The organism is Paracoccus seriniphilus, assembly GCF_028553745.1.
Lineage (GTDB): Bacteria > Pseudomonadota > Alphaproteobacteria > Rhodobacterales > Rhodobacteraceae > Paracoccus > Paracoccus seriniphilus.
This window is the reverse complement of sequence record NZ_CP067129.1, coordinates 1142554-1257020: the sequence shown is the minus strand read 5'-3', so window position 1 is coordinate 1257020 and position 114467 is coordinate 1142554. Positions and strand designations below refer to the sequence as shown.

The following is a 114467-nucleotide window of genomic DNA, read 5'->3' as shown; positions in this document are numbered from 1 at the left end:
GCGGTGGTGAGAACCATCGCGCCCTTTCGATATCCACCCCTGCCCCGGCCAAGGACCGGATCTGCAAGCGGCATTCGGCAGATCACCGCCGGTCTTCCACCCCGGCCGCGCAATATGCTGGCGCCTGATGTGAAAATCTCGGCTTCGCGATATAATCGCCCTGCCGATCACCTCGGCAAACCGGACGGATGATGTCACTATCGGAGGACATACGTGACCAAGATCATCAATCTGCGACAGGCCCGCAAACAGCGCGAACGCGCCGCGCGGCGCAAGACGGCCGATGGCAATGCCGTCAAATTCGGCGAGACCAAATCCCTTCGCACTATTCGCAAGGCCGAAGCCGAACGTTCCGAACGCAATCTGGCTGCCCATCGTCGCGATGACGATTGACCTGCCCCCCATGACACCACCGCTGAAGCGTTCGGTGACCATCGACGGACACCGGACCTCGGTTTCCCTCGAGGACGCCTTCTGGAAGGCATTGAGCCGCGAGGCCAGCCGTCGCGACATCACCCGCGCGACGCTGATCAGCCGAATTGACCACGCAAGGCCACCCGAGATCGGCCTTGCCACCGCACTGCGGCTTTTCGTGCTGGAGATGGTCCAGACAGGGGATGACCGGGATCGTCCGGAATGAATCGCCTATCGCGCCCCGCCCCGACATGCGAGCATCGGCAGAGTTGACTGAATCTCTTGCTTGCAGCCAAAGCCAAGGAGACACCGCCGATGTCCAGAAAGTCCAAGTCCCGGCAAACCACCGGATCAACAGGGATCAAAGCCGCGGCGAGTGCGATGGATTCGCTGCGCCGTCTGCTGCGCGAAGGGGCCATCATCTACGAGGCGCGGCGCAATTTCATCTTGCAAAGTGACGATCCCGAACATGTCCATCAGGCCCGCGTCGCGCTGCGCCGGATGCGCTCGTTGCTGCGGGGATTCGACGGCATGCTGACAGGGGAATCGACTTCTGCCATCAACGACCTTCTGGCGAAGAAATTTCGCGAACTTGGTCCGTTGCGCGATGCCGATGTCCATGCCGAGGCCGTTTCGGGGCAGGATGGCGCGGATCAGGCCCGGCAGGCAGCAGCCGAACTGCGTGCGCAGCTGCGCCAGGCATTCCGCGACAGCACGGACCTGTCCCTGAAGGCACAGATCGACGCGATCCTGCATGATTCCGTGAAGGTGCTGCGCGGCGCGCGTCGTCAGAGATTGGCGCGCGCGCCCGTGACAATCATCGCTGCCCGTGCGCTGCAACTGGCCTGGACCGAACTCTTGGCCTTTGGCGGCGACCTTGACACGCTTTCACCCGATGGGCTGCATCAGTTTCGCAAGCGCGCCAAGGACATGCGCTATCTGGTGGATTACTTCGCGCCGCTGTTTCCTGATGCATCCGGCAAGATGCCCAAGCGCCTGTCGCAGATGCAGGATGCACTGGGGATCGTGAACGACCTTGCCGTCATGCGCGAAAAATCCGGGCAGGACGAAGAGATCCGATTGCCCGCAGATGCCGAAAGAACCGAGGCCAAGGCCCGCAAGGCCGCCAACAAGGCCTGGCGGAAACTGAGTAGCGAACCAGCCTGGTGGTGCGATATTCCACCACGACCGACCAAGGGGGCCTGATCGGGTCGGGGGCTTCATCGCCCCCCTTGCCTATGACGCAGCGCGACCGGCAAACTGCTGGCGCAGTGTCAGCTTGCTGATCTTGCCAGTCGCCGTCAGCGGCATCTCATCGACAAAAACAAGATCATCGGGCATCTGCCAATCCGCCAGATGCGGCGCCAGCAAGGCCTTGATCTCGTCCAGCGTCGCAAGGTCATCGGGCGATACCGGTTTCACCACCATCAACGGACGTTCGCCCCATTTGGGATGGGGCATGGCGATCACCGCGCATTGCGCAACCTTGGGATGGGCGACAGCATGGTTTTCCAGATCGATCGAACTGATCCACTCTCCTCCGGATTTGATCAGGTCCTTGGCGCGGTCACGAATGGTCAGAATGCCCCCCGGCGCGATCGAGGCAATATCGCCGGTGCAGAACCAGCCCTCGGAATCGATCACCGCCGCGCTGGCCCGATCATTCTTGTAATAGCCGCTGGCGACGACATTGCCGCGCACATAGAGATCGCCCATCGCCTGACCGTCATGGGGCAATCGGCGACCATCCTCGCCGATGATCTTCATCTCGACCCCATAGACCCGCCGCCCCTGCGTTGCCTTCAGGTCCAGCCGCTGCTCCAGCGGCAGATCGTCCTTGTCGGCCGTCAGGGACCCCTGGGACCCCAGTGGTGAGGTCTCGGTCATGCCCCAGGCGTGGTTCACGTCGATGCCAAGCTCTTCGAACCGGGCGGTCAGGCTGCGGGGCATGGCGCTGCCGCCGACGACGATGTGATGCAGCGCCTCGGGCTTGCGACCCCGCTTGACGATTTCTGCATATAGCCCCTGCCAGATCGTCGGGACGCCCCAGGCGCTTTGCACGGCTTCGCCTTCGCACAGATCCCACAGGCTGGCACCGTCCAGGAAAGGACCGGGCATGATCAGACTGGCCCCGGCAAGCGGCGCGTAAAAGGGCAGCCCCCAAGCGTTGACATGGAACAGCGGCACCACCGGCAATATCCGCGGCTGCTTGCCCAGATCCGGACCGATGGTCGCGGCAACCGACAACGCATGCAGCACATTCGAACGATGGGTATACAGCACCCCCTTGGGATCACCGGTCGTTCCCGAGGTATAGCACAGTCCCGAAGCCGTGGTTTCCGCCAGTTCGGGCCAATCCCGACTGCTGTCTTCATTCGCCAGCAGATCCTCGTAACACAGGGCATCCAGACCGTTTTCGGGCATGTGATCTCGATCGGTCATGATCACGTAACGCAACCCCGGCAGATGGTCCTTCAGCTTCTCCAGCAATGGCACGAAGGTCAGATCGGTGAACAGCAACCGGTCCTCGGCATGCCTGATGATGAAGATCATCTGTTCCGCGGACAGGCGCGGATTGATGGTGTGGCAGATCGCGCCGATATTCGAGATGCCGTTATACAGCTCCAGATGGCGGTGGCCGTTCCAGGCCAGCGTGGCGACACGATCCCCCATCGTCACCCCCAGACGCTCCAGCGCATGGGACAGCTGAACCGCACGGGCGCGGGTCTGGGCATAGCTTTGCCGGTGGGTATCCCCCTCGGCACGGCGCGAGACGATCTCTGCCGCCGGAAAGCTGTCGGCGGCGTAATCCAGAAGATCGCCCTGCAAAAGCGGGCGGTGCATCATCAGGCCCTGCATCGTCGTTTTCTCCTCCCCGAGTTTCTTTCAGACTGTGGGCAGGGTGACGCAAAATCAAGAACTTGTATCCGGGCGGGCAGGATATACGGGGCATCCTTGCCCGCAGCCGGAAATACCGTGGCGTCAGTCGGTCAATCGCGCGATCAGCGAAGAGGTGTCCCAGCGACCGCCACCCATCGCCTGCACGTCCTTGTAGAACTGATCGACCAGCGCGGTGACGGGCAAGGAGACCCCGACCTCATCCGCGGCGGCCAGGCAGATGGCCAGATCCTTGCGCATCCAGTTCACCGCGAAACCGTGCTCGAATTCCCCCGCAGCCATGGTCTTGTGGCGGTTTTCCATCTGCCAGCTGCCTGCGGCACCCTGGCTGATCACCTCGACCACGCTTTCGATATCCAGCCCGGCCTTGCGGGCAAAGGCCAGCGATTCCGACAGCCCCTGAACCAGGCCGGCAATTGCGATCTGGTTGCACATCTTGGTCATCTGCCCTGCCCCGACTTCGCCCAGACGACGGCATATCTTGGCATAGGCAGCCACGACCGGAGCGGCCTTGGCGTAATCCTCTTCGGCACCACCACACATCACGGACAATTGACCATTTTCGGCGCCCGCCTGCCCGCCCGAGATCGGCGCATCGACATAGCCCAGCCCCATCTCTGTCGCCGCTGCGGCCAGTTCGCGCGTCACTGCGGCAGAAACCGTGGTGTGATCAACAAAGATCGCGCCGCGTTCCATGCCGGAAAATGCGCCGTCCTCGCCCAGACAGACCGAGCGCAGGTCATCATCATTGCCCACGCAGGACAACACGAAATCAGCCCCTGCAGCGGCCTCGCGCGGCGTTGGCGCGGACTGTCCGCCATTGGCGGCAACCCAGGCTTCGGCCTTTTCAGGACTGCGGTTATAGACCGTCACGTCGTGGCCCGCGGCCTTCAGATGAGCCGCCATGGGGAACCCCATGACCCCAAGACCCAGAAATGCCAGTTTGGCCATTGTGACTTCCTTTCAGTTATCCGTGTCGTGACACAGCGTTGCGTTGAAATGGTCGCGCCGCTGTCTTAAGGATCAAACCAACACCCTCATGCGCCCGGGTCAAGATCCCGCGGCCAGCACCAAGGCATCCCGGACCGGCACATGGAAACAACGCCTTCATGCTGACACTTTTCCGCTGGCTTCTCAGGCTGACCATTGCCCTTATCGTGCTGCTGTTGCTTGGCGCCATCCTGATCTGGTATTTCTCGGTCCGGTCCCTGCCCGATTATGATGCGACCTATCGCATGAACGGGCTGACCGCGCCGGTCGAAATCGTGCGCAGCACCGAAAACGTGCCCCATATCTTTGGCCAGAGCGATGCCGACATGTTCTTTGCACTTGGGGTTGCCCATGCACAGGACCGGCTGTTCCAGATGACGCTGCTGCGCCGTGCCGCGCAGGGGCGCCTGTCCGAGATTCAGGGTGTCGGCGCCTTTGCCGCCGATGATCTGGCGCGACGACTGGAACTGTATCGCCATGCAAGGCAATCGCTGGAAGCACAGAACAAGGACACCCGCGCGGCCCTGCGCGCCTATGCCGCCGGCGTGAACGAGTGGATTGCCGAAGTGAACGAGAACGCGCTGGGTCGCGGCGCGCCCGAGTTCTTTCTGTTCCCGGACCAGATATCCTATTGGCAACCCGCGGATTCCCTTGCCATTCTGAAGCTGCTGGCCGCAACATCCAGCGATGCCGTCGCCCAAGAGGTCCTGCGCGCCAGACTGTCGCTTGTCTCGCCCCAATACGGGCCGGATATCCTTGATGCAGGAACGGGCATGACACCGCGCCCGGTCTATGCCTCGCTCTTTCCCGGGGCGCGCTTTGTCACGCCGGAAAAACTTGCCCGACCCGGCGGTCCCGCACAGTTGACCTCCTTTCTGCGCCCCGGTCAGGGACTGGGCGCAAACAGCATTGCCGCCGCCCCCAGTCGCACGGCCGCCGGAGGTGCCCTGCTGGCCAATGACATATTGGCACCGATGACCGCCCCCTCCCTGTTCTATCTGGCGCGGCTGCAACTGTCCTCGGGCGGGGTGATCGGCGCGACGATTCCCGGCATTCCGGCAGTATTGTCGGGACGGAACCCGCATCTGGCCTGGGGGATTGCGCCCGCCCCGGTCGATGACGCCGATATCGCCATCGAAGAGGTGCAGCCGGGTAATCCCGATCGCTATCGCGGTCGAAACGGCTGGACCGATTTCCAGTCCCGCAACGAGGTGATCCGGATTCTGGACGCCCCGCCGCGCGCGATCACCCTGCGCAAGACCGAAAACGGCCCCGCCGTTCCGGGGCTGGATCCGGGATTGCGGGATGTCACACCCATGGGACATGTGCCGGTGCTGAAATGGACGGGATTGTCCGACAGCGACAGCACCCTGTCCGCCCTGATCCGGCTGATGCGCGCGCCTGATACGGACAGCGCGAAAGCCGCACTCGGGGATGTGGTCGCCCCGGCAATGATCGTGACATTGGCCGATTCCGACGGGATCCGCCAGATTCAGGCCGGCATGGTGCCCCGGCGCGCCTCCGACCATCCGACCGCGGGACGGATGCCCGCGCCGGGCTGGCTGAACAGCACCCGATGGGCCGATCCCGAATCCATCGAGACGGGCGACCTGCCCGATGAGACCGCCGGGATTCTGATATCTTCCGAAGAACGCAGCCCTGCGCTTTTGCGTCGCGGCAGGCTGACCCGGCTGATTCAGGACCGCGAGGTGCATTCGCGCGACAGCTTCATTGCCACCCAACTCGATGTCATCAGCCCGGCTGCGCGGGCCTTGCTGCCGCTCGTCGGGGCAAATCTGTGGTTCTCGGGCGAACCGGCCGCCCCCGGAACCGTCGAACGTCAACGTCAGGAGGCCCTGGCCCTTCTGGCGGAATGGGATGGCGAGATGAGCGAGCATCTGCCCGAACCGCTGATCTATGTCGCCTGGATGCAGCGTCTGCAGGACCGGTTGATCCGTGACGATCTGGGCCCGATAGCCGATGACATCACGATCCTGCATCCCTCATTCATAGATGCGGTCTTTCGCAACCGCGACGGCGCCGCGCGCTGGTGCGACATCGTGCAAAGCGCCCCAAAGGAAGATTGCACCACCATCGCGCGCCAGTCGCTGGATCTGGCGATACTTGATCTGACCGAGAAATTCGGACCCAATGTCACCAGCTGGCGCTGGGGCGACCTGCATCAGGTGGTCCATACCCATCCGGGCATTGGCAGCCTGTCCGGGCTTGGCTGGATCGTCAATCTGACCCAGTCGGTCTCGGGCGGTGATTTCACCGTGGCACAGGGCGGGTTGATGGGTGGCAAGAGCACGCCCTATCGCGCGGTCACGGGCGCGGGATATCGCGGCGTCTATGACCTTGCCGATCCCGACAGTTCGGTCTTCATCACCTCGACCGGCCAATCCGGCCATCCGCTGTCGCGCCACTATGACGATCTGGCGGAACTGTGGCGGCGCGGAGAGTATATCGGCATGTCGCTGGACCCCGAACTGGCACGCGCCGCCGCCTTGGGCGTCACGCGTCTGCTGCCGCGCTCTGAATAAACCGGCCCCCGAAATGCGAAACGGGGGCCAGACAGCCCCCGCTTGCACGCGATCAAGAGACATGGCGGCGATCAGAAATGGATCGCGCGACCATAGGCATCCAGAACCGATTCATGCATCATTTCCGACAGCGTCGGATGCGGGAAGACGGTTTCCATCAGCTCTGCCTCGGTGGTTTCAAGCGTGCGCCCGACCACATAGCCCTGGATCAGCTCGGTCACTTCCGCGCCAACCATATGCGCCCCCAGAAGCTCGCCGGTCTTGGCGTCGAAAATGGTCTTCACCAGACCCTCGGGTTCTCCAAGGGCTATCGCCTTGCCATTGCCGATAAAGGGGAAACGACCGACCTTGATGTCATGTCCCAACTCCTTGGCCCTGGCTTCGGTCAGACCGACACTGGCGACCTGCGGATGGCAATAGGTGCAACCGGCAATCGAGTTCGGCTTGATCGGATGGGGATGCTGACCTGCGATCAGTTCGGCCACCATCACGCCTTCATGGCTGGCCTTATGCGCCAGCCAGGGCGCACCGGCCACGTCGCCTATGGCATACAGCCCATCGACACCAGTGCGGCAATATTCATCGGTGATCACATGGGTGCGGTCGATCTTCACGCCCAGTTCTTCAATGCCCAGGTTCTCGACATTCCCCACGATTCCCACGGCCGAGATGACCGTATCGAATTCTGCGGTCTGGATCTTGCCGCCAACCTCGATATGCGCGGTCACCTTGTCACCGGCGCGATCCAGTTTCTTGACCCCAGCCTTCTCGATGATCTTCATGCCCTGCTTGACGAACTGCTTTTTCGCAAAGGCGCTGATTTCCGCGTCTTCGACGGGCAGCACGCGGTCCATGACTTCGACCACGGTGGTCTCGGCGCCAAGCGTGTTGAAGAAGCTGGCGAATTCGATGCCGATGGCGCCCGAACCGATGACCAGCAGCTTTTTGGGCATATGCGGCGGTTTCAGCGCATGCCGGTAATTCCAGACCAGCTTGCCGTCAGGTTCCAGGCCCGGCAATTCGCGGGCACGCGCGCCGGTGGCCAGAATGACCGCCTTGCCCTCGATCTCTTCACTGCCCTTGTCGGTCTTGACCGTGACCTTGCCCTTGCCGGTGATCCGGGCCTCTCCCATGATCACCGTGACCTTGTTCTTCTTGAGCAGATGGCCGACGCCGCCGGACAACTGCTTGGCAACGCCGCGCGACCGCTCGACGACCTTGTCGATATCATATCCGATCTTGTCGGCAGTCAGGCCGAAATCCTTGGCGCGCTCCATCAGGTGGAAGACCTCGGCGCTGCGCAACAGGGCCTTGGTCGGAATACAACCCCAGTTGAGGCAGATCCCGCCCAGATTTTCACGCTCGATACAGGCCACTTTCAGACCCAATTGTGCGCCTCGGATCGCAGCGACATAGCCGCCGGGGCCGGCGCCGATCACCACCATATCGAATTTCTGGGCCATCATGTCCCTCGCTTGCTGAAGATAGTTCAGCGTTAAACCATTTGCGAACAGTCAGCAAGCCAAGCCCCGCCCGCAAAACAGGCCTGTCGCAGCGGGGCGTTGGGCAATCAGGTCTCGCTTGCCTCGCGGGTTTCCGCAGGGTCGTCCGACTGAGCCTCGTCCATGATCGCTTCAAGTGCCAGAGGCGTGGTGCTGGGTGTCACGACCGCATAGCTGGCCTGTTCATCCGGCGTCAGGGCGCGGCGACGTGTCATCCGCCATGCCGCATAGACGGTCAGCCCGCTCAGCATGACCCCCATGTAGATCCAATAGCCATCGGACCCGATCTGCCCCATCAGCCAACCGGTGATCAACGGCCCGCCGATCGAACCGATGCCATTGATGAACAAGAGCCCTGCCGAGGCCGAGGCCATGTCCGAGGGATCCAGAAAGTCATTCGTATAGGCCAGCAGGATGCCATAGATCGGGTTTGCCACGCCGCCCATCAAGGCCGCCGCGATCACCAGCCCCATGGTTCCCGGTTGCAACAGCACGACAAGGAATGTGACCGCCGCGCCAAAGGCTCCCAGCAGAAAGACCATCCGGCGGCGATCAAAGCGATCCGACACCCATCCCAGCGGATATTGCAGCGCCAGCCCGCCCGCATAGGCGGCTGCCACGAAAACAGATATTTCGGCAACCGACAATCCGATCTGGGCGCCCCAGACCGCGGACATCCCCGACACCACCGACAGCACGCTGCCCATCACGAAGATCCCGACGCAGCCCAGAGGTGAAGCCTGATAAAGTTCGCCAAAGGACATCCGCTTGATGGTTTCAAACTGCGGGCCGGGCTTGGCCGACAGCAAAATAGGCGTAAAGGACAGCGAAACCAGAACCGAGGGGATGATGAACAGCAGATATCCGGCCGGATCACCGGTGTTCAGCAGAGCCTGCGCGACGACGATTCCCAGCAGCTGGACGATCATATAGGCCGCCAGGGCCTGCCCGCGCGATTCATTGCTGGCCCCTTCGTTCAGCCAGCTTTCGGCAGTGATGTACACGCCGCAGAAGCAGAAGCCGATCAGAAAACGCAGCAAACTCCAGAAGATCCAGTTCGGCTCGATGGCATATAGAACCAGGATCGCCGAAATCAGCGACCCCAGGGCGGCAAAGACGCGCACATGCCCGACGTTCTTGATGATCCCCGGAACGAACAGGCTGCCCAGCAGGAAGCCGCCGAAATAGCTGGACATGACCACGGACATGCGGAAGGTCGGAATGCCTTCGATCCCACCCCGGATCCCCAGCAGGGTTCCCTGCATGCCGTTGCCGACCATCAACAACAACATGCCAAGAAGCAGCGGCCAAGTGCTGCGTAAAACCGAACTCATGATGCCCTCGCTGCGCCCGAACTGCCAAAGCACAGCCCCTAGAGTGCATCGGCCAGCAAGGTCAAATCAAATACGACATTCCGGGATCAGAAGCGACGCATCGCCATAGCTGAAGAAACGATATCCGTTTTCGACGGCATGTTCATATATTTTCTGGATTTTTTCCTGCCCCATCAGCGCCGAGACCAGCATCAGCAGGGTCGATTTCGGCAGATGGAAATTCGTCATCAACGCATCTGTCACCCTGAATTGATAACCGGGATAGATGAAGATGTCGGTCGTGTCGCGAAATGGCTGCATCCGGCCTTCGGCGGTGGCAGCCGATTCGATCAGGCGCAGTGCCGTGGTGCCGACCGCAATGACCCGGCGGCCTTCGGATTTCGCCCGATTGATCTGCGCGGCGGCCTGGGCACTGACCTCGCCCCATTCGGCATGCATGCGGTGGGTTGTGACATCCTCGACCTTGACCGGCAGAAAGGTGCCCGCCCCGACATGCAGGGTAACATGGACGAATTCCACCCCCCGCGCGCGCAGTGCATCCAGCAGCGGCGCGTCGAAATGCAGACTGGCGGTGGGTGCCGCAACCGCACCCTGCCGTTCCGCCCATACGGTCTGGTAATCCTCGTGATCGCGCGCATCGGGCGCACGCAGCGCCGCGATATAGGGCGGCAAGGGCATCGCCCCGACCTTGTTCAATGCCGCGTCAAAGGCATCGCCCTCGGCATCAAAGGCCAGACGCAGCCCGCCATCGGCGATCTCGACCACCCTTGCCGAAAGCTCATCGCCAAAGCGGATGACCTCGCCTTCGCGCAATTTGCGAAGGGGTTTGGCAAGCGCGTTCCATCCACTGGCGGCAGGTTCCAGCAGTGTGACCTCGATCCGGGCAACCGCATCCCCCTGTGGCGTCACGCGGGTCCGGGTGCCTGCCAGCCTTGCCGGAATGACCTTGGTGTCATTGAGCACCAGCAAATCGCCCGGCTGCAGGATCTGGGGCAGATCACTGACATGGCGGTCACAAATCTCCTCCCCCTGGGCCAGCAGCAGGCGCGCCGAACTGCGCGGTCGGGCCGGACGCGTGGCGATCAGGGATTCGGGCAGATGAAAATCAAAATCGGACAGTTTCATGCCCGCGCTTGTGATTGCATGTCCAGCCAGCGTCAAGCGCGCTGAACAGATGGTGATAACCGAGTAAAACAGACAGTCTTTACATATCCGACAATTTCTCTAGGTTGTTTTCAAACAGGAGCCGCCGATGATCGTCTGCCATTGCACACAGATTTCCGACCATGAGATTCGCGATGCGATCAACTGGATGCGCAGCGCCGACCCCCGGACGATCATCACACCCGGCAAGATCTATCACGCCCTTGGCAAACGCGCCGATTGCGGCGGCTGCATGCCGCTATTTCTGGACACCATGCGCAACTGCGATAGCTTGACGGTAGCCCCGCCAATTCTGCGGGCGAAATCAAAGATTACGGAAGGGTCCGGACATGAAGGGCGACAGCAAAGTCATCGAGTATCTCAACGCCGCGCTGCGGTCTGAACTGACAGCCGTCAGCCAATACTGGCTGCATTATCGGCTGCAAGAAGACTGGGGCTATGGTCATATCGCGGACAAATCGCGCGCCGAGTCCATCGAGGAAATGAACCACGCAGACAAGCTGATTCAGCGAATCATCTTTCTGGAAGGTCATCCCAATCTGCAGAAGCTTGATCCGTTGCGGATCGGCCAGAACCTGAAAGAAACCATGGAGGCCGATCTGGCCGGCGAACATGATGCGCGCAAACTGTATATCGAGGCGCGTGAGCACTGCGAAAAAGTTGGCGACTATGTCAGCAAGGCCCTGTTCGAGGAACTGATCGCCGATGAGGAAGGCCACATCGACTTCCTGGAAACCCAGCTTGATCTGCATGACACGATCGGCGCCGAGAAATTTGGCCAGCTGAACGCCAAACCGGCCAGCCAGGCCGAATGATCAGGGGCGAATTGCCCGTCCTCTGACCCTGAACCGGGGCGCGCCCGATTGTTCGCGCCCCGTATTGATCCTGCCCGCTATCGCAGCCAGTTGCGCGCCAGTTCGGGCAGTTCATCAAAGTGATGCAACAGTGCATCGGGCTTCAGCCGGGAAATCGCATTGCCTTCGGGGCCAAAGGCCACCAGCGCCACCTTGACCCCCGCCGCCGCGGCCGTGCGCCGGTCGGTTTCCGTATCCCCCAACAGGAATGACTGCCCCAGATCACCGCTGACGGCCTCGACCGCAGCGCGATAGGGGCGTGGATCGGGCTTGCGCACGGGCAAGGTATCTGCCCCGATCAAGGCTGCAAAGGCGTCGCGGATGCCCAGTTCCCGCAACAGCGTTTCCGCCAGGGACTCGGGCTTGTTCGTGCAGACCGCCAGCCGGAACCCCTCGGCGTCCAGCCGGGCCAGCGCCTCGACTGCACCGGGATAGAGCCGTGTATGGACAGCGATATTCTCGCCATAATGCTGCAACAGGCGGTTGTAATCTTCATCCTCGGCTCCCGGAGGCAACAGGACATCCTCCGGCATGCGGCCATAGCCAGCGCGCAGCATGGCACGCCCGCCGTGGAATGCGATCAGCGCATCCTCGACCGGGTCCAGCAATTCCCCCAGCCCGCGTGCGGCAAAACAGGCATTGGCTGCTGCCAGCAGATCCCCCGATGTATCGGCCAGAGTTCCGTCCAGATCAAAGACCACCGTACCAGTCATGCGCCATCCTTTCGCGACATATTCGGAAAACAAAGGTGAACGTGCCGACCCTTTCCAGCAAGCGCCCTCTCAATTAGAAGGCGACTGACAGAAATTGAACAGGCGATGATTACAAAATGACGGAAAGCTCGACAGCGGTAGTCGTCCTTGCGGCCGGACAAGGCAGCCGCATGCAATCGGATCTGCCCAAGGTGCTGCATCGACTTGCCGGTGTGCCACTCATCGGCCATGCGCTGGCGGCAGCCCGCAGCCTGGAGCCTGAACAGATCATCGTCGTGGCAGGACATGGCGGCGACAAGGTCGCCAGCGCCACGGCCAAACTGGACCCCGAAGCGGAAATCGTCCGTCAGACCGAGCAACTGGGCACCGGTCATGCCGTGCGCCAGACCCTGCCCGCGCTGGAAGGCTTTGAAGGCAAGGTGATCGTGCTTTACGGCGACACGCCCTTTATCGGGCAGGACACACTGGCGGCCCTGTCCAGCCATCCGGCCGACGTGGTCGTTCTGGGGTTCGAAGCCGAAGACCCCGGCCGCTATGGCCGGCTGGTCGTGACTGACCGCGGTCTTGAACGTATTGTTGAATTCAAGGACGCCGACGAAGCCACACGGCGGATCGCGCTGTGCAATTCCGGCGTCATGGCGCTGGACGCAGCATTGTTGCGCAAGCTGATCGTGCGAATCGACAACAACAATGCCGCTGGCGAATACTATCTGACCGACCTGGTGGAACTGGCCCGCGCCGAGGGACATCGCGCCGACGTCGTGACCTGTGACGAGGAAGAGACCCTTGGCATCAACACGCGGGCCGAACTGGCACAGGCCGAATCGGCGTTTCAGACCCGCGCCCGGGCCGAGGCGCTGGAAAACGGCGTCACGCTCAGCGATCCTGAAACCGTCTGGTTCGCGCTGGATACGGTGATCGGGCGCGATGCGATCATCGGTCAGAACGTGGTCTTTGGCCCCGGTGTGACCGTTGAATCGGGTGCGGAGATCCTGCCCTTCAGCCATCTGGAAGGCTGCCATGTTTCTGCTGGGGCCACCGTGGGGCCCTTTGCGCGGCTGCGTGTGGGGGCTGAACTGGGCAGCGATGTCCATGTCGGAAATTTCGTCGAAATCAAGAACTCGGTTCTGGATGAGGGGGTGAAGGTCGGCCATCTGACCTATCTTGGCGATGCCTCGGTTGGCGAACACAGCAATATCGGCGCGGGAACGATCACCTGCAATTATGATGGCGTCATGAAGCACCGCACCCAGATCGGCGCGCGGGCCTTTATCGGCAGCGATACGATGCTGGTCGCGCCGGTGCGTGTGGGGGCCGAGGCCGTCACCGGCTCGGGTTCGGTCATCACCGATGATGTCGAGGATGGCGCATTGGCCCTTGGCCGTGCGCGACAAGCGAACAAACCCGGACTGGGTGTCCGGCTGATGCAAGCCCTGCGCGCCCGCAAGGAGAAACGCTGATGTGCGGCATTATCGGAATTCTGGGCAAGCATGAGGTTTCGCCGCAACTGGTCGACGGGCTGAGACGGCTGGAGTATCGCGGCTATGACAGCGCCGGCGTCGCGACGATCGACGGCGAAGGCCGTCTCGACCGCCGCCGTGCCGTGGGCAAGCTGGTCAATCTCTCTGACAAGCTGGTCCATGAGCCTCTTGTCGGCCTTTCCGGCATCGGCCACACCCGTTGGGCCACCCATGGCGAAGCGAATGAGATCAATGCCCACCCCCACCGTTTCGGCTCTGTCGCGGTGGTGCATAACGGCATTATCGAGAATTTCCGCGAATTGCGCGCCGAACTGCAGGCTCTGGGCATTCAGCCGGAATCGCAGACCGACACCGAAACCGTCGCGCTGCTGACCGGGCATTTCCGGGATCAGGGCATGACTCCGCTCGAGGCCGCGCGCGCGACCCTGACCCGCCTGGACGGGGCCTTTGCCCTGGCCTTCCTGTTCGAAGGCGAAGGCGACCTGATGATTGCCGCACGTCGGGGCAGCCCGCTGGCCATCGGCCATGGCGAGGGTGAAATGTTCATCGGCTCGGATGCGGTCGCACTGGCCCCCTTCACCGATAAGGTCACCTATCTGGAAGATGGCGATCACGCTGTTCTGACGCGCAGTGGCGTCGAGATATTTGATTCCGCGGCACAGCCTGTCAGCCGCGTTGCCGCGCGCATCGATATCGGTGCCACCTCCATCGACAAGGCCGGCTATCGCCATTTCATGGCCAAGGAAATCGCCGAGCAGCCGGTGGTGATCGGCGATGTGCTGAACCATTACGTCAAAGGCGATCGGATCGTTCTGCCCGACACGATGGATTTTGCCGATGTGGACCGGATCTCGCTGGTCGGCTGCGGCACGGCGCATCTGGCCGGACATGTGGCGAAATACTGGTTCGAGCAGCTGGCCGGGCTGCCCTGCGACATCGATGTTGCCTCGGAGTTCCGCTATCGGGAACCGCCCCTGTCTGCGACAAGCTGGTTCATCTCGATCAGCCAATCGGGCGAAACCGCCGATACCCTGGCGGCGCTGCACTATGCGCGCACCCAGGTCAGCCGCACCATCGGTCTGGTGAATGTCGGAACCTCGGCGATCGCGCGCGACAGCGATATCGCCCTGCCGACCCTTGCGGGAATCGAGGTCAGCGTTGCCTCATCCAAGGCATTTACCTGCCAGCTGACCGTTCTGGCCATTCTGGCGCTGAAGGCCGCGCATGACCGCAAACGCCTGAGCGATGCCGAACTGGCCCGCCATCTGGACGATCTGCGCAGCATTCCTGCGCTGTTGCAGCAATCACTGGGACTTTCGGATGAATGCCAGGCCCTGTCGGAATGGCTGGCCCAGGCGCAGGACGTTCTCTATCTGGGTCGCGGCGCGCTGTTCCCCGTGGCGCTGGAAGGTGCGCTGAAGCTGAAGGAACTCAGCTATATCCACGCCGAGGGCTATGCCTCGGGGGAATTGAAACATGGCCCCATCGCGCTGATCGACCGTGATGTTCCCGTGGTCGTTCTGGCTCCTCATGATCACCTGTTCGAAAAGACCATCTCGAACATGCAGGAAGTCATGGCGCGCCATGGCCAGATCCTGTTGCTGTCGGATGCCAAGGGCATCGAGGCGGGCGGCGAAGGCACGCGTGCAAGCCTGCAACTGCCTTCGGGAGGCGGGGTTTTCCAGCCGATCCTCTATGCCGTTCCCATGCAATATCTGGCCTATCACACGGCCGTTGCAAAGGGCACGGATGTGGATCAGCCGCGCAATCTGGCCAAATCAGTCACGGTCGAATGACCTTCCGGGCGCTCTAGCCCTTGGTCGCGGTGACAGGAGGGGTCTTCAGGCGGGCCCTCTTCTGCGCCTCGCGCCAGGTGATATAGGTGATCGAGCCGATCATCAGCCCGCCCCCCAGAATGACCCAGATGTCCAGCGGCTCGTGAAAGACCAACACGCCCAGCAGGCTGGCCCAGATCAGCTGCAGGAAGGTGACCGGCTGGGTCACCGTCAGCGGCGCGGCGGCAAAGGCCCGGGTCATCGTGTAATGGCCAAGCGTCGCGAATACCGCGACCAGAGCCAGCCAGCCGATTTGAACCAGCGTCGGCGGCGTCCACACGGCAATGGCCAAAGGCGCAAGCCCGATGGCCACGCAAAGCGACATCATCGCCACGACCGTGGATGCCGGAACCTGGCGCGACAAACGGCTGGCAACCAGATAGGAAGCGCCGAATCCCACAGCCGCACAGATCTGGGACAGATGCCCCGGATCAAGCGGACGCAGCCCCGGACGCAAAACGATCAACGCGCCCAGCAACGCGACGGCGATTGCAATCATGCGACGCAGAGCCAGCTTTTCCCCCAGAAACAACGCCGCGCCGATGGTGACCATGATCGGGTTGAGGAAGCCGATCGCCGTCACTTCGGCGACGGTGATGCGCGACATCGCATAGAACCAGGCCACCACCCCAAGGACATGCAGCGCCCCGCGCAGCGCGAATCCGGCCCAGAGTTGTCGGCCAAAGCCCCTGCGCAGCACTGGCAGCAAAACGGGCAACATGAAAGCCGTGCCAAAGAGAAAGCGGATAAAGGCCGCCTGAGGGGCCGGCAAGGCGCCCTCCAATCCCCGAACGATGCCGTTTACCGCGACAAAGCACAGGCCCGTCACCAGCATCCACCCAATGCCGATCAGATCTCGGCCTGTTTCTCGATCAATTTGCATATGATGCAGTCACCGCTTTTTTGCGGCGCGTGCAAGCCCTATTCCAGAATCAGCCGCAGGGCGATGCCCCACATCACGATGCCGACGCCGACCTCCAGCCATTGCCAGGCGCGCGGACGGGCAAAAACCGGTGCCAGCAGCCGCGCGCCATATCCCAGCGCAAAGAAAAAGACGAATGATCCGGTCACCGCCCCTGCCCCGAACAGAAGGGGTGAGGGCCATTGCGCCGAGATCGACCCCAACAGCATCACCGTATCCAGCCAGACATGCGGGTTCAGCCAGGTCAGCGCCGCAATTACCGCCAATGTCGCCTTCAGGCTGCGCATCTCTCCTTGCGGCGTCAGGGCTTCTCCTCCCTGGATGGCGGCGCGGAATGATCTGGCACCATACAGCAGCAGAAAGGCAACGCCGCCCCAGCGCATGACCTCGATCAACCAGGGCGCGAGTTCGGCAATCGCAGCCATGCCGGTGACGCCCAGGATGATCAGAACCGCATCCGAACATGCGCAGAACAGGATGACCGCCAGAACATGGCTGCGCAGCAACCCCTGTTTCAGCACAAAGGCATTCTGCGCGCCAATGGCCATGATCAGCGACAATGCGGTTCCAAGACCGGCGACATAGGACATCATCTTCACCTCCGATAAGGCGGGATGACATTGCGCGGCACTCAAGTAAAATGAATTGAAATGAACCGGATTAAGAAAATCTAATGCTGGACTATCCTGCCCTGCTGGCCCTGTCCGAGATCCTGCGGCGCGGTTCCTTCGAGGCCGCGGCCCATGCGCTGTCGGTGACGCCCTCGGCGATCTCGCAACGGATCCGCGGGCTCGAGGAGCGCAGCGGCACCACTCTGATCAACCGCGGCCCGCCAATCACCGGCACGACGGCCGGATTGCGCCTTGCCGCCCATCTGGAGCAGGTCCGGCTGCTGGAATCGACCCTGCATGGCCTGCCTTCGGAAACCCCGGTCATTCGGGTTGCGGTCAATGCCGACAGCCTGGCGACCTGGGCGATGGCTCCGCTGGCCAAGGTGCCGGGCTTGCTGGATCTGGTAATCGACGATCAGGACCATGCCCATGACTGGCTGCGCAGCGGCCAGGTCAGCGCCGCCTTGACCAGTGAAACCCGCCCGATCGCCGGATGTGACAGTCTGCCCCTTGGTCGGATGCGCTATCGCGCCACCGCCAGTCCGGATTTCATGCATCGGCATTTTCCCCGGGGCGTCGATGCGATCAGCCTGAAACGGGCTCCTGCGCTTAGCTACAATCACAAGGACGGGCTGCAGGACCGCTGGGTTCAGGCCATCTGCGCACAGCGGATCGCCCTGCCCCTGCATCGGGTCCCCTCGTCCCAGGCCTTTGCCGAGGCAACACGGCTGGGCCTTGGCTGGGGGATGAACCCCGAGGCGATGATTCTGGACGATCTGGCGTCTGGCCGATTGGTGGACCTGTCACCCGATCATCCGCTGGATGTGCCGCTGACCTGGCAAACCGCGCGCATCACCGCAAAGGCCATCGCTCCGCTGACCGAGGCCATGAAAAAGGCCGCCAGAACAGTGCTGCTGTCCTGACGGCCGGTTTCTGGCAGGCAAATCCTGCAGGTCAGGTTACAACTTGGCTGCAATCTCTTCGGAAAGGTCGAAATTGCCGGTGACGTTCTGCACGTCGTCATCGTCTTCCAGCGTGTCGATCAGCTTCATCAGCTTTTGCGCGGTTTCGACATCGGTGATTTCCGTCGGCGCCTGCGGCTTCCAGATCAGCTTGGCGGTTTCGGATTCGCCCAGTTCCGCTTCCAGCGCGCGCGACACTTCGTTCAGATCGGTGTCTTCGCAATAGATCCAATGGCCGTCTTCATCGGATTGAACATCCGTCGCGCCTGCCTCGATGGCCGCCATCATGACGGTATCGGCATCACCGACCGATGCCGGATAGACGATTTCACCGACGCGATCGAACATGAAGCTGACCGAACCGGTCTGCCCCAGATCCCCACCGGACTTGGTGAAATAGCTGCGCACATTGGATGCGGTGCGGTTGCGGTTGTCGGTCATTGCCTCGACAACCAGCGCGATCCCGTTGGGGCCATAGCCCTCGTAGCGGATCTCTTCATAGGTTTCCGCATCGCCACCCAGAGATTTCTTGATCGCGCGATCAATGACATCCTTGGGAACAGATTTCGCCTTGGCTTCCTTGACGGCCAGACGCAACCGCGGGTTTTTCTCCGGATCGGGGTCTCCCATCTTGGCCGCCACGGTGATCTCTTTGGCGAGTTTCGAAAACAGCTTGGATCGGGCCGCGTCCTGCCGACCCTTGCGGTGCTGAATATTGGCCCATTTGGAATGACCTGCCATGGTCCGCTCGTCCTTCGCATTCACACAGATTTCGTATTCCCGCGCTTGTAGTCCAGCGAGACGCAGGATCGCAAGACGAACCCGCGCCGGGCCTGCTACGTTAATGCCCATGATGCAAGAAAATCCGGTGCAATGATGAGTTTTCCCCAGGCCGCCCTCTTCGCCATCTTCGCAGGAATGATGGTCCTGATGTTCTGGGGACGCTGGCGTCACGATCTGGTGGCCTTTGCCGGGTTGATGGCAGCGGTGCTGATGGGACTGGTGCCTGCGGGGCAGGCGTTTTCAGGTTTCGGCAACCCCGCGACCATGATCGTCGCGCTGGTGCTGATTGCCACGGCGGGGCTGACGCGGTCAGGGGCCGTATCCTGGCTGACGCGAAAGCTGACATCCGACAGCCGGTCGGTCACACGACACATCCTGATTTTTGGCGGCGCAGGCGGGCTGATGTCGGGCTTCATGAACAATATTGCCGCCCTTGCCATGCTGATGCCGATAGACCTGCAGGCGGCACGCAAGGCCGGCAGGCCGGCCGGAATGACATTGATGCCGCTGGCCTTCGCGACGATCCTGGGCGGCATGCTGACCCTGATCGGAACGCCACCCAATCTGATCGTTTCGGGATACCGCGCGCAGGTTCTGGGAGAACCCTATCGCATGTTCGACTTTCTGCCGGTCGGTGCCGCGGTGGCTCTGGCCGGAATCATCTTCATCGCCTTTCTGGGCTGGAGGCTGATCGCCCTGCCCAACCCCGCGCAGAACGGCAAGGCGGATCAGCCACGCCGCTATATCGCGCGGCTGGTCGTCACCGAAGCCAGCACCGCCAATGGGCAGACCATCGCCGAACTGCGCGAGATCGCAGCCAAGGCCGAGACCCGCATCTCGGGCCTGTCGCGTCATGGTCATCTGCTGGCCGGTTCACTGAACGATATGGTACTGGCTCCCGGCGATGTTCTGCTGCTGCGCGCCGATCCTTCGGCGCTGGATGATTTCCGCGCCGCCAGCAAGCTGGCCTTTCCCGATGGACGGGTCGAGCCACGCGCCCGCAAGGACAGTGAAGGGCAAAGCCTGATCGAATGCCTTGTGCCGGCCGGCGCACCCGTCATCGGCAAGACCATGCAGTCTTTCGGGCTGGTCAATCGCTACGACAGCGTGCTTGTCGGCATGAGACGGCGCGGCATCGCCCTGCGCGACGCCCTGCCCCGCCAGGAAATCGCTGCCGGAGATCTGCTGCTGTTGCTGGTGCCCGACAGCCGCAGCGCCGAATTGCTGGCCGCTGCCGGGGTGATCCGCCTGGATGGCGCCAGCCTGCCGGTGCTGCGCGAAGGCCATATGGTGACGGCCGTCCTGCTGTTCGCTCTGGCGGTCATGGCCACCAGTCTTGGCGTCGTGACCATGCCGATTGCATTGGGCTGCGTGGTGATCGGCTATGTCCTGACCGGCGTGCTGCAAATTCACGAGCTTTACGATCATGTCGACTGGCCGGTGATCGTGCTGCTGGGGTCGATGATCCCTCTGGGGATGGCACTGGATCAGACCGGGGGCACCAGTCTGATCGCCTCGGCCCTGGCTTCACTGACCGCCGGTTTTCCTCCCTGGGTCGGATTGCTGTTGCTGATGGCGGCAACCATGCTGCTGTCTGATGTGCTGAACAACAACGCCACCACGATTGTCGCCGCGCCGGTGGGCATCCGGCTGGCCGAGCAGATGGATGTTCAGCCCGATGCCTTTCTGATGGGGGTGGCCGTCTCGGCCGCCTGCGCCTTTCTGACGCCCATCGGCCATCAGAACAACACGCTGATCCTGGGGCCGGGAAACTATCGGTTCGGGGATTACTGGCGCATGGGCCTGCCGCTGGAAGTCATCGTTCTGGCGGTTTCGGTGCCGATGCTGCTGCTGGTCTGGCCGTTGTAGGCGCGACGCCCCCAAAAAGAAGGGCGCCACCCCTGCAGGTGACGCCGTTTCACATTCTTGTCTGCCCGCGGATCAGACGACGCCGGTGACGCCCATGATCCGGCGCATTTCGCCATCGCGTGTCACGCCACGTGCAGCCAGTTCCTCGTCCGAGGTGTCGCTCAGCTTTTGCAGCGCGACCATGCGCGGCTGCGCTTCGGCCAAAGTCACCAGAAAACGTCCAATGGCAACGAACGGGGTCGCCAGAACGGAAAGAACGGGTGCGGCGCTTTTCGCGCCATGAGTCAGAACGGTAGCCATTGGAAACTCCTTGTGGATTACAAAGCCGTTTTCCCCCTTGGCTTCTAATCTGGGACCTATGCTGCAGATGCACAAGTCGCAATGCTGCATGGCAGCATTGCAGCTAGGTCAATCCAACTGACCTATAACGCAAACCCTTACAATGGCCAGAAAATCGGGATCACGGTCGAAGCGGTCAATGCCATCAACAGGTTCAGTGGCAGGCCGACACGGATGAAATCCGAGAAACGATAGCCGCCGGGGCCATAGACCAGCGTATTGGTCTGATAGCCGATCGGCGTGGCAAAACTGGCCGAAGCCCCCATCATCACGGCAATGACCAAGGGGCGCGGATCCACCCCCAATTGATGACCCAGAGAGATTGCCACCGGCGTGACGATCACCGCCACGGCATTATTCGTCACCGTTTCGGTCAAGGCCATCGACAGCAGATAGACCGAAAGCACCAGCCCCCAATGAGGCATGGTCATCAGCCATGGCGCAACGCGGGTGACCAGGAATTCGACCGCACCGGAATTCTCCAGCCCCGCCCCCACGGCCAGCATGGCAAAGATCAGCGCCATCAGCCGTCCATCGACGAAGCCAAGCGCCTCATCCGCGTCGATGCAGCGCGTTCCCAGGACGACAGCCACGCCAAAGAAGGCCAGCAACAGGATCGGCGCGATGTCAAAGGCAGAAAGCAGCACCACCGCAACCAGTGTCGCCACGACGATCGGTGCATGTTTGCGACGGAAGGCACGATCCGAGGGCGCGTTGACCTCGACCATTTCCATGTCGCGTGACAGGCGCTGAATATCGGCAGGAGCCCCCTCGAGCAGCAGCGTATCACCCACACGCACCACCAGATCATCCAGCTGCCGACCAATATTCTGGTTCTTGCGATGCGCGGCCAGCACATAGACGCCATAGCGACGGCGCAACCGCATCGAGCCAAGGCTGCGTCCGATCATGTGACACCCCGGCGTGATCAGCACCTCGACCGTGGATGTCTGAACCGAACTCAGCTTGTCGACCATGCGCAGATCCTTGTGGCTCTGCAGGCCCAGCACTTCGGACATCGGGGTGCGCAGCACCACGCGGTCACCCGCCTCAAGGCGCACTGCGGCCAGATCGCGCCGAAGCGAGGCATCACCGCGCAGAACGTCAATGACACGCGCCGTATCGCGCGTGAAGATGTCGACCTCGTCCAGAGCCTTGCCGATCAGCCCCGATTCTTCGGGAATGGCGACCTCGGTAAAGAACTTCATCTTGGATCGACCCGACATCATCTGCGAAATCGAATCCCGTTCAGGCAGCAGTCGCGGCGCGAAGATCAGCAGATAGGTCACGCCGACAATCGCCATCGGCAGGCCGACCGGGGTGATCTCGAAAATGCCGAAAGGTTCCATCCCTGAACTTCTGGCAACACCATCGACCAGCAGATTGGTCGAAGTCCCGATCATCGTCATCGTCCCACCGAGGATTGACAGATAAGACAAGGGGATCAGAAGCTTGGAGGGAGAACTTCCGATCTGCTTGGCCAGTTGCATGAAGATCGGCATCATCACCACCACCAGCGGCGTATTGTTGACAAAGGCCGACATGGCGCAAACGACACAGGAAATCGTCACCAATGTCAGGATCGGGCGTGCCCCCGCGTGATGAGCCGCGCGCTGGCCGATCCAGTCCAGCGCCCCGGTCCGGACCAGACCTCCGACGATGATGAACATGAAGGCAATCGTCCAGGGGGCCGGGTTGGACAGAACCGCGCCCACATGGCTGACATCCAGAATACCCAGGGACAGCAACACGACGGCGCCCAGGATGGCCGTCACTTCCGGAGGATAGGTTTCACGGATGAAAAGTGTCAACATCCCTGCGACAATGAATATCGTGGCGACCGCAGACAGGGTTCCGGTCAGTTCAAATCCGAACATTCATATCTCGCGCTGGCGGCCCACCGGGCCAGTTTCGACGCATCTTGCGCAGATTTTCAGCGCCCTAGCAAGCGGGCGCTGTGCAGAATGGATCAGGTCGTCTTGCCTGCTTCGGTCTGCAGCAGTCGCCCACCTTCGCGCACCGGCATGATGCGCTTGGCTTGACCGCTGCGGTCATCGGTTTCGACCAGAACGCCACAGAGCGTGGCCTCACCTTCGGCCGGGGTAAAGCGGTCGCGCACCATGCCGGTGACGAACCGCCGGATCGGCTCGACCTTGTCCATGCCGATGACGCTGTCGTAATCGCCACACATCCCCGCATCGGTCAGATACCCCGTTCCGCGCGCAAGGATCTGCGCGTCACCGGTGGGCACATGGGTATGGGTACCCACGACCAGGCTGGAGCGCCCGTCGCAGAAATGCCCGATCGCCATCTTCTCGCTGGTGGCCTCGGCATGGATATCGACCAGCGCCGCCTGAACCATTCCCCCCGGCGGATGGGCACGCAGAACCTCGTCCAATGCAGAAAAGGGATCGTCATAGGGCCGCGACATGAACACCTGCCCCAGGGCCTGCGTCACCAGAATCTTGCGCCCGCGCTGGTCCGAGAAAACCCCCGCCCCGCGCCCAGGCGCCTCCTTGGCGAAATTCAAAGGCCGGATGATACGCGGTTCCTTGTCGATGAAGGACAGCATGTCCTTCTGATCAAAGGCATGATCGCCCAGAGTCAGGCAATCGGCGCCCGAATCCAGCAGCAATTGCGCATGTCCCGCCGTGACACCGCGACCGCCACTGGCGTTTTCCGCGTTCACGACCACAAAATCCGCTTTCAACCGCGCACGCAATGCGGGCAGTTCGCCGCTGATTGCACGCCGGCCCGAACGGCCCATAACATCACCAAGAAAGAGTATTCGCATGCCGAAGCGATAAGACAAAGCGGCAAGGCGCTCAAGCAGGAAACGGCAAGCGCATGAATGCAAGCGCTTCCTGCGCATCGGGGGGCTGCCCGTTTCCAAACGGCATCATCGCCCCCGCCCCCTGCCGCGAAGCCCTGCAAACCATGCCCCGTCACAGGCAAGCAGAAAACTGAAACCTCTACCTGAGGGTGCAGTTGACAGGCACAACCTTAGATAGAAATATCACAATGGCGTTAACCTCTGCAGGACGAAACCATGCCGACAGAAACACTGACTTGGGGGTGGTGGGCCTCCGGAGCAAACACGAACAGCGGTACAGACGATATCCAGAGCAGTTATAACAACAGGCTCTTCACGATCGGAGACGGGGGAGACTTCCAGACCTATGGCTATGGCGAAATGGTCATGGTCGACGGTGATGATGATGGCCGGTTGAGCTTTGTTCAGGGCGCTGGCAGTTCCTCGCCGGCACCAGGAAACGGTGATCGCCTGCAGACCCCCGACGGCGTTGACCGACAGCTTTTCGAACTCAGCATCTATGACAACTCCATTTTCACCTATACGGATTCACTGGGCGACGAACAGACCTATAGTGCCCGTGCCGTGGTCTATCAGTTGGGGAATGGCGATCTTGTGATCCGCATGCGCGACGATGACCGCAATGATGCCCCCGAGGATTTCTTCATCGAGAATGTCACCTCGATTCGTCTGGGGACCTGGGACGGAACTGACTATTCGAATTCAATCGTCTCGAACTTTGATGAACCGCCCCCCAATGTCTGCTATGTCGCGGGCACCATGATCAGCACCCCGGACGGAGAAATCCCGGTGGAACTGCTTTGCAAGGGCATGCAGGTCATGACCGCCGATCACGGTCCCTGCCGCATCAAGATGGTCCGGTCAAAGACAATTTCCGCCGCGGATGCGATCAGGTTTCCTCAAATGCGGCCAATCCGCATCCGGGCGAACGCCCTTGGCGCGGGACTGCCCAAACGCGACCTGCTTGTCTCACCGCAGCACCGGATTCTGGTCCGCTCGCGCATTGCACAACGCATGTTCGATACTGACGAGATTCTTGTCGCGGCCAAGCACCTGCTGGAACTGGAGGGCGTCGAGATTGCCATGGATCTGGACAGCTTCACCTATGTGCATTTCCTGTGCCACGATCATCAGATCGTCTTTGCCGAGGGCGCGCCTTCGGAAAGTCTCTATCTGGGGCAAGAGGCATTCAAGGCGATGACACCTGCCGCCATGCAGGAGCTGGCGCAGATTTTTCCGGAACTGTCGGAAGATCTGGACCAGTTCAGCTATGAGGCCGCCCGCCCGCTGGTGTCAGGCAAAAAGGCCCGAACCCTGGCCTTGCGCCACAGGAAAAACACCAAGCCGGTTCTGCATTCCTGAATGCACATCTGTGACGGCGGTTCGCTGCCGTCACATGTTGCCCAAGATCACAGCAAAATCGCGCCCCGACCTTCCTTTGCCTGATTATTTCCAGCTATATCATCGGCAAGGCAACTGCGGAGAACCCAATGACTCAGTGCAAGATTTGCGGCGCAAGTATCGGGACATTTTCCACGTTTGGCGATGGGCTATGTAAAGCTTGTAACCTCAAGCGCATACAGGCAGCGAAACGACGTCGCGAAATGGGACCAGAAGCTGCCCAAGCTGAGGCAGAGAAACAATCGGAAATCGATAGAGAAATATCGTCGGTCGTGATCACGACCGAAGCTGTGAGTCCCTTCGAAATCATAGAACGCCTCGATATTGTCACCGCCGAATGCGCCTATGGCATGAACATATTCAAGGATCTCTTCGCCGGAGTCCGAGACATCGTCGGCGGTAGGTCAGAAGCAATACAAAAAACCATGCGAGACGCCCGCAAGACCACACTTTTTGAGTTGCGGCGAGAAGCTCATGCAATCGGAGCAAATGCCGTAGTCGGCGTTGATCTGGACTATGTGGAGCTATCAGGCGCTGGCAATATGGTCATGCTGGTGGCCTCGGGAACGGCAGTCAGAGCAAATCTCGATTGATGCACCATATCGATTACCGGTGGCGATCAGAATCGGGACACCTAGCTACCGCAGTTACAGCCCTGCAAAGCACGGGTGTGAATTCCGAGAAAGTCCGTGCGCAAGTATTTGAAATTTAGGCATTTTATGGTGCCGGTTGCAGGAGTCGAACCCGCGACCTTCTGATTACAAATCAGCTGCTCTACCAACTGAGCTAAACCGGCGCCCGACGGGTCAGCCCGTCTGATTCAGATCGATACCGCGACTCGCAGGCTTGCGCAACCCAAGGTTCGCACGAGCCAGCAGACCAACAGCGAGCAGACCCACCAGCATGACCAGCAAAGCCGCCGGCGCCGCGTTGCCCAGATCCTCGAGGCTTGCCTTTTCATGCACCCGCGTGGCGAGGGTCTCGTAGTTGAAGGGGCGCAACAACAGCGTCGCCGGCAATTCCTTGCAGCAATCGACAAAGACCAGCAGCAGAGCCGAGCCGACCGAGCCCTGCATCAGCGGCAGAAAGACATCGCGCAACACACCGCGCGAATCACGCCCCAGCGAACGCGCCGCCATCGGCAAGGATGGCGAGACGCGCGTAAAGGCACCATCAATGGCCCCCTGCCCGATGGCAAAGAAACGCACCAGATAGGCAAAGACGATGGCCGTGCCGCTGCCGGTCAGAATCAACCCGGGATCGGTCCCCGTCAGCGACAGCCAGAAATCCGCAACCCGATGATCCAGCGCGGCCAGGGGGATCAGGATGCCCACCGCCAGAACCGCGCCCGGCGCCGCATAGCCCACGGTCGTCACGGGCAACAGCAAACGTGGCAGCGCCCGCCCCGACAGCCGCACGCCATAGACCATGATCAGGGCAAAGCCGACCGTCAGCAGCGCCGCAACCACCCCCAGGCTGACTGTATGCCAGACCGCAAGCGACAGCCCCGGCGTGATCCAGCCCTCGGGATAGGCCAGCGCATAATGCAGGATGACCGACACCGGCAGAAGGAAACCAAGTGCAAAGGGAAGAATGCAGGCCAGCGCGGCCCATAGCCCCGCCATCAGCGGCAGGTTCTGACGCATGATCGGGCGCGGCTGCCTTGCGCTTTGATGATAGCGGGCGTTGCGCCGTCCGAAACGCTCCCACAGGACCAGCAGAACGACCACCAACAGGATCACGCAGGCAATCTGCGCGGCACCTCCGGCATTGCGACGCTCAAGCCATGTCGTGAAAATGCCGGTGTTCAACGTCTGAACCCCGAAATAACTGACAACGCCGTAATCCGCGACCGCCTCCATCATCGCGATTGCCGATCCGGCGACGATGGCCGGACGCGCCAACGGCAGACCGACGCGGCGAAACAGCGCGACGGGTCCGGTTCCAAGGGCGCGGGCGACCTCATAGGCACTGCCCGATTGTTCATGCAATGCAGCGCGGGTCAGCAGGTAGACATAGGGATAAAGGGCCGAGGCCAGCACCAGGACGGCCATCTCGATCGAGCGCACACGCGGGAACCAGTAATCCCGCGCGCTTTCCCAACCGAACCAGCCCCGCATCGCGGTCTGCACCGGCCCGGAATAATCCAGGAAATCCGCCAGCGCATAGGCGCCGATATAGGCAGGCACCGCCAACGGCAGCAGCAGCAGCCATTCCAGCACCCGCCGGCCGGGAAACTCGTACATGGTCACCAGCCAGGCCGAGCCCGCGCCCATCGCCGCAGCCAGCGCCCCCGTGCCCACCGCCAGAATCACCGTATTCAGGAAATAGCGCGGCATGACCGTGGCCAGCAGATGGGGCCAGATATTCTCGACCGGGTTCATCGCCAGCCAGATCACCGCGGCAATGGGCATCAGGACCAGCCCGGCAATGGCTACAGAGGCAAGAGACCAGCCCCGGCCGCCAGTCTGGCGCAGGGCGTGGTCGTGATGACGCCGTTCGCGGCGCGCGGATTCCGAACTGCTCATATCGTGGCGATAATGCAAAGCGATTTGACTGTCCACGAATGCTGGCTAATCTGCGCGCCGCATCTTCAGGTAGAATTCAGGATTGGACAGCTGTGGTCATGGAAATGGTTTTTCACCTTGGGGTGCATGGCACCGATGGCGACAGGTTGCTGAAGACCCTGCTGAACAATCGCGATCAGCTGTTTCGCGAACAGGCCGAAGTCGTGCCCCCCTCACGCCATCGCAGCATCTTCGAAGAGGCGATGATGGCGCTGAACGGCAGTCCCGCCACCGATGAAATGCAACAGATCATGCTGGACGCCATGCTGGAATCCAGCGCGCCCGAGCGGGTGATCATGTCGACGCCCAGCCTTCTGGGGACGCCATCACGGATGGTTGGCGCAGGCGGGTTGTATCCCAATATCGGCAACCGGGTGGCCGCGCTGGCCAATCTGTTCCCAGACGATCAGGCCGAATTCTTCATCGCCATCCGGAATCCCGCCGTCATGCTGACCAAGGTTCTGCCACAGATTCAGGGCGGTTATATGGCCATGATGCAGGGTTGCCATCCCGAACAGCTGCGCTGGCGCGATACGATCCGCCGCCTTGTCGGGGCTGCACAGGGACGCAGGGTCGTCGTCTGGTGCCATGAGGATGTGCCGATGATCTGGCCGGAACTGCTGCGCCTTGCCGGAGAGATCGAAACCGATACCGCCTTGTCGGGCACATTGCTCTACATGCATGAGTTGCTGACCAAGGCCGGAATCGAAGAGCTGCGCGCCGCGCTTGGCGGCCGGGATCAGATGTCCATCGCGCAGCGCCGCAGCATCTGTGCCGAGATCTTGCAGACTGCCGCGAAACCGGGCGCATTGGAGGAGACCATCAACCTTCCCGGCTGGACCCAGGAGACGGTGGATATGGTCACGGACAACTATCGCGCTGATGCCGCCGAAATCGCCGCCCTGCCCGGCATTGAATTCATCATGCCATAAATTTCACGACTTTACTTACAGTTAAACCGACTTCCCGGAAACTGCCTGATGCCCGAAAGACGGGCAAATCCTGCGCAGGGGGCGACAGGCTTGCCGGTCGTGCGATCAACCCTGCCCGCAGGCGTTTTTAAACCATTTGATAAAAAATCAAAGCTGTGTCAGCCTGATTCGCACCAACAGGTGAGCCAGGAGACAGAAAAATGTCCCAAGCGAGACTGTCGCCGGGCGTGGTGCCCGGTCGATTGCCCCCGGAACAACTGGTCCGGAATTTTGCCGATGTCGCACCGCCTCTGGATCCGCATGAGGCCTCGGTCGCGGCGGATCGGTGTTACTTTTGCCATGACGCGCCCTGCGTCACGGCTTGCCCCACTTCCATCGACATTCCGCTCTTCATTCGCCAGATCGCGACCGGCACGCCCGATGCGGCGGCCCGGACGATCTTCCACGCGAATATCCTGGGCGGCATGTGCGCGCGGGTCTGCCCGACCGAAAACCTTTGCGAAGGTGCCTGCGTGCGGATGGAGGCCGAAGGCCAGCCCGTCGAGATCGGCGCCCTGCAGCGGTATGCCACCGATGGGCTGATGGCGCAGCAGACCCACCCGTTCCAGCGTGCCGAGCCTACCGGAAAGCGGGTGGCCGTTGTCGGCGCCGGACCGGCCGGTCTGTCCGCCGCCCATCGTCTGGCCGCCAAGGGCCATGACGTGGTGATCTTTGACGCCCGTCCAAAGCCCGGTGGCCTGAACGAATATGGCATCGCAGCCTACAAGACCGTGGATGGTTTCGCCCAGGCCGAGGTCGAATGGTTGCTGGGAATCGGTGGAATCGAGATGCGCCACGATCAGCGTCTGGGTCGCGACATCGACCTGCCCGGGTTGCGCAAAGACTTTGACGCCGTGTTCCTTGGCATCGGTCTGGGCGGCAACAATGCGCTGCATTGCGATGGCGAAGAACGTGGCAATGTTCTGGATGCCACATCCTTCATCCGCGATCTGCGACAGGCTTCGGATCTGGCCTCGGTGCCGATCGGGCGCGATGTCGTGGTGATCGGCGGCGGCATGACCGCCATCGACGCCGCGGTTCAGGCCCGACTGCTGGGGGCGGAGAATGTCACCCTCGTTTATCGTCGCAGCCAGGACCGCATGGGCGCCAGCGAGCATGAACAACATCACGCAACATCCTGCGGCGTCAGGATTATTTGCAACGCCGCCCCGCACGCGATTCATGGCAATGGCACCGTGGCCGAAGTTGAATTCCGCTATACTGAAGATGGCCCCGACGGGCTGGTTCTGACGGAGGAGGGTTTCCGGCTGAAGGCGGATCAGCTGTTCCGCGCCATTGGCCAAAAGCTGGATTTCGCGGCCGAGGGAGTGACGCTGGATGGCGGCAAGATCGCGGTCAGTGAATTCGGTCGCACCTCGCTGGATGGAGTCTGGGCTGGTGGCGATTGCGCTGCAGGAGGTGACGACCTGACGGTGACGGCTGTCGCCGAGGGCCGCGACGCCGCTGAAGATATCGACGCATGGCTGACCGGCCGCGCAATGGTTAGCCCCGGCTAGGGGAATGGCGCGTTCCGACGTGCCCCGCAAAGGATCAAGCAATGGCAGATCTGCGTTCTGATTTCGTGGGGATCAAATCCCCGAATCCGTTCTGGCTGGCCTCCGCCCCGCCTACGGACAAGGAATATAATGTCCGCCGCGCCTTTCAGGCCGGCTGGGGCGGAGTCGTCTGGAAGACGCTTGGCTCGGAAGGGCCACCCGTCGTCAATGTCAACGGGCCACGCTATGGCGTGGTTCACGGCCCCGATCGTCGGGTTCTGGGGCTGAACAACATCGAGCTGATCACCGACAGGCCGCTGGAGGTGAACCTGCGAGAGATCAAGCAGGTCAAGCGAGACTATCCCGACCGCGCCCTGATCATCAGCCTGATGGTGCCCTGTGACGAGGATTCATGGCGCAATATCCTGACACGGATCGAGGATACCGGCGCTGATGGGGTCGAGTTGAATTTCGGCTGTCCCCACGGCATGGCCGAGCGTGGCATGGGCAGCGCCGTGGGTCAGGTGCCGGAATATATCGAAATGGTCACGCGCTGGGTCAAGCAATACAGCCGCATGCCCTGTATCGTGAAGCTGACCCCGAATATCACCGATGTCCGCAAACCTGCCGAGGCGGCCATGCGTGGCGGTGCGGATGCGGTCAGCCTGATCAATACGGTCAATTCGATCACGTCAGTCGATCTGGACCTGTTTGCGCCCCAGCCCACCATTGATGGCAAGGGCAGCCATGGCGGCTATTGCGGTCCGGCAGTCAAGCCCATTGCCCTGAACATGGTGGCCGAGATCGCCCGCAATCCCGAAACCTACGGTCTGCCGATCAGCGGCATTGGCGGCATCACATCCTGGCGCGATGCGGCCGAGTTCATGGCACTGGGGGCCGGGAACGTGCAGGTCTGCACGGCGGCCATGACCTATGGCTTCAAGATCGTGCAGGAAATGATCTCGGGGCTGCGCGAATATCTGGACGAACGTGACATGGAACTGACGGATCTGATCGGACGCGCCGTGCCCAATGTGACCGATTGGAACCAGTTGAATCTGAACTATGTCACCAAGGCCGTCATCGATCAGGAGGCATGCATCAAATGCGGGCGTTGCTATGCCGCCTGCGAGGATACCAGCCATCAGGCCATCGCCATGAAGCCGGGGCGCGTCTTCGAGGTGATCGAGGAAGAATGCGTCGCCTGCAATCTCTGCGTCGATGTCTGCCCTGTCGAGGACTGCATCTCGATGCGGGAACTCGAAATCGGCGAACTGGACAAGAGAACCGGGACCAAGCGCGGGTCATATGCGAATTGGACCAGCCATCCCAACAATCCGATGTCCACAGCGGCCGAGTGAAACAGCGGCGGGACCGGAACGAACCGGTCCCGCCATTTTCATCAGTGCTTGTCGCGCGTGACGGCGCGGAACTCGCCCTTGGCTTCAGTTGCCAGGCTGACCAGGACAATGGCGATCAATGCGGCGACAAAGCCCGGGATGATCTCGTAAACGCCCGGACCGCCCATGAAACTGGCATTCAGCCCCAGCGCCGTCCACAGCATGACCGTGCCTGCCCCGACGACCAAACCTGCCACCGCGCCACGACCGGTCATGCGTGACCAGGTCAGCGACAGGATGATCAGCGGCCCGAAAGCTGCGCCAAACCCGGCCCATGCATGCGCCACCAGCGCCAGAACATTGGAATCCGGATCACGGGCGATGAAGGCTGCAACCAGTCCGACCGCGACAACGGCGACCCGCCCGACCAGCACCAGCGTCTTTTCGCTGGCGTCGCGATTGAAGAACAACCGATAGAAATCCTCGGTCAGTGACGAAGAGGACACCAGAAGCTGACTGGACACGGTGCTCATGATCGCTGCCAGCAGCGCGGCATAAAGAAAGCCCGTGACCAGCGGATGGAACAGCAGGTCGGACAGAAGAATGAAGATCGTTTCCGCATCTTCCACGACCATCCCGTTGCGTTCCGCATAGGCGCGACCAAAGATTCCGACGCCAACCGCGCCGATCAGCGAAATCGCCATCCAGCCCATGCCGATATTGCGTGCGGTCGGAACGTCCGACACGCTTTTCACGGCCATGAAGCGCACGATGATATGGGGTTGCCCGAAATAGCCCAGGCCCCATGTCACCGCCGACAGGAAGCCGACCACGGTCAGACCATGGGTCAGGGACAGGTAATCGGGCCCAACCTCTTTCAGCGTCGCCGAGGCCTGCGCCAGACCGCCCCCGCCCTGACCGAACAGGACCACCAGCGGCATGATGACCAGCGCCAGCATCATGATGCAGCCCTGCACGAAATCCGTCAGGCTGACCGCCAGAAAGCCGCCGACCACGGTATAGGCCAGAACCACGCCAAGCGTCAGCCAGACGCCGGTCATGTAGCCGCCGCCAAAGGCGCTGGAGAACAGCTTGCCCCCGCCTACCAGCCCCGAGGCCGTATAGACCGCGAAGAACACCACGATCACGATGGCCGAAACCACGCGCAGCAGGAAGGCCTGCGTGGGAAAACGATTGGCCAGAAAGCCGGGGATGGTCAGGGCGTTGTCATAGCGCTCGGTCTGTTCGCGCAGACGCGGTGCCACGATGATCCAGTTCAGCAATGCGCCGACAAACAGGCCGATGCCGATCCAGGCCTCGACCAGACCGGTGGCATATAGCGCGCCCGGCAGACCCAGCAGCAGCCAGCCGCTCATATCCGACGCGCCCGCTGACAAGGCCGCAACAGCGGGCGGAAGGCTCCGACCGCCCAGGATATAGCCCTCGGAGCTGGAAGTCGACTTTTGCCACGCATAAACGCCAATGGCCAACATCAGCAGGAAATACAGGATCAGGCTGATCCAGACGCCGATACCCATGAACTTCTCCTCTCGGAAGTGAAATTTTGAGGCGCCCCCGTGGCAGATTGGCCGAACCAGTGCAAGCTGGTCCGACTTCGTTGGCCCGGGAAAAACGTCTTGCGTGATCTACAGATCGTAGATTCGGCCGAATTTCTCTTCGAGGTAGTCCAGCAAGGGGATCGGAGAGATCGCAACTCCGGTCGCGGTTTCGATCAACTGGCGCGGCGGCAACAGCCCGCCATGGCGCTGCACATTTTCGCGCAGCCATTCAACGCCGGGAGAGGCGTCACCTTCCGCCAATGAATCATGCAGTTCGGGAACCGCATCACGCATTGCCTCGTTCAGGCAGCCGGCATAGACATTCCCAAGGGCATAGGTCGGGAAATAGCCGAACAGCCCCACTGACCAGTGCACGTCCTGCAGGACACCATTGGCGGGGCGGTCGACCGCAACGCCAAAGTCCTTCAGGAAGCGCGCATTCCACGCCTCGACCAGATCATCGGCGTCCAGCTTGCCCGCGATCAGATCGCGCTCAAGATCGAAGCGCAGCATGATATGCAGGTTATACTGGATTTCATCGGCCTCGGTGCGGATATAGCCGGGCGTCACCCGGTTCACCGTGGCATAGAAGGCATCTGGGTCGGCGATATTCAGCCCGTCAAACGCATCCGACATGCGGTTGAACAGCCAACCGGAAAAGGCCCGGCCACGTCCCATCTGGTTCTCATAGATCCGGCTCTGGCTTTCATGGACGCCCATCGAGACGCCACGCCCCAACGGGGTGAAGGCGTAATCCGGGTCGATGCCCAGCTCATAGCTGGAATGCCCGACCTCATGAATCGTCGAATAGATGCAGTTGAAGGGCTCGGGCTCAACGACGCGGGTGGTGATACGGCTGTCCTGCCAGCGCCCGCTGCTGAAGGGATGCACGGCCAGATCGATGCGGCCACGCGACCAGTCATAGCCAAAGGCGCTTGCGCAGGCCCGCGCCAGTCGCAGCTGTGTTTCCTGCGGGAAATGGCCGTTCAGCGCCTGGGGCTGATGATCGGCGCCCAGCACCTCGTCGCGCAGCGCCACCAGGCGCGGGCGCATGGCATCAAACAGCACCGCGATTTCCGCGGCTGTCGTGTCGGGTTCGTAATCGTCCAGCAGCGCGTCATACAGATCACCGCCATCTGCCAGAGCCGCTGCCTCTTCGCGTTTCAGCATCAGCACCTGATCCAGCGTCGGCAGGAAATCCTCGGGGGCTTCCTTGGCGCGGGCCTCGGCCCAGATCCCCTGTGCCAGCGAGGTCGTCTTGGCCAATTCGCTGGCCAGACGCGCGGGCACGCGGCTGCTGCGGCTGAAGTCACGCGAAATCAGATCGACAATACGCTGTTCGACTTCATTCTGAGGGCGCGCCGCCTCCAGCCATTCACCGATCCGTGGATCGGTGCGCCTTTCATGCAGCACTTCTTCCATCGCCGCCATTTCATCGGCACGCTGTTCCGTCGCGCCACGCGGCATGACGGTTTCCTGATCCCATCCCAGCCGCTCGGCGACAGATGACAGCGCCTCGGTTTGGCGCTGGAAGGCAAGTAGGTCGTCGAAGGCGCTCATCTGATGGTTCCTCTGACCGAAGTTTCATACGGGTAGCGGGCATTGAAACGGGCGCGGATGATCAGGCTGACCAGCATGATCGCCCCCAATTGGTGGACCAGAGCCAGCGGCAGCGGCGAGGCATGAACCACATTCATGATTCCCAGACCGACCTGCACGGCAAGCATGACGATCATAACGTTAAATGCACCGCGCGTCACCGGATGGGGCGACCGGCGCGAACGCCGCCAGACCACGATCGCGAAAATCGCCAGAAGATAACCGGTCATGCGGTGAATGAACTGCACCAGTGCCGGATTCTCGAAGAAGTTGCGCCACCCCAGGGTGCCCTCCCAGATCGTCGCGGGAATCCATTCCCCGCCCATGGTCGGCCAGCCGGTATATTGGCGCCCCGCGTCGATCCCCGCGACCAATGCGCCGATCAGCACCTGAACAAGGGCCAGATGCAGCAGACCGGTGGACATGGAAAACAGCTTGGCCTCGCCAGCGCGGCGCGCACGCAGCAGTTCGGCCTCCGAGCGGCCCAGCAGCAGCGCATACCAGGTGATCAGGCCAAGGATAAAGAAGGCAATGCCCAGATGCGTCGCCAGCCGGTACGAGGCCACGCGGGTCATCCCCTCGCCCAGCCCGGAGCTGACCATCCACCAGCCGATCGCGCCCTGCAGCCCGCCAAGCGCGCCAAGGCCCAGCAGGCGCGGCGTCCAGCCGGTCGGAACCCTGCGCAGGGCGAGGAAGGCAAGGAAACCCACCGCCCAGACCAGACCGATCAACCGACCCAGCAGACGGTGCGACCATTCCCACCAATAGATCTGCTTGAACCCGGCCAGATCCATGTCGGGATTGACCTCGGAAAACTGTGGAATCTGCTGATAGGCTTGGAACTCGCGGGTCCAGTCGGCCTCATTCATCGGCGGCAGCGCCCCGGTGACGGGCGCCCATTCCGTGATCGACAACCCCGAGCCGGTCAGCCGCGTGGCGCCGCCCAGGGCAATCATTGCCATGACCATGACAAACAGCAACATCAGCCACAGCCGGATCGCCTTGCGCGCGCCTTTCGGGGCGGCGTCGATCATCCCGGTATGCGCTACGGGGCGCGTGGCTGTCTGGTCCGGAACTTCCTCGAATACGGGACGCTTGGCCATCTGGGGCTCCTTTGGTCTTGGGCGGAGGTTAGGTCGCGCTTAGCGGCGGGTCAATTGTCGCAATACACCATGCAGGATGCGCACATCGCCCCGCGTCAGGGACAGGCGTGACCACATGTTGCGCAGATTGAGCCGCATGTTTGCGGCCTTGGTTTCAGGAAAGAAGAACCCGGCCTCTGCAAGCTTTTCTTCATAATGATCGCCAAGCCGCTCGATCTCGACGCGGTCGGCAGGAACTTCGCCATCGGGGCGGCGTTGCAGGGGCGCGGGTTCGGGGGGCAGTTCATCACGGCCCCATTCATAGCCCAGCAACAACACCGCCTGCGCAAGGTTCAGCGAGGGGAAATCAGGGTTGACCGGCACGGTGACAATCGCATTGGCACGGGCGACGTCTTCATTTTCCAGCCCCGCGCGCTCGGGTCCGAAAATCAGGGCACAGCGGCCATCGTGGCCGCGGGCCTTTTCCATGGCCGTCGCGGGCGTATAGACCGGCTTGGTCAGATCCCTGCCCCGCGCGGTGGTGGCAAAGGCGAAATCCACGCCCTCCATCGCGCTGGCCAGATCGGGATAGACCTTGGCGTGATCCAGAACGCGTCCGGCCGCCCCCGACGCCATGGCAACGGCCTTGGGGTTGGGCCAGCCATCGCGTGGCGCGACCAGCCGCATCTCGGTCAGGCCGAAATTCAGCATGGCACGGGCGGCGGCACCGATATTTTCCCCCATCTGGGGGCGAACGAGAATAATGACGGGCTTGCGTATATCTTGCATGTGGTGCCGAATAGTCCGTCTGGCAGCGGGCGGCAAGCTGCGCTATCTGCGACACAAAGATGGAGACAGCGAATGACCGACGCCCCGCAACTATATCTGATGACCCCCGCCGGCGCACAGGCATCGGCACTTGGCCCGCTGCTGAGCGAGGTAATGGACCGCTTTCCGCCCGCCTGCCTGCGCATTCGCGGCGGCGCGGAAGAGGACGAACTGGCCCGGCTGGCCGATATGGTGCGCGAGATCGCCCATGCCCGCGATGTGGCGGTGGTGATCGACGACCACATCAAGCTGGCGCAGCGCCACGGTCTTGACGGCGTGCATCTGACCGACGGCCCGCGCGGAGTGCGCTATGCCCGCCAGGAGCTGGGCGACGACGCGATTGTCGGGGCTTTTTGCGGCAATTCGCGTCATGACGGCATGACCGCAGGCGAAGCCGGTGCCGATTATGTCAGCTTTGGCCCCGTCGGCGAAAGCGTTCTGGGACGCGGCGGCCCTGCCCCGCTGGACCTTTTCCAATGGTGGTCAGAGACCATCGAGGTGCCCGTCGTTGCCGAAGGCGCGATCACGCGCGAACTGGTGCAACAGCTGTCCACGGCCTGCGACTTCATTGCCATCGGCCCGGAAATCTGGGCAGAGGACTCACCCACCGAAGCCCTTGCGGCCTTGTGGATGTAAAAGCTTCAGGGGGCCGGTCAAGCCCCCTGCATGCCGTCATCTGCAGTGCTCTGCCCCGACGATCAGCCCTTGACGATCGGGCTGCGATTACCGGCGGCGAATCGCCGCAGCACCGCCGGATAGAGCCGGTGCTCTTCGACCAGAACGCGGGCAGCAAGCGTATCGGCCGTATCACCCGGCAGAATCGGCACACGCGCCTGCCCCAGTATCGGCCCGGCATCCAGTTCCGGGATCACCTCATGCACGGTGGCTCCGGCCTCGGCATCACCGGCCTCGATCGCGCGGGCATGGGTATGCAGCCCGGGATATTTCGGAAGCAGCGAGGGATGGATGTTCAGCATCCGCCCCGCGAAGCGGCTGACGAAATCCGGCGTCAGGATTCGCATGAACCCCGCCAGGCAGATGATGTCTGGCTCTGCGGCCAGCAGCGGCTGCAGCAAGGCAGCCTCGAAACCGGCGCGATCGCCGCGATAGTCGCGATGATCCACCGCAGTGGTCGGAATGCCCAGATCGGCCGCCCTGATCAGACCGGCAGCCTGCGGATCATTCGAGGCGACCAGCACCGGACGGGCCGGATGATCACCATGCATGTCCTCGACCAGCCGCAGCATGTTCGAGCCGCCACCGGATATCAGAATCGCGACCCTTTTCACGCCAGTTTGCCGCTGTAGCGAACACCCTCTCCGGCGATCACCTGCCCGATGCGGCTGACGGTTTCCCCAGCCTCGGCCAGCAAGGCCGCGATCCCATCGGCGCGATCGGCCTCGACGGCAAGGATCAGCCCGATACCGCTGTTGAAGGTCTTGAGCATCTCGGCCTCGGCAATATTGCCCGCCTCGGCAAGCCAACCGAACACCGCCGGCAATTTCCAACTGCCCAGATCGATATCCGCACCCAGCCCCTTGGGCAGGACGCGCGGCAGGTTTTCAGTGATGCCGCCACCGGTGATATGGGCCAGCGCATGAACACCACCCGCCCGGACCGCGGCCAGCGCCGGTTTCACGTAAAGCCGTGTCGGCGTCAGCAAGGCCGCGCCAAGCGTGCCTTCTGCAAAGGGCGCCGGGTCATTCCAACCCAGCCCGGCATGTTCCGCAACCTTGCGCACCAGCGAATAGCCGTTGGAATGCACCCCGTCCGAGGCCAGACCCAGCAGCACATCGCCCTCGGTCACACCGGCAGGCAGCGCGGTGCCGCGTTGCATGGCTCCGACCGCAAACCCGGCCAGATCGAAATCGCCATCGCTGTACATGCCGGGCATCTCGGCGGTTTCGCCCCCGATCAGCGCACAGCCTGCAATCTGGCAACCGCGCGCGATGCTTTCGACCACGCGTGCGCCTTCGTCGATGGACAGCTTGCCGGTCGCGAAATAGTCCAGAAAGAACAATGGCTCGGCACCCTGGCAGACCAGGTCGTTGACGCACATAGCCACCAGATCCTGACCGACCCCATCCAGATGTCCGGTATCGATCGCGATGCGCAGCTTGGTGCCGACTCCGTCGGTCGCCGCGACCAGAACCGGATCGTCATATCCCGCGGCCCTGGGGTCAAACAGCGCCCCGAAACCACCCAAGGCATCCATGACGCCCGAGCGTCTGGTCGCCGCGGCGGCTGGTTTGATACGCTCGACCAATGCGTTTCCTGCGTCGATATCGACGCCCGCATCGCGATAGCTGATCCCGTTCTGTGTCATTGGCGCCCCCGGCTTACTTTGCGCCCCCGATAGCCGAAGCCGGCTGTGGGGGCAACGGCGAAGACGCGCCAGATGTCGCCCGCGCTCAGAACCCGCTCAACTGGGCCAGAAACTCATTGGCAAATTCGCCCATTGCATAGGCAGCCGAGAAATCGAACTGGTTGATCGACACGAAGACCGCTGCATCATGCTCTGGCGCAAAGGCGATATAGGACATCTGCCCCTGAAGCGCCCCGGCCTTTTGCAGGATGAAGGGATGTTCTGCCGTGGCCTCCATCGCCACCCATCCCAGTCCCATACCGTCCATCCGACCGGATTCATCCATGGCCACGATGGCATCCTTTCCATCACGACGAACATAGACGGCGTGATCAAGGAAGCGCATCTCGGCATGTGGTTCCTGATCGGTCAGATGCCAGGCCATCCAGTGCAGCAGATCATTCGCGGTGCTGTAAAGCCCGCCGGACCCCGTGATGACCTCATTCGAAGGCACATCAGGCATCGGGCTGCCGTCGGGCGCATGGCCCGTCATCATGCGCTGACGCATCGCGTCCGAGGGATCGTAGCCGGTGTCATCCATGGACAGCGGACCGGTGATCCGCTGCGCCAAGAGCTCGGAATAGGGCGCGCCACCGGCCGAGGACAGCGCCGCCGCCAACAGGTCGAAGCCGAAATTCGAATAGGAAATGGCGCTGCCGGGCTGGAACTGCAGCTGATTGCCGTCGAACCAATCTGCAAAGGCATCCAGCGTAATGGTGGCAAAGGGATCCTCGGGTGGCCCTTCTTCGCGGGGCACCTCGCGCGGCAGACCGGCAGAATGGGTAACAAGGTCGATCAGCCGGATCCTTTCATGGCCTGCGACGGATTCCCCCAAACGGCCCGGCAGCAAGGGCGCAACGGGATCGGTAAAGGCGACCTCGTCCCGCACCACGGCTTCGGCCAGCATCTGACCGGCAAAGGCCTTGGTGATCGAACCGATCCGCAAGACCGTGTCGCCGTCAGGCTGCACGCCGTTGCCGCGCTGCGTCTCACCAAAACCGCGCACCGCGATATGACCGTCCTGCACCGCGCCGACGATCAGCCCCGGAACACCGGTCTGCAGGTGAAAGATCATGCCTGCAAAGTCCACATTTTCTTGCAGCAGATCGGCCTCGGCCTTTGCGCGATCTGGTGCCCCGATCGCGGTCAGCCCGATGGCACAGGCCACCATACCGCCAAATATCCCTTGTCTCACGCAACACCCCCAATGCACAACCTTTGGTAGAATGGCGGATTTTGAGAAAATTTCAACGTGGCCGGTCAACAACAGTGCGCCCCTTCCCTGTCATGAGACAAAACGCCGACTTGCCTCGACGTCAATGTCAGTCAATGGTCTGCCCGAACCCAACAGTCAGGAGATCAAGGTGGGCCCCGCGACCGAACATCCGTTGCGCTATTCGCTGGTCAACGAATTGCATAACCGGCCTTCGCCACGCCTCAAGGCGCCTGCAACCTGTGTCTTCGTGGCCTTCAAGGAACCGATAGACGCCTCGAACCGCGATCGTGCCGTGGACATGGCGCATCTGACCGAACTGACGACCCGCCATGGAGGCCCCCGTCCCGATCCCGAGGAAAGCCATTATCAGGGCAAGCTGGGTCGCTATGACCTGAAATGGGAAAGCCACACCGAATTCGTGACCTATATGGCCAGTTCATCCGGCCTGCCCATACGCCCCTTTGACCCCAGCGCGGGGGCGATCTTTTCGAACCAATGGCAGATGAATGCACCGGGAAAGCGGGTCGCCGCAGTCATGGTGCAGGTCGAAATCATGCCCGATGACCCCAAAGAGGCGCTGGAGCAAACCGCCGATCTCTTCGCCAAGGACAGCCTGACCGCGGTATGGGTGCTGGACCAGACGGCAATGATCGCCGGAGATTTCCGCATCGATGCCGATGGCTGGATGCGTTTCGTGATTTTCGTGCGCCCCGATGTCGGCGAGGGCAGGACCGGTCGTCTGGTGCATCGACTGGTCGAACTGGAAACCTATCGGGCCATGTCGATGCTGGGCCTTGGCCGGGCGCGCTCCCTTGGGCGCAAGCTGAATGCCGTGGATACCCGGCTTTCGGCCATTGTCGACAGCATGGGCGATGAAACGCGCAATGCCGATGCGGTCCTGCAAGAGCTTCTGTCCGTATCTGCAGAACTGGAGGCCCAGGCGGTGCAGAATGCCTTTCGTTTCGGGGCCACCCGCGCCTATGAGGCCATCGTCATGGACCGTATCGATGCGCTGCGGGAAACCCGATTCTACGGCCGCCAGATGCTGACCGAATTCATGCGCCGTCGCTATCAACCCGCGATGCGGACCATCATGTCCAATGAAAGCCGTCTGGAGGCCATGCTGGAACGGGCAGCACGGGCGGGCGAATTGCTGCGCACCAAGGTCGATGTCGAACGCTCGGCCCAGAACCAGGCCCTGATGGAGCGCATGGATCGGCGCGCGGCGCTGCAACTGCGCCTGCAACACACGGTCGAGGGGCTGTCTGTGGTGGCCATCAGCTATTACGCCGTCGGACTGCTGTCCTATGCGCTCTATCCGGCTGCCGCGGCGCTGCATGTCAACAAGTCCTACCTGGTCGCAGCCCTGACACCGGTGGCCGTTCTGGTTGTCTGGTGGGGGATGCGGCGGATTCGCCAAAGCCTGCATCACGGCGAACCCGGCAAGGAATTGTGACTTGCCCGCAGATCACGCCACGGCGATAACGGCAGTGATATCCTGTCGGAGCCATTTCATGCGCCTGTTCACCGCCCTCGTCGCGCTGCTTGCACTTTCAGCCTGTGGCGTGCCCTTTGTTCCCTTCATCTGATCCCCGCGGAGACCCGTCATGAGCAAGACCTTGTCGATGTTTGGCCTTGGACATTGTTCGACCTGCCAGAAGGCGCAGGCCGCCCTGCAAGAACACGGCTGGACGGTCGAATTTCGCGACGTGCAGAAAGCGCCGCTGTCTCAGGAAGAACGCCAGCGCATGGTGGATGAATTCGGCGAAAAGATCATCAATCGCGCCAGCCTGACCTGGCGTGGCATGTCGGATGCGGAAAAACAGGCCGATCCCGTCATGATGATGGGCGAAAAACCCAGCGTCATGAAACGCCCGGCCATCATTGCAGATGACCTGCGGCTGCTGGGCTGGACGGCAAATGTGAAACGCGCGCTGGGGGTCCCCGCCTAGGACACCCCCAACAGATGTTGCGACGCCGGATCAACCCCGGCGGCTGACCAGCGAGGCCAGCAAGGGCCGCACCGGCGTCAGATCATATCCGGCTTCGGCCGCGATCTGCAAAATCTCGTCCTCGGGGCGTTTGCCCGCCTGGGTCAGCGCCCACAATACCGTGCTGCGATTGCCCGAGCGGCAATAGGCGATAACCGGCCCCTGCCCCGAGGTCGCTTCGGCAAAATCGGTGATCATCTGCGGCGTGATCTGACCGGGCACGAAGGGCAGATAGTGATAGACCATTCCGGCGGCCTCGGCCGCACGCTTCATCGCCTCATGATCGACTTCGGCATCGACCTCCTGGTCGGGGCGGTTGTTGACCAATACCCGAAAGCCCGCCTCGGCCAGCGATGGGACATCGGATGGCTGAATTTGAGGTGACACCGCGAGCGAGGGGCTAAGCTGACGCAGATCCATGGTTGCCCTTTCAAATGAGTTCATCATCGATTGGCGTGAACCGGCACGCATGTCAAGCAAGGGCCCGCCCAACCCCTGACACCAGCAGAAAAGGGCCGCCCGAGCGGGCGACCCTTTCATTGTGCAAGCAGGATTGCCCCTGCTCAGTCAATCATCGGCAGCAGCTTGTTCACCGAGTCCTTGGCGTCGCCATAGAACATGCGGGTGTTTTCCTTGAAGAACAGCGGGTTCTCGATACCCGAGTAGCCGGTGCCCTGACCACGCTTGCTGACGAAGACCTGCTTGGCCTTCCAGACTTCCAGCACCGGCATGCCGGCGATGGGGCTGTTGGGATCTTCCTGCGCAGCCGGGTTCACGATGTCATTCGAACCGATGACGATGACAACATCCGTATCCGGGAAGTCGTCATTGATCTCTTCCATCTCCAGCACGATGTCATAGGGCACCCGCGCTTCGGCCAGCAGGACGTTCATGTGACCGGGAAGACGCCCGGCGACCGGGTGGATCGCAAAGCGCACATTCTTGCCGGCGGCCCGCAGCTTGCGGGTCAGCTCGCTGACCGCTCCCTGTGCCTGGGCGACAGCCATGCCGTAACCGGGCACGATCACGACACTGTCGGCCTCGTTCAGCGCGGCAGCCACGCCATCGGCGTCGATGGCGATCTGTTCGCCCTCGATTTCCGCCGCAGGTCCGGACTGACCGCCAAAGCCGCCAAGGATGACCGAGACGAAGTTCCGGTTCATCGCCTTGCACATGATATAGCTGAGGATGGCACCCGAGGAACCGACCAGCGCACCGGTCACGATCAGCAGATCGTTGCCAAGCGTAAAGCCGATGGCCGCAGCGGCCCAGCCCGAATAGCTGTTCAGCATCGACACGACGACCGGCATATCCGCGCCGCCAATACCCATGATCAGGTGATAACCGATGAAGAAGGCCAGCAGCATCACGAGGATCAGCCAGAACACGCCCGAGCCGACGCCCGCACAATAGAGGACACCGAAAAGCACCGACAGCAACAGCGCGGCGGCATTCAGCATATGGCCACCCGGCAGCTTCTTGGGCTTGCCGTCAACCTTGCCCGCCAGCTTTCCGAAGGCCACGACCGAACCGGTGAAGGTCACGGCGCCGATGAAGATGCCGAGGAACACCTCGATCTTCAGCATGGCGATTTCCGCCGGGGTCTTGTGCGCCAGAACGGCGGCAAAGCCCTGGAAATCATGCGCAGCACCTTCGGCCTTGATCCGCAACACGCGCGCCAGTTCGATCTGGGCGTTGAAGCCGACAAAGACAGCCGCAAGGCCTACAAGGCTGTGCATCGCCGCGACAAGCTGCGGCATTTCGGTCATCTGCACGCGTTTGGCAACGACCCAGCCGATCGAGCCGCCGATGGCGATCATGATGGCCGAAAGCCACCAGTTCCCGCTGCCGGGGCCGAACAATGTGGCCAGCACGGCCAGCGCCATGCCGACAATGCCATACCAGATGGCCCGCTTTGCACTTTCCTGTCCTGACAGCCCGCCCAGAGACAGGATGAACAGGACCGAGGCGACCACATAGGCGGCCGTGGTAAATCCGTATTCCATATATCCCTCTCCTTACGACTTCTGGAACATTGCCAGCATCCGGCGCGTCACCAGGAAGCCGCCAAAGATGTTGATGCCGGCCATCAGCACGGCCAATGCACCCAGAATCACGACCCATGCCGAGCCGGACCCGATCTGCATCAAGGCGCCCAGAATGATGATCGAGGAAATCGCGTTGGTGATCGCCATCAGCGGCGTATGCAGCGAATGGGCCACATTCCAGATGACGCGGAAGCCAACGAAACAGGCCAGGACGAAAACGATGAAATGCGACATGAAGCTGGCCGGAGCGACAAGCCCGATCAGCAGCAGCACGATCGCGCCGATCCCCAGCATCTTCACCTGCGACCTGGTTTCGGCCTTGAACGCGGCGATTTCTTCGGCACGACGCTCTTCCGGCGTCAGTTCCTTTTTCTTTTCCTTGGGCTTTTGCGCCGCGATCGCGGCCACCTTGGGTTTTGGCGGCGGGAAGGTGATGTCATGCCCATGGGTCACCGTGGCCCCGCGGATCACATCGTCGTCCATGTTGTGAACGATGACACCGTCCTTCTTGGGCGTCAGATCCGAGATGAAATGGCGGATGTTGTTGCCATAGAGCTCGGACGCCTGTGCGCCCATGCGGCTGGGGAAATCGGTATAGCCGACAATCGTCACGCCATTGTCGGTGACGATACGCTCGTCCGTGACCGTCAACTCGCAGTTGCCGCCCTTTTCGGCCGCAAGGTCAACGATGACGCTGCCCTGCTTCATTGCCTCGACCATGTCCTTGGTCCACAGCACCGGCGCGTCGCGGCCCGGGATCAGCGCCGTAGTGATCACGACATCCATGTCCGGTGCAAGCTCGCGGAAACGCTCAAGCTGCTTTTCGCGGAATTCCGGGCTCGAAGGCGCGGCATAACCGCCCGTGGCGGCGCCATCCTGAACCTGATCCTCGAAATCGAGATAGACGAACTCGGCGCCCATGGATTCGATCTGCTCGGCCACCTCGGGACGCACGTCGAAGGCATAGACCTGGGCCCCCAGGCTGGTCGCCGTTCCGATGGCCGCCAGGCCGGCCACACCGGCCCCAACGACCAGAACCTTGGCCGGGGGCACCTTGCCCGCCGCCGTGACCTGCCCGGTGAAGAAACGCCCGAAGTTGTTCGCCGCCTCGATCACCGATCGGTAGCCCGCGATATTGGCCATGGAGGACAGGGCATCCATTTTTTGCGCGCGCGAGATCCGCGGCACCATGTCCATGGCAATGGCGGTAATGCCCTGTTCCTTGGCCTTCTCCAGCAGATCCGCGTTTTGAGCGGGATAGAAGAACGAGATGATCGACTGACCTTCGCGCATCTGCGAGATTTCGCCGTCAACGGGCTGGCGCACCTTGGTGACGATATCGACCGCCCCGATCAGTTCCGCCGCGTCAGACGCAATCGTTGCGCCTGCCTTGATATAATCCTCGTCCGAGAATCCCGCGCGCTGACCTGCCCCGGATTCAATATAAATTTCATGTCCCAGCTTCCGAAGATGTCCGGTAGAGGACGGCGTGATCGATACACGCGCCTCCCCCTCAAAACTCTCCTTCAAAGCGCCAATCTTCATGGCGTTCAAGCCCCCCGTGTCCTGTTATCGCAACCGCAACTGCATAGCACTGCGCAACAATCTTTCACAAGTGCGTCAGCTTTCATATTGGCGCAGCTTTGCAAATATGCTGCACAAGCAACTATGCTGCACAATCAAGGCAGAAAAAAGGCCGCGCGACATCTGCGCACGGCCTCGACAGCACAATCAATTCTTGCAATCAACCGAAGGAAATCAGTTTCCGGTCGCGGGTTCCTCGACGGAAATGGCGCTGTTCAGCGCGTCCGAGGCATCCTTGATGGCATCTGCAGCTGCGTCGACGGCATCCGTCGCGGCATCCTGAACGGCTTCGCCAGCACCGCTGACAGCCTGCTCGACTGCCGTGGCTGCGCTGTCGGCAGCCGTGGCGGCATCATCAGCGGCTGCGCTTGCGGCATCCGAGGCATCATCGGCCATGGCATCGGCCTCATCCATCGCGCCATCAGCCGCTGCTTCGGCGGCGGCAGCCGCATCATCGGCTTGCGCCGCGGCATCATCTGCAGCAGCCTCGGCGTCGGTCACGGCCGCGTCAACGGCAGCTTCGGCGTCAGTTGCGGCATCATCGACCATGGCACCTGCGTCATCCACCGCGCCATCAACAGCAGCTTCGGCATCGGCAGCCGCGTCATCGGCTTGCGCCGCGGCATCATCTGCAGCAGTCTCGGCGTCGGTCACGGCCGCGTCAACAGCAGCTTCGGCGTCATCAACCATGGCTTCTGCCTCGGCGGCAACATCGTCAGCGGCGGCTTCGGCATCTTCTGCAGCTTCTTCAACAGCGGCTTCGGCGTCAGCGGCGGCGTTCTCGGCGGCAGCTTCGGCCTCCTGGGCAGCCTCTTCGACCGCGGGCTCGGTCGTGACGGCATCATCGACCGCAGGTTCCGGGGCTTCTTCGGGGGTGGTGACGGTGGTGGTTTCGCCTTCGACCTCGACCGCATCATCGGTCATGAACCGCTGCAGCACGAAATATGCCAGCGCCAGGGCCAGCAGAACACCGATAATCAGTGGCAAGGGCGAGGAACGGCGCTCGACCGGTTCCACATATGCTTCTTTCGGAGCAGCCGGATCACTGTCGACGGGATTGGTGCGCTTGGGGTCGTTCGGGTCATAGGTCATTGCTGGCCTCCATTTAACTTTCGAAACACCGGGTTACACGTGTATCCCTGTGATCCAGCCTCGCCCCCATGTCAATTGCATAGACTCGGAAGCCCGGCTTGCGGCCCGGCGTACAGGCGATTAACACAGCCACAGGCGTCAGGTTCCGCCTGAAACGCAGCTTTTTTTGACCGGAGCGCGAGATGTCCCAGCCGCAACAGCCGATGACCCATCTACTTGCCGATTACCGTCCCTATCCTTTCACGCTGAAGGCCACGGCGCTGGAGTTCCACCTGGCCTCCCAGAGCACACGGGTCATCGCGCGGCTGTCCCTTGTCCCGAAGGCGGATGCCGGCGGTCAGGACATGGTGCTGGATGGCGGCAGTGAACTGGAACTGCGCGCCCTGACGATCAACGGTCAGGAACCTGACCCCCGGATGGTCATGCGCGAGGGCGAAACCCTGACCATCCGCGCTGCCGCGCTGCCCGCAGAGCCCTTCGTTCTGGAAACCGAGGTGCAGATCGATCCCTCGGCGAACACCGCCTGCGAGGGGCTGTATATTTCGGGTGGCATGTTCTGCACGCAATGCGAGGCCGAGGGCTTTCGCCATATCACCTTCTACCCGGATCGCCCTGATGTGATGGCGCCCTTCGATGTCACAATTCATTCCGACAAGCCGGTTCTGCTGTCCAACGGCAACCCCGTGCAGCGCGAAGCGGGTCTGGCGCGCTGGCAGGACCCCTGGCCCAAGCCTGCCTATCTGTTTGCGCTGGTCGCGGGGGATCTGGTCGCCATCAGCGACAGTTTCACCACCATGTCCGGTCGCAAGGTCGCGCTGAATGTCTGGGTGCGTCCGGGTGACGAGGATCGCGCCGGATTCGCGATGGAATCGCTGATCAAATCCATGAAATGGGATGAAGAGGTCTATGGCCGCGAATATGACCTGGACGTCTTCAACATCGTTGCCGTCGATGATTTCAACATGGGTGCCATGGAGAACAAGGGGCTGAACATCTTCAACTCCAAGCTGGTTCTGGCCTCTCCCGAGACGGCAACGGATGGCGATTACGAACGGATCGAAGGCGTCATCGCCCATGAATATTTCCACAACTGGACGGGCAATCGCATCACCTGTCGCGACTGGTTCCAACTCTGCCTGAAGGAAGGGCTGACCGTCTTTCGCGACCAGCAGTTCACATCGGATATGCGCAGCGCCCCGGTCAAACGCATCACCGATGTCCAGGCCCTGCGTGCCCGGCAGTTCCGCGAGGATCAGGGACCGTTGGCCCATCCCGTCCGCCCCGATCACTATGAAGAGATCAACAATTTCTACACCGCGACAATCTATGAAAAGGGTGCCGAGGTCATCGGGATGCTGCGCCAGCTTGTCGGGGAAGAGGGGTATCGCAAGGCGCTGGACCTGTATTTCGACCGTCATGACGGCGATGCGGCCACCATCGAGGACTGGCTTCAGGTCTTCGAGGATGCAACCGGGCGCGACCTGACCCAGTTCAAGCGCTGGTACACCGATGCCGGCACCCCGCATGTCGAGATGCACGAGGATTGGAACGCCGATGATGGGCGGCTGACCCTGACGCTTCGCCAGAGCACGCCCCCCACACCCGGGCAGCAGGACAAGCCGCCGCGCGTCATCCCCTTTGCGGTCGGGCTGATCGGCCCCAACGGACAAGAGGTCGCGGCCACACGCGTTCTGGAACTGACCGAGGCCGAGCAGAGCTTCACCTTCGACGGGCTTGGCGCAAGGCCGGTGGTATCGGCGCTGCGCGGATTTTCCGCCCCTGTCATCCTGAAGCGCGAGATCGACGATGCAACGCGCGCCTTCCTGCTGGCCCATGACAGCGATCCCTTTGCCCGATGGGAAGCCGGGCGCGATCTGGCGCTGTCCGCTCTGACCGCTCTGGCACAGGGCCGTGACGGCGGCGAGGATTATGTTGCCGCCATCGGGCAGCTTGCCGGGGACGATCAGGCCGATCCCGCCTTCCGCGCCCTGTGTCTGAACCTGCCTGGCGAAGAGGAAATCGCCACCCGGCTGACAGCTTCTGGCGTGACGCCGGACCCCGATGCCATCCACGCCGCGCGCGAGGATCTGGCCCGCCGCATGGCAGAGGCTCATACCGATCTGCTGGCGGGTCTCTATGACAGCATGGTTGTCAAGGGCCCCTATTCACCGGATTCCGATTCTGCCGCCAGGCGCGCCCTGCGCATTGCCGCATTGGGGCTGCTGAACCGTATCGACGGCGGAGACCGCGCCGAGGTCCTCTTCGGCATCGCCGGCAACATGACCGAACGCATGGCCGCGCTGTCCTGCCTGATCCGGCGCGGACGCGGTCAGGCCGCTTTGACCGCCATGGCCGATCAGTTCGCTGACAACCGTCTGGTAATGGACAAATGGTTCGCGGTGCAGCCCATGGCCGCACCTCCGGCAGAGGCGGCGGCGATCGCGGCAAGACTGGCCCGCCGCCCCGATTTCGACTGGAAGAATCCCAATCGCTTCCGTTCCCTGCTGGGCGGGCTGGCCGCCAATCACGCCGGCTTCCATGCTGCCGATGGCAGCGGCTATGACTTTACCGCCGACTGGCTGATGAAGATGGACAAGGCCAACCCCCAGATTTCCGCACGCATGTCGACGGCCTTTGAGACCTGGCCCCGCTATGATGCGGGCCGTCGCGCCGCCGCGCTGGCGGCGCTGAACCGCATGGCGGAGATGGAGGGGATCAGCAGAAACCTGCGCGAAATGGTCTCAAGGATGATTGCCGCGGGTGACAAATAAACTTCACTTGTGATGCTGAAAAAGCCACGGCAGGATAACAGAATGAGTGAACATTCTGCCGATGCACGCGCGGATATGCGCGCCCGACTTGATCCGCTGATTGCCGAGCGGGCGCCATGGCTTTTTTCAGGCAAACCCCATCATCGACTGGCCCGGCTGGCGATGATGGGACTGCTGCAATACCCGCGCACGATCCGGCTGGGGGCCGAACTGCGCGATCAGCCTGTCCCGGAAATCATGCGCCGCATGTCCCAGCTGATCGTGCGCGATCTGCTGGTCGACGGGATGGAGCATATTCCCGCCCGCGGTCCGGCGCTGATCGTGGCCAACCATCCGACCGGCATTGCCGACGGGATCTTTCTGAACGCGATGCTTTCGCCGTTGCGCGACGATCTTTTCATCTTTGCCAATCACGACATGATCCGGGTCCTGCCGCAAATGCAGGATCTGATCGCGCCGGTGGAATGGCGGCTGGAAAAGCGCAGCCATGCCAAGACCCGCGCCACCATGGATTACACCCGCCGCGCGCTTGAGGCCGGACGAATAGGGCTGATCTTTCCTTCGGGGCGTCTGGCCAAGCGGCGCGGCCTGTCCCTGCATGAACGTCCATGGATGGCCAGCGCCGCGATGATTGCGCGCAAGTTCGACGTGCCGGTCATTCCGCTGCGGATCCGGGCCAGAAACTCGGTGCTGTTCTATCTGCTGGATGCGCTGCATCCGACCTTGCGCGATGTCACCCTGTTCAACGAGGTCCTGAACAAGCCCCGGCAATCCTATCGCGTCACCATCGGCGGACCGATCGACCCAGGCCTGTTGCCCAAGAACAGCGAAGAGGCGATCGCCATCCTGCGTGACGCGGTGCTTTCCCTTCCGCCGCCCGGTGCAAATGCGGCGCGACTGATGCAGGACGGTCGTGGAAACAGGCTGCTGCGCGTCGCACGGCACGTCGCACAACGGGGCAGCGCCTAAAGCACCATATCGTCGCGATGGATGACCGCGGCACGGCCTGCATAGCCCAGGATCGTCTCGATCCGCGCCGAATGATGGCCCGCGATACGGCGGATTTCTTCGGCCGTATAGCGCGTCAATCCGCTGGCCAGCGACTGCCCTTCGGGGCCGGTGATGGTGATCGGCTCACCCCGTCCGAAATCCCCCGTCACGCCCAGAACCCCCGCCGGCAGCAGCGATTTCCCGCGCTGCAAGGCCTCCATCGCACCCATGTCTATGATCAGCGAGCCCCTGGGCTTCATTGCCGCAATCCAGCGTTTGCGCGCGGCCTGCGGATCACCCTCGGGCAGGAACCAGCTAGAGCGGGCACCTGCGACAACCGCGGACAGCGGGCGTTGGACCGAGCCTTCGGCGATGGCCATCGCACAACCGCCCGAGACCGCAGTGCGGGCTGCCATCAACTTGGTCTTCATGCCGCCCCTGGACAGGCCGGAAACGGGATCACCGCCCATGGCCTCGATTTCCGGGGTCAGATGCTCGATCACCGGCAGATGGCGTGCGCCTGGGTCGGTCTTGGGGTTGGCGGTATACAACCCGTCAACATCGGAGAGCAGCAGCAATTGATCCGCGCCACAGGTCACCGCGATCTGGGCGGCCAGACGGTCGTTGTCCCCAAATCTGATTTCGTCGGTCGCAACCGTGTCGTTTTCGTTGACGATTGGTACGACGCCCAGCGAAAGCAGCGTTTGCAGGGTCGCCCGGCTGTTCAGATAGCGGCGGCGGTTGCTGCTGTCTTCCAGCGTCAGCAGGATCTGCGCGGTCTTGACGCCATGCGGGGTCAATGCCTCCTCATAGGCACGGGCAAGACGGATCTGTCCGACGGCGGCGGCAGCCTGGGCCTGTTCCAGCGGCAACGCCCCCTCGGAAAGGCCAAGCACGCGGCGGCCAAGCGCGATCGAACCAGAGGAAACCAGAACCACGTCGCAGCCCTTGCGCCGCCAGTCGGCAACATCGTCACACAGGCCGCGCAACCATTCGCTGCGCAGCCCGTCCGGCCCGACCAGCAGGGCCGAGCCGATCTTGATGACCAGACGTTTCGCCGAATTCAGGGAAGGTGCTATGGCTGCCATGGCGTGTCGGATTCTTCTTTGACGATCTGACGGGTGGGCGCAATCTCGGCCCACAGGGCGCGCAGCACTTCGGGCACCCCCTGCTGGGCGACGCCCGACATCAGATAGACCGGCTGACCAAGTTCGGCCTCAAGTTCGCCACGGCGCTCTTCGAGCGTTTCGGGGTCCAGAGCGTCGATCTTGTTCAGCGCCGTAACGCGCGGCTTTTCCATCAGAACCGGCGAATAGGCCTGCAACTCGGTCAGGACCGTGCGGGCATCCTCGGCAACGGTTTCCGACGTGCCATCGACCAGATGCAGCAGCACCGAACAACGCTCGACATGGCCCAGGAAACGGTCTCCGATACCGCGCCCCTCGCTGGCACCTTCGATCAGGCCCGGGATATCGGCCACGACGAACTCACGACCATCGATCCCCACGACGCCCAGGTTGGGATGCAGCGTGGTAAAGGGATAGTCGGCGATCTTGGGTCGGGCATTTGAAACCGCCGCAAGGAATGTCGACTTGCCCGCATTCGGCAGCCCCACAAGCCCGGCGTCGGCGATCAGCTTCAGGCGCAGGTAGATCGTGCGTTCGACTCCCTCCTGCCCCGGATTGGCATTGCGCGGCGCGCGGTTGGTCGAGGATTTGAAATGCAGATTGCCCCAGCCGCCATTGCCCCCCTTGGCCAGCAGCACGCGCTGCCCGACCTCGGTCAGATCGGCGATGACCGTCTCTTCGTCCTCTTCAAGGATCTCGGTCCCCACCGGGACGCGCAGGACGATATCATCGCCCGATTTGCCGGTCATCTGACTGCCCATACCGTGCTGGCCGGACTTGGCAAAGAAATGCTGCTGATAGCGGAAATCGATCAGCGTGTTCAGCCCTTCGACCGCTTCGGCCCAGACATCGCCACCGCGACCGCCGTCACCGCCATCGGGTCCACCATATTCAATGAACTTCTCGCGCCGGAACGACACGCAGCCCGCGCCCCCTCCGCCCGAGCGGATATAGACTTTGGCGAGATCGAGAAATTTCATCGTGCTGGCTCCTTTGCGGCACGCGATACGCGCCTCAGCGGTTTCACGCAAGGGGCGCGAACGGCGCAATCAGAACTTGCCCGGATTTACCCGGCGGCAAAAGGTCGGTCCTGTCGCTGCCATGCAGCGATTTTTCGCGCGACGGTCATACAGCCTTCGGGGGCAGCTGCGGCATCTGTCCGCCCGCTGTCGGCATGGTAACTGCAAAAGCGCCAAGGAAATAGCCACGACGTCACCCGGCAGGCCTTTTCCCGTGCCCCTCGCGTTCCTAGATAGACGGGACAGGAGGTCACAGCATGATCCGCTTTGACAACAGTTACGCCCGTCTGCCGAACGAGTTTTATGCCCGAGTCGCGCCGACCCCCGTCGCCAGCCCGCGCCTGCTGGCCCTGAATACGGATGTGGCCAGGCGTCTGGGGCTGTCACCGGAATGGCTGCGATCCTCTGCAGGTGTCGAGGTTCTGGCGGGCAACCGCGTGCCCGAAGGGGCCGAGCCATTGGCCCAAGCCTATGCCGGCCATCAGTTCGGCGGCTTCGTTCCTCAATTGGGTGATGGACGTGCCGTGCTGCTGGGCGAAGTGATTGCCCCTGATGGCGCGCGCTTTGACATCCAGTTGAAAGGCAGCGGCCAGACGCCGTTTTCGCGCCGCGGCGATGGGCGTGCCTGGATGGGGCCGGTTCTGCGCGAATATATCGTCAGCGAATTCATGGCCGCCATGGGCGTGCCGACCACCCGCGCCCTGGCCGCCGTGGCCACGGGCGAAACCGTCTGGCGCGAACACGGCCTGCCCGGCGCAGTGCTGACCCGCGTTGCAGCCAGCCATATCCGCGTCGGCACATTCCAGTATTTCGCCGTGCGCGGACAGGATAAGGCCCTTGCCGCCCTGACTGATCACGTGATCTCGCGCCATTACCCAACTGCCGATGGACCCCTGTCCTTCCTGGAGCAGGTGGTTGCGCGTCAGGCAGAAACAGTCGCGCAATGGATGGCACTTGGCTTCATTCACGGGGTGATGAACACCGACAACATGGCCGTATCGGGCGAAACCATCGACTACGGGCCCTGTGCCTTCATGGATGTCTATCATCCGGACACGGTATTTTCCTCGATCGACCGCGCCGGGCGCTATGCCTGGGCGCAACAACCGCAAATGGCGGTCTGGAACCTTGCGCAGCTGGCGACCTGCCTGATCCCCCTGATGGGCGAACGCGACACCGCCATCGAACTTGCGACCAAGGCGGTTCACGGTTTCGCGCCACTCTATCAGGACGCCTGGCTGCGCCGGTTCGGGGCGAAGCTGGGCCTGACGGGAAAAGCGGAGACGCAACCCTTGGTTGAAGATCTTCTTTCACTGATGGCGCGGCAACGGGCAGATTTCACGCGCGTCTTCGCGGGGCTGGCTGATGGATCGGCGCGGTTCGAATTTTCCGACCCGGCGCCATTTGACGACTGGACCCGCCGCTGGCAGGCGCATAGTCCGGACACAAATGTGATGAAGCATGCGAATCCGACAAGAATTCCGCGCAACCATCGCATTGAAGAGGTGATCGCCGCGGCAGTTGCCGACGATCTTGCTCCGTTCGAACGGCTTTTCGCGGCGGTCACCCATCCCCACGACAACCGCACCGAATGGGATGATCTGGCCGCAGCGCCACAACCACAGGAGGTGGTGCAGCAGACTTTCTGCGGCACCTGACCCCCTCTGCCTGCAGCGACCCACTTGCAGCGCCGCAGACGAGGGCTATTCTGTGTGCAACCGCAACTGCGCAACCGGATGACAGGGACGCAAGTGCTCAGACTGGCCAGCTACAATCTTCACAAGTGCCGGGGCATGACAGGCCCCCATGCGCCCGAGCGCAATCTGGCCGTCATCCGCGATCTCGGCCCGGATATCATAGCCCTGCAAGAGGTCGATTTCCGCTTTGGTGCCCGACCCGAGGCCCTGCCGCGCAGCCTGATCAAACGCGAGACCGGCCTTGTCCCACTGGAGATTTCCGGACGGACAGGCACCCAATCCCTCGGCTGGCATGGCCAGACATTGTTGCTGCGCCCCGACCTGGCGCAGGACGCGGTGGTGCGCCGCCTGCCCCTTCCCGGTCTGGAACCGCGCGGTGCCGTTGCCATACGCCTGCCCGGGCTGACCGTGATCGGCATGCACCTGGGGCTGGCAAGATCGTCGCGGCGCGCGCAACTGGCCCGCATTGCGGCACAGGCGGCACGCATCTCGGAAGATCACATCGTGATGATGGGCGATTTCAACGAATGGCGCGATGATCGCGGGCTGGAATCGCTCAGCCAATATCGGATCATCACGCCGGGCCCATCATATCCCGCACCAATGCCGCAGCTTGCGCTGGACCGTATCGTGATGTCGCGCGATCTGACCCTTTTGCGGTCGGGGGTCTATGGCGAGGATCTGGCGCGCAGGGCATCGGACCACCTGCCGATCTGGGCCGAAATCTCCTTGCCATGAATTTGGCGCTTTTTACTTGTCCCTGCGGCAAGTATGAACACGGCAACATAGACCAATGGAGAGAGGCCCATGACCGCCATCATCGACATTTTCGCCCGTGAAATCCTTGACAGCCGTGGCAACCCGACCGTCGAGGTTGATGTGACGCTGGAAGACGGCACCATGGGTCGCGCCGCCGTTCCCTCGGGAGCCTCGACCGGCGCACATGAAGCCGTGGAGAAACGCGACGGCGACAAATCCCGCTATATGGGCAAGGGCGTGCTGGAAGCCGTTGCCGCGGTCAATGGCGAGATCGCCGAGAACCTGATCGGCGAGGATGTGACCGAACAGCGCGCCATCGACGCGCTGATGATCGATCTGGACGGCACGCCGAACAAATCGCGTCTTGGGGCAAATGCCATTCTGGGCGTCTCGCTGGCCGTGGCCAAAGCCGCCGCAGAGGCCTGTGCCCAGCCGCTGTATCGCTATGTCGGCGGCACCGCCGCCCGTGTTCTGCCGGTGCCGATGATGAACATCATCAATGGCGGCGAACATGCCGACAACCCGATCGACATCCAGGAATTCATGATCATGCCGGTCAGCGCGGAAAACATCCGTGAAGCCGTGCGCATGGGTTCGGAAGTGTTCCACACACTGAAAAAGGAACTGTCCGCAGCCGGCCTGTCCACGGGCATCGGCGATGAGGGCGGTTTCGCGCCCAATCTGTCCAGCACCCGTGATGCGCTGGATTTCATCCTGAAAGCAGTCGAAAAAGCCGGCTACAAACCCGGTGACGACATCATGCTGGCGCTGGACTGCGCATCGACCGAGTATTTCCGCGACGGCAAATACGAAATGAAGGGCGAAGGAAAATCCCTGACCCCCGCCGAGAATGTCGATTACCTTGCCGCGCTTTGCGCCGATTACCCGATCCTTTCGATCGAGGATGGTTGTGCCGAGGACGATTGGGACGGCTGGAAACTGCTGACCGAGAAACTGGGCGCCAAGGTGCAACTGGTCGGCGACGATCTCTTCGTGACAAACCCGGTTCGCCTTGCCGATGGCATCGCCAAGGGTTGCGGCAACAGCCTGTTGGTCAAGGTCAACCAGATCGGCACGCTGTCGGAAACTCTGGACGCCGTGCGCATGGCTGACCGCGCCGGCTTCACCAGCGTCATGTCCCACCGCTCGGGCGAGACCGAAGATGCGACCATCGCCGACCTGGCCGTGGCCACCAACTGCGGCCAGATCAAGACCGGTTCGCTGGCCCGTTCGGACCGGCTGGCAAAATACAACCAGCTGATCCGCATCGAGGAAATGCTGGGCGAGACCGCCGAATACGCCGGCCGCTCGATCCTGCGCTGACGAAACCGCCCCGCCTGTCCGAATGCGACGGGCGGGGCATTTCCATATTTCCGGCAACAGCCTGAACCCCGCATCCGGCTGACGTTGGGGAAAGCGTTGGAATCGTGAAATATTGCCTGATTGCCCCCCTCGACAGGTGCAAGTTACTGGCTAAACTGCTGCTTCATACAGGGCGGGACTTCGTCGGGGCGTTCGCTCCACCCGACCCATGTGGAGGAGAATACATGAAGAAATCCAAGTCTCTGGACCGGCGCTCATTCCTGACGCGCGCCTCGGTTGGCGGTGCGGCCGCAGCGGCGGGCACCACGCTTGCCGCCCCTGCCATTGCGCAGGAAATGCCCTCGATCAACTGGCGGATGGCCTCGTCCTTCCCGACCTCGCTGGATACGATCTATGGCGGCGGCCCCGAACTGGCCAAACGCCTGGAAGAGGCGACCGACGGCAAGTTCAAGATCCAGGTCTTCGCCGCGGGCGAGCTGGTCCCCGGTCTGGACGCCATCAATGCGACCACCGATGGCACCGTCGAATGCGCGCATTCGGTCGGCTATTACAACTGGGGCAAGGATCCGGCCTTTGCCTGTGGTGCCGATCTGCCCTTTACCTTCTCGGGACGTGCCAAGGCCGCCTACAACTATCACGGCGGCGGGCTGGAGAAATACAACCAGTTCCTCGAGCAATATGACCTGATCAGCTTCCCCGGCGGCAATACCGGCACCCAGATGGGTGGTTGGTATCGCAAGGAGATCAACACCCTTGCCGACCTGCAGGGGCTGAAAATGCGCATCGCCGGACTGGCAGGCCGCGTTGTCAGCAAGCTTGGCGTCGTGCCCCAGCAGATTGCCGGCGGCGATATCTATGCCTCGCTGGAAAAAGGCACGATCGACGCCACGGAATGGGTCGGCCCCTATGACGACAGCAAGCTGGGCTTCCAGAAAGTTGCGCCCTATTACTACTATCCCGGTTTCTGGGAGGGTGGCCCGACGGTCAGCTTCTTCTTCAACAAGGCGCAGTGGGACCAGCTGCCTGACAACTACAAGTCTCTGGTGCGCAGTTGCGCGCAGGCCACCGACCAGAACATGCTGGCCAAATATGACAGCAAGAACCCGGCAGCACTGAAAGAACTGGTTGCATCGGGCGCAAAGCTTCGCCCCTTCAGCGAGGAAATCCTGACGGCTGCCTTCGAGGCCGCGAATGAAGTCTATGCCGAGTTGTCTGCCGAGAATGAATGGTTCAAGACGCAGTATGAGGCCATGCTGCAATTCCGCGATGACTGGTATCTCTATGCCCAGACCTCGGAATACACCTTCGATACATTCATGATGATCCAGCAGCGCAACGGCAAGCTGGCCCCATAAGCGTCTTGCCTCTGCAAAAGGAAACCGCCGCAGATTTCTGCGGCGGTTTTCTTGTCGAATATCGGCCAGACAGCCTAATTGTCCCCCAACCCGGGCGGTGGCGAACCGAAGCCCATGCCGCTGCCCAGCCCCCCATCGGGCCTTGCAGCCTCATCCGCGCCATCCGTGCCACCCCCGAAATCAGGAGCGCCATCCAGCCCGCCAGGACCGCCCTCGTCCGATGAGCCGCCGAAGGGCGAGCCGCCCAGACCGCCAAGGCTGCCGAAACCACCTGACGCACCGCCCGAACCAAGGCCGCCAGATGGTATCTCGATCTTGATGTCGGATGTGTCCACGATCGGACCTTTGTAATGCATGACCATTCGGGGGAAGATGATGACCATGGCGATCATCAGCACCTGCAGGATCACGAAGGGGATCGTCCCGCGATAGATCTGCGCGGTGGTGATCGCATCCATTTCCAGACCGGTGATCTTGTCCTTGTATGGCTTTTGTGGCGCCACGGATCGCAGATAGAACAACGCAAAACCCACCGGCGGCGTCAGGAACGATGTCTGCATTGTCACCGCAAGAATGACCCCGAACCAGACCAGATCGATTTCCAGCGCGTTCGCAGCCGGGATCAGCAGCGGCACGATGACGAAGGCCAGTTCGAAAAAGTCGAGGAAGAAGGCCAGGAAAAAGATGATGCCGCAGGTCGCGATCAGGAAGCCGTATCTGCCACCCGGCAGGGCCGTCAGCAGATCCTTGACCCAGATATGGCCGTTGATCGAGTAATAGGTCAGCGAAAACACCGTTGCGCCAATCAGGATGAACATCACGAAGGATGACAGCCGTGCCGTCGCCAGCAGCGCCTGATTGATGACACCATAGCTGAGCCGCTTCTTCATCCAGGCCAGCACCAGCGCCCCGACTGCGCCCATCGCGCCCCCCTCGGTCGGGGTCGCAATGCCAAGGAAGATCGTGCCCAGCACCAGAAAGACCAGCGCCAGCGGCGGGATCATCACCAGGATGACCTCTCGCGCCATGGGCGACAGCAGGCCCGTTCCCAGCGCACGGTCCACGATGGCCAGCAGGAACAACGCACCCACCGCAACCGTGGCACCCCAGATGCCCGCATCTGCGCCCGCATGGGGCCGCAACACATGAGCCGCCAGGAAATACAGGCCAATCGCCGCCGCAAAGGACAGGATCAGCGACCAGCCACCATTGCCAAGCTGGCGCGCCTCGGGGGGCAGCGCCGGCATCGACGACGGGCGAATGAAGGACAGGACGGCCGCATAGACAATATATATTCCCGTCAGTGCCAGGGCCGGCACCATCGCCGCCTTGTACATGTCACCGACCGAGCGCCCCAACTGATCCGCCAGGACGATCAGCACCAGAGAGGGCGGCAGGATCTGGGCCAATGTCCCCGATGCGGCGATCACGCCGCAGGACAGGCGCTTGTCATATCCATAGCGCATCATGATCGGCAGCGAGATCAGCCCCATCGAGATGACCGAGGCCGCCACAACGCCCGTGGTCGCCGCCAGCAGGGCCCCGACAAGGATCACCGCAAAGGCCAGCCCGCCGCGCACCGGACCAAAGAGCTGGCCAATCGTGTCCAGCAGATCCTCGGCCATGCGCGATCGTTCCAGCACGATCCCCATGAAGGTAAAGAAGGGGATGGCCAGCAAGGTATCGTTGCGCATTACCCCGAAAACCCGATCCCGCAAGGCCCCCAACAGGTTCCAGCCAAGATTGACCTGATCGCTATAGGGGGTCAGGAATACGCCGATGAAAAAGAACAGCAGGCCGTTGGCGGCCAATGCAAAGGCGATCGGATAGCCGATCAGCAGAAAGGCGACCATCGACAAGAACATGATGGGCGCAAGGTTGTGGGCAATAATGTCGATCACGCGCGATCCTTTCCGCCAGCCGGGTCGTCGTCTTCAATGACCATCACGCCAGCTTCTCGGATCGCGGCCTCATGCGACGAAAAGGGCGCATGAACATCCTCGATCCGCCCGGTCATGACAGCGATCTTCTTGATCACTTCCGAAATCCCCTGCACCAGCAGCAGGCAGAAGCCCACCAGCAGGATCGCCTTGGCGGGCCAGATCAGCAATCCGCCCGCATTCATCGAGATTTCATGTGTGCGCAGCGATGTCATCATCGAAGGAAAGACCAGCCAGACCATCAGCAATACGAAGGGAATCAGGAAAAACACCGTTCCCAGCAGGTCGATCCAGTGCTGCGTGCGTCGCGACCAGCGGCCATAGATGATGTCGATGCGGATATGTTCGTTTTCCAGCAATGTATAAGCTGCGGCCAGCATGAAGGCACCGCCATAGAGATACCATTGCAGCTCCAGCCATGCGTTGGATGAAATACTGAACATCTTGCGAATGATCGCATTGATGGCACTGACAAAGACGGCCAGCAGGATCAGCCAGGACGCATTGCGACCGATCAATGTGTTAACGCGGTCAATCCCGCGTGACAGGGCAAGCAGCCCTTCCATAGTCAACCTCCCTCGGTCTTTCTCCGCCTCCGCAGACCGCCTGTGCCGGCGGAACGTCTGAAGTTCCCAGCTATGCGCGAAGCGGCGATACCGGTCAAGAAAATCAGCCCTGTCCTAACTGCCTGACACAAGGGCAAAGACACAAAGGACCGTCGTCTCGACCAGAACCGAGACAGAGCCCAGCACGTCACCGGTCTGACCGCCCAATCTGATCCGCGCCTGACGGATGACCCCGCTCAACATGGCAAGCCCGGCAAGCATGGCCAGTATCGCGCCATCTCCGACCATCAGCAAGGCGACCAGCGCGAAGGCAAATGACAAGATCACCACGCGCCAGCCGGGCCGTCCGGCGCCACGGCCCAGACCGTCCTCACGTGCAGGCAGAAGAGATGCCATGGTGATAACCACGGCCGCACGCCCGCAAACCGCCGCAGCAATCAGCGGCATGGGACCGGCGATGGCCGCCAGCGCGGCAAGACGCAGCCCCGATGACAGGATCAATGCCATGACACCATAACTGCCAATCCGCGAATCGCGCATGATCTCCAGACGGCCGTCGCGATCCTTTCCACCGGCAGAATCTGCGAAATCAGCCAGACCGTCCTCATGCAGGGCCCCGGTCAGCAGAACCGACAGGGCCAGCGACAGGGCCGCCAGCAGAAGGGGTGGACCGTCGAACATCAGCGGCAACCCCGCCAAAAGGCCGATCAGCCCTCCGACAAGCGGAAAGGCCCAGACACTGTCGAGCAGCGCCAATTCTCGTGCAGGCAGGAACCGCCCCAGCGGCAGACGGGTCAGAAAGACCGTCGCCAGCAGGAATTGCTGCACCCTAGCCAATGCCGGCCTCGGCGAAGGTCGCCATCCCGTTGTGACATGACAATGCGCCGCGCAGGATCATCAGCGCCATGGCTGCACCGCTTCCCTCGCCCAGACGCATGTCCAGCGACAGGATCGGGCGCATTTTCAGCCCCGCCATCAGGCGCTGATAGCCGGGCTCGGCGCTTTCATGGCCCAGCAGGCAATGCGACAATGCCTCGGGGTCGTCACGCGTCAGGACAGCAGCCGCCGCCGAGCAGATGAACCCGTCCAGAAGAACCGGGATACCCAGTTCCCGCGCCCTCAGGACAGCCCCACAGATCGCTGCCTGTTCGCGCCCGCCGAAAGCCGCCAGCGTTTCGCGGGCAGTGTCAGGCTTGTGGCGGGCCAGCCCCTCGGCCACCACGCGACGTTTGCGGGCCAGCATCTCTCCGGCAGCACCGGCACCGGGCCCGACCCAATCCCCGGCCTCGCCGCCAAAGACAGATGCCGCCAGCGCGGCTGCGACCGTCGAATTGCCGATGCCCATTTCACCAAGCAGGATCAGGTCGCTATCGGGGCTGACAGCATCAGCACCGCAGGCCATGGCTTCGTGAACCTCCTGCGCGCTCATGGCGTTGCCCTGTGTAAAATCGCCCGTGGCTCGGTCAAGTTCCAGCGGCATCACCGTCAGATCGGCCCCGGCGGCTGCGCAAATCTGGTTGATCGCCGCGCCACCATTGCGGAAATTCTGCACCATCTGTGCGGTAACCGAGGTCGGAAAGGGGCTGACCCCCTGCGCCATGACCCCATGATTGCCTGCAAAGATCAGCGCCTGCACCTGGTCCAGCCGCGGGCTCACCCGCCCCTGCCATCCGGCCAGGAATATCGCCAGTTCCTCCAGACGCCCCAGCGCCCCCCGAGGTTTGGTCAGGCTGTCCTGCCTTGCACGGGCTGCCTGCGCGCTGGCTTGATCAAATTTCTTCATCGATATTCTCCCGCATGGGCTTCAGCCGAAGAGGCTGGCCGCTGACCGCCATCCACACCTCATGCGCTATTTCGGCCACCGCCTGATTCATCCAGCCATGCTGGTCGCGAAAGGCCCGCGCCATGGCATTGTCAGGCACGATCCCCTGCCCCAGCTCATTGGTGACAAGGACAACGGGACAGGACTGCTGACGCAACGTCGTGACCAATTCGCGGATATCCGCTGCACCTTGGCAATTCGCCAGCCAGAGGGTCAGGCAATCGACCAGCCGCACCCCTTTGCCATCCGATCCCCGCAACGCCCGGCACAGGTCCGTCGGCTCTTCGATACACGACCAGGAATCGCCCCTACGATATTGATGTGCATGGATTCTTTCACGCATCTCATCATCGCGCGGCTCGGCGGTGGCGATATAGGTCCAAGGCCGGGAATAGCGCGCCACAAGCCGCTCGGCCAAGGCCGATTTTCCCGACCGTGCGCCCCCGGTCACAAGTATGATCCGTCCAGATTCCGTCATGGGCCATATCTGTTCCACAGCGCTCGCGCGGATGGAAGCCGCAAATCGGCTTTACCATCCCAACTGTTTGATTAATCTTTGTGCATTCCGGAAAAGGACCGGCTACATCCCACAACCCCGAGGAGGTTTTCATGACAAAGCTGTTCGCAACGACGGCATTGGTCGCGGCGCTTGCCCTGCCGGCCTATGCCGTGCAGCCCGCAGAAGGCGAAACGCTGGCCGAGAACCAGACCTATACCTTCTGGCTGCTGGACGCGATCAAATCGCTGGACCCGGCCAAGAACACCGATGTCGAGGGCTCGGACGTGCTGCGCTCACTGTTCGAGGGGCTGATGAACGAGGACGCCAGGGGTGCTATGATCCCCGGAGTCGCCGAAAGCTATGACATCAGCGACGACAAGCTGACCTATACCTTTCACCTGCGCGACGCCAAATGGTCCAATGGCGATCCCGTGACCGCCGGCGATTTCGTCTATGCCTGGCGCCGCGTCGTGAACCCCGAAACCGCCTCGGAATACGCATGGTTCATCGAGTTGATGAACGTGGTGAACGCCACCGAAATCGTCAAGGGCGAGCTTGCGCCCGAAGAACTGGGCATCAAGGCGATCGACGACAGGACACTGGAAGTCACGCTGACCACGCCGACGCCCTATTTCGTCAAGACGCTGTCGCATCCGACGACCTTTCCCGTGCCGCAACAGGTCATCGAGGCCGAGGGGGACGCATGGACCCAGCCGGGCAAGCTGGTGGGCAATGGTGCCTTCACGCTGGCCAGCCACAATCTGGGCGTCGACATCACGCTGACGAAGAACCCCGGATACTGGGATGCCGACAATGTGCTGATGGAAACCGTCAGAGGCGTCACCGTCAATGACAACAATGTCGCCCTGACCCGCTATCAGGCAGGAGAGCTGGACCGCGTGCAGATCCCTGCCGGACAATATCCGCGCCTCAAAGAGGAATATCCCGACGAGGCCGTGTCGATCCCCTATGCCTGCTCATATGCCTATGTCTACAATCTTTCAGACAAGGGCCCCGAGGCGCTGAAGGATGTCCGCGTGCGCAAGGCGCTGTCACTGGCGCTGAACCGCGACATCATCGTCAACAACGTGCTGCAGGGCGGCCAGAAGCCCGCCACCACCTGGACCCATTGGGCCATCGAAGGCTTCGAGCAACCCGAAACCGAACTGGCCACGCTGAGTCAGGAGGAAAAGACTGCCCGCGCCAAGGAACTGCTGACCGAGGCCGGATACGGGCCGGACAATCCGGTCGAGGTGACGCTGCAATACAACACCGATGAAAGCCACAAGAAGCTGGCCATTGCCGCGCAGCAGTTCTGGAAACCGCTTGGCGTCAATGTCACGCTGAACAATGTCGAATGGAAGGTGCATACCGACCGCATGCAGAATCAGGATTTCGACATCGCGCGCTATGCCTGGTGCGGCGATTACAACGAGGCATCGACCTTCCTCGACTGGTTCCGCACCGATGGCTATAACAGCGGCAAATGGTCGAACGCCGAATATGACAAGCTGATGGCCGATTCCAAGACGGCGGATGACACGACCCCGCTTTACACGCGCGCCGAGGAAATCCTGGCCGAGGAAGTTCCGGCGGCCTTTGTCTACCACTATGCCAAGGTCGACATGATCAACCCCCATATCAAGGGACTTCCCACCGAGAACGTCCTGAATACGTGGTATGCAAAAGATCTGTATCGTCTGGCAGACTGACGACAGTTAAAGAACCCAGGATGCCGGAAGGGGTGATCCCCTTCCGGCTGCTTTTCTCAATTCCGACCTTTCCTTCGCAGGGAGGCTGCACGCGATGTTCGCATATGTCATGCGACGACTGGCGGTGGCGATACCGACGCTGTTGCTGCTGATCGTCTTTTCCTTCGTCCTGATGCATCTGGCCCCGGGCGGGCCATTCACGCAGGAACGCGCATTGCCCCCACAGGTGATCGCCAATCTGAACGCCAAATACGGGTTGGATGAACCCCTGTGGCGCCAGATCATCAATTACATCTATGGCATTGTCGTGCATTTCGACTTTGGCCCCAGTTTCGTCTATCCCGACCGGACCGTGAACGAGCTGATCGCCGCCGGCTTTCCCGTGACCCTGACCTATGGAACCCTGTCCTTCATCGCGGCAGTGGTCCTGGGGGTGGCGCTGGGTGTCGTTGCGGCCATCTGGCACAACACCTGGCTGGATTATCTGGCGGTGGGCATCTCGATCGGTGCGCAGGTCCTGCCGAATTTCGTCATGGCGCCGATCCTGGTGCTGATCTTCACGCTCTGGTATCGTATCCTGCCCGGCGGCGGGTGGAGCTTTACCGACCCCTCGTTCTGGATCATGCCGGTGATCGCCCTGGCGACCAGCTATATGGCCTCGATCGCGCGCATCACCCGCTCTGCCATGCTCGAGGTTCTGGGCAGCAACCACATCCGCACCGCCCGCGCCAAGGGGATGCCCGAATATCGCGTCATCCTGCGTCATGCATTGAAACCCGCCATGCTGCCGGTGATCAGCTATCTGGGACCGGTTTTCGTGTCGATGATCACCGGTTCGGTGGTGATCGACATCTATTTTTCGACCGGCGGCATCGGCAAGGCCTTTGTGGATAGCGCGCTGAACCGCGACTATGCGGTGATGATGGGGGTGACGATCCTTGTCGGGGCGCTGACCATTCTTTTCAATCTTATCGTCGATATCCTCTATGCGTGGATCGACCCGAAGATCAGGTATTGACCCATGGTCATCGAACAGGAAAAAATGCGGTCTCTGGCCGCGCGCATGGCCGAGGACGAGGTCAAGGGCCGCAGCCCCTGGGCCGATGCGCGCAAGCGCTTTCTGCGCAACAAGGCGGCCATGACCGGGCTGGTCATTCTGATCCTTGTGGCGCTGTTTGCCTTGCTGGGCAATCAGTTCGCGGCATGGTCGAACGAAGAGCTGGACTTTACCGTGATGGGCCAGGTCGCAACCCTTGGCGCACCCTCGCTGGAAAACGGCCATTATTTCGGCACTGATGATCTGGGCCGCGATCTCTTTGCCCGCACCGTGCAGGGCACGCAGATCAGCCTGATGGTCGGCATTGTCGGCGCCGCCATCGCGGTGATCGTCGGCACGCTTTACGGCGCGACGGCGGGCTATGTCGGCGGGCGCACCGATCAGCTGATGATGCGGGCGGTCGATATCCTGATGTCGATCCCCTACATGTTCGTGCTGATCCTGCTGCTGGTGATGTTCGGGCGGTCGATCGCGATGCTGTTCCTGGGCATCGGGCTGATCTCGTGGCTGGACATGTCGCGAATCGTCCGCGGCCAGACCCTGTCGCTGAAGAACCGCGAGTTCATCGAGGCCGCGCGCGCCACCGGCGTACCTTCGTGGAAGATCATCCTGCGTCATATCGTGCCCAATCTTCTGGGCGTGGTCGCCGTCTATGCCACGCTGCTGGTGCCACTGATGATCCTGACCGAAAGCTTCATCAGCTTTCTTGGTCTTGGCGTGCAGGAACCCCTGACCTCATGGGGGGCGCTGATTTCCGAAGGCGCGGGCACAATGAATTACGGCACGCTGTGGCAGCTTGCCTTCCCGCTGTTCTTCTTTGTCATCACGCTGTTCGGCTTTTTCTTCGTGGGCGATGGCCTGCGTGACGCCCTTGATCCGAAGGACCGCTGACATGGCCTTGCTTGAAATCGACAATCTTTCGGTCCGTTTTGCCACCAATGATGGCGAGGTTCAGGCCGTCAATCAGGTCACGCTTTCGGTCGAGGCCGGTGAAACGCTTGGCATCGTCGGAGAATCCGGCAGCGGCAAATCCCAGCTGTCCTTTGCGCTGATGGGGCTGTTGGCCAGAAATGGCCGGGCACTGGGCAGCGTGCGTCTGGACGGTGAAGAGATATTGAACGCCCCGCCCAGGGTGCTGAACCGCATTCGTGCCGAAAAGATCGCCATGATCTTCCAGGACCCGATGACCTCGCTGAACCCCTATATGCGGGTCGCCGACCAGATGGCCGAGGTTCTGACCCTGCACAAGGGCATCTCGAAACGGCAGGCCGTGGCGGAATCGGTGCAGATGCTGGACGCGGTCAAGATCCCCGATGCCAAGCGCCGGGTGCGGCTGTATCCGCATGAGTTCAGCGGCGGGATGCGCCAGCGGGTCATGATCGCCATGGCGCTGCTGTGTCACCCGCAATTGCTGATCGCCGATGAACCGACAACCGCGCTGGATGTGACCGTTCAGGCCCAGATCATGACCCTGCTGGCGGATCTGCAGCGCGACTTCGGCATGGCGATGATCCTGATCACCCATGATCTGGGCGTGGTCGCCGGATCATGCGAACGCGTCGCCGTCATGTATGGCGGGCGCATCCGCGAAGAAGGGCCGGTCGGAACGCTGTTTTCCGAACCCGCGCACCCCTATACGCAGGGACTGCTGCACGCCATTCCCCGCATCGACCAGAAGGGCGAGGAACTGGCCGCTATCCCTGGCTCTCCCCCCAATATGACACGCCCGCCCGCGGGATGTGCATTCGAGCCGCGCTGCCCCTATCGGCGCGAGGAATGTGCCACCCTGCCCCCGCCGCTGGAGCAATTTGCACCCGGACGCGCCCGCGCCTGTTTTGCCCCGCTGGAGGATGTCCTTGCCCGGCGCGAAACCGCGCCCCTGCCCGATGACGATGGCACGATGCCGGCGCCGCAACCCCAACAGGCCATGCCCCGCGCCGCCGTCGCCGGGGCAGCCATGGCCGCAACCCCCGGCAAGGTGGATGACCATGAGTAAGCCCCTGCTTGACGTGCATGATCTGCGCGTGACCTTTCAAATCCGTTCGCAAGGCGATCTTCCCTGGACCAGCCCGCGCCCGCTTCATGCGGTCAATGGCATCGATTTCACCCTCAACCCCGGCGAAACCCTGGGCGTCGTTGGGGAATCGGGATGCGGCAAATCCACGCTGGCACGGGCCCTGATCGGGCTGGCCCCGGCCACCGGGCGCGCCGAATGGATCGATGGCAAGGATCTGCTTGGCCTGTCGCCACGACAGATGATGCGCTATCGCAGCGACATCCAGATGGTCTTTCAGGACCCTCTGGCCAGTCTGAATCCGCGCATGACCGTGGGGCAGATCATTGCCGAGCCACTGAAGACCCATCATCCGGGCCTCTCCTCTGCCGAGGTCAAGGAACGCGTCAAGGCGATGATGGGCAAGGTCGGCCTGCTGCCCAATCAGATCAACCGCTATCCCCATGAATTCAGTGGCGGCCAGTGCCAGCGCATCGGCATTGCCCGCGCGCTGATCGTGGAGCCAAAGCTGATCATCTGCGACGAGCCGGTTTCGGCGCTGGATGTCTCGATTCAGGCTCAGGTCATCAATCTGCTGATCCGTCTGCAGCGCGAACTTGGGCTGGCGCTGGTCTTCATTGCCCATGACCTGTCCGTGGTCAAACATATCAGCGATCGGGTGATGGTGCTGTATCTGGGCAAGGTGATGGAGATCGCATCATCCGACGATCTCTATGCCGCGCCACAGCACCCCTATACACAGGCGCTGCTGTCGGCCGTTCCCGTCCCCGATCCGCAGCATGATCCGGCGACAAGCGTCGTGCCGCTCAGCGGGGATCTGCCTTCGCCGATGAGCCCGCCCTCGGGATGTGTCTTTCGTACCCGCTGCCCGCGCGCCCAGCCTCGATGCGCGGCAGAGGTGCCGGTTCTGGGCGGCGACGGCGATCACAAGTGCGCCTGCCATTTCCCCGGCCCGCTGACCGACGAGGAAATCGCCCGCGCCCGCGCTGCCGAGGCAGCCTGACATATGGCACGGCCCGACGCCCCCACCAGCTTTGCTGCACGTTGGGCGGCGCTGGCGAATCTGCCGCCCTTTCTGGCCATGGTCTGGGCGGCAAGCCCTTCTCTCACCATGGCCATGGTGGTGTTGCGCCTGTCGCGGGCGCTGCTGCCGGTGGCAATGCTGTGGATCGGCAAGCTGGTCATCGACGAGGTGGTGCGCCTGCTGGCGCTGGCGCAGCATCCCGACAGCCTGACCGCATGGTGGCACTCGGGACTGGCCGATCATCTCATATGGCTGATTTCGGCCGAACTGATCGTGGCGCTGGCCTCGGATGTCCTTGGCAGATTGGTCAGCTATACCGACAGCTTGCTGCAGGAAAAGCTGATCATATCGCTGTCGATCCGGTTGATGGATCATGCCGCCGATCTGGATCTGTCCAGTTTCGAGGACGCCGGATTTCAGGACCGGCTCGATCGCGCCCGCCGCCAGACGATGGGGCGGATTCCACTGGTCGGTCAGATCATGCAGCAATTGCAGGACAGCATCACCGTGGTCAGCTTTGGTGCCGGGCTGATCGCCTATAATCCCTGGCTGGTGCTGCTTCTGGCCGTTGCGCTGGTCCCGACCCTGATCGGGCAGATGCATTTCAATGCCGCGCTGTATGAGATGAACTGGCGTCGCGCGCCCGAGCGCCGCCAGCGTGATTATCTGCGCATGATCGGGGCCACCGCGGAAACCGCAAAAGAGGTCAAGATCTTCGGATTGAACCGCTTTCTGCGTGACCGCTATCTTGATCTGGCCGAACGTTTCCTTGCCGAGAACCGTGCGATCAGTCGCAGGCAGATGGTCGTGCTGTCCCTGCTGACCGGGATTGGCACACTGTGCTATTACGGTGCCTATCTGTGGATCATCGGCAATACGCTGACCGGGCAGTTGTCCCTGGGTGATCTGGCCTTCCTGTCGGGCAGCTTCCTGCGCCTGCGCGGGTTGATCGAAAGCATGCTGGGATCTTTCAGCAACATGGCATCTCAGGCCCTCTATCTGGACGATCTCTATCGCTTTCTCGAAGAGGAACCCGCGATTGCTTCCTCTGCAAAGCCGCTGGACGTGCCAATCCCCATCTCGCAGGGCATCACCTTCGAGAATGTCGGCTTTCGCTATCCGGGGTCCGAACGTTGGGCGGTTCGCGGCCTGTCGTTCCATCTGCGGGCGCATGAAACGGTTGCACTGGTCGGGGAAAACGGGGCTGGCAAGACAACCATCGTCAAGCTGCTGGCGCGACTGTATGAACCCACCGAAGGGCGCATCCTTCTGGATGGCCATGACCTGCGCGACTATGATCTGGACCAGCTGCGCGCGGCCATCGGCGTCATCTTCCAGGACTTTGTCCGCTATGCGATGACCGCCGCGGACAATATCGCCACGGGCCGCATCGAGAAACACGACGACCGCCTTCGCATCGAAGCCGCCGCCCGCCGTTCCCTTGCCGATCAGGTCATCGCAAGACTGCCGAACGGATATGACCAGATGGTCGGCAAACGTTTTGCCCGCGGGGTCGAGCTGTCTGGCGGTGAATGGCAAAAGCTGGCCATAGCACGGGCCTATATGCGCGACGCACAGGTTCTGGTTCTGGACGAGCCCACCGCCGCCCTTGATGCCCGCGCCGAATTCGAGGTTTTCCAGCGTTTCAAGGAACTTTCCTCGACACGAACCGCCCTGCTGATCTCGCATCGTTTCAGCAGCGTGCGCATGGCGAATCGGATCATCGTCCTGGAGAACGGCAAGGTCGAAGCAAGCGGCACCCATGAAGAGCTGATCGCCGCCAATGGTCGCTATCGCGAGCTGTTCGAACTGCAGGCGCAAGGCTATCGCTAGCCACCCTGCCCGCCGCGCCTTCTGTCATATGGAAGACGCGGCGGTATCCGGGGACGGCCTCAGCGTCAGGCAGCAACCAGTTTCACATCGTTCGCGATGTGTCGCTTCACCATTTTCCGGGCCATGCGACCCGCAACAGGGGTGCGCGCTGGAACGGGCCGAAAATCCCGTTCCTTCAGTTCAGGGAAAATCTCGAAAATCTCCGCCCGCGCAGCCGCATCTATGGATTCCCGCCCCCAATGCTCCGGCCCTGATGCGGATCGGGCGCATACAGCCCAAACCCCTCGTCACCCGGGTTGATCCCCGGAGGATTGGTCGGCTGGTTCCCGATATAGCCGAGCATTTCCTTGGTCACGTAAATGGTTTGTTCGATGGTCGGCATGACCACATCCTTTGAAAAACTGCGAAACGGAATCAAGAAACTCTCGATTGATATTTCCGATAAGTAGATGTTTAAACTTGTTTTTTATATCGCTTTTTTATTTTTATTCCGACCAAGGCCTGCCACACGCCGCTGCGCCGTCAGCCAGGGCCAGCAAATGGCAACAGTCGCGATCAGGCGCTCCGGCCCGATGTCACCGGTCGGTTCGGTGCCAGATGATCCCTTTCATGATGCATTCACAAAGCAAGAACATGCGACCCAGGCTAACCTATCCTTAAGGACAGAGTGACCCATGGGGCAGCTTGCGGCATAAGAGACATAACAACCGGACGGCGTGTGTTTCATGTTACGAGTTTTGTCGCCGGTTGTTCTCTTCATCTTGCTTCGGCAGCGTGAATGCGACTGGCGGGCCGACTCTTGCTGAGCCAGGCAGATATCTTGACAGTCATCTGATGCAATGTCGCTATTCGCGGCACATGCGGCGCTGCAGCAATGATTCCGGCAGCATCGCGATGTCTTGTGTTTCAGGAATATGGCCTTCGACATGGGAACCGCGGCAAAATGCTCTCGGCCCATATGCTTGCGCAAACCCTTGGCATCATCGGGGCGCAGGGTCTGCTTGCGCTGGGTGACGCTGGCAACGCCGCGCTGTTTATCGGGGCATCCATTCTCGTCTCGATTTCCTTCGCGCCGATCTTGCTGTCGGTCCAGCCCACTTCCTGGCAATCACCAGACAGGGCACCGGCATGCTGATCTGTTTCCGAAACCGCGCAAATCGCTGTCTCGCGCCATATATGTGATGACGGAACGGACAGTGTTGGACGGTGAGGACAGATAAAAGCCCGTGGAATGCCGCAGATTTCGCTTCAAGCGCCAGAGAACGGATTTTTCGTCAGCTTGCTGAAAGGAAAATGGTACCCGAGGCCGGACTCGAACCGGCATGCCTTGCGGCGGCGGATTTTGAATCCGCTGCGTCTACCATTCCGCCACTCGGGCAAACCATTGCCTGCGTTGGCTTTAACCATCAGCCAAAACATTTGGCAAGAGCGTTTCGCAACATTCCCGCCGCGTTGACGTTCGGCACCGGCGTTGCCGGCCGTCACCACGATCTTCCGAATCCACGTAGGGATTTGCAGCAGGAATGCGCATTCGCCGCCCAAAGCGAACGCGGAAAACCAACGCTCCGCCGGCGCGGTTGCATCGGCGGAGCGTCTGTCTGTTCATATGCTGCGCCGCCATGCCCGGCGGCGCAACGGCACCTCAGGCGAGGCCCAGTTTTTTCAGCCGGGCGCTGCGCAGACGCGCGAAATCGTCGCCGGCATGATAGGAAGATCGCGTCAGTGGCGTGGCCGAGACCATCAGGAAGCCCTTGCCATAGGCCGCCTTTTCATAGCTGGCGAATTCCTCGGGCGTGACGAAGCGATCCAGGCGGTGATGTTTCGGTGTCGGCTGCAGATATTGCCCGATGGTCATGAAATCGACATCGGCGGCGCGCATGTCATCCATTACCTGCAGCACACCCTGCCGATCCTCGCCCAGGCCGACCATGATGCCGGATTTGGTGAACATCGTCGGATCCAGCTCCTTGACCCGCTGCAGCAGACGCAGTGAATGGAAATAACGCGCACCGGGCCGCACCGTGGGATAGAGCCCTGGCACCGTTTCAAGATTGTGGTTGAAGACATCAGGGCGCGCCTCGACCACGGTTTCCAGGGAACCGGGCTTGGACTTCAGAAAGTCCGGCGTCAGCACCTCGATCGTCGAATTGGGCGAACGGTGCCGGATGGCGCGAATGGTCTGGGCGAAATGCTCGGCCCCGCCATCGTCGAGGTCGTCGCGGTCCACCGAGGTGATGACCACATGTTTCAGTCCCAGCTTCTGCACCGCATGGGCCACCCGGCCCGGTTCAAAGGCATCCAGCGTATCGGGCCGGCCGGTAATGACATTGCAGAAGGAACAGCCGCGGGTGCAGATTTCGCCCATGATCATCATGGTTGCGTGGCCCTGGCTCCAGCATTCGCCGACATTGGGGCAACCGGCCTCTTCGCAGACCGTCGAAAGCCGGTTCTCGCGCAGGATATCACGGGTCTGCTTGTAGCCCTCGGAGGTCGGCGCCTTGACGCGGATCCAGTCTGGCTTGCGCGGCTGTGCCTGGTCGGCGCGATGGGCCTTTTCAGGGTGCCGCAGGCGCGGCGGCTGAGAGCTTGTCTGATCGGTCATGAGCAATCTTTCGATGCGTTTTTTTCTGCTTAACGACTTAAGGGGGCTTGATCAACGCTGCCGTCCATGCTGCAGGTGCATATCCCGGTTGCCGCGACGCGGCACGGGATACGGGAGGAGGCAGAATCGTGCTGAAAGGAAAGATCCATGGATATCGGTAGCAAAGTTCCTCAAGTCAGCTTTCAGACCCGCGTACGCGATGAATCGGTCGGTGGACCGAATCCGTACCGCTGGGAAACGCTGACCTCGGACGACTATTTCAAAGGCAAGCGCGTGGTGCTGTTCTCCTTGCCGGGGGCGTTCACGCCGACCTGCTCGACCTATCAGTTGCCGGGCTTTGAAAAGGCTTTTGACGAAATGCGCGATCTGGGCATCGACGCAATCTACTGCATGTCGGTCAATGACAGCTTTGTCATGAACCAATGGGCCAAGGCTCAGGGCCTGAAAAACGTGACGGTCATCCCCGATGGTTCGGGCGAGTTCACCGAAAAGGCCGGCATGCTGGTGCGCAAGGACAATCTGGGCTTTGGCGCCCGCAGCTGGCGCTATGCCGCCGTCATCAATGACGGCGTCGTCGAAGCCTGGTTCGAAGAGCCCGGCCGCGCAGACAACCACCCCGAGGATCCCTATGGCGAATCCTCGCCCGAAACGGTGATGGCATATCTGCAAAAGGCCAAGGTTTCCGAACCTGCCTGAGCGGAACCTTTCACCGACGGAACGGACGGGGTCGCATGTGCGGCCCCGTTTTTCCTTCACCCTGAGGCAAGCAGCGCCTGACCCGCCTCTTTCAGCGTCTGCGCCAGATCATCGAACCAGCCATCGGTGACCGTCGTGATACGCCGCATCAACAGCACCTGGCGGCAGGGCTGCGGGTCGGGGAAACGGATCGCGGCCAGCCCCGGCGCCGCCGCCATTTCTTGCGTCCGGGCAATTTCGGGCAGGAAGGTCAGCCCCATCCCCTGCGCTGCCAGCCGACACAGCGTCGCCAGAGAGGCCGCGCCCAGATCCAGCCGGCTGTGGTGACGGCCGATTCCGCAGACTTCCAGTGCCTGATCGCCAAGGCAATGCCCTTCGTCCAGCAGCAAGAGCTGCCCCGGATCCAAATCCTCGGGGCGCAGCGGGCCGTGATCCTTCTGGAACTGGGTAATCCGCTCGGCGCTGCCGGCCAGCATGAAACAATCCGTAAACAGAGGGGTTCCGGTCAGGCTGTCGCGATCCGGTGGGGTGGCCACGACGGCGGCATCAAGCTGCCCGTTTTCCAGTTCGTCCAGCAGACGATCCGTCTGGGCCTCACGGACGTGCAGATCGCGCCCGATGTCACGGGCGCGCAGCACCGGCAAGGCCTGCGGCAACAGATAGGGCGCCACGGTCGGGATCATGCCCAGAGTCAGGCGTCCGCCCCGCCCCGGCTGTCGCAGCCCCTGCTCCAGCCCCGACATGGCGGCCATGACGCGCTTTGCATCCGCCAGCACCTGCCGGCCACGCGGCGTCAGAACGACTCCTGTCGAGGTCCGTTCGACCAGGCTGGCCCCTGCCGCCTCTTCCAGAGCCTTGATCTGCATCGACAGGGCCGGTTGCGTCACATGCGACATTTCAGCCGCGCGGGTGAAATGACCATGTTCGGCAAGGGCAAGGAAATAGCGCAGCTGGCGCAGGGTGATATTCATCAGTTCAGCAATCAGGGGTGACGGTCCGACCAGATCTGCCCGATGCCCGCCCCATTGACAAGGCTAGCCGATCAGGCGCGACCCGCGACCATAGGTTTCCTCATAGTGTCGTTCCAGCCGCATCAGTGCCAGACGCAGGACGATCTTGCCCGAGCGGGCCGACCAGCCCAGACGTTTCTCGGTCGCGGCAAGCCCTTCCAGGAAACAGCAGACCCGCAACACGATGTCACCCAGACCGGGACCAAGTTCACGCAGCGCGGCCGCAACCCGATCACGGGCCGTTTCCGAGCCGCCGCGCGTGCCACCGCCACCATGCGAGACATCGACCCCCGCCGTCATGAAACCCGCCCAGTTCTGGGTCACGCGCGGCCCCATCTGGGCCAGTTCGAAATCCTCGCGCAGCCGTTCCCCCGCCGCGACCATGCCGGGGGTCAGGAATGGCTGGCCATTCTGATCGCGCCGACGCGCCAGCAGCAACAGGGGGCTTTCGGCAATATTGACCCGGACGCTGCGCCGCTTGCCGTTCTCGGGGTCCCTAATCCTGCGGCTTTCCCAGACGCGGTGCCGTTCGGCATGATCGAATGGGCTGCCAGCTTCGGCCATTCCCTGCCCCAAGGGCAGATCAACAGGCGTGGCATCGGCAAAATTTTCAGGACCGGGCATGGCTGCCCCCTGCCCCTTGCCTGCCAGCATCTTGCGCAGGGCCTCGCGACCGGCAGCGGTGATCACGTAGCGCTGGATCCGCGCGCCGGCGGCATTCATCATGACCCAGCCCCGCAACGCCAGGCTTTCCGCCAGCGTGCGATCCAGAACCGCCGTTCTGATGTCGTCACGGGTCACGATGGCCTTGTCCATTCCTTCGGCCGAGGCCATGACCGCCCCCGGTTCGGCCAGCCGGCGCAGCACCCGCAGCGCAGCCCTGTCATCCTTGCCAAGTCGCTTGCCGCATGACGAAAGGGCGCGGTCCACCAGGGGATCGTCGCGCCGGGCCTCGAACCGGCGAATGCGGCGCAAGATCGTCGAGGCGTGGCAGCCCGCCTCGCGCGCCAGAGCGCGGATCGAGACCCCGTCTTCGACATGGCGCAGATACAGCTTGGCGTCCTCGGGAAGATCGGTTCGTGTCGCGATCACGCTGGCGATCTCGGATCGGTGGTCGGCGCCGCCCGCCGCGATGGTGAAATCACCGGTGAATACGGTCATGTCAGATCCTTTGTCATCCTGAAGCAATGCGGCCGCGCACTGCTTTGGGTTGCATTATTTGTGTCTGAAAGCAGCGATTTCCCTGCCCTCCGCATCAACATTCCCTAACAAACTTTAACGATTCATTGCCGGTGCGAACGGTGCACTCAACCATTTGGCAACACTCGTTAAGGTTGTGTGAACCTGTGCGGAACCGTTCAGAGGAGATTGCCCATGACCAGCAATGTAATCGCATTCCGCACGCATTCGGACCCGGCCCCGCTACGCCGACCAGCAACACTGATACGCGCCGCACGCGCAGGCCAGGCGGGCTGGAAACGCAACCGCGATCTGCCGCGACTGCTGCATCAGGACAGTTGCCCGCCTGCGGGACTGGCCCTGCCCCGGCTGCGCGCACAGGAAGCCCTCATGAACGATCTGCGTCTGAAAAAGGCGTCCGGCTATGACATGCAGCGCCACGTGCTGATGATGATCGCAATCCTGGCAGAGATGCGCGCCGCAGCCGATCAGAACCCGGCGCGGGCGGCAAAGGACAAACGGTCAAACCCGGCAGCAAAGATAATGCGGCCTAGCGCCCGCGAAACAGAGATCCAAGCACGCCTCTGACCAACGCCTGCCCCGATTTGGTGCCCAGTTGCCGCGCCAGGCTCTTGGCAAATGTCTCGGCCACGCTGTCGCTGCGCGATGACCGGCTGCGTGGCCTGGCTTCCTGCCTTGGCTCGTAACGGCGGGCATTCTTGTATTCGGGGCGCGCCATGTCGAACAGATCATCATCCTTCGACGACGGCTTCTCGGTGGCAACCTCTGCAGCGGCGGCCTCGGCGCGTTTCTGCAACAGTTCCTTGGCTGACTCGCGCTCCAGACGTGCCGTGTATTTTTCCCGCAACGGAGAGTCCTGCATGATCTGTGCGCGCTCGGCGTCCTCCACCGGCCCCAGACGGCTGAAGGGCGGGCGGATCAGGCAACGTTGGGCGATACCTGGAATGCCCTTGGCTTCAAGCAGCGATGTCACGGCCTCGCCAGTGCCGACACTCTGAATGGCCTCGGCAATGTCGAATTCCGGATTGGGACGGTAATTCTCGGCCGCCAGTCGCAATGCCTTCTGATCCTTGGCGGTAAAGGCGCGCAGCGCATGCTGAACCCGATTGCCAAGCTGGCCAAGAATGTCTTCGGGAATATCGGCGGGATTCTGGCTGATGAACCAGACGCTGACACCTTTCGACCGGATCAGACGGGCGACCTGTTCCACCTTGTCGATCAGCGCCTTGGGCGCATCGTCAAACAGCAGATGCGATTCATCGAAAAAGAAGGCGATCTTCGGACGCTCGGGATCACCAACCTCGGGCAGTTGCTCGAAAAGTTCGGACAGCAACCACAGCAGAAAGGTCGCATAGAGACGGGGCGAATTCATCAGCCGGTCGGCGGCCAGGATATTGATCATCCCCCGTCCGGATGCGTCCTGCCCCAGCATGTCCGACAGATCCAGCGCGGGTTCCCCGAACAGATGCGCACCACCCTGATTTTCCAGAACCAGCAAGGCGCGCTGAATGGCACCCACACTGGCCGAACTGACATTGCCATATTCCAGCGACAGTTCCCTGGCATTCTGCCCGACCCAGACCAGCATAGCCTGAAGATCGTCCAGATCCAGCAGCGCAAGACCCTGTTCATCGGCAACGCGAAAGGCGATATTCATCACACCTTCCTGCGCATCGGTCAGCCCCAGCAGACGCGACAGCAGCAGCGGCCCCATTTCAGCCGGGGTCGTGCGCACCGGATGACCCTGCTCGCCCCAGACATCCCAGAAGGTCACGGGAAAAGCCTGATAATCCAATGTCAGCCCGATCTGATCCGCGCGTTTCCGGAATGGCTCATGCAGTTTGGCCTGATCGCTGCCGGCCTGCGACAAGCCGGCCAGATCACCTTTGACATCGGACAGGAAGACCGGCACCCCCGCCAGCGACAGGCTTTCGGCAAGCGTCTGCAACGTGACGGTCTTGCCCGTACCCGTCGCCCCGGCGATCATGCCGTGACGATTGGCATATTTCAGCAGCAGCGATTGTGGCACCTGGTAATCCTGACCGGCACCCCCCACGAAAATCGTGCCGTCGCTCTCATTCAGCACAGTCGCCATAGCCAAGGCCTCCAATCGCAAATGTCGTTTTGTTGCGCCAACAGGGCGCAGCAAGACAATACAAATTTAACCGCCCTGTGCCAGCATGGGAATCGTTCGGCAGCCTGTGCACGCACCGAACATCCTCCCTGCCTGACTGCCGCGCCCCGGGGCGCGGCATTTTTATGGCAAAACCTGTCTGTATAGCCTGTTGACGGATCACGGCGGCACGACTAGCGTGCACACAATGACGACCGGCCAGTCCGGCAGGGAGAGGGCGCCTTAGCGTCGGGGCCGCGGGAAAACCGCGGCCCTTTTCATGGCGTGATGCGTCACGGTCCCGGTTCTCTTCCCCAGAGCATGCCGCTGTTCCGGCCAATTGGGGATCACCTTGTCATTGCGCAAGAGAGCGGGATGAAATTTCGGCGACGGTCCTCATGAAAGCCAATCCGGCCCTCAATCCTTGGTGATCCCGGTCGTCGTCGTTGTGCACTGACAAAGCATTGCAGACATGCTAGGCGGACAGGGACTATCGAGCAAAGGGAAGACATAGACATGCCGATCAAACCCTCGCATACATTGCTGGCAGCGCTGGCTCTTGTTGCGGCTCCGGCCTTCGCCCAGGACAGCACGACTGACGCCGCAGAAGACAACGGCGCCGTTGCCCAGCAGCCAGCAGGCGATCAGGCCCCGACCGCTCGGCCCGAGGCTGCAGAACTGGCCGAGGCTCTTGCAGCCAAAATGGCGCCCGACGAAGCAACGCCCGACGAAGGCGAAGTGGCCGAGGCAGCTTCGGACGAGCCGCAGGTCGGCAGCTATTACGTCAAATCCACCCATACGGACTGGATGCTGCGGTGCATCCGTGCCGCCCAGGGGCAGGATCCCTGCGAATTGTATCAGCTGATGAAAGATGGCGAGGGCAACTCGGTCGCTGAAATCACGCTGATCCCGCTGAAGAACAGCGATGTGGCTGCCGGAGCAACCATCATCGCGCCTCTGGAGACCGACCTGATCAGAGGGCTCGGCTTCGCGGTCGACAGCGGCAAGGCACAGCAATATCCCTTCAGCTTCTGCGCTCCGGTCGGATGCGTGGCCCGCATCGGTTTTGCCGAACCGGAACTGGCCAAGCTCAAGGGCGGCAACAAGGCCAAGCTGTCGCTGATGCCCTTTGGCGGCGATCCGAAGAACCCGGTCCAGCTTGACCTGTCCCTGTCGGGTTTCACGGCTGCCTTCAACGAATTGTCGAACTATGCCGAACAGGCAAGCGCCGCAGCATCGGCCGAGAAACCGGCGGAATAATTCGTCCTGTAGACAGCAAACACTGTCCTGAAAATGCAAACGGCGCCCCATCGGGCGCCGTTTTTCCGTTCTCTGGCCTGCGCCCTATACGCGTTGCAGGGCAATCACCGCATTCAGCCCGCCAAAGGCGAAGGCATTGGACAGAACCGCATCCACCTTGGCATCCCGCGCCTCATTGGGCACCACGTCCAGACCGCATTCCGGGTCAGGCTCCTGATAGCCGATCGTCGGGGCAATCACCCCGTCGCGAAGCGCCATGATACAGGCCAGCAGCTCGACCGCGCCGGTGCCCCCGATCAGATGCCCATGCATGGATTTCGTCGAGGAAATCATCAGGCTGTCGGCGTGATGTCCGAAGGCATGGGCCACAGCCGCGCATTCGGTCTTGTCATTGGCTGCCGTGCCGGTGCCATGCGCATTGATATAGCCGATCTGTTCGGGATTGAGACCGGCATCGCCGATCGCGGCGGTAATGGCACGTTCGGCCCCCTGCGCCGAAGGCATGACGATGTCCTGCGCATCCGACGACATCGCAAAGCCGACGACTTCCGCCAGAATTTCCGCGCCACGGGCGCGAGCGGATTCGTAATCCTCGAAGACGAAGACCCCGGCCCCTTCACCCTGCACCATGCCATTGCGATTGGCGCTGAAGGGGCGGCAGGCATCCTTGGACATGACGCGCAGCCCTTCCCAGGCCTTCACGCCGCCAAAGCACAGCATCGCCTCGGAACCGCCGGTCAGCATGACCTGCGCAGCCCCCGAACGGATCATCTGGAATGCCAGACCCATTGCGTGATTCGAACTGGAACAGGCCGTCGCCACCGTGAATGCCGGACCGCGCAGGCCGAACTCCATCGAAACATGGCTGGCTGCAGCATTGTTCATCAACTTGGGCACGACAAAGGGATGGACGCGGTTCTTGCCCTCTTCGTAGACGGCACGATAATTTTCATCCCAGGTATTCAGGCCACCGCCCGCCGTGCCCAGAATGACACCCGAGCGCAGCCCCAGCGCGCCAACGAAGCTCAGCCCCGATTGCGCCACGGCCTGTTTGGCCGCCAGCAGCGTGAACTGGGTGAATTTGTCGTAAAGCAGGATTTGCTGGCGGTTGAAGTAATCCTCGGGCCGCCAGTCATGCACCTGCGCACCGATCTGGATGGACAGCCGGTCCACATCTCGGAAATTCAGCGCCGTGATCCCGCAGCGCCCTTCGCGAAATGCGTTCAATGTCGTCTCGACATCATGACCAAGCGCATTGATCGTGCCGGCGCCGGTGATCACGACGCGACGCAATCCCCTGTAGCTTTCGCCCGCGACAGAGCCGGCAACCGCCGGAGCAGGCACGTTGCCTTCGGAAGCTTCCCCGGATGACGAGGCCTTCTTGCTGGATTGTTTTGAACTCATGCAGCTTTCTGCGCCACCAGGCGTTCTACCGCCGCGATGATCGTTCCCATGTTCGAAATGTCGAAGTCCGACTTGTCGGGTTCATTGGCGTTGAAGGGAATCGTGATGTCGAATTCCTCTTCCAGTGCAAAGATCGATTCGACAAGGCCAAGGCTGTCGATGCCAAGATCCTCGGGGGTCGCATCATCATTGATCTGGTCAGGCTCCAGCATCGCCTGTTCTGCGATGATGGCGCGGATTCTGGATTTGATCGTGTCGGTCATGAGGCCTCCTGTTCAGCCCTTTTCCAACAGCCGTGTAACAGTTTCCTGAAGCTTGGCGAGCTGTTGAGCAAAACGTGGCAAGCGACGCATCGCTTTCTGGATTTCCATCTGTGTTTCCATCTTCACGGCCGGATGGCCAAGGATGACCCGTCCTGCGGGCACCCTGCTGAAGATCTTGGTCGCGCCACCGGCGATCACATCATCGCCGATGACAATATTGTCGGACACACCGACCTGACCGGCCAGCACCACACGGTCACCGATTCTGGACGAACCGGCAACACCGACCAGCCCGCACAGCAGGCAATCGCTGCCGATCTCGACATTATGCCCGACCTGAACAAGGTTATCGATCTTGGTTCCCGATCCGACCCGCGTGGAACGGATGGTGCCGCGGTCAACCGTCGAATTCGCACCCATTTCAACGTCATCCCCGATTTCGACGCCACCCAGGGAATGAATCCGGGTCCAGTGCTGGGCATGGATATCGGCGCGCGCGCCCAGGGTGCGGCGGATTTCCTCGATCCCGGATTCCTCGGGGGTGACGAACGAGAAACCATCGCCCCCGACCGAAGCCCCGGGCTGCATGACGAAGCGGTCGCCCGCCGTCACGCCATGGGCGATACGCGCGCCCGGATGAATGACGCAGTTTTCTCCAAGAACGCTGTCGCGCCCGATCGAAACATGGGCCGCAATCCGTGATCCGGCACCGATGCGGACATTGGCGCCGATCACCACCAGCGGACCAATGGCGACATCCGCGCCGATCTGCGCCGAGGGATCGACCACCGCGCTGGGATGAATTCCGGGCGCGATATCCAGCCCCGGATCAAAGGTCCGGGTCAGTCCTGCCATCAACAACCTTGGCCGGGGCGCAAAGATCGCCGCCTTCAGTCCATAGGCTTCGGGGTCCATGCCTTCGGCCAGAATGGCCATGCTGCCGGGCTTCAGTGCCTCGGCATATTTCGGGGACATGGCCATGGCGATGACGCCGCCTTCAGGCCCGACCGGACCCGTCGCGGCGGGTTCGGCCGCGCCCGTCACCGGAAGGCTCGTGTCCCCCCAACTGCGCGCATCCAGCGCCTTCGCCAATTCACCGATATTCACAGATTTCATCGCACCCTCTTTCAAGTGCCGACTTATTCGCTTTCTGCCCCCGAATCCAGTGCGATGGCATCCAGCCCGCGCAAGATCGCATCATCCCGCCCGTATATGTCGTCAAAATAGCGAATCCGGCCCGTCTCATCAGGATAGGCGGTGAAATATACCAGATGCACCGGCAATTCGGGCGTAAGTTTCAGCCATTTTTCCTGACCGCTGTCCAGGGCCCGGCGAAACAGCGCACCCGGATTGCTGCTTTGCGCGGAAAGCAATGTCTCGGCCAGATCGAAAGGATCACCCACCCTGACACAGCCATGCGAATAGGCGCGCACGCGATTGCCGAACAGATGTTTGCTCGGCGTGTCATGCAGATAGATGTTCCAGCGATTCGGGAAGATGAATTTCACCAGACCCAGGGCGTTGCTGTTGCCTGGCTGCTGGCGCATCCGATAGGGAAAATTTGCCGCCGTATAGCGTGAAAAATCAATCTGATCGCGCGGGATTACCCTGCCGCGACCGTCCACCACATCCAGATGCGACAGGGCGTTCCGATTGTCCTTCAGGCGCGGCAGATATTCGCGCACGGTTATGGACCGGGGCACATTCCAACGCGGATTGACGACCACATATTCCATCCGGTCCGAAAATTCGGGGGTCTGCATGTCGTCGTCGGATTTGCCGACAACCACCCGGGTGCGGAAGACCTCGGTCCCGCCATCAATGACGCGCGCGGTGAATTCCGGGATATTCACCCAGACGTGGCGGCTGTCCAGATCCTCGCCGGCCATCCAGCGCATGCGCTCCAGCGCGGCGATGATCTTGCGGCTGCGTCCATCCCCCGAGGCATCGACGTCACCATTCAGATGGCGGATGGTGCGGGGACCGGCGATCCCGTCCGCCGCCAGCCCGACAGCCGATTGATAGCGCGCCACCGCTGCCGACAACGCCGCATCATAGACCAGCGGATCATCGCCTTCGGCCGCAAAACCGATGCTGGCCAGACGTGCCCGCAAAGGCAGAACCCCTGCCCCCCGCATCCCCACGCGCCAGACGGCTTCGGGAGCGCGCGGCAAATCCGCCGGCACAGAGATATCTGCCGGACCATTCAGCGCCTGCTGCAAGGCCAGATAGGCCGGATGCCGCGGAGCCTGCCGCAAAAGAAATGCAAGGGGGTCGGCCGATTGCACGAATTGCGCAATCAGCTCGCTGATCACGGGTCGGACAACCCTGCGATGGTTCTGCCGCGACACCGCCTGCGGATCAAGCGCGCCGCCAGTCATATCTTCAAGATAGCGGGCCAGAACCTCGGCATGAAGCAACTCGGCCTCAAGCCCGGCAGTCGCCGCCTTCAGCGCCTCGGGACGGTATCGTGATCGCGGCAGGCCATGCCGGGGGGCCTGCGACACAGCCTCGCCCAAAGCATTGCGCAATCTTTCGCCGGATTCGCCCTGAAAGACCGGCTTCAGACCATTGCCGCCATAGAAAGCCGCCAAATGCGGTCGAGCGGCCACAGCTTCGGCCAGTTTCATCTCGTCACGGGTGAATTTCAACCTTGGGGCGAGCAAGGCGCCCGAACCGGCCCCGATCTGAATGACAGTCTGCGCCGATATCGGCCCCGCCAAGCAAAGGACCGACAGCAATGACGCGGCCAAAAATCCCGAAAAACGCAACATGAAACCCTCAACACTACACAACCCACACCTGACATCGAACGGTCATCTGCACCAGCAGACTGACCGTCGCGGCATCAGGGCAATCACCACTGTTGCCTCGATGCCACGCTCTGCGCCCTACAAGCAACGGAAGCGCAGGTTCGGCGGAAATCTGCCTATGGTAGCAGAAATCCGGCAATTTGGGCAGGAATCTGTTTCTGAATGCCCGGGGCTTTGACATATTGTTAGGAAGTCGGGGCTAAACCCGACCATGCCGCAACAACAGCGCGGCCACCAGAGTGAAGCAGGACAGGCGATCTGACATGACTATGAACCTTATCTCGCGTCGTGGCATACTTGGTGTGTTCGCGGCCACTTCCGTTTCGGCCGCACCAGTGATGGCAAATGCGTTCGGATTCTTGCGTGGGGCCGGCGATGTGCGCCGCATCAAGATGTACAACGGGCGGACCGGTGAAAGCATCGACACGGTTTACTGGGTCGACGGCAAATATGTCCGAGAAGCGCTGAATGAAGTGAACATCTTCATGCGCGACTGGCGGACCGGCACCGCCATCGGCATCGACCCGCGCACCATTGATGTCGCGGCTGCGTCCCACCGGCTGCTGCAGACGAATGAGCCCTACATGATGCTGTCGGGCTACCGCTCTCCGCAGACCAATGCCATGCTGCGCCGCACCTCGCGGGGGGTGGCCAAGAATTCGCTGCACGTTCAGGGCAAGGCTGCGGACCTGCGTCTGAAATCGCGTTCGGTCAACCAGATGTACAAGGCCGCCATGGCCTGCAAGGCGGGCGGCGTCGGGAAATACTCGCGCTCGAACTTCGTGCATATGGATTGCGGTCCGATCCGCACCTGGGGCTCCTGACCCTTCGCAAGCGGCAATCGAGGATGCGTTGCTCGCCGTCCTGCCGGGCAGCGCGTCAAGACATGGGTGCCACATTTTCACGCGACATCTATCGGTGACTAAATTCTTGACGTTACTAGCCCTTTCCTGAACGCTGTCGTTTACCATTTCTGAAACGGATAGCGGAAACCCAACCAACATGAGTCCCCAGACCTCGCGCAGATTTCGGACGGCACGCAGAATCCAGGCGGCGGCGGTGGCCCTGGCCTCGCGTCATGGCCTTGCGAATGTGACCACTGAAGCCATCGCGCAGAAGGCCGAGATCAGCACCCGCACCTTCTTCAACCACTATCCCTACAAAGAAGCCGCGATCATGGGCCCCCCGCCCGACTATCCTGCGGATGCCGCGGAACGTTTTGCCTCGAGCACGGGACGGCTGATCGATGATCTCAACATTCTGATCGAATCGCATCTGTCGCGTTTTCGGGGCGATCGCGAGATGGTGGCACAGATCACCCGACTGGCGTCTCAGGACCAGAAGGTCGCGGCATTGTTCAGCAGCGCCATTCTGGCACGCCGGGCACAGATGCGCGAATTGCTGAAACGACGCCTGCCCGATACCGACAATCGCAAGATCGAGATTCTCGCCGCCGCGATCGTTGGCGCAACCAATGGCGCGACACGGGAATGGGTCACCGGACCGGATGACGATCTGATCTCGCTTGCCCGCAGCTATCTGGGCCTGATCGTCAACTCGGCCGAACTCTTGAACGACTAGCCCGGCGTCATGGCGCCAGCATCTGCCGGAACAGGTTGTCCAGATAGACCTGCGCTTCGGCATAGGGGTCATGACCCGGCCCAAGCACGGCTTTGATCTGGGCCTCGAAATCCGCGTAATGCTGCGTCAGCGCCCAGATGGAAAAGATCAGATGATGGGGTTCGACGCGCTTCAATCGTCCCTGTTCCATCCATCCTTCCAGTACGACAACGGTGCTGTCGACCAGCTCGCGCAGCCTGCCACCCAGAATGTCGCCCAGATGCGGTGCCCCTTGCAGGACCTCATAGGCGAACAGCCGGCTTTCGCGCGGGTAGTCCCGTGAGAGCTGCAGCTTGGCCGCGACATAGCGCAGCACTTCATCCAGCGGGTCGCCCTCGCTGTCGATATGCAGCATCGGTGCCAGCCAGGTATCCAGCAGGGCAGTCAGCAGGGTCTGGTAGATCTCATCCTTCGATCCGAAATAATACAGGACATTGGGCTTGGACAGGCCGGATGCCTCGGCGATCTGGTCTATCGTCGCGCCGCGAAATCCGCTGGCAGAAAAGACCGTCAATGCACCCTCCAGGATGATCTCGCGATTCTTCTGCTGGATGCGCGTGAGCTGCGGCTTGGCGTCGTCTGTCATGATGTAACCCGTAGTGCCATGATTCATTTCTAGGCAGCCGATGATCTTTTGTCAGCCTTCAGTTTTTGCCTTCTTGACTGAATGCCTCGCCGTGCTAGCCTCAATCTGACCGTTTGGTAAACATTTTGCGGCCCCGAAATCCGGCGTGTGGCCTTGCAGTTTTCCCATTCAGCCGACCCCGCGCCAAGACGGGGCGGCAAGACAGGAAGGACATGAAGATGACCCTATCTGACCCTGCAACCTCGGCAGGCAATATCAGGATTGATGGCGACCGGCTGTGGGACAGCCTGATGGAAATGGCCAAGATCGGCCCCGGTGTCGCCGGTGGCAACAACCGTCAGACGCTGACCGACGACGATGCCCGCGGGCGCGAGCTGTTCCGCCGCTGGTGCGAAGAGGCCGGCATGTCGATGACGCTGGACCGGATGGGCAATATGTTCATGCGCCATGAAGGCAGCGACCCGGATCTGGATCCCGTCTATATCGGCAGCCATCTGGACACCCAGCCGACGGGCGGAAAATACGACGGTGTCCTGGGCGTCCTGTCCGGGCTGGAGGTGATCCGCACGATTCGCGATCTGGGCATTGCGACCCGCCGCCCGATCATCGTGACCAACTGGACGAATGAGGAAGGCACGCGTTTCGCCCCGGCCATGCTGGCCTCGGGGGTCTTTGCCGGCGTGCTTGATGAGGAATATGCCAACAGCCGCCTGGACGCCGAAGGCAAGAGCTTTGGCGAGGAACTGGATCGCATCGGCTGGCGCGGCGAGGAAACGCCGGGTGACCGGCCCATCCATGCCATGTTCGAATATCACATTGAACAGGGCCCGATTCTCGAAGCCGAAAACAAGCAGATCGGCGTAGTGACCCACGGTCAGGGCCTGTGGTGGCTGCAGGTCACACTGACGGGCAAGGAATCCCATACCGGCTCGACCCCGATGAACATGCGCGTCAATGCCGGGCTGGGCATGGCCCGCATCACCGAGGCCGTGCACCGCATCGCCATGCAGCATCAGCCCGACGCCGTGGGCGCCATCGGCCAGGCCAATGTCTATCCAAACAGCCGCAACGTGATCCCGGGCAAGGCAGTCTTTACCATCGACTTCCGCAGCCCCGATCTGGAGAAGCTGGCCTCGATGCGCGCGCAGCTTGAGGCCGAAGCACCACAGATCGCGCAGGACCTGGGCCTCGGGATCGAGATCGAACCGGTCGGGCACTTCGACCCCGTCACCTTCGATGAACGTCTGGTCGGGCTGGTGCGCAACGCGGCCGAGCGTCTGGGCTATAGCCATATGGATATCGTGTCGGGCGCGGGCCATGATGCCTGCTGGATCAACAGGGTCGCCCCGACGGTGATGATCATGTGCCCCTGCGTCGACGGCCTGTCCCATAACGAGGCCGAGGAAATCAGCCCGGAATGGGCGAAGGCCGGCGCAGATGTGCTGCTGCACGCGGTGCTGGACGCAGCGGAAATCATCCGCTGACATGATCTGGCCTGTCCGCATGTCCGGCGGGCCTATCGAACCAACAGGAAGGATCAGGTGATGAGCACAGTCATCAGAAACGGCACCATCGTCACGGCAGATCTGACCCAGAAGGCCGATGTTCTGATCGAGGACGGCAAGATCGCCGCCATCGGCAACGGGCTGGTCGGGGACAAGGTTCTGGACGCGACAGGTTGTCTGATCATGCCGGGCGGAATCGACCCGCATACCCATCTGGAAATGCCCTTCATGGGCACATATTCCGCCGATGATTTCGAAAGCGGCACACGCGCGGCTGTGGCAGGCGGCACGACCATGGTCGTGGATTTCGCCCTGCCCTCGCCCGGACAGGGACTGCTGGATGCCCTGCAGATGTGGGACAACAAATCAGGTCGCGCACATTGCGACTACAGCTATCACATGGCCATCACCTGGTGGGGCGAACAGGTCTTTGATGAAATGGATGCCGTGGTGAAACGCGGCATTACCAGCTTCAAGCATTTCATGGCCTACAAGGGCGCGCTGATGGTCAATGACGACGAGCTGTTCTCCAGCTTCCGCCGGGTTGGCGATCTGGGCGGCATCGCATTGGTTCATGCCGAGAATGGCGATGTCGTCGCCGAGTTGTCGTCGCGCCTGCTGGCCGAGGGCAATACAGGCCCCGAGGCCCATGCCTATTCCCGCCCGCCCCAGGTCGAGGGCGAGGCCACCAACCGCGCAATCATGGTGGCCGATATGGCGGGCGTGCCGCTATATGTCGTGCATGTCAGCTGCGAGGACAGCCATGAGGCCATCCGCCGCGCCCGTCAGCAGGGCAAGCGTGTCTGGGGGGAACCGCTGATCCAGCATCTGACGCTGGACGAAGGCGAATATTTCGACAAGGACTGGGATCATGCCGCCCGCCGCGTCATGTCACCGCCCTTCCGCAACAAGAAACATCAGGACAGTCTTTGGGCCGGTTTGCAATCGGGCAGCCTTTCGGTGGTGGCGACGGACCATTGCGCCTTTACCACCGACCAGAAGCGCTATGGTGTGGGTGATTTCACCAAGATCCCCAATGGCACCGGCGGGCTGGAGGACCGCATGCCGATGCTGTGGACGCATGGGGTGAATACCGGTCGCCTGACTCCCAATGAATTCGTGGCCGCGACCTCGACCAACAGCGCCAAGATCCTTGGCATGTATCCCCGCAAGGGCGCGGTTCTGGTCGGCAGCGACGCCGATCTGGTGATCTGGGACCCCGAGGCGGAAAAGACCATCACCTCGCAGAACCAGCAGTCTGCCATTGATTACAATGTCTTCGAAGGTCAGAAGGTCAAGGGCCTGCCACGCTATACGCTGACACGCGGCGTCATCGCCTTCAACGAGGGCAAGATTGAAACCCGCGAGGGGCATGGTGAATTCGTGGCCCGCGAAGCGCGCGGCAACGTCAATCGCGCGCTCAGCCAGTGGAAGGATCTGACCGCGCCGCGACCGGTTGAACGCAGTGGCATTCCTGCTTCGGGGGTTTGAATTTGGATCGACCCGAGACCCGAAAGAGGCTGGCCGGGGAAACGCGGCCAGTCATCGAAGCTCAATCCGTCAGCCTGACCTTCCAGACCGCGGATGGTCCCGTTCACGCCCTCAAGGACGTCAATCTGACCATCAATGAAGGCGATTTCGTCAGCTTCATCGGACCGTCAGGCTGCGGCAAGACCACCTTTCTGCGCAGCATCGCCGCCCTGGAAACCGCCACCGGAGGTCAGCTGAGCGTGAACGGCATGAGCCCCGATCAGGCGCGGCTGTCGCGGGCCTATGGCTATGTCTTTCAGGCGCCGGGGCTGTATCCGTGGCGCACGATTTCCGGCAATATTTCCCTGCCGCTGGAAATCATGGGTTTTGACAAGGCGGACCGGCGCGCCCGCATCGAGCGGGTTCTGGAACTGGTCGATCTTGACGGCTTCGGCGGAAAATATCCCTGGCAGCTTTCGGGCGGAATGCAGCAGCGGGCCAGCATTGCGCGCGCCTTGGCATTCGACGCCGATATCCTGCTGATGGATGAACCCTTTGGCGCGCTGGATGAAATTGTTCGCGACAAGCTGAACGAGGCACTGCTGGATCTGTGGCGCAAGACCGGCAAGACCATCGGCTTCGTCACCCATTCGATTCCCGAGGCGGTCTATCTGTCGACGAAGATCGTGGTGATGTCTCCGCGTCCGGGCCGCATCACCAATATCATCGAAAGCCCCCTGCCGCCGGAACGACCGTTGGAAATCCGCGACACGCCCGAATTCATTGCCCTTGCCCATGAGGTGCGCGAAGGTCTGCGCGAGGGACATGGCGATGGCTGAATTGGCCCCCACCCGTCCCGCGCGCCGCAATTGGCGGATTGCCGGCGTGGATCGCTATGTGCCGGTGGCGGTGGTTCTGCTGGTCATCCTGATGATTTGGTATCTGGGCGCGATCGGCATGAATGCGCAATGGGTTCGCGATCAGGCTGCACGGGCCGATGAAACCATGTCGGCGCTGGAGTTCACAAAACGCACCCTGACGCTGGACCGCCCGGTCCTGCCCGCGCCACATCAGGTCGCTCTTGGTCTGTGGGACGGCATTGCCGGGCAGAAGATCACATCGAAACGTTCGCTGGTCTATCATGGATGGGTCACGCTATCGGCAACGCTGGCCGGATTTGCGATTGGCAGCCTTGCAGGAATTCTGCTGGCCATAGGCATCGTCCACAACCGCGCCATGGATCAATCTGTGATGCCCTGGGCCGTGGCCAGCCAGACGGTGCCGATTCTGGCCATTGCGCCCATGGTCATCGTGGTCTTTGCCAGCGCCGGCATTACCGGCCTGATGCCCAAGGCGGTGATCGCGGCCTGGCTGTCATTTTTTCCGGTTCTGGTCGGCATGGTGAAAGGGCTGCGCACCCCCGATGCCATGCAGCTGGACCTGATGCGCAGCTGGAGCGCCTCGGCCTCGCAGGTCTTCTGGCGACTGCGCCTGCCTTCTTCGATGCCTTATCTGTTCACCAGCCTTAAGGTCGCGGTGGCGGCGGCACTGGTCGGCACGATTGTCGGAGAACTGCCTGCGGGGGCGACCTCGGGCCTGGGTGCGCGGCTGCTGTCTGGCAGCTATTACGGACAGACCGTGCAGATCTGGTCGGCGCTGTTCGCGGCCGCTGCACTGGCCGCGATCCTGGTGATGATCATCGGCATGATCGAAAGGACAACGCTGCACAGGATGGGGCTTGCACGATGAATGGCGTGGCCTGGCAAATCTTTCGTCGCGAATTGCGCCCGACCCTGCTGGTCGCGCCCTTCCTGATTTTCGCGGCCATCATGACCCCGGCGCTGACGCCAATCGTGCTGGTCTGGCTGGGGGCCTGGACGCTGAACATCGCACTGACCAGTCTGGACCTGCCCTTCTCGCGGGTTCTGACCCCGATCATTTTTGGTGCCACCATTCTGCTGCTGTGGGAAATGGCCTGCCGGATCTTTGAAATCCCCCCGGTCATTCTGCCCCCGCCCAGCCGGATCGCCGTCAGTTTCACGCAGAACACATCCATCCTTTGGACCGATTTCGTCCAGACCATCTTGAAAGGTGCCCTGACCGGCTGGATGATCGGTGCCACCGCCGCCATCGTCACCGCCGTCGCGATTGATCGCAGCCCCTTCCTGCAGCGCGGATTGTTGCCCATCGGCAATTTTGTCGCGGCCCTGCCCATCGTGGGGATCGCGCCGATTCTGGTCATGTGGTTCGGCTTTGACTGGCAATCCAAGGCCGCCGTGGTGGTGGTCATGGTGTTCTTTCCGATCCTTGTGAACATGGTCGCCGGACTGGCAGCAACCGATGCGATGCAGCGCGACCAGATGGCCACCTGGGCCGCGCCCTATTGGCAATCGCTTTGGAAGCTGCGGATGCCCGCCGCCATGCCCTTCCTGTTCAACGGGCTCAAGATCACCTCGACGCTGGCGCTGATCGGGGCCATCGTCGCCGAGTTCTTTGGCAGCCCGACCAAGGGCATGGGCTTTCGCATATCGACCGCGGTCGGCCGTCTGGACCTGCCCCTTGTCTGGGCCGAGATTCTGGTGGCGGCAATCGCGGGTTCCTTGTTCTATGGTATCGTTGCGCTGATCGAAAAGAAGGTGACGTTCTGGCATCCATCGCAGCGCAAATAACGGGCCTGAGCCCCCAACAGGAGAGTGACGAATGAGACATCTGGTGATTTCGGCTGCCGCCCTTGCATCCATGGTCACGGCGGCCCATGCCGCTGACGACCTGACGCTGCAACTGAAATGGGTCACGCAAGCACAGTTCGCAGGCTATTACGTGGCCAGGGACAAGGGCTTTTACGACGAAGAGGATCTGAACGTCACCATCAAGCCCGGTGGCCCCGATATCGCGCCGACCCAGGTTCTGGCCGGAGGCGGTGCCGATGTCACGGTGGAATGGATGCCCGCTGCCCTTGCCGCACGTGAAAAGGGGCTGCCACTGGTCAATATCGCCCAGCCCTACAAATCCTCGGGGATGATGCTGACCTGCCTGAAGGAAAGCGGGATTTCCGATCCGCAGACGGATTTTGCCGGCAAGACGCTTGGTGTCTGGTTCGCAGGAAATGAATACCCGTTCCTCAGCTGGATGAACACGCTTGGTCTGTCCACCGAGGGCGGCGAAGATGGTGTCACCGTGCTGAAACAAGGCTTCAATGTCGACCCGCTCTTGCAAAAGCAGGCCGCCTGTATCAGCACCATGACCTATAATGAATACGGGCAGATTCTGGATGCCGGGCTGACCCCGGACGATCTGGTCACCTTCAAGTATGAGGACCAGGGCGTCGCGACTCTGGAAGATGGGCTGTATACGCTGGAGCAGAATCTTGACGATCCCGAAATGGTCGACAAGCTGGCGCGCTTTGTGCGTGCCTCGATGAAAGGGTGGAAATACGCCGAAGAACATCCCGAAGAGGCGGCCGAAATCGTTCTGGACAATGATGAAACCGGTGCCCAGACCATCGAGCATCAGACCCGCATGATGAGCGAGGTCGCCAAGCTGACCGCAGGTTCCGACGGCACCCTGGACGAGGCAGATTACCAGCGCACGGTCGAAACGCTGCTGGCCGGCGGCTCTGATCCGGTGATCTCGAAAGAGCCCGAAGGCGCATGGACACATGCCATCACCGACAAGGCCCTGAACTGATCTGCATCGTGACATTCAAGAGTATGGGCAGGGGGGCTGACGCCCCCCTGCCTGCATTTCCCGGATAAGGCCAGATGCTTAGCGCGCCAGTTCGCGCAGCACCTCTCCGTTGCGATCCACTTCCAGGATGACGGTCTCACCAGCCGGATTGGTGGCTTCCATCTCGATACGCGGACCAGCCGGACGAGGTTTGCCGATCTCGGTATATCCGGCATCATTCAGCTTTTCGCCGATGGCGTCGACATCGATACGGGGCATGGGGCGATCATCGCCGTGACGAGCTTCGGGACCGGGACGACCGTCAGGGCCCGGGCGGCCTTCGGGGCCGTGATCACCACGTTTGCCATGCATGTCGCCACGCTTGTCCATGCCGTGGCCCTTGCCACCCCGGTGATGGTCACCCCGTCCTTCGTCGCGATGATGTCTGTCGCCACGCTTGCCGGCGTGATCCTCATCGCCGCGACCAAAGCGCATCAGCCGTCCGTCGGCATCAAAGCCCGCGCGCAGTTCTTCGCCATCGGCATCCTGCCCGCCAACCATCGCGCGGCCCTCGCGCCCGCCGACCTGATCGATCACCGCGAATTGCGACAGGATATCATTGTCGCGCACGGCTTGCGGAAGCATCTCGTCCAGCACCGATTGCGGCAGGGCCGCATCGTCGCCCCTGATCATCAGGACGTTGTTTTCCTTGTCGAGGATGGCTTCGATTTCACCGCCGCCCGGCAGATCACCTTCGATCTTCTGTGCGCCGCGCGGACCTTTCTTGACGTCGACATCGGTCAGTTCCAGCGCCTGCAGGACGCCGGGAAGTTCGACGGATTGCGCGTTGTCCTGTGCGAATGCCGATGTTCCCAGCCCCGCGATCAGGGCGATCGAAGTGGCGGTCATCGTGAAAATCTTGCTGCTCATCATACAATTCCTTGTCATGTTCCGTCCGAAACCCGTTTCTGGGCCATCCGGACGAATCATGTTTTAGCTGTCACTAGCCGAACGAAAGGCCAATGCCTCGTTTGGTTTTCATTTGGGCACAACAGCGCATAGATAGCATCATGAAACGCCACGTCCTGATCTTTGCCTGTCTAGCCGCCATTGCCGGGGCGCTGTTGCTGCGCCCTTCCGGCGATCTGGAACCGCATCAGGTTGCCGGTCCGGTCAGGGCGCTTTCCGGCTCTGCCTCTGCGCAGGACTTCCGGCCCCTGCCCTTTCACGCAATGGCAAAACGCGTTGGCCAACGCTATCGCGGGCGGCTGATCGGCGCGGACATCACGCACCCGACGCCGCGCGAAAGAGAACTGGGCGCGGCGCTGATCTATGAGTTCCGGATCATCACGCCCCAGCAGAACCTGCTGAAGATCCGCATGGACGCCCGGGATGGCCGTTTTCTGGAAATCGCCGGGCGTGGGCAGACGAAGGCGCTGCGCAAGGGCGGGGCAATGAAGAACACAGACAAATACCGGGACGCGAACTGATGCGCGCATTGATCGTAGAAGATGACCAGGTGCTGGCCGGACAGTTGATGTCGGCCATGCAGGATGCAGGCTTTGCCACCGACCATGCGGGGGATGGCACCGAGGGCGAATTCATGGGCGCGACCGAAACCTATGATGTCGCTATTCTGGATTTGGGCCTGCCCGGCCTGTCGGGGATCGATGTGCTCACGCGCTGGCGTGATCAGGGCATATCCATGCCGGTTCTGATTCTGACGGCGCGGGGTGACTGGACCGACAAGGTCGCAGGTTTTCGTGCAGGTGCCGATGATTACGCGGTGAAGCCGTTTCGTCTGGAAGAAGTGGTCCTGCGCGCCCAGACCCTTGTACGCCGCGCGGCGGGCCATAGCCGTTCCGTCATCCAGGCCGGGCCGCTGACCCTGGATACGCAGTTGGGGGTCATTACCCGCGATGGCAGCCCGCTGAAGCTGACGTCATTCGAGACAAGGATCCTCAGCTATCTGATCCATCATCAGAACCGCATCGTCAGCCGAACGGAATTGTCGGAACATCTTTATGAAGCGGAAACAGACCGGGATTTCAAATCCATCGAGGTTGTGATTGGTCGGCTGCGTCGGAAAATCGGCGATGGGCTGATCCAGACCCGTCGCGGCGAGGGATACGTCCTTGAGGTTCCGGCTGCATGAAATCGCTGCGGGGCAGATTGCTGATTCTTGCCGGGGTCTGGCTGACGGCCGCCTTGTTGGCGGCCTTCCTGCTAATCTCGCACCTGCTGGGGAATTTCGTGACCGACCGGTTCGACGCGGAAACATCGGCCGTGGCGGATGCGTTGATTGCGTCAGTGGGTATTGATTCCGAAGGAGAAACCACCGTTCCCGCCCCACCTGCAGATCCGCGGTTCGGTCTGCCGTTCAGTGGCTGGTACTGGCAGGTGAACGTAGATGACAAGGTCGTGGCGCGATCGCCCTCATTGCTGGATGGTCGCCTGAGCGGCGCGGCGGGCAGCTTCATCGGCGGGCAAGGGACAGGTGCTGACGGAGCCCCGCTGCGGGTTCTGCGACGCGAGATCACCATACCCGACAGTGATTCCGTGGTCGCGATTACCGTGACCGCTCCGCAAGATCAGATAGAAGAAAGCCTGCTTCAGATCCGCAGGCCGCTGGCCATTTCCCTGATCGTTCTGGGTCTGGGTCTTGCCGCCGCCAGCGTCATCCAGGTGACGGCCGGACTGCGCAGCCTGGATCGGCTGGGGCATGATCTGCGCCACGTGCGCGAGGGCAAGACCGACAGGCTTCCCCTGCCCGATGTCACGGAGCTTCAGCCCTTGACCCATGAAATCAATGCCGCGCTTGATCAGAATGCCGCGCAGCTGGAGCGGTCGCGCCATCACCTGGGAAACCTGGCCCATTCCCTCAAGACGCCGCTTGCCGCCTTGACGAATGAGCTGCCGATGGATCATGCCGGTCAGGCGCTGATCGCGCGGATGGACCGGCTGATCGGCTGGCATCTGCGGCGCGCGCGTCAGGCCGGGCCACGCCAGATGGGGCTGCGCTGCCTGATCCGCCCGGTCATTGACGACATCCTGCTGGTGCTGCGCTGGCCGATGCATGACAAGGGAATAACCGCACAGGTAGACTGTCCTGATGACCTGGGCTTTGCTGGCGAGCGGCAGGACCTGGAAGAGATGATCGGCAATCTGAGCGAAAATGCGGTCAAATGGGGGCGAAGCCAGATCCGCATTTCAGCCCGGATGACAGAGGGGCGGTTAATCCTGAAGGTCGAGGACGATGGTCCGGGCATGGCGCAGGCAGACGCACCCAAGGCAATGATCCGTGGCGCGCGGCTGGATGAATTCGGGCTGTCGGGATCTGGTCTGGGTCTGGCGATCGTGGCGGATCTGGCTGCCCTGCATGGTGGATCGCTTCGACTGGAACGCGCTGATATCGGCGGCCTGTCGGCGGTACTGGATCTGCCAGCCTGAAAGGATATGGGGAAAAGGTGCAGGATTCTGTTGCAAGGCTCCTGCGGGCCCCGCCTTACGCTGCTAGGCGCAAGGAGTTAGGTTTCGGTTACCCGAGCTGCTTACGCAGCCAGAGCGACCGGAGCACGGTTGTCGTTGGCAACTGTACAAAAAGCACCGATAACGGTGGTAGCTCACCGGGACAAAGCAAACCCCTTTAGACGTTCGTCGATCCTGTTTCGGCCCCATGTTCCCCCAACGAGGGTATTTGGTGGAGCCGCCGGGTACCGCCCCCGGGTCCGATCCGCTTATTACGAGCGCGTTTATGTCCATAGTCCGACTTGCGCCGAACAGTTCCGATATAGGCCTCTTGCGTGTCATCTGCAAGACCTGGCTGGACATCCGGGCCGCTTCGCCCATTGATCCGTGGCGACCGGCAATGCAATGGTGGCCCGTCATCCACACGAGAAGAGACTGTGACATGAGCTGTGCCTGCGGACATCACGCCCCGACGATGAACCACGATTGTGACGACCATGGCACGCCTGTTGCGCTGCGCGCGCCCCTGCTTGCGCTGAACGGGAAGATCACCTGTGCAGAGACCGCTCAAATGCTGACGGCGCTGTCGCTGCTGCCCGATCATATGGCGCTGAGCCGTCAGGAGCCGGGCTGCCTGCGCTTTGACATATGGCAGGACGAAGACCCGATGGTCTGGAACATTACGGAGCTTTTCACCGACCAACAGGCCTTCGCGGCCCATCAAAGCCGGACCGCGGACAGCGAATGGGGCCGAAACAGCACCGAAATGCAGCGTGATTTCACCAGCAAAGAGGTTTTCCCCGTCATTCGCCCTGAATTGGCCAGCGATCACGATGGCATTGTTCGATTGCATGAAGCAGCCTTTGGTCGTGGTGACGAGGCCGCATTGGTTCAGACCCTGCGCAGCGATGGCGACCTGGCGCTGTCCCGGGTTGCGGTGGCGGCGGGGCAGATCATTGGACATGTGGCGCTTTCACCTGTCGAGGCCCCTCGGCCCGCATATGCGCTGGCACCCGTGGCGGTCACGCCAAAACTTCAGTCCCGCGGCATCGGCGCGGCGCTGATCACCGCTGCGCTGGAATGGGCGGGCCCGGCAACGGTCGTCGTGCTGGGCGATCCGGAGTATTACCCCCGCTTCGGTTTTGTTCCGGCGGACCTGGACTCTCCCTATGCCGGGCCGCATCTGATGATCCGCGGAGAACTGCCAGCGGGCGTCACCATCCGGCATGCGCCCGCCTTCAGCGGATTGTAAAGCCCGATCAGCGCTTGCGCATGGCATCCATCAGCGCCGCACCCAATGCGCCGGGCGCTGTCCGGTCTCCTTTCGGGGCGGCCTGTCCCTTTGTGGCACGCGGCGTCCTGGGCTGGGCCTTGTCGCGGCCACCTCCGGCCGATGATTTCTGCCCGCCCTGATCGCGGCCGCCATCCTTGCGCATCGTCAGGCCGATCCGTTTGCGGGCCACATCGACCTCGGTCACGCGGACCTTCACGATATCGCCCACCTTGACCACCTCATTGGGGTCCTTGACGAACCGGTCGGCCAGCTGGCTGATATGCACCAGCCCGTCCTGATGCACGCCGATATCCACGAATGCACCAAAGGCCGCGACATTGGTGACGCTGCCTTCCAGAGACATGCCGGGGCGCAGATCGCGAATATCTTCAACACCATCGGCAAAGCTGGCGGTCACAAAGCTGGGTCGCGGGTCGCGTCCGGGCTTTTCCAGTTCGGCGAAGATATCGCGAATTGTCGGCAGGCCGAAATTCTCATCCACGAATTGCTCGGCGCGCAAGTCTTTCAGCGCCGAGGCATCGCCCATGATCGCGCGAATATCGCGCCCGCAGGCGGCCACGATCTTGCGTGCGACCCCATAAGCCTCGGGGTGAACCGAAGAGGCATCCAGAGGCTCGACCCCGTCGCGAATCCGCAGGAATCCCGCGCATTGTTCAAAGGCACGCGGCCCCAGACCGGCAACCTTTTTGAGCGCCGCGCGCGAGGGGAAAGCGCCATGGGTGTCGCGATGATTGACGATGGATTGCGCCAGTGACGGCCCCAGTCCGGCGACATGTGCCAGCAAGGGGGCCGAGGCCATGTTCAGATCGACCCCGACGGCGTTCACGGCATCCTCGACCACGGCCTCCAGCGTCTTGGTCAACTGTCGCTGATCGACATCATGCTGATACTGCCCGACGCCGATGGATTCGGGCGGCACCTTGACCAGTTCGGCCAGAGGATCCTGCAAACGTCGCGCAATCGACACCGCGCCGCGCAGCGAAACATCAAGATCGGGAAATTCCTTCGCCGCCAGTTCCGAGGCCGAATAGACCGATGCCCCTGCTTCCGAGACCACCACACGGGTCGGGGCCTTGCGGCCCTTCGGCAGGCGCTTCAATACGTCGCCGACCAGACGTTCGGTTTCCCGGCTGGCAGTTCCATTGCCGATGGCGATCAATGACGCATCATGACGCTGAATCAGCGTCAGCAGGGTCGCCTCGGCGCCACGCAGATCGTTCCTGGGCTGGAACGGATAGATTGTCGCGGTGTCGATCAGCTTGCCGGTGCCGTCGACCACGGCCACCTTGACGCCGGTGCGAATGCCGGGATCCAGACCGATGGTGGTCTTTGCGCCCGCCGGAGCGGCCAGCAGCAGATCCTTGAGATTGCGGCCAAAGACGCGGATAGCCTCGTCATGGGCGCGTTTGCGCAATTCGGTCAGCAGATCGATATACATGGTGTTGGACAATCTCACGCGCCATGTCCAGCCCGCGACCTTGCGCAGCCATTGATCCCCTGCCCCATCGCCAAGCCTGCCGATGGCCTGAGCCACGATGCCCTCGGCCCGAGCTGCACCGGTGTCGGGATCGGGGGCGATTTCGATGGTCACGATTTCTTCTTTGGCAGCGCGCAGGATCGCCAGGGCGCGATGGCCGGGAATATCGGCCCATTTCTCGCGATGATCGAAGTAATCGCTGAACTTCGCGCCAGCTTCCTCTTTTCCCTCGATCAGCTTGGCCGCAATGAAAGCCTCGCGGCGCATGAAGTCACGCAAGCCCCCCAGCAAGGTCGCATTCTCGGCAAGTTCTTCCACCAGAATGTCGCGGGCCCCGTCCAAGGCCGCCTTGATGTCTGGCACCTGCTCGCCGGTATAGGAAGCTGCCAGTTGCACCGGGTCGGCCTGGCGGTTCTCGATGATCGACCGGAGCAAGGGCTCCAGCCCCTTTTCACGGGCGATCATGGCCTTGGTGCGCCGCTTGGGCTTGTAGGGCAGATAGATGTCTTCCAGCGAAGCCTTGGTTTCCGCACCCATGATCGCGCGGGTCAGCTCATCGGTCAGCTTGCCCTGATCACGGATCGATCCCAGGATCGCCTGCCGTCGCGATTCCATCTCGCGCAGATAGACCAGACGTTCGGACAGGGTCCGCAGTTGCGTATCGTCCAGACCGCCCGTGACCTCCTTGCGATAGCGCGCGACAAAGGGCACGGTCGCGCCTCCGTCCAGCAATCCGGCCGCCGCAGTGACCTGCGCAGGTGTGGCATTGATTTCGGTCGCGATCGTGCGGGCAATGCGAAGAGCGGCGTCCATCTGGTCCTCATATCTGTTGAGGGACCATGTCTAGCGCCCCCTGCCAGTGCCGCCAAGAGATCAGTCCAGCGACAGTTCCGGCAATCGCGCCGCTTCCTCGATCTTGGTCTTGCCTGAAACACTGTCGCGCACGGCCTGGCGCAAAGCCTTTGAACGTTTCAGCACCCGGCGAAAGGCCAGTTCATCCAGTTCCAGCAGGCTGGTCGGGGTGATTGCGGTGATCTGGGCCCGACGGGGTTTGCGCGTCAGAACACTCATCTGGCCGAACATGTCACCCCGACCCAGCCGCGTGGTCTGACCGGCAATTTCCTGCTCGACCGCCCCCGAGGCGACAAAGAACACGCTGCGCGCCGGGCTGTCCTTGCGCGAAATGACCTTGCCGGCATTGTAATACCGTGTCTTCAGAACCCGGGTCAGACGCTTCAGCTCTCCCTCGTCCAGATCCGCGAACAGCGGGAACTGACGCACGAGCTCATTCTTGCGCATGGCCAGATCAAGGGCGGGTCGCCCCTCGGCCTTTTGCCGGCGCCGTCCGATGTCGGCCATCAGCGCCATATGCAATTCGGCCCCGATCAGACCGTCTTCACGCATGGCGTTATATTCATGTTCTTCGAGGCGCAGTGCGGTGCGGCGGATAAAGCGCCGCTCCAGTTCCTCGGCATAGCCCGGATATTGCAGGCGCAGCCCTTCCAGCGCGGTTTCCACCGCCTCGACCCGGCGGTTCAGCAGCTCATGCAGCAGCTCGGCGACCCGGCGACCGTGAATCCGGCGGATGCGATTGTCGATGAAGCCATGCAGATCCCGCATGATCAGGCGTTTGGCCAGCAAGGCCTCGAAACGGTCGGCCGTCATGCGCGCCATCGGTCCCGCAATATGCAGCCGGTTGTGAAGGAAAGCCACGAAGCGGAAGGTGCCGCCATATCGCAGGCTGCGCCGCGCGGCGCGTTGATAGCCGTTGCGCCCGCCCACCCGCGCACCTTCGATCAGGCGGTCGACATCGGACAAAATGCGCTCGGACAGTCGCGAACTGATCGCGCGTTCGCGAAAGCGGGTCAGAATGGCTTCGCGCTCATGCGCAGCCAGGGCGATCAGCCCCAGCGTAATGCGATCGCGATCGAGGATTTTCGTATTGTCATCGGATTCCGCCCGCGCCACGGCGAGATCCAATCGCTCGGCGAAACGCTTTGCTTCGGAGCGGACCGTTTCTCGTGTCAGCTCATAGCTTTCCGCCGTGGTAGCGACCTCTTCGCGCACGGTTTGCAGCGCGACGGCGATCACCTGATTGGACAGCGCCGCATCCAGCGGCGACAGCCGGTCCAGGCCCAGCCTGCCGATCACCCAGCGCAGGGTCGTCCCCTGCACCATCAGCGTGAACAGGGTGAATCCCGTGGCCAGAATACCGACCAGGCGCTTGGTCTCGACTGGAACGCTCTGGCTTTCGGTGACGGCCAGCGCCAGAGCCAGCGTCACCGCCCCGCGCAACCCGCCCCAAAGGATCGCCACGCGATAGGGGCGCTCGACCCGGGGGGACAACCGCATCAGTGTCAACAACGGCAACAGGCCGAACAGGATCAACGCACGGGCCACGAAAGCCGCAAGGATCACCACAAGGATCAGCGCATAGTCGCCGGGGCGGACCTCGCCCATCAGCCGCGGGATCAACAGCGCCGCCAGAATGAAGATCAGCGCCCCGGCCCAATGGGCCAACAGGTCCCATTCCTCGCGCAGATTGGTCCAGAAGGCAGGCGACAGATGTCCCGGCCCCGTCAGGTTCAGCGTCAGCCCCGCAGCGACCACCGCGATCACCCCCGAGGCACCGAACATCTGTTCGGCCCCGACATAGGCCAGATAGGGCACGGCCACGGATACCGACAGCTGCGCCAGCTCATAGCGGCTGAACCACTGCATCAGCAGCAACGCCATCCGGGCGACCAGCAGGCCCGTGATCACCCCGCCGCCAATCAGCATGGGGAACTGACTGAAAGCCTGAGAAAAGCTGGGGTCGGGCACCCCCAGCATCACAAAGCTCATGAACAGGCCGAACAGCGCGATGGCGGCGGCGTCGTTCAGCAGGCTTTCGCCTTCGATGATCCGGGACAGACGTCGTGGTGCCGACAAAGAGCGGAAAATCCCAACAACGGCCGAAGGATCGGTGGTCGAGACGATCGAACCGACCAGCAGGCAGACCACCAGCGGCAGATCGCTGACCCATGCCAGTGCATAGCCGATCATCAGCGTTGCCGCGACCACGGCCACCACGGCCAACGTCAGGATCGGCACCCAGTCATCGAACATCCGCCGGACATTCATCCCCAACGTTGCCTGAAACAGCAGGGTCGGCAGGAACACGTAAAGGAAGACATTCGAGCGGATCGGCAGCGCCAGTATCGCCTCGGCGACAGGATTCAGCGCATCGGTCAGATCGGTCCGCAGAAAGAATATCGCGCCGGCGCCAATCAGAATGCCCAGACATGCAAGGATCACGCTATAGGGCAGTGACAGCCGCGCAGCCAAGGGCTCGGCCGCCGCGATGACAAGAAACAGCAACGCCGTTATCGAAATCAGAAGCGCAATATCCATAGTATTGAGATAGCGGGAAAAACCGTCTCAGGGAATACAGAGGGTGACGGCTTTGCCACGCATTCTCGTGACCGGTGCAGCACAATCACAGGCAGATTGCGCCGCACCGGCCCTGGCGGGCCTAGCCCTCGACCGGCATATAGAGATCTCCGCCGTCGCGATATTTCTCGGCCATTTCTTCCATGCCCTTGGAGCGGGCCTCAGCACGGATGTCATGGCTGATCTTCATCGAGCAGAACTTCGGGCCGCACATGGAACAGAAATGCGCCACCTTGTGCGCCTCCTTGGGCAGGGTCTGATCGTGGAACGAGCGCGCCGTTTCCGGGTCGAGCGACAGGTTGAACTGGTCTTCCCAACGGAACTCGAAACGGGCCCGTGACAGGGCGTCATCGCGCAGTTTCGCCGCCGGATGACCCTTGGCCAGATCGGCCGCATGGGCGGCGATCTTATAGGTGATCACACCGGTTTTCACGTCGTCGCGGTCAGGCAGGCCCAGATGTTCCTTGGGGGTGACATAGCACAGCATCGCGGTGCCGAACCAACCGATCATCGCCGCACCGATGGCACTGGTGATATGGTCATAGCCCGGCGCGATATCGGTGGTCAGCGGCCCAAGCGTATAGAAAGGCGCCTCGCCGCAATGGGTCAGCTGCTTGTCCATGTTCTCCTTGATCTTGTGCATCGGCACATGACCCGGACCTTCGATCATCACCTGGCAATCCTTGGCCCAGGCGATCTGCGTCAGCTCTCCAAGGGTTTCCAGCTCGGCGAATTGGGCAGCGTCATTGGCGTCGGCAATCGAGCCAGGCCGCAACCCGTCACCCAGGCTGAAGCTGACATCATAGGCGCGCATGATGTCGCAGATTTCGTCGAAATGCTCGTAAAGGAAGCTCTCGCGGTGATGATGCAGGCACCATTTCGCCATGATCGAACCGCCACGGCTGACGATGCCGGTCACGCGTTCGGCGGTCAGATGGATGAAAGGCAGGCGCACGCCAGCGTGGATGGTGAAATAATCCACGCCCTGCTCGGCCTGTTCGATCAGCGTGTCGCGGAACACCTCCCAGGACAGATCCTCGGCCACGCCGCCGACCTTTTCCAGCGCCTGATACAGTGGCACCGTGCCGATCGGCACCGGGCTGTTGCGGATGATCCAGTCGCGGATGTTGTGGATATTGCGCCCGGTGGACAGATCCATGACGGTATCGGCCCCCCAACGCGTGGCCCAGACCATCTTTTCGACTTCCTCTTCCATCGAGGAGGTCACCGCCGAATTGCCGATATTGGCGTTGATCTTGACCAGGAAATTGCGGCCGATCGCCATGGGTTCGATTTCGGGGTGGTTGATATTGGCGGGAATGATCGCGCGCCCGCTGGCCACTTCCTGACGGACGAATTCCGGCGTCACATGGTCGGGAATGGATGCACCCCAGTCATGTCCGTCGCGCACCAGTTTCTCCTTGGCGGCACGCCGGCCCAGATTTTCTCGGATTGCGACGAACTCCATTTCCGGCGTCACGATACCGGCGCGGGCATAGGCCATCTGGCTGACCGCCTTGCCCTTCCTGGCGCGCAATGGCTGATTGCGAACCGGGAATTCAGGCGTCAGCCGGTCGCCCGAAACAAAGCCATTGTCCTCGGGCTTGACCTGCCGCCCCTCGTAGCGTTCGACATCACCGCGCGCCATGATCCAGCTTTCGCGCAGGCGCGGCAGCCCCCTGTTGATGTCGATCTGCGCCTCGGGATCGGAATAGGGACCGGAACTGTCATAGACGGTGACCGGCGGCTCCATGGCCGAAACATGCAGGTCGATCTCACGCATGGGCACGCGAATGTCGGGATGAAGCTCGCCTGCGTGCCAGACCTTGCGGGAGGCCGGCAAGGGGCCGGTGGTGATCTGCGGGATAGGTCTTTGATCGTTCATGCGCGTCTCCTCAAGCACAACTCGAAAAGACCCGAGATGATGTATGAGGCAGAAAGCGACCGGTAACGGCCATGATCGGCCGCAACGGCCCAAGGAACGCGATTCGTCCCTCGGTCTTCCTACGCCAGTCTCAACTGGGTCAGGTTCAAAGGGTCGCGTCACCGCAGGTTGCCCTGCCAATCAGCCTCTCAGTCCCTTCGGCGGGACTCCCCTGACAGGGCGCAAGATTTCCGAACTGCCGGCTATTGTCAACCATTGTCGAAGAATCGATCACTCCGGAAAGCACGCAGCGAACCTATCCCAAAGAACGTTTCCATTCAGGCCCGGACTGTCGTAAAGTTTATTCAATATATTTTTCAGATAGTGAGATTTTACCCGATGCCGACGAGTTTCAACGAGCAAGTCTGGACGCTTGATCCATACGCGCCTCCGCCTGAAGGAACGGTCCTGACCGTCAGCCTCGTCACGCTTACCGACGAAAATGACGATGATGAAATCCTCGGCAGCTCGGGTGACGAACTCAATGGTGAGCCGATCTCGAACAGTTTCCCCGGCGATACGGTGACAGTTCGTCTGGCTGATGGCAGCGAACAGACCATCACGGGAATCACCTTTGGAATGGCGGATGGCACTGCCTATTTCACGCCTACCGACGGCTCGATCCTGACGGATGCGACACTTGTCAGCACGACATTTGTCCTTGGCCAGGGTGGTGTCTCTCGCGACGATCTGGGGCCCGTATGTTTCACGCTTGGAACGCAGATGACCGGGGCGGATGGCTCTGCCGTTCTCATTGATGACCTGAAGGTCGGCGATCAGGTGATGACCACAACCAACGGGTATGAGACCGTCAAGACGATCCGCTGGATTGCGCGCCGCACGATCGATCGCGATGAACTGAAATCCAATCACAAGCTTTTCCCGGTGCGGATCACGGCCGGTGCCCTGGGCGAGGGATTGCCCCATCGCGATCTGGTCGTGTCGCGTCAGCATCGCATGCTTGTGCGTTCCAAGGTGGCCCAACGGATGTTCGGGCAGGACGAGGTTCTGATCTCTGCCGTGCGCCTGTGCCCCCTGCCCGGCGTCTATATCGATGATGCGGTCGAAAGCGTTACCTATGTCCACCTTCTGTTCGACGATCATGAGATCCTGATTGCCGAAGGCTGTGCCACGGAAAGCCTGTTTACCGGCCCCGCCGCCCTGCACGCGCTGGAGTTCGAGGCGCGCCAAGAGCTGTTCTCGATCTTTCCGGAACTGAAATCGCGCGTGCACGCGCCACAACCGGCCCGTATCATTCCCAAGGGTGCGCGGCAAAAGCAGCTGATCAACCGTCATGCAATGAACGACATTCCAATTCAGGCCGGACAGCCAGCCGCCTGATCCGCCACTGAACACATGTGAAAAGACGCGCGAAGGCAGTGCTTTCGCGCGTCTTTCGTGACGGGATCGGTTTCTTCGTCCCTTCGTTTCCACGTCGGCAAATGCCGTCATGTGTCAACGGTCACCACGGCTGGAAGGGTCGATCAGCCCGCTGGACGGGAAAACGGTCACGGTAATCAGCCGATCACCGTCAATGTCGCGACGCACCAGCTCCTTGCCGATCAGGACCGATTTAGCGGCAACCTGACGGGTAATCTCGGCCTTGGCCCTGACCGGGAAATCGGGGCGTTCATGCGCCTGGCGGGCCGCATTGGCGGGAAGGGCAGCACCCAGAACGGCAACGGCGGTCAGGATAGCGGAAAAACTCTTGAAGGTCATGATATTGGCTCCTTGTATCTGATGACGTGAACCGTGTTGGCTCTGACAGGCGATACGCAGGAACCCGGGATTATATTTCACCCCATACGTTTTCGTGATGGTCCCGCACGCCAGCGTGAAGGAACCGAAATGAAAAGGGGCACCTAACGGCGCCCCTTTCCACTGTCTTCGAAACGGCGATCAGCAGGAGTAGTACAGCTGATATTCGACCGGATGGGGCGTATGTTCGTATTCATACACTTCTTCCCATTTCAGGGCCATGTAGCCCTCCAGTTGGTCGCGCGTGAACACGTCGCCCGCCAGCAGGAAGTCCATGTCTTTTTCCAGCTCTTCCAGGGCTTCGCGCAGCGAACCGCAGACGGTCGGGATTTCGGCCAGTTCTTCGGGCGGCAGATCGTAAAGATCCTTGTCCGAAGCAGCACCCGGATCGATCTTGTTCTTGATGCCGTCAAGACCGGCCATCAGCAGTGCCGCAAAGCACAGATAGGGGTTGGCCGAGGGATCGGGGAAGCGGGCTTCGACACGCTTCGCCTTGGGCGATTCCGTCCACGGAATACGAACGCAACCCGAGCGGTTACGTGCCGAATAGGCGCGCAGAACAGGGGCTTCGAAACCCGGAATCAACCGCTTGTAGCTGTTGGTCGAAGGGTTCGTCAGGGCGTTCAGCGCCTTGGCATGCTTGAGGATGCCACCGATGAAATACAGGGCCTCCTGGCTGAGATCGGCATATTTGTCGCCTGCGAACAGCGGCTTGCCGTCTTTCCAGATCGACATGTTCACATGCATCCCCGAGCCGTTGTCGCCCTTCATGGGCTTGGGCATGAAGGTCGCGGTCTTGCCATAGGCAGCGGCCACATTGTGGATGACATATTTGTATTTCTGGATGTTGTCCGCCTGTTCGGTCAGCGAACCAAAGATCAGACCCAGCTCGTGCTGCGCACTGGCAACCTCGTGGTGGTGCTTGTCGACCTTCATGCCCATGCGTTTCATGGTCGTCAGCATTTCGCCACGGATGTCTTGGGAGGCGTCGATCGGGTTGACCGGGAAATAGCCGCCCTTGTGACCCGCACGATGGGCCTGGTTGCCCATTTCGTATTCGGTGTCCGTGTTCCAGGCCGCGTCCACAGCGTCGATCTGATAGGCGACCTTCTGCGGCGTGACGGAATAGCGCACATCGTCGAACAGGAAGAACTCGGCTTCCGGTCCGAAATAGGCGGCGTCACCGATGCCCGAGGACTTCAGATAGGCCTCGGCCTTGACGGCGGTGCCACGCGGGTCGCGGCTATAGGCTTCGCCCGTGTCGGGCTCGGCCACATTGCAATGCACGCAAAGCGTCTTTTCGGCATAGAACGGATCGACATAAACCGTCGAGGTATCCGGAACCAGTTTCATGTCCGACTGGTCAATGGATTTCCAGCCCGCGATCGAGCTGCCGTCGAACATGAAGCCTTCTTCGAAAAAGTCTTCATCGACCAGATCCACATCTATGGTCACATGCTGAAGCTTGCCCTTGGGGTCGGTGAAGCGAACGTCGACATATGCGATCTCTTCGTCCTTCATCAGCTTCAAGACGTCTTGGATTTCCATCTCTTCCCTTTCTTCAAAATTCTCGCCCGACAGCCGCAGCAACCGGGCGGGTCGTTTCCCTTGGCCGAGCCGCGCTTAAAGCGCGTCGTCGCCAGTTTCGCCCGTGCGGATGCGGATAGCCTGCTCCACCGGCGACACAAAAATCTTGCCGTCGCCGATCTTCTCGGTTCTTGCGGCATCGACAATCGCGTCGACAGCAGCTTCAACCTGATCGTCCGGCAGTACCATCTCGATCTTCACCTTCGGCAGAAAATCGACGACATATTCTGCGCCGCGATAAAGTTCGGTATGCCCTTTCTGACGACCGAAGCCCTTGACCTCGGTGACGGACAGACCCTGAACACCAACTTCCTGCAGTGCTTCTTTCACATCGTCCAGTTTGAAAGGCTTGATGATCGCCTCGATCTTTTTCATCGTAATTGATCCTTCCTCGCGGCTTGCCTGTAGCCTGATTGGCGGGTTTCATGGGCGGGGTAAATGCGGCATGCGACCGAACCTTCCGGCGGCCCACAAGAGCGGGCGTATTTGCATATAATTTGTGCGTAATGGCTATTATTTAGGCAAACATGATGCTATTCGGTTCCGAAATTCTGACCACCGCTCAAATGCGCGCCATCGAATCCGATGCAATCGACAGCGGCGCGGCAACCGGCCTGCAACTGATGGAGCGCGCGGGAACCCTTGCCGCAGGGCATATCCGGCTGGCGAACCCGAAACCCGGACGCGCCGTGATTCTCTGCGGGCCGGGCAACAATGGCGGCGACGGCTATGTGGTGGCCCGACAGCTTCATCACGCGGGATGGTCGGTGCGGGTTCTGGGACTGGACAACATGCCGGGGCCGGATGCCGCGCATATGAAAGCGCTGTGGCAGGAACTGGGGCCAATCCATCCGCTCAGCGACGAGCAACTGCATGGAGAAGCGCCGGCGGACATTTATGTCGATGCGATCTTTGGCACAGGTCTGACGCGGCCCGCCGATCATCGGATCATGGCCATCCTGAAGCGGCTTGGCAGTGACGATCCGCGCTATCGCGACAAACTGTATGCCATCGACTGCGTCAGCGGGCTGTGCCTGGACTGTGGCGCCATGCTGGGTTGGCCCGATGATCAATTGAGCCGTGCTCCCCATGCCCGGATGACGATTGCCTTCGACAGCCCCAAGCCGGGCCACCTGCTGCGGCCCGGATGCCTGCTCTCGGGGCAGGTCGTGATCGCCGATATCGGGATCTCTGCGCAGCGCCGGGCGGCCGCCACGCAACGCCAACCGCTGCATGCGATCCGACGACCTGGCGACGCCGCTCCCGGGTTGCCCCGTCTGCTGGGAAAATCCCCCGAAGGACACAAATATCGGCACGGCCATGCCATCATCGTCGCAGGCGCAGCCGGCCATGGTGGGGCAGCGCGGCTGTCGGCGCGCGCGGCCCTGCGGCTTGGTGCGGGGCTGGTAACGCTGTGCCCGCCGCAACCGGCCATGCCGGAACATGCCGGCCCGCCCGATGCGCTGATGCGTCGCCCCATTGATGACGGCGCCGCTCTGGCAGATCTCTTGACCGATGGCCGTATCAGCAGCATCTGCATTGGACCCGGCTGCGGCATCAATCGCGCCGCAGAACTGCTGCCCACAGCCTTGCAGACCCGCCTGCCCTGCATTCTGGATGCCGATGCCCTCAGCGCCATCGCCCGAGATGACAGCCTCTTGGCGCAACTGCACGACCGCTGCGTCCTGACCCCGCATGAAGGCGAATTCTCACGCCTCTTCCCCGATATCGCTGCCCGACTGCACAAGGCCGAGCATCAGGCCGGAAAAACATGTCATTCCCGCATCGATGCCACCCGAGATGCTTCTGCGCGATCCGGGGCCGTTGTCCTGCTCAAGGGTCCTGATACCGTGGTGGCAGCCCCGACAGGCGAGTGCTGCATCCATTCGGCGCTGGATGTTCCCTGGCTGGCAACCGCCGGCTCAGGAGATGTTCTGGCCGGAATGGCAGCCGGCCTTCTGGCGCGCGCGATCCCGCCATTCCATGCAGCCGGTCTGGCCGCGCTTCTGCACGCAGAGGCCGCGCGCCAATTCGGCCCCGGTCTGATCGCCGATGATCTGCCCGAACAGATACCATCCGTTCTGCGCGCGCTGGAGGTGTGATTTTCGGGCTGGCCCCCGCCCGCGCAGCTTGCTAATAGACCCTCCGATGCGGGTGTGGCGAAACTGGTAGACGCACCAGATTTAGGTTCTGGCGCCGCAAGGCGTGGGGGTTCAAGTCCCTCCACCCGCACCATCTTGATTTGAAATCATTCTTCGTCGCATCGCTTGCGCGTATCCCAGTCCTATGGCGCGACAACCGCTTGCAGTCGAGAATCCCGAACGCCAGCGCTGCAGAGTTCCCTCGCCGACGGATGGATCACCAGCCATATCCAGCCCCCTTGCCGAAAGGATTCGGCAGGCTGGTTCGCGAAAAAACGCAGGATGGAGGGTTCAATTTCAGCTAAATGATGGTCGGGGCGAGAGGATTCGAACCTCCGACCTACGGTACCCAAAACCGTCGCGCTACCAGGCTGCGCTACGCCCCGACTGAGGCGCTTCTAACCGAAGCTTTCGGCAGAGGAAAGAGCTTTCATTGACAAGGCCATGCCGCGGTTCCCGCAGACAATCCCGGATGGGCCATGGGTTGCCCGACCGCCAGTCCCTGACGCGCAGCCTCGCCGCCCGCAATCTCGAGAACCATCAGTCTTTCCGGCCTTGGATCCCCCTTGAGGGCACCGGGGATGGGTGTTTCGTCCAGCGGCCTGGCCATGGGGTGAATATGTCGAATCACACCGCGTGAATCCATGAAAACCAGATCCAGCGGAATCAGCGTATTGCGCATCCAGAAGGACACCGGGCGCGCCGTGTCATAGATGAACAACATGCCGTGATTCGGGGGCAGCTCGGTCCGGAACATCAATCCCTGCGCGCGCGTGGCGGCCGTATCAGCGATTTCGATGTCAAAGCTGACGGTTCCTTCGGCGGTCAGGAAGGAAGCCTGATCAACCGCACAGCTGGCCTGTGCAACAGGTTTCACCCCGGCATATGACCGGTCCGGAGCGGAAACGAGGGCTCCTGCCAGAATCAAGGACAGACATGCGCAGCCGAATGCCTTACTCGGCGACATGAGCCAGAATCTTGTCTTGGCGCAATTCATCCATGTCATCATAGCGCGGCAGGACAAGGGCTGTACCTTCGTCGCCGCGGTCCCAACTGGTGATCTGCGCCGCCATCAGTCCACGCGGGCCTTCTACGACACGGATGCCCACGGCCTCGCCAATGGCCAGATCGGCAAAGCCCGAGTAACGCAAGACCTCGACGTGGATGAAGACATCATCGGGATAGCCGAAGATATTGGCGAAACCAAAGCCCTTGGCCTTGTCGAACCATTTGACACGCGCAGGTCGCAGGGGCAGAGCTTCAAGCTGTTCGATAATCGCCGTGTCGATATCGGCGATCGGCGCCGTGCCATCCGTCTCTGGAGGGGTGATTTCAATGACTTCACTGGCCTGCAATCCCCGCGCGGTAGGCTGGGCCCATACCTTCACATGAGATTGATCCGCGACCGAGCTTCTTCCGAAATTCCTCAACACATTGGCGTGCAGCAGGATATCGGGGCCACCTTCGCTGTTCAGGATGAAGCCATAGCCTTTCGCGGGGTCAAACCATTTGACCTGCCCGGACACCAGCTTCATTCCGTTTTCTTCCGTCATCTTCTCACCGTTTACCGCGCATTTCGCGCGTATTCCTCAACATGGCCCAGTTCTAATCTGATCTGGAGATCATCCACCTCATGAATAATATCTATAACAATCAAGCGCTTATAGAAAAAAACTAAAAAAGGCGTCATTATCTATTGTCAGGCTGTTTGCTCTTTGGGTCAAGCCTTACGGCGACAACCTCTGGACTTTCCAACCCGAGCGAAGGTCTTTGGTCCAAACGAAGCGGTCATGCAAGCGGAATGCGCCATCACTCCAGAATTCTATCTGAACCGGCGCGATCCTGAAACCGCCCCAGAATGGCGGACGTTTCGGATTGGTTCCGTGAATGATACCCTGTTTCGCTGCAGCACCAACCAGTTGCCCTCGGCTATCAAGAGGTCGTGATTGCGCCGACGCCCAGGCCCCCAGGCGCGACTGGAGGGATCGGCTGGCAAAATACTCATCCGCCTTGGGCCCATCCTCGCGCGTGACCAGTCCCCGAACGCGAATCTGGCGGCGCAGCGTTTTCCAATGCATGACAAAGGCGGCCTTGCCCGTGGCCTCGATCTGCCTGCCTTTGGCGCTTTCATAATTGGTATAGAAGACGAAGGCACCCTCGGTGCCATGGCCCTCGATTTCCTTCAGCAACACCATCCTGACATCCGGAAGTCCCGCGTCATCCACCGTGGCAAGGGCAATCGCATTGGGGTCATTCGGCTCGCTCTTGCCGGCTTCATCCAGCCATTCGCGCGCGATATCGAAGGGGTCGTCGCCCGCAAATATCCCCGTTCGGTCACTCATCATCGTTTTCCTTGCGCTTGATGCGGCTGCACAGTTGCCCTAATCACCGTTCCAATGGGTTGAAAGCGCGAGGGACTATATATGTCAAGCGAGCAGAACACTGGTCTGATGGCTGGGAAACGCGGTCTCATCATGGGGCTGGCCAACGACAAGTCCATCGCCTGGGGCATCGCAAGGGCTCTGGCCGCCGAAGGCGCCGAGCTGGCCTTTTCCTATCAGGGCGAGGCGCTGAAGAAACGGGTCGATCCGCTGGCTGCGAAACTGGGTTCGGATTTCGTGCTGCCCTGCGACGTCAGCGACGAGGCCTCGATTGACGGGCTGTTCGAAAAACTGGGCGAACGCTGGGAAAAAATCGACTTCATCGTCCATGCAATCGGCTTTTCGGACAAGGAACAGCTGCGCGGCCGCTATGCCGAAACCACGCGCGACAACTTCCTGATGACCATGGACATCTCGGTTTATTCCTTTACCGCGGTGGCACGTCGCGCCGCTGCCATGATGCCCGATGGCGGCAGCATGCTGACCCTGACCTATTACGGTGCCGAGCGCGTGATGCCTCATTACAATGTCATGGGCGTTGCCAAGGCCGCCCTTGAGGCCAGCGTGCGTTATCTTGCCGAGGATTTCGGCAAGGACAGGATTCGCGTCAACGCCATCTCTGCCGGTCCGATCAAGACACTTGCCGCCAGCGGCATCGGCGATTTCCGTTACATCATGAAATGGAACGAGCTGAATTCGCCCCTGCGACGCAACGTCACGACTGAAGATGTCGGCAATTCGGCCCTGTATCTGCTGTCGCACCTTGGCGCAGGCGTGACCGGCGAGACCCATCATGTCGACGCCGGCTATCATGTCGTCGGCATGAAGGCCGTGGATGCACCGGATATCGCGACGGTCAAGAAAGACTGATCCAATCCCAAGCAACGGCCGGGGCACATATGATGCAGATCACCCCTGAACAGCTGACGCTGTTCGCCGCCACCCTGGCCGTTGCCATCCTGTCCCCCGGGCCGGGCGTCATTGCCGTCAGCCAGTCTGCCTTTGCAATGGGACGTCAACGCGCCCTGCCCTATGGATGGGGACTGGCCTTCGGCGCATCGCTGTGGTGTCTGGGGGCCTTGCTGGGGCTGACGGTGGTGTTCCGTATCCTGCCCTGGACCTTCACGGTCATGAAGTTCATCGGCGGGCTCTATCTGCTGTGGGTTGCCCACAAGATGTGGCGCGGAGCGCCCGAGCCGCTACCCGACCCGGCCGAGGCACAATTGGGCATGAACTTCCGGGGCGGCATGACGCTGAACCTGTCCAACCCCAAGCCCGCACTGTTCTATTCTGCCGTGCTGCTGTCGATCTTTCCCGTCACCCTCTCATTGGCCGACAAGGGCGTGATCTATCTGACAGCCGTATCACTTGAACTTTCCTTTTATACGGCGCTGTCCTGCCTGATGGCCTTGCCATTGCTGAGGCGGCGCTATTATGCAGCCAAATTCTGGATCGACCGCATCGCCGCATCTGCCATCGGACTGCTTGGGCTTTCCCTGATCCTGCGCCACTGAAGGAGATCAAATCATGATAGACCGCCTCCCCCACGAAAAGGGATTCCATGTCAGTTGGGATCAATTGCACCGCGATGCCCGAGCCCTGGCCTGGCGGCTGGACGGCAAGGACTGGCGCGCCGTCGTGGCGGTCACACGGGGCGGCCTGGTGCCCGCGATGATCGTCGCGCGCGAACTGGACATTCGCACCATCGACACGATCAGCATCAAATCCTATCACAAACAGGAACAGGGCGGGCTGAAGGTTCTGAAGGAACCCGATGCCGCGCTGATGGGCGATGGCGAGGGCATCCTGGTCGTTGACGATCTGGTGGATTCAGGGCGCACGCTGGAGCTGATCCGCAAGATGTATCCCAAGGCTCATCTGGCGACCGTCTATGCCAAGCCCAAGGGCAAGCCCATCGTGCAAAGCTATGTCACCGAGGTCAGCCAGGACACATGGATCTTCTTCCCCTGGGACATGGCACTGCAATATGTCCAGCCCTATCGCGGTGAAGACTGAGACAGACAAGGGCGGCGGCTGAGCAAAAGGCCGCCGCCGGTTTGCAACACGACGCAACCCATTTATTTGATTGACTTATTCACCTCA

101 protein-coding genes, 4 tRNA genes, 1 other RNA gene, 1 pseudogene and 1 riboswitch are annotated in these 114467 nt (G+C 61.6%); of the genes and pseudogenes, 52 read left to right on the top strand and 55 right to left on the bottom strand.

Annotation, left to right across the window (positions count from 1 at the left end; all coding sequences use genetic code 11):
* The first annotated feature begins 213 nt into the window (after positions 1 to 213).
* The 3 genes from JHW44_RS06165 (at position 214) to JHW44_RS06155 (ending at position 1620) form a co-directional block, all read left to right on the top strand.
* The gene (locus tag JHW44_RS06165) at positions 214 to 393 is read left to right on the top strand and encodes a DUF4169 family protein (RefSeq protein ID WP_089342937.1); all 180 of its coding nucleotides are present in this window, start codon (positions 214 to 216) and stop codon (positions 391 to 393) included.
* Positions 394 to 403: 10 nt separating this feature from the next.
* A complete protein-coding gene (locus JHW44_RS06160) occupies positions 404 to 640 on the top strand; it encodes a ribbon-helix-helix domain-containing protein (protein WP_245846787.1) in 237 nt (78 codons plus the stop codon).
* Between the two features lie 155 nt (positions 641 to 795).
* On the top strand, positions 796 to 1620 hold the full coding sequence (locus tag JHW44_RS06155; protein WP_272850307.1) for a CHAD domain-containing protein: 825 nt from the start codon (positions 796 to 798) through the stop codon (positions 1618 to 1620).
* Positions 1621 to 1650: 30 nt separating this feature from the next.
* Here JHW44_RS06155 and JHW44_RS06150 read toward each other — a convergent pair whose 3' ends face one another.
* Both JHW44_RS06150 and JHW44_RS06145 read right to left on the bottom strand, forming a co-directional pair.
* Positions 1651 to 3273 (bottom strand): long-chain fatty acid--CoA ligase, encoded by a 1623-nt coding sequence (locus JHW44_RS06150; protein WP_089342940.1) that lies wholly within the window; start codon positions 3271 to 3273, stop codon positions 1651 to 1653.
* Positions 3274 to 3396: 123 nt separating this feature from the next.
* Positions 3397 to 4263, bottom strand: coding sequence for an NAD(P)-dependent oxidoreductase (locus JHW44_RS06145; protein WP_089342941.1), 867 nt, complete (start codon positions 4261 to 4263; stop codon positions 3397 to 3399).
* Positions 4264 to 4421: 158 nt separating this feature from the next.
* On the opposite strand from JHW44_RS06145, the gene JHW44_RS06140 reads away from it, so the two are divergent.
* Positions 4422 to 6845, top strand: coding sequence for a penicillin acylase family protein (locus JHW44_RS06140; RefSeq protein ID WP_089342942.1), 2424 nt, complete (start codon positions 4422 to 4424; stop codon positions 6843 to 6845).
* 71 nt (positions 6846 to 6916) lie between these two features.
* Here the strand turns inward: JHW44_RS06140 and lpdA are convergent, their stop codons facing one another.
* From lpdA to queA, 3 genes are all read right to left on the bottom strand, one after another.
* Entirely contained in the window at positions 6917 to 8311 is a 1395-nt protein-coding gene (gene lpdA, locus JHW44_RS06135; protein ID WP_089342943.1) for a dihydrolipoyl dehydrogenase, read from the bottom strand.
* A 104-nt stretch (positions 8312 to 8415) separates the two neighbouring features.
* Positions 8416 to 9681, bottom strand: coding sequence for an MFS transporter (locus JHW44_RS06130; protein WP_089342944.1), 1266 nt, complete (start codon positions 9679 to 9681; stop codon positions 8416 to 8418).
* A gap of 66 nt (positions 9682 to 9747) precedes the next feature.
* A complete protein-coding gene (gene queA, locus JHW44_RS06125; protein WP_089342945.1) occupies positions 9748 to 10806 on the bottom strand; it encodes a tRNA preQ1(34) S-adenosylmethionine ribosyltransferase-isomerase QueA in 1059 nt (352 codons plus the stop codon).
* Between the two features lie 127 nt (positions 10807 to 10933).
* Here queA and JHW44_RS06120 point away from each other — a divergent pair, with 127 nt between their 5' ends.
* Both JHW44_RS06120 and bfr read left to right on the top strand, forming a co-directional pair.
* Complete coding sequence (locus JHW44_RS06120) at positions 10934 to 11227, top strand: (2Fe-2S)-binding protein (RefSeq protein WP_089342946.1); 294 nt, start codon at positions 10934 to 10936, stop codon at positions 11225 to 11227.
* Positions 11175 to 11660: a bacterioferritin gene (gene bfr / locus JHW44_RS06115; protein WP_089342947.1), complete on the top strand. Its 486-nt coding sequence runs from the start codon at positions 11175 to 11177 to the stop codon at positions 11658 to 11660. The genes JHW44_RS06120 and bfr overlap by 53 nt, the downstream gene beginning before the upstream one ends.
* Before the next feature lie 77 nt (positions 11661 to 11737).
* Here the strand turns inward: bfr and JHW44_RS06110 are convergent, their stop codons facing one another.
* Positions 11738 to 12412 carry an HAD-IA family hydrolase gene (locus JHW44_RS06110; protein WP_089342948.1) on the bottom strand — a complete coding sequence of 225 codons (675 nt, stop codon included), beginning with the start codon at positions 12410 to 12412 and terminating at the stop codon, positions 11738 to 11740.
* 116 nt (positions 12413 to 12528) lie between these two features.
* Here JHW44_RS06110 and glmU point away from each other — a divergent pair, with 116 nt between their 5' ends.
* Positions 12529 to 13872 carry a bifunctional UDP-N-acetylglucosamine diphosphorylase/glucosamine-1-phosphate N-acetyltransferase GlmU gene (glmU, locus tag JHW44_RS06105; protein WP_089342949.1) on the top strand — a complete coding sequence of 448 codons (1344 nt, stop codon included), beginning with the start codon at positions 12529 to 12531 and terminating at the stop codon, positions 13870 to 13872.
* The gene (glmS, locus tag JHW44_RS06100) at positions 13872 to 15689 is read left to right on the top strand and encodes a glutamine--fructose-6-phosphate transaminase (isomerizing) (protein ID WP_089342950.1); all 1818 of its coding nucleotides are present in this window, start codon (positions 13872 to 13874) and stop codon (positions 15687 to 15689) included. The genes glmU and glmS overlap by 1 nt, the downstream gene beginning before the upstream one ends.
* Positions 15690 to 15702: 13 nt before the next feature.
* On the opposite strand, the gene JHW44_RS06095 is transcribed toward glmS, so the two are convergent.
* The gene (locus tag JHW44_RS06095) at positions 15703 to 16611 is read right to left on the bottom strand and encodes a DMT family transporter (protein WP_245846788.1); all 909 of its coding nucleotides are present in this window, start codon (positions 16609 to 16611) and stop codon (positions 15703 to 15705) included.
* Positions 16612 to 16649: 38 nt separating this feature from the next.
* Positions 16650 to 17243, bottom strand: a complete 594-nt coding sequence (locus JHW44_RS06090; RefSeq protein WP_089342951.1) for a LysE/ArgO family amino acid transporter — start codon at positions 17241 to 17243, stop codon at positions 16650 to 16652.
* An 80-nt stretch (positions 17244 to 17323) separates the two neighbouring features.
* Here JHW44_RS06090 and JHW44_RS06085 point away from each other — a divergent pair, with 80 nt between their 5' ends.
* Positions 17324 to 18184, top strand: a complete 861-nt coding sequence (locus tag JHW44_RS06085) for a LysR family transcriptional regulator ArgP (protein ID WP_089342952.1) — start codon at positions 17324 to 17326, stop codon at positions 18182 to 18184.
* A gap of 36 nt (positions 18185 to 18220) precedes the next feature.
* Here JHW44_RS06085 and JHW44_RS06080 read toward each other — a convergent pair whose 3' ends face one another.
* Positions 18221 to 18964 (bottom strand): YebC/PmpR family DNA-binding transcriptional regulator, encoded by a 744-nt coding sequence (locus tag JHW44_RS06080; RefSeq protein WP_089342953.1) that lies wholly within the window; start codon positions 18962 to 18964, stop codon positions 18221 to 18223.
* 132 nt (positions 18965 to 19096) lie between these two features.
* On the opposite strand from JHW44_RS06080, the gene JHW44_RS06075 reads away from it, so the two are divergent.
* Entirely contained in the window at positions 19097 to 20875 is a 1779-nt protein-coding gene (locus JHW44_RS06075) for an SLC13 family permease (protein WP_336385718.1), read from the top strand.
* Positions 20876 to 20947: 72 nt separating this feature from the next.
* On the opposite strand, the gene JHW44_RS06070 is transcribed toward JHW44_RS06075, so the two are convergent.
* From JHW44_RS06070 to JHW44_RS06060, 3 genes are all read right to left on the bottom strand, one after another.
* Positions 20948 to 21175 (bottom strand): hypothetical protein, encoded by a 228-nt coding sequence (locus JHW44_RS06070; protein WP_089342954.1) that lies wholly within the window; start codon positions 21173 to 21175, stop codon positions 20948 to 20950.
* A gap of 137 nt (positions 21176 to 21312) precedes the next feature.
* On the bottom strand, positions 21313 to 23091 hold the full coding sequence (locus JHW44_RS06065) for an SLC13 family permease (RefSeq protein WP_089342955.1): 1779 nt from the start codon (positions 23089 to 23091) through the stop codon (positions 21313 to 21315).
* Between the two features lie 92 nt (positions 23092 to 23183).
* Complete coding sequence (locus JHW44_RS06060; protein WP_089343271.1) at positions 23184 to 24008, bottom strand: TIGR00282 family metallophosphoesterase; 825 nt, start codon at positions 24006 to 24008, stop codon at positions 23184 to 23186.
* Positions 24009 to 24263: 255 nt separating this feature from the next.
* Here JHW44_RS06060 and JHW44_RS06055 point away from each other — a divergent pair, with 255 nt between their 5' ends.
* Together JHW44_RS06055 and JHW44_RS06050 are read left to right on the top strand one after the other, a co-directional pair.
* Positions 24264 to 25409: a Hint domain-containing protein gene (locus JHW44_RS06055; protein WP_089342956.1), complete on the top strand. Its 1146-nt coding sequence runs from the start codon at positions 24264 to 24266 to the stop codon at positions 25407 to 25409.
* 128 nt (positions 25410 to 25537) lie between these two features.
* Positions 25538 to 26041, top strand: coding sequence for a YbjQ family protein (locus JHW44_RS06050; protein WP_245846789.1), 504 nt, complete (start codon positions 25538 to 25540; stop codon positions 26039 to 26041).
* 127 nt (positions 26042 to 26168) lie between these two features.
* On the opposite strand, the gene JHW44_RS06045 is transcribed toward JHW44_RS06050, so the two are convergent.
* Positions 26169 to 26244, bottom strand: a tRNA-Thr gene (locus JHW44_RS06045).
* Positions 26245 to 26254: 10 nt separating this feature from the next.
* Entirely contained in the window at positions 26255 to 27862 is a 1608-nt protein-coding gene (locus JHW44_RS06040; RefSeq protein ID WP_245846840.1) for an ABC transporter permease, read from the bottom strand.
* Between the two features lie 152 nt (positions 27863 to 28014).
* On the opposite strand from JHW44_RS06040, the gene JHW44_RS06035 reads away from it, so the two are divergent.
* The 3 genes from JHW44_RS06035 to preA all read left to right on the top strand — a co-directional run bounded on the left by JHW44_RS06035 (position 28015) and on the right by preA (position 31843).
* Positions 28015 to 28947 (top strand): hypothetical protein, encoded by a 933-nt coding sequence (locus tag JHW44_RS06035; protein ID WP_272850306.1) that lies wholly within the window; start codon positions 28015 to 28017, stop codon positions 28945 to 28947.
* A 200-nt stretch (positions 28948 to 29147) separates the two neighbouring features.
* Positions 29148 to 30503 carry an NAD(P)-dependent oxidoreductase gene (locus tag JHW44_RS06030; RefSeq protein WP_089342960.1) on the top strand — a complete coding sequence of 452 codons (1356 nt, stop codon included), beginning with the start codon at positions 29148 to 29150 and terminating at the stop codon, positions 30501 to 30503.
* Between the two features lie 41 nt (positions 30504 to 30544).
* A complete protein-coding gene (preA, locus tag JHW44_RS06025) occupies positions 30545 to 31843 on the top strand; it encodes an NAD-dependent dihydropyrimidine dehydrogenase subunit PreA (protein ID WP_089342961.1) in 1299 nt (432 codons plus the stop codon).
* A 41-nt stretch (positions 31844 to 31884) separates the two neighbouring features.
* On the opposite strand, the gene putP is transcribed toward preA, so the two are convergent.
* From putP to JHW44_RS06005, 4 genes are all read right to left on the bottom strand, one after another.
* On the bottom strand, positions 31885 to 33360 hold the full coding sequence (putP, locus tag JHW44_RS06020; RefSeq protein WP_089342962.1) for a sodium/proline symporter PutP: 1476 nt from the start codon (positions 33358 to 33360) through the stop codon (positions 31885 to 31887).
* Between the two features lie 108 nt (positions 33361 to 33468).
* Positions 33469 to 34941, bottom strand: coding sequence for a carboxypeptidase M32 (locus JHW44_RS06015; protein WP_089342963.1), 1473 nt, complete (start codon positions 34939 to 34941; stop codon positions 33469 to 33471).
* Entirely contained in the window at positions 34938 to 36083 is a 1146-nt protein-coding gene (gene ctaA, locus JHW44_RS06010) for a heme A synthase (protein ID WP_089342964.1), read from the bottom strand. The genes JHW44_RS06015 and ctaA overlap by 4 nt, the downstream gene beginning before the upstream one ends.
* 39 nt (positions 36084 to 36122) lie before the next feature.
* Positions 36123 to 36851: an RNA methyltransferase gene (locus JHW44_RS06005; protein ID WP_089342965.1), complete on the bottom strand. Its 729-nt coding sequence runs from the start codon at positions 36849 to 36851 to the stop codon at positions 36123 to 36125.
* Between the two features lie 72 nt (positions 36852 to 36923).
* Between JHW44_RS06005 and JHW44_RS06000 the strand changes: the two genes are divergently transcribed.
* Positions 36924 to 37526 carry a thiamine phosphate synthase gene (locus JHW44_RS06000; protein WP_089342966.1) on the top strand — a complete coding sequence of 201 codons (603 nt, stop codon included), beginning with the start codon at positions 36924 to 36926 and terminating at the stop codon, positions 37524 to 37526.
* A 62-nt stretch (positions 37527 to 37588) separates the two neighbouring features.
* On the opposite strand, the gene purN is transcribed toward JHW44_RS06000, so the two are convergent.
* From purN to ampH, 3 genes are all read right to left on the bottom strand, one after another.
* Positions 37589 to 38179: a phosphoribosylglycinamide formyltransferase gene (gene purN / locus JHW44_RS05995; RefSeq protein ID WP_089342967.1), complete on the bottom strand. Its 591-nt coding sequence runs from the start codon at positions 38177 to 38179 to the stop codon at positions 37589 to 37591.
* Positions 38176 to 39216 (bottom strand): phosphoribosylformylglycinamidine cyclo-ligase, encoded by a 1041-nt coding sequence (gene purM / locus JHW44_RS05990; protein ID WP_089342968.1) that lies wholly within the window; start codon positions 39214 to 39216, stop codon positions 38176 to 38178. Before purM ends, purN begins: the two co-directional genes overlap by 4 nt.
* 85 nt (positions 39217 to 39301) lie before the next feature.
* A complete protein-coding gene (ampH, locus tag JHW44_RS05985) occupies positions 39302 to 40450 on the bottom strand; it encodes a D-alanyl-D-alanine-carboxypeptidase/endopeptidase AmpH (RefSeq protein ID WP_218822536.1) in 1149 nt (382 codons plus the stop codon).
* Between the two features lie 124 nt (positions 40451 to 40574).
* Between ampH and JHW44_RS05980 the strand changes: the two genes are divergently transcribed.
* A complete protein-coding gene (locus tag JHW44_RS05980; RefSeq protein WP_089342970.1) occupies positions 40575 to 41927 on the top strand; it encodes a DUF3422 family protein in 1353 nt (450 codons plus the stop codon).
* Positions 41928 to 42078: 151 nt separating this feature from the next.
* Positions 42079 to 42423 carry an arsenate reductase family protein gene (locus JHW44_RS05975; RefSeq protein WP_245846795.1) on the top strand — a complete coding sequence of 115 codons (345 nt, stop codon included), beginning with the start codon at positions 42079 to 42081 and terminating at the stop codon, positions 42421 to 42423.
* A 30-nt stretch (positions 42424 to 42453) separates the two neighbouring features.
* Here JHW44_RS05975 and JHW44_RS05970 read toward each other — a convergent pair whose 3' ends face one another.
* From JHW44_RS05970 to JHW44_RS05955, 4 genes are all read right to left on the bottom strand, one after another.
* Positions 42454 to 42882, bottom strand: coding sequence for a protein tyrosine phosphatase family protein (locus JHW44_RS05970; RefSeq protein ID WP_089342971.1), 429 nt, complete (start codon positions 42880 to 42882; stop codon positions 42454 to 42456).
* A gap of 143 nt (positions 42883 to 43025) precedes the next feature.
* Complete coding sequence (locus JHW44_RS05965; RefSeq protein ID WP_089342972.1) at positions 43026 to 44468, bottom strand: NAD(P)(+) transhydrogenase (Re/Si-specific) subunit beta; 1443 nt, start codon at positions 44466 to 44468, stop codon at positions 43026 to 43028.
* A gap of 12 nt (positions 44469 to 44480) precedes the next feature.
* Positions 44481 to 46055 carry a Re/Si-specific NAD(P)(+) transhydrogenase subunit alpha gene (locus tag JHW44_RS05960; protein ID WP_089342973.1) on the bottom strand — a complete coding sequence of 525 codons (1575 nt, stop codon included), beginning with the start codon at positions 46053 to 46055 and terminating at the stop codon, positions 44481 to 44483.
* Between the two features lie 213 nt (positions 46056 to 46268).
* Positions 46269 to 47186 carry a hypothetical protein gene (locus tag JHW44_RS05955; protein ID WP_179217628.1) on the bottom strand — a complete coding sequence of 306 codons (918 nt, stop codon included), beginning with the start codon at positions 47184 to 47186 and terminating at the stop codon, positions 46269 to 46271.
* A 182-nt stretch (positions 47187 to 47368) separates the two neighbouring features.
* Here JHW44_RS05955 and pepN point away from each other — a divergent pair, with 182 nt between their 5' ends.
* Together pepN and JHW44_RS05945 are read left to right on the top strand one after the other, a co-directional pair.
* On the top strand, positions 47369 to 49957 hold the full coding sequence (gene pepN / locus JHW44_RS05950; RefSeq protein WP_245846804.1) for an aminopeptidase N: 2589 nt from the start codon (positions 47369 to 47371) through the stop codon (positions 49955 to 49957).
* A 42-nt stretch (positions 49958 to 49999) separates the two neighbouring features.
* Entirely contained in the window at positions 50000 to 50926 is a 927-nt protein-coding gene (locus JHW44_RS05945; RefSeq protein ID WP_245846805.1) for a 1-acyl-sn-glycerol-3-phosphate acyltransferase, read from the top strand.
* Here JHW44_RS05945 and proB read toward each other — a convergent pair.
* Positions 50923 to 52035 carry a glutamate 5-kinase gene (proB, locus tag JHW44_RS05940; RefSeq protein ID WP_089342974.1) on the bottom strand — a complete coding sequence of 371 codons (1113 nt, stop codon included), beginning with the start codon at positions 52033 to 52035 and terminating at the stop codon, positions 50923 to 50925. The two genes, JHW44_RS05945 and proB, sit on opposite strands and share 4 nt — an antisense overlap.
* The gene (gene obgE, locus JHW44_RS05935) at positions 52023 to 53054 is read right to left on the bottom strand and encodes a GTPase ObgE (RefSeq protein ID WP_089342975.1); all 1032 of its coding nucleotides are present in this window, start codon (positions 53052 to 53054) and stop codon (positions 52023 to 52025) included. The genes proB and obgE overlap by 13 nt, the downstream gene beginning before the upstream one ends.
* Before the next feature lie 296 nt (positions 53055 to 53350).
* Between obgE and JHW44_RS05930 the strand changes: the two genes are divergently transcribed.
* The 4 genes from JHW44_RS05930 to JHW44_RS05915 all read left to right on the top strand — a co-directional run bounded on the left by JHW44_RS05930 (position 53351) and on the right by JHW44_RS05915 (position 58227).
* On the top strand, positions 53351 to 54751 hold the full coding sequence (locus JHW44_RS05930) for a protein adenylyltransferase SelO (RefSeq protein ID WP_089342976.1): 1401 nt from the start codon (positions 53351 to 53353) through the stop codon (positions 54749 to 54751).
* 78 nt (positions 54752 to 54829) lie between these two features.
* Positions 54830 to 55528, top strand: coding sequence for an endonuclease/exonuclease/phosphatase family protein (locus tag JHW44_RS05925; protein ID WP_089342977.1), 699 nt, complete (start codon positions 54830 to 54832; stop codon positions 55526 to 55528).
* A 69-nt stretch (positions 55529 to 55597) separates the two neighbouring features.
* Positions 55598 to 56872, top strand: a complete 1275-nt coding sequence (eno, locus tag JHW44_RS05920; RefSeq protein ID WP_089342978.1) for a phosphopyruvate hydratase — start codon at positions 55598 to 55600, stop codon at positions 56870 to 56872.
* A gap of 242 nt (positions 56873 to 57114) precedes the next feature.
* Entirely contained in the window at positions 57115 to 58227 is a 1113-nt protein-coding gene (locus JHW44_RS05915) for a TRAP transporter substrate-binding protein (RefSeq protein ID WP_089343275.1), read from the top strand.
* Between the two features lie 74 nt (positions 58228 to 58301).
* On the opposite strand, the gene JHW44_RS05910 is transcribed toward JHW44_RS05915, so the two are convergent.
* The 5 genes from JHW44_RS05910 to cobU all read right to left on the bottom strand — a co-directional run bounded on the left by JHW44_RS05910 (position 58302) and on the right by cobU (position 63033).
* Positions 58302 to 60128: a TRAP transporter large permease gene (locus JHW44_RS05910; RefSeq protein ID WP_089342979.1), complete on the bottom strand. Its 1827-nt coding sequence runs from the start codon at positions 60126 to 60128 to the stop codon at positions 58302 to 58304.
* On the bottom strand, positions 60125 to 60733 hold the full coding sequence (locus tag JHW44_RS05905; protein ID WP_089342980.1) for a TRAP transporter small permease subunit: 609 nt from the start codon (positions 60731 to 60733) through the stop codon (positions 60125 to 60127). Before JHW44_RS05905 ends, JHW44_RS05910 begins: the two co-directional genes overlap by 4 nt.
* A 114-nt stretch (positions 60734 to 60847) precedes the next feature.
* Positions 60848 to 61561: an adenosylcobinamide-GDP ribazoletransferase gene (locus JHW44_RS05900; RefSeq protein WP_245846842.1), complete on the bottom strand. Its 714-nt coding sequence runs from the start codon at positions 61559 to 61561 to the stop codon at positions 60848 to 60850.
* A gap of 1 nt (position 61562) precedes the next feature.
* Positions 61563 to 62516: a nicotinate-nucleotide--dimethylbenzimidazole phosphoribosyltransferase gene (gene cobT, locus JHW44_RS05895; RefSeq protein WP_089342982.1), complete on the bottom strand. Its 954-nt coding sequence runs from the start codon at positions 62514 to 62516 to the stop codon at positions 61563 to 61565.
* Positions 62503 to 63033, bottom strand: coding sequence for a bifunctional adenosylcobinamide kinase/adenosylcobinamide-phosphate guanylyltransferase (gene cobU, locus JHW44_RS05890; RefSeq protein ID WP_089342983.1), 531 nt, complete (start codon positions 63031 to 63033; stop codon positions 62503 to 62505). Before cobU ends, cobT begins: the two co-directional genes overlap by 14 nt.
* A gap of 131 nt (positions 63034 to 63164) precedes the next feature.
* Between cobU and JHW44_RS05885 the strand changes: the two genes are divergently transcribed.
* From JHW44_RS05885 to JHW44_RS05860, 6 genes are all read left to right on the top strand, one after another.
* The gene (locus tag JHW44_RS05885) at positions 63165 to 64766 is read left to right on the top strand and encodes a peptide ABC transporter substrate-binding protein (RefSeq protein ID WP_089342984.1); all 1602 of its coding nucleotides are present in this window, start codon (positions 63165 to 63167) and stop codon (positions 64764 to 64766) included.
* Between the two features lie 94 nt (positions 64767 to 64860).
* Positions 64861 to 65784, top strand: a complete 924-nt coding sequence (oppB, locus tag JHW44_RS05880) for an oligopeptide ABC transporter permease OppB (RefSeq protein ID WP_089342985.1) — start codon at positions 64861 to 64863, stop codon at positions 65782 to 65784.
* Positions 65785 to 65808: 24 nt separating this feature from the next.
* Entirely contained in the window at positions 65809 to 66714 is a 906-nt protein-coding gene (locus JHW44_RS05875) for an ABC transporter permease subunit (RefSeq protein ID WP_245846814.1), read from the top strand.
* 1 nt (position 66715) lies between these two features.
* Positions 66716 to 67819 (top strand): oligopeptide/dipeptide ABC transporter ATP-binding protein, encoded by a 1104-nt coding sequence (locus JHW44_RS05870; RefSeq protein WP_089342987.1) that lies wholly within the window; start codon positions 66716 to 66718, stop codon positions 67817 to 67819.
* Positions 67812 to 68840 (top strand): oligopeptide/dipeptide ABC transporter ATP-binding protein, encoded by a 1029-nt coding sequence (locus tag JHW44_RS05865; protein WP_419182511.1) that lies wholly within the window; start codon positions 67812 to 67814, stop codon positions 68838 to 68840. Before JHW44_RS05870 ends, JHW44_RS05865 begins: the two co-directional genes overlap by 8 nt.
* A 3-nt stretch (positions 68841 to 68843) precedes the next feature.
* Positions 68844 to 70694 (top strand): ABC transporter ATP-binding protein, encoded by a 1851-nt coding sequence (locus JHW44_RS05860; protein WP_089342989.1) that lies wholly within the window; start codon positions 68844 to 68846, stop codon positions 70692 to 70694.
* Positions 70695 to 70914: 220 nt separating this feature from the next.
* Here JHW44_RS05860 and JHW44_RS05855 read toward each other — a convergent pair whose 3' ends face one another.
* Positions 70915 to 71076 (bottom strand): hypothetical protein, encoded by a 162-nt coding sequence (locus tag JHW44_RS05855; RefSeq protein WP_179217629.1) that lies wholly within the window; start codon positions 71074 to 71076, stop codon positions 70915 to 70917.
* 549 nt (positions 71077 to 71625) lie between these two features.
* Between JHW44_RS05855 and JHW44_RS05850 the strand changes: the two are divergent.
* Positions 71626 to 71790 (top strand): annotated as a pseudogene (locus tag JHW44_RS05850) (MFS transporter); the annotation flags it as partial.
* Positions 71791 to 71988: 198 nt separating this feature from the next.
* On the opposite strand, the gene JHW44_RS05845 reads toward JHW44_RS05850, so the two are convergent.
* Positions 71989 to 72072 (bottom strand) — tRNA-Leu (locus tag JHW44_RS05845).
* A 264-nt stretch (positions 72073 to 72336) separates the two neighbouring features.
* Positions 72337 to 73296 carry a lipoyl synthase gene (lipA, locus tag JHW44_RS05840; protein ID WP_089342991.1) on the bottom strand — a complete coding sequence of 320 codons (960 nt, stop codon included), beginning with the start codon at positions 73294 to 73296 and terminating at the stop codon, positions 72337 to 72339.
* 147 nt (positions 73297 to 73443) lie between these two features.
* Between lipA and JHW44_RS05835 the strand changes: the two genes are divergently transcribed.
* Positions 73444 to 73992, top strand: a complete 549-nt coding sequence (locus JHW44_RS05835) for a peroxiredoxin (RefSeq protein WP_089342992.1) — start codon at positions 73444 to 73446, stop codon at positions 73990 to 73992.
* Between the two features lie 56 nt (positions 73993 to 74048).
* On the opposite strand, the gene JHW44_RS05830 is transcribed toward JHW44_RS05835, so the two are convergent.
* Positions 74049 to 74963, bottom strand: coding sequence for a hydrogen peroxide-inducible genes activator (locus JHW44_RS05830; protein WP_089342993.1), 915 nt, complete (start codon positions 74961 to 74963; stop codon positions 74049 to 74051).
* Positions 74964 to 75026: 63 nt separating this feature from the next.
* A complete protein-coding gene (locus JHW44_RS05825; protein WP_089342994.1) occupies positions 75027 to 76163 on the bottom strand; it encodes a DUF6456 domain-containing protein in 1137 nt (378 codons plus the stop codon).
* Positions 76164 to 76376: 213 nt separating this feature from the next.
* Between JHW44_RS05825 and JHW44_RS05820 the strand changes: the two genes are divergently transcribed.
* Positions 76377 to 76769: a DUF6477 family protein gene (locus JHW44_RS05820; protein ID WP_179217630.1), complete on the top strand. Its 393-nt coding sequence runs from the start codon at positions 76377 to 76379 to the stop codon at positions 76767 to 76769.
* Here JHW44_RS05820 and JHW44_RS05815 read toward each other — a convergent pair.
* Positions 76732 to 78297 (bottom strand): helicase HerA-like domain-containing protein, encoded by a 1566-nt coding sequence (locus JHW44_RS05815; RefSeq protein ID WP_089342995.1) that lies wholly within the window; start codon positions 78295 to 78297, stop codon positions 76732 to 76734. The two genes, JHW44_RS05820 and JHW44_RS05815, sit on opposite strands and share 38 nt — an antisense overlap.
* 534 nt (positions 78298 to 78831) lie before the next feature.
* Between JHW44_RS05815 and JHW44_RS05810 the strand changes: the two genes are divergently transcribed.
* Positions 78832 to 79575, top strand: coding sequence for an invasion associated locus B family protein (locus JHW44_RS05810; protein WP_089342996.1), 744 nt, complete (start codon positions 78832 to 78834; stop codon positions 79573 to 79575).
* An 84-nt stretch (positions 79576 to 79659) separates the two neighbouring features.
* Here the strand turns inward: JHW44_RS05810 and JHW44_RS05805 are convergent, their stop codons facing one another.
* The 4 genes from JHW44_RS05805 to JHW44_RS05790 form a co-directional block, all read right to left on the bottom strand.
* Positions 79660 to 80868, bottom strand: coding sequence for a beta-ketoacyl-[acyl-carrier-protein] synthase family protein (locus JHW44_RS05805; protein WP_089343276.1), 1209 nt, complete (start codon positions 80866 to 80868; stop codon positions 79660 to 79662).
* 107 nt (positions 80869 to 80975) lie between these two features.
* Positions 80976 to 81242 carry an acyl carrier protein gene (locus tag JHW44_RS05800; RefSeq protein WP_089342997.1) on the bottom strand — a complete coding sequence of 89 codons (267 nt, stop codon included), beginning with the start codon at positions 81240 to 81242 and terminating at the stop codon, positions 80976 to 80978.
* A gap of 12 nt (positions 81243 to 81254) precedes the next feature.
* The gene (lpxD, locus tag JHW44_RS05795; RefSeq protein WP_089342998.1) at positions 81255 to 82358 is read right to left on the bottom strand and encodes a UDP-3-O-(3-hydroxymyristoyl)glucosamine N-acyltransferase; all 1104 of its coding nucleotides are present in this window, start codon (positions 82356 to 82358) and stop codon (positions 81255 to 81257) included.
* Positions 82359 to 82381: 23 nt separating this feature from the next.
* The gene (locus JHW44_RS05790) at positions 82382 to 84016 is read right to left on the bottom strand and encodes a L,D-transpeptidase family protein (protein ID WP_089342999.1); all 1635 of its coding nucleotides are present in this window, start codon (positions 84014 to 84016) and stop codon (positions 82382 to 82384) included.
* Positions 84017 to 84318: 302 nt separating this feature from the next.
* On the opposite strand from JHW44_RS05790, the gene mepK reads away from it, so the two are divergent.
* Both mepK and JHW44_RS05780 read left to right on the top strand, forming a co-directional pair.
* On the top strand, positions 84319 to 84879 hold the full coding sequence (gene mepK / locus JHW44_RS05785) for a peptidoglycan L,D-endopeptidase MepK (protein ID WP_089343000.1): 561 nt from the start codon (positions 84319 to 84321) through the stop codon (positions 84877 to 84879).
* 178 nt (positions 84880 to 85057) lie between these two features.
* Positions 85058 to 85636, top strand: coding sequence for a TetR/AcrR family transcriptional regulator (locus tag JHW44_RS05780; protein ID WP_089343001.1), 579 nt, complete (start codon positions 85058 to 85060; stop codon positions 85634 to 85636).
* A gap of 7 nt (positions 85637 to 85643) precedes the next feature.
* On the opposite strand, the gene JHW44_RS05775 is transcribed toward JHW44_RS05780, so the two are convergent.
* Entirely contained in the window at positions 85644 to 86261 is a 618-nt protein-coding gene (locus JHW44_RS05775; protein WP_089343277.1) for a TetR family transcriptional regulator C-terminal domain-containing protein, read from the bottom strand.
* 218 nt (positions 86262 to 86479) lie between these two features.
* Between JHW44_RS05775 and JHW44_RS05770 the strand changes: the two genes are divergently transcribed.
* The 6 genes from JHW44_RS05770 (at position 86480) to JHW44_RS05745 (ending at position 92923) form a co-directional block, all read left to right on the top strand.
* Positions 86480 to 87745 carry a Zn-dependent hydrolase gene (locus tag JHW44_RS05770; protein ID WP_089343278.1) on the top strand — a complete coding sequence of 422 codons (1266 nt, stop codon included), beginning with the start codon at positions 86480 to 86482 and terminating at the stop codon, positions 87743 to 87745.
* A gap of 60 nt (positions 87746 to 87805) precedes the next feature.
* The gene (hydA, locus tag JHW44_RS05765) at positions 87806 to 89257 is read left to right on the top strand and encodes a dihydropyrimidinase (protein WP_089343002.1); all 1452 of its coding nucleotides are present in this window, start codon (positions 87806 to 87808) and stop codon (positions 89255 to 89257) included.
* A 2-nt stretch (positions 89258 to 89259) separates the two neighbouring features.
* A complete protein-coding gene (locus JHW44_RS05760) occupies positions 89260 to 90075 on the top strand; it encodes an ABC transporter ATP-binding protein (protein ID WP_245846816.1) in 816 nt (271 codons plus the stop codon).
* 46 nt (positions 90076 to 90121) lie between these two features.
* Positions 90122 to 90985 carry an ABC transporter permease gene (locus JHW44_RS05755; protein ID WP_089343279.1) on the top strand — a complete coding sequence of 288 codons (864 nt, stop codon included), beginning with the start codon at positions 90122 to 90124 and terminating at the stop codon, positions 90983 to 90985.
* An 80-nt stretch (positions 90986 to 91065) separates the two neighbouring features.
* A complete protein-coding gene (locus JHW44_RS05750; protein ID WP_089343280.1) occupies positions 91066 to 91905 on the top strand; it encodes an ABC transporter permease in 840 nt (279 codons plus the stop codon).
* Positions 91906 to 91936: 31 nt separating this feature from the next.
* Positions 91937 to 92923, top strand: coding sequence for an ABC transporter substrate-binding protein (locus JHW44_RS05745; protein WP_089343004.1), 987 nt, complete (start codon positions 91937 to 91939; stop codon positions 92921 to 92923).
* A 78-nt stretch (positions 92924 to 93001) separates the two neighbouring features.
* Here the strand turns inward: JHW44_RS05745 and JHW44_RS05740 are convergent, their stop codons facing one another.
* The gene (locus tag JHW44_RS05740; protein WP_143811431.1) at positions 93002 to 93832 is read right to left on the bottom strand and encodes a collagen-like domain-containing protein; all 831 of its coding nucleotides are present in this window, start codon (positions 93830 to 93832) and stop codon (positions 93002 to 93004) included.
* 140 nt (positions 93833 to 93972) lie between these two features.
* Here JHW44_RS05740 and JHW44_RS05735 point away from each other — a divergent pair, with 140 nt between their 5' ends.
* Genes JHW44_RS05735 through JHW44_RS05725 form a run of 3 tightly spaced genes read left to right on the top strand, consistent with a single transcriptional unit; the run spans position 93973 to position 96352 of the window.
* On the top strand, positions 93973 to 94392 hold the full coding sequence (locus tag JHW44_RS05735; RefSeq protein WP_089343006.1) for a PepSY domain-containing protein: 420 nt from the start codon (positions 93973 to 93975) through the stop codon (positions 94390 to 94392).
* Positions 94392 to 95057: a response regulator transcription factor gene (locus JHW44_RS05730; RefSeq protein WP_089343007.1), complete on the top strand. Its 666-nt coding sequence runs from the start codon at positions 94392 to 94394 to the stop codon at positions 95055 to 95057. Before JHW44_RS05735 ends, JHW44_RS05730 begins: the two co-directional genes overlap by 1 nt.
* Entirely contained in the window at positions 95054 to 96352 is a 1299-nt protein-coding gene (locus JHW44_RS05725) for a sensor histidine kinase (protein WP_089343008.1), read from the top strand. Before JHW44_RS05730 ends, JHW44_RS05725 begins: the two co-directional genes overlap by 4 nt.
* Positions 96353 to 96368: 16 nt before the next feature.
* Here the strand turns inward: JHW44_RS05725 and ssrA are convergent.
* Positions 96369 to 96722: a transfer-messenger RNA gene (gene ssrA, locus JHW44_RS05720) on the bottom strand.
* A 90-nt stretch (positions 96723 to 96812) separates the two neighbouring features.
* Here ssrA and JHW44_RS05715 point away from each other — a divergent pair.
* On the top strand, positions 96813 to 97622 hold the full coding sequence (locus JHW44_RS05715; protein ID WP_089343009.1) for a GNAT family N-acetyltransferase: 810 nt from the start codon (positions 96813 to 96815) through the stop codon (positions 97620 to 97622).
* A gap of 7 nt (positions 97623 to 97629) precedes the next feature.
* On the opposite strand, the gene JHW44_RS05710 is transcribed toward JHW44_RS05715, so the two are convergent.
* From JHW44_RS05710 to thiC, 3 genes are all read right to left on the bottom strand, one after another.
* Positions 97630 to 99954, bottom strand: a complete 2325-nt coding sequence (locus JHW44_RS05710) for a Tex family protein (protein ID WP_089343010.1) — start codon at positions 99952 to 99954, stop codon at positions 97630 to 97632.
* Positions 99955 to 100014: 60 nt separating this feature from the next.
* Complete coding sequence (locus JHW44_RS05705; RefSeq protein WP_089343011.1) at positions 100015 to 102534, bottom strand: cation:proton antiporter; 2520 nt, start codon at positions 102532 to 102534, stop codon at positions 100015 to 100017.
* 121 nt (positions 102535 to 102655) lie between these two features.
* Positions 102656 to 104458: a phosphomethylpyrimidine synthase ThiC gene (gene thiC / locus JHW44_RS05700; RefSeq protein WP_089343012.1), complete on the bottom strand. Its 1803-nt coding sequence runs from the start codon at positions 104456 to 104458 to the stop codon at positions 102656 to 102658.
* 99 nt (positions 104459 to 104557) lie between these two features.
* Positions 104558 to 104681: riboswitch (TPP riboswitch) on the bottom strand.
* Between the two features lie 155 nt (positions 104682 to 104836).
* Here thiC and JHW44_RS05695 point away from each other — a divergent pair.
* Positions 104837 to 105838, top strand: a complete 1002-nt coding sequence (locus JHW44_RS05695) for a Hint domain-containing protein (RefSeq protein ID WP_089343013.1) — start codon at positions 104837 to 104839, stop codon at positions 105836 to 105838.
* Positions 105839 to 105952: 114 nt separating this feature from the next.
* Here JHW44_RS05695 and JHW44_RS05690 read toward each other — a convergent pair whose 3' ends face one another.
* The 3 genes from JHW44_RS05690 to JHW44_RS05680 form a co-directional block, all read right to left on the bottom strand.
* Positions 105953 to 106216, bottom strand: a complete 264-nt coding sequence (locus JHW44_RS05690; RefSeq protein ID WP_089343014.1) for a hypothetical protein — start codon at positions 106214 to 106216, stop codon at positions 105953 to 105955.
* 180 nt (positions 106217 to 106396) lie between these two features.
* A complete protein-coding gene (gene glnA, locus JHW44_RS05685) occupies positions 106397 to 107803 on the bottom strand; it encodes a type I glutamate--ammonia ligase (protein ID WP_089343281.1) in 1407 nt (468 codons plus the stop codon).
* A 75-nt stretch (positions 107804 to 107878) separates the two neighbouring features.
* The gene (locus JHW44_RS05680; protein WP_089343015.1) at positions 107879 to 108217 is read right to left on the bottom strand and encodes a P-II family nitrogen regulator; all 339 of its coding nucleotides are present in this window, start codon (positions 108215 to 108217) and stop codon (positions 107879 to 107881) included.
* Positions 108218 to 108369: 152 nt separating this feature from the next.
* Between JHW44_RS05680 and JHW44_RS05675 the strand changes: the two genes are divergently transcribed.
* Complete coding sequence (locus JHW44_RS05675; protein ID WP_336385717.1) at positions 108370 to 109944, top strand: NAD(P)H-hydrate dehydratase; 1575 nt, start codon at positions 108370 to 108372, stop codon at positions 109942 to 109944.
* Positions 109945 to 109992: 48 nt separating this feature from the next.
* Positions 109993 to 110077 (top strand) — tRNA-Leu (locus JHW44_RS05670).
* Positions 110078 to 110292: 215 nt separating this feature from the next.
* On the opposite strand, the gene JHW44_RS05665 is transcribed toward JHW44_RS05670, so the two are convergent.
* The 4 genes from JHW44_RS05665 to pdxH form a co-directional block, all read right to left on the bottom strand.
* Positions 110293 to 110369, bottom strand: a tRNA-Pro gene (locus tag JHW44_RS05665).
* A 44-nt stretch (positions 110370 to 110413) separates the two neighbouring features.
* Positions 110414 to 110860, bottom strand: a complete 447-nt coding sequence (locus tag JHW44_RS05660; RefSeq protein WP_245846818.1) for a DUF192 domain-containing protein — start codon at positions 110858 to 110860, stop codon at positions 110414 to 110416.
* Positions 110861 to 110936: 76 nt separating this feature from the next.
* Positions 110937 to 111518 (bottom strand): cold-shock protein, encoded by a 582-nt coding sequence (locus JHW44_RS05655; protein ID WP_272850305.1) that lies wholly within the window; start codon positions 111516 to 111518, stop codon positions 110937 to 110939.
* A gap of 192 nt (positions 111519 to 111710) precedes the next feature.
* Positions 111711 to 112325 carry a pyridoxamine 5'-phosphate oxidase gene (gene pdxH, locus JHW44_RS05650; RefSeq protein ID WP_089343018.1) on the bottom strand — a complete coding sequence of 205 codons (615 nt, stop codon included), beginning with the start codon at positions 112323 to 112325 and terminating at the stop codon, positions 111711 to 111713.
* An 81-nt stretch (positions 112326 to 112406) separates the two neighbouring features.
* Here pdxH and fabI point away from each other — a divergent pair, with 81 nt between their 5' ends.
* From fabI to gpt, 3 genes are read left to right on the top strand one after another with little or no spacing between them, the layout of a single operon-like run.
* The gene (gene fabI / locus JHW44_RS05645; RefSeq protein WP_089343019.1) at positions 112407 to 113234 is read left to right on the top strand and encodes an enoyl-ACP reductase FabI; all 828 of its coding nucleotides are present in this window, start codon (positions 112407 to 112409) and stop codon (positions 113232 to 113234) included.
* Positions 113235 to 113263: 29 nt separating this feature from the next.
* Complete coding sequence (locus JHW44_RS05640) at positions 113264 to 113878, top strand: LysE family translocator (RefSeq protein ID WP_245846820.1); 615 nt, start codon at positions 113264 to 113266, stop codon at positions 113876 to 113878.
* 13 nt (positions 113879 to 113891) lie between these two features.
* Complete coding sequence (gene gpt, locus JHW44_RS05635; protein ID WP_089343020.1) at positions 113892 to 114380, top strand: xanthine phosphoribosyltransferase; 489 nt, start codon at positions 113892 to 113894, stop codon at positions 114378 to 114380.
* Positions 114381 to 114467 lie beyond the last annotated feature (87 nt).

Excerpts from the sequence above, each read along its gene's own strand:
- JHW44_RS05710 (WP_089343010.1), bottom strand. The coding sequence starts at position 99,954 with ATGGACGCCGCTCTTCGCATTGCCCGCACGATCGCGACCGAAATCAAT.
- ctaA (WP_089342964.1), bottom strand. The coding sequence starts at position 36,083 with ATGGCCAAGCGTCCCGTATTCGAGGAAGTTCCGGACCAGACAGCCACG.
- thiC (WP_089343012.1), bottom strand. The coding sequence starts at position 104,458 with ATGAACGATCAAAGACCTATCCCGCAGATCACCACCGGCCCCTTGCCG.
- JHW44_RS05975 (WP_245846795.1), top strand. The coding sequence starts at position 42,079 with ATGAGCAAGACCTTGTCGATGTTTGGCCTTGGACATTGTTCGACCTGC.
- JHW44_RS05960 (WP_089342973.1), bottom strand. The coding sequence starts at position 46,055 with ATGAAGATTGGCGCTTTGAAGGAGAGTTTTGAGGGGGAGGCGCGTGTA.
- JHW44_RS05830 (WP_089342993.1), bottom strand. The coding sequence starts at position 74,963 with ATGAATATCACCCTGCGCCAGCTGCGCTATTTCCTTGCCCTTGCCGAA.
- mepK (WP_089343000.1), top strand. The coding sequence starts at position 84,319 with ATGACTATGAACCTTATCTCGCGTCGTGGCATACTTGGTGTGTTCGCG.
- JHW44_RS05835 (WP_089342992.1), top strand. The coding sequence starts at position 73,444 with ATGGATATCGGTAGCAAAGTTCCTCAAGTCAGCTTTCAGACCCGCGTA.
- JHW44_RS06130 (WP_089342944.1), bottom strand. The coding sequence starts at position 9,681 with ATGAGTTCGGTTTTACGCAGCACTTGGCCGCTGCTTCTTGGCATGTTG.
- JHW44_RS05980 (WP_089342970.1), top strand. The coding sequence starts at position 40,575 with ATGTCAGTCAATGGTCTGCCCGAACCCAACAGTCAGGAGATCAAGGTG.
- JHW44_RS05955 (WP_179217628.1), bottom strand. The coding sequence starts at position 47,186 with ATGACCTATGACCCGAACGACCCCAAGCGCACCAATCCCGTCGACAGT.
- JHW44_RS05735 (WP_089343006.1), top strand. The coding sequence starts at position 93,973 with ATGAAACGCCACGTCCTGATCTTTGCCTGTCTAGCCGCCATTGCCGGG.
- JHW44_RS05800 (WP_089342997.1), bottom strand. The coding sequence starts at position 81,242 with ATGACCGACACGATCAAATCCAGAATCCGCGCCATCATCGCAGAACAG.
- gpt (WP_089343020.1), top strand. The coding sequence starts at position 113,892 with ATGATAGACCGCCTCCCCCACGAAAAGGGATTCCATGTCAGTTGGGAT.
- purM (WP_089342968.1), bottom strand. The coding sequence starts at position 39,216 with ATGACACAGAACGGGATCAGCTATCGCGATGCGGGCGTCGATATCGAC.
- JHW44_RS06075 (WP_336385718.1), top strand. The coding sequence starts at position 19,097 with ATGATGAGTTTTCCCCAGGCCGCCCTCTTCGCCATCTTCGCAGGAATG.
- JHW44_RS06140 (WP_089342942.1), top strand. The coding sequence starts at position 4,422 with ATGCTGACACTTTTCCGCTGGCTTCTCAGGCTGACCATTGCCCTTATC.
- fabI (WP_089343019.1), top strand. The coding sequence starts at position 112,407 with ATGTCAAGCGAGCAGAACACTGGTCTGATGGCTGGGAAACGCGGTCTC.
- JHW44_RS06040 (WP_245846840.1), bottom strand. The coding sequence starts at position 27,862 with ATGCCCATTGCCGCGGTGATCTGGCTGGCGATGAACCCGGTCGAGAAT.
- glnA (WP_089343281.1), bottom strand. The coding sequence starts at position 107,803 with ATGGAAATCCAAGACGTCTTGAAGCTGATGAAGGACGAAGAGATCGCA.
- JHW44_RS05750 (WP_089343280.1), top strand. The coding sequence starts at position 91,066 with ATGACCCCGGCGCTGACGCCAATCGTGCTGGTCTGGCTGGGGGCCTGG.
- glmU (WP_089342949.1), top strand. The coding sequence starts at position 12,529 with ATGACGGAAAGCTCGACAGCGGTAGTCGTCCTTGCGGCCGGACAAGGC.
- JHW44_RS06055 (WP_089342956.1), top strand. The coding sequence starts at position 24,264 with ATGCCGACAGAAACACTGACTTGGGGGTGGTGGGCCTCCGGAGCAAAC.
- JHW44_RS06000 (WP_089342966.1), top strand. The coding sequence starts at position 36,924 with ATGACCGACGCCCCGCAACTATATCTGATGACCCCCGCCGGCGCACAG.
- bfr (WP_089342947.1), top strand. The coding sequence starts at position 11,175 with ATGAAGGGCGACAGCAAAGTCATCGAGTATCTCAACGCCGCGCTGCGG.
- JHW44_RS06150 (WP_089342940.1), bottom strand. The coding sequence starts at position 3,273 with ATGCAGGGCCTGATGATGCACCGCCCGCTTTTGCAGGGCGATCTTCTG.
- pepN (WP_245846804.1), top strand. The coding sequence starts at position 47,369 with ATGTCCCAGCCGCAACAGCCGATGACCCATCTACTTGCCGATTACCGT.
- JHW44_RS05885 (WP_089342984.1), top strand. The coding sequence starts at position 63,165 with ATGACAAAGCTGTTCGCAACGACGGCATTGGTCGCGGCGCTTGCCCTG.
- JHW44_RS05655 (WP_272850305.1), bottom strand. The coding sequence starts at position 111,518 with ATGAAGCTGGTGTCCGGGCAGGTCAAATGGTTTGACCCCGCGAAAGGC.
- JHW44_RS06085 (WP_089342952.1), top strand. The coding sequence starts at position 17,324 with ATGCTGGACTATCCTGCCCTGCTGGCCCTGTCCGAGATCCTGCGGCGC.
- JHW44_RS05875 (WP_245846814.1), top strand. The coding sequence starts at position 65,809 with ATGCGGTCTCTGGCCGCGCGCATGGCCGAGGACGAGGTCAAGGGCCGC.
- JHW44_RS05965 (WP_089342972.1), bottom strand. The coding sequence starts at position 44,468 with ATGGAATACGGATTTACCACGGCCGCCTATGTGGTCGCCTCGGTCCTG.
- cobT (WP_089342982.1), bottom strand. The coding sequence starts at position 62,516 with ATGAAGAAATTTGATCAAGCCAGCGCGCAGGCAGCCCGTGCAAGGCAG.
- JHW44_RS05715 (WP_089343009.1), top strand. The coding sequence starts at position 96,813 with ATGAGCTGTGCCTGCGGACATCACGCCCCGACGATGAACCACGATTGT.
- JHW44_RS06080 (WP_089342953.1), bottom strand. The coding sequence starts at position 18,964 with ATGGCAGGTCATTCCAAATGGGCCAATATTCAGCACCGCAAGGGTCGG.
- JHW44_RS05775 (WP_089343277.1), bottom strand. The coding sequence starts at position 86,261 with ATGACAGACGACGCCAAGCCGCAGCTCACGCGCATCCAGCAGAAGAAT.
- JHW44_RS05810 (WP_089342996.1), top strand. The coding sequence starts at position 78,832 with ATGCCGATCAAACCCTCGCATACATTGCTGGCAGCGCTGGCTCTTGTT.
- JHW44_RS05675 (WP_336385717.1), top strand. The coding sequence starts at position 108,370 with ATGATGCTATTCGGTTCCGAAATTCTGACCACCGCTCAAATGCGCGCC.
- eno (WP_089342978.1), top strand. The coding sequence starts at position 55,598 with ATGACCGCCATCATCGACATTTTCGCCCGTGAAATCCTTGACAGCCGT.
- JHW44_RS05690 (WP_089343014.1), bottom strand. The coding sequence starts at position 106,216 with ATGACCTTCAAGAGTTTTTCCGCTATCCTGACCGCCGTTGCCGTTCTG.
- JHW44_RS05725 (WP_089343008.1), top strand. The coding sequence starts at position 95,054 with ATGAAATCGCTGCGGGGCAGATTGCTGATTCTTGCCGGGGTCTGGCTG.
- JHW44_RS05925 (WP_089342977.1), top strand. The coding sequence starts at position 54,830 with ATGACAGGGACGCAAGTGCTCAGACTGGCCAGCTACAATCTTCACAAG.
- JHW44_RS05820 (WP_179217630.1), top strand. The coding sequence starts at position 76,377 with ATGACCAGCAATGTAATCGCATTCCGCACGCATTCGGACCCGGCCCCG.
- JHW44_RS06090 (WP_089342951.1), bottom strand. The coding sequence starts at position 17,243 with ATGATGTCCTATGTCGCCGGTCTTGGAACCGCATTGTCGCTGATCATG.
- putP (WP_089342962.1), bottom strand. The coding sequence starts at position 33,360 with ATGGGTATCGGCGTCTGGATCAGCCTGATCCTGTATTTCCTGCTGATG.
- JHW44_RS06120 (WP_089342946.1), top strand. The coding sequence starts at position 10,934 with ATGATCGTCTGCCATTGCACACAGATTTCCGACCATGAGATTCGCGAT.
- JHW44_RS06070 (WP_089342954.1), bottom strand. The coding sequence starts at position 21,175 with ATGGCTACCGTTCTGACTCATGGCGCGAAAAGCGCCGCACCCGTTCTT.
- pdxH (WP_089343018.1), bottom strand. The coding sequence starts at position 112,325 with ATGAGTGACCGAACGGGGATATTTGCGGGCGACGACCCCTTCGATATC.
- cobU (WP_089342983.1), bottom strand. The coding sequence starts at position 63,033 with ATGACGGAATCTGGACGGATCATACTTGTGACCGGGGGCGCACGGTCG.
- JHW44_RS05825 (WP_089342994.1), bottom strand. The coding sequence starts at position 76,163 with ATGACCGTATTCACCGGTGATTTCACCATCGCGGCGGGCGGCGCCGAC.
- lipA (WP_089342991.1), bottom strand. The coding sequence starts at position 73,296 with ATGACCGATCAGACAAGCTCTCAGCCGCCGCGCCTGCGGCACCCTGAA.
- JHW44_RS06160 (WP_245846787.1), top strand. The coding sequence starts at position 404 with ATGACACCACCGCTGAAGCGTTCGGTGACCATCGACGGACACCGGACC.
- oppB (WP_089342985.1), top strand. The coding sequence starts at position 64,861 with ATGTTCGCATATGTCATGCGACGACTGGCGGTGGCGATACCGACGCTG.
- JHW44_RS06110 (WP_089342948.1), bottom strand. The coding sequence starts at position 12,412 with ATGACTGGTACGGTGGTCTTTGATCTGGACGGAACTCTGGCCGATACA.
- JHW44_RS06145 (WP_089342941.1), bottom strand. The coding sequence starts at position 4,263 with ATGGCCAAACTGGCATTTCTGGGTCTTGGGGTCATGGGGTTCCCCATG.
- JHW44_RS06050 (WP_245846789.1), top strand. The coding sequence starts at position 25,538 with ATGACTCAGTGCAAGATTTGCGGCGCAAGTATCGGGACATTTTCCACG.
- JHW44_RS05970 (WP_089342971.1), bottom strand. The coding sequence starts at position 42,882 with ATGGATCTGCGTCAGCTTAGCCCCTCGCTCGCGGTGTCACCTCAAATT.
- JHW44_RS05790 (WP_089342999.1), bottom strand. The coding sequence starts at position 84,016 with ATGTTGCGTTTTTCGGGATTTTTGGCCGCGTCATTGCTGTCGGTCCTT.
- proB (WP_089342974.1), bottom strand. The coding sequence starts at position 52,035 with ATGGCAGCCATAGCACCTTCCCTGAATTCGGCGAAACGTCTGGTCATC.
- JHW44_RS05745 (WP_089343004.1), top strand. The coding sequence starts at position 91,937 with ATGAGACATCTGGTGATTTCGGCTGCCGCCCTTGCATCCATGGTCACG.
- JHW44_RS05705 (WP_089343011.1), bottom strand. The coding sequence starts at position 102,534 with ATGGATATTGCGCTTCTGATTTCGATAACGGCGTTGCTGTTTCTTGTC.
- JHW44_RS05855 (WP_179217629.1), bottom strand. The coding sequence starts at position 71,076 with ATGCCGACCATCGAACAAACCATTTACGTGACCAAGGAAATGCTCGGC.
- JHW44_RS06095 (WP_245846788.1), bottom strand. The coding sequence starts at position 16,611 with ATGCAAATTGATCGAGAAACAGGCCGAGATCTGATCGGCATTGGGTGG.
- obgE (WP_089342975.1), bottom strand. The coding sequence starts at position 53,054 with ATGAAATTTCTCGATCTCGCCAAAGTCTATATCCGCTCGGGCGGAGGG.
- JHW44_RS06060 (WP_089343271.1), bottom strand. The coding sequence starts at position 24,008 with ATGCGAATACTCTTTCTTGGTGATGTTATGGGCCGTTCGGGCCGGCGT.
- JHW44_RS05780 (WP_089343001.1), top strand. The coding sequence starts at position 85,058 with ATGAGTCCCCAGACCTCGCGCAGATTTCGGACGGCACGCAGAATCCAG.
- JHW44_RS06035 (WP_272850306.1), top strand. The coding sequence starts at position 28,015 with ATGCTGGCTAATCTGCGCGCCGCATCTTCAGGTAGAATTCAGGATTGG.
- JHW44_RS06030 (WP_089342960.1), top strand. The coding sequence starts at position 29,148 with ATGTCCCAAGCGAGACTGTCGCCGGGCGTGGTGCCCGGTCGATTGCCC.
- queA (WP_089342945.1), bottom strand. The coding sequence starts at position 10,806 with ATGAAACTGTCCGATTTTGATTTTCATCTGCCCGAATCCCTGATCGCC.
- JHW44_RS05945 (WP_245846805.1), top strand. The coding sequence starts at position 50,000 with ATGAGTGAACATTCTGCCGATGCACGCGCGGATATGCGCGCCCGACTT.
- JHW44_RS05680 (WP_089343015.1), bottom strand. The coding sequence starts at position 108,217 with ATGAAAAAGATCGAGGCGATCATCAAGCCTTTCAAACTGGACGATGTG.
- lpxD (WP_089342998.1), bottom strand. The coding sequence starts at position 82,358 with ATGAAATCTGTGAATATCGGTGAATTGGCGAAGGCGCTGGATGCGCGC.
- JHW44_RS06005 (WP_089342965.1), bottom strand. The coding sequence starts at position 36,851 with ATGCAAGATATACGCAAGCCCGTCATTATTCTCGTTCGCCCCCAGATG.
- JHW44_RS05740 (WP_143811431.1), bottom strand. The coding sequence starts at position 93,832 with ATGAGCAGCAAGATTTTCACGATGACCGCCACTTCGATCGCCCTGATC.
- JHW44_RS05905 (WP_089342980.1), bottom strand. The coding sequence starts at position 60,733 with ATGGAAGGGCTGCTTGCCCTGTCACGCGGGATTGACCGCGTTAACACA.
- JHW44_RS05860 (WP_089342989.1), top strand. The coding sequence starts at position 68,844 with ATGGCACGGCCCGACGCCCCCACCAGCTTTGCTGCACGTTGGGCGGCG.
- lpdA (WP_089342943.1), bottom strand. The coding sequence starts at position 8,311 with ATGATGGCCCAGAAATTCGATATGGTGGTGATCGGCGCCGGCCCCGGC.
- preA (WP_089342961.1), top strand. The coding sequence starts at position 30,545 with ATGGCAGATCTGCGTTCTGATTTCGTGGGGATCAAATCCCCGAATCCG.
- glmS (WP_089342950.1), top strand. The coding sequence starts at position 13,872 with ATGTGCGGCATTATCGGAATTCTGGGCAAGCATGAGGTTTCGCCGCAA.
- JHW44_RS06065 (WP_089342955.1), bottom strand. The coding sequence starts at position 23,091 with ATGTTCGGATTTGAACTGACCGGAACCCTGTCTGCGGTCGCCACGATA.
- JHW44_RS05695 (WP_089343013.1), top strand. The coding sequence starts at position 104,837 with ATGCCGACGAGTTTCAACGAGCAAGTCTGGACGCTTGATCCATACGCG.
- JHW44_RS05770 (WP_089343278.1), top strand. The coding sequence starts at position 86,480 with ATGACCCTATCTGACCCTGCAACCTCGGCAGGCAATATCAGGATTGAT.
- JHW44_RS05870 (WP_089342987.1), top strand. The coding sequence starts at position 66,716 with ATGGCCTTGCTTGAAATCGACAATCTTTCGGTCCGTTTTGCCACCAAT.
- JHW44_RS05815 (WP_089342995.1), bottom strand. The coding sequence starts at position 78,297 with ATGGCGACTGTGCTGAATGAGAGCGACGGCACGATTTTCGTGGGGGGT.
- JHW44_RS05730 (WP_089343007.1), top strand. The coding sequence starts at position 94,392 with ATGCGCGCATTGATCGTAGAAGATGACCAGGTGCTGGCCGGACAGTTG.
- JHW44_RS05865 (WP_419182511.1), top strand. The coding sequence starts at position 67,812 with ATGAGTAAGCCCCTGCTTGACGTGCATGATCTGCGCGTGACCTTTCAA.
- JHW44_RS06015 (WP_089342963.1), bottom strand. The coding sequence starts at position 34,941 with ATGAGCGCCTTCGACGACCTACTTGCCTTCCAGCGCCAAACCGAGGCG.
- JHW44_RS06155 (WP_272850307.1), top strand. The coding sequence starts at position 796 with ATGGATTCGCTGCGCCGTCTGCTGCGCGAAGGGGCCATCATCTACGAG.
- JHW44_RS05640 (WP_245846820.1), top strand. The coding sequence starts at position 113,264 with ATGATGCAGATCACCCCTGAACAGCTGACGCTGTTCGCCGCCACCCTG.
- JHW44_RS05930 (WP_089342976.1), top strand. The coding sequence starts at position 53,351 with ATGATCCGCTTTGACAACAGTTACGCCCGTCTGCCGAACGAGTTTTAT.
- hydA (WP_089343002.1), top strand. The coding sequence starts at position 87,806 with ATGAGCACAGTCATCAGAAACGGCACCATCGTCACGGCAGATCTGACC.